The sequence below is a fragment of the Microcoleus harperi Pol14_C6 genome (assembly GCF_036701295.1).
GTDB lineage: Bacteria > Cyanobacteriota > Cyanobacteriia > Cyanobacteriales > Microcoleaceae > Microcoleus.
In genome coordinates, this window is sequence record NZ_JAUBQN010000023.1 from 1 (window position 1) to 107265 (window position 107265).

At 46.0% G+C, this 107265-nt stretch carries 80 protein-coding genes and 5 pseudogenes; 34 read left to right on the forward strand and 51 right to left on the reverse strand.

The annotated features are described in order from the left end of the window. The first annotated feature begins 236 nt into the window (after nucleotides 1-236). Nucleotides 237-725, forward strand: a complete 489-nt coding sequence (locus QUA27_RS16415) for a type II restriction enzyme NmeDI-related protein (protein ID WP_510175264.1) — start codon at nucleotides 237-239, stop codon at nucleotides 723-725. 103 nt (nucleotides 726-828) lie between these two features. On the opposite strand, the pseudogene QUA27_RS16420 reads toward QUA27_RS16415, so the two are convergent. The 7 genes and pseudogenes from QUA27_RS16420 to QUA27_RS16450 form a co-directional block, all read right to left on the reverse strand. Further along, nucleotides 829-1033: pseudogene (locus QUA27_RS16420) on the reverse strand (photosystem II q(b) protein); the annotation flags it as partial. Nucleotides 1034-1057: 24 nt separating this feature from the next. Next, complete coding sequence (locus QUA27_RS16425; protein WP_333069120.1) at nucleotides 1058-1834, reverse strand: DUF6816 family protein; 777 nt, start codon at nucleotides 1832-1834, stop codon at nucleotides 1058-1060. 245 nt (nucleotides 1835-2079) lie between these two features. Beyond that, a complete protein-coding gene (locus tag QUA27_RS16430) occupies nucleotides 2080-2487 on the reverse strand; it encodes a ChuX/HutX family heme-like substrate-binding protein (RefSeq protein ID WP_333069121.1) in 408 nt (135 codons plus the stop codon). Between the two features lie 178 nt (nucleotides 2488-2665). Further along, complete coding sequence (locus QUA27_RS16435) at nucleotides 2666-3619, reverse strand: PhoH family protein (protein ID WP_333039441.1); 954 nt, start codon at nucleotides 3617-3619, stop codon at nucleotides 2666-2668. A 374-nt stretch (nucleotides 3620-3993) separates the two neighbouring features. After that, entirely contained in the window at nucleotides 3994-4530 is a 537-nt protein-coding gene (locus QUA27_RS16440; RefSeq protein WP_333069122.1) for a KH domain-containing protein, read from the reverse strand. Continuing rightward, complete coding sequence (gene rpsP / locus QUA27_RS16445) at nucleotides 4469-4753, reverse strand: 30S ribosomal protein S16 (protein WP_006633724.1); 285 nt, start codon at nucleotides 4751-4753, stop codon at nucleotides 4469-4471. Before rpsP ends, QUA27_RS16440 begins: the two co-directional genes overlap by 62 nt. An 81-nt stretch (nucleotides 4754-4834) precedes the next feature. Then, nucleotides 4835-6169 carry a D-alanyl-D-alanine carboxypeptidase gene (locus tag QUA27_RS16450; RefSeq protein ID WP_333069123.1) on the reverse strand — a complete coding sequence of 445 codons (1335 nt, stop codon included), beginning with the start codon at nucleotides 6167-6169 and terminating at the stop codon, nucleotides 4835-4837. 358 nt (nucleotides 6170-6527) lie between these two features. Between QUA27_RS16450 and plsX the strand changes: the two genes are divergently transcribed. The 3 genes from plsX to fabD all read left to right on the forward strand — a co-directional run bounded on the left by plsX (nucleotide 6528) and on the right by fabD (nucleotide 10040). After that, entirely contained in the window at nucleotides 6528-7577 is a 1050-nt protein-coding gene (gene plsX, locus QUA27_RS16455) for a phosphate acyltransferase PlsX (RefSeq protein ID WP_333069193.1), read from the forward strand. 162 nt (nucleotides 7578-7739) lie between these two features. Beyond that, complete coding sequence (locus QUA27_RS16460; protein WP_333069124.1) at nucleotides 7740-8741, forward strand: beta-ketoacyl-ACP synthase III; 1002 nt, start codon at nucleotides 7740-7742, stop codon at nucleotides 8739-8741. A gap of 417 nt (nucleotides 8742-9158) precedes the next feature. Beyond that, nucleotides 9159-10040 (forward strand): ACP S-malonyltransferase, encoded by an 882-nt coding sequence (fabD, locus tag QUA27_RS16465; protein WP_333069125.1) that lies wholly within the window; start codon nucleotides 9159-9161, stop codon nucleotides 10038-10040. A gap of 935 nt (nucleotides 10041-10975) precedes the next feature. On the opposite strand, the gene QUA27_RS16470 is transcribed toward fabD, so the two are convergent. The 3 genes from QUA27_RS16470 to infC form a co-directional block, all read right to left on the reverse strand. Beyond that, nucleotides 10976-11452: a Crp/Fnr family transcriptional regulator gene (locus QUA27_RS16470; RefSeq protein ID WP_333069127.1), complete on the reverse strand. Its 477-nt coding sequence runs from the start codon at nucleotides 11450-11452 to the stop codon at nucleotides 10976-10978. Nucleotides 11453-11581: 129 nt separating this feature from the next. Then, nucleotides 11582-14626, reverse strand: coding sequence for a HEAT repeat domain-containing protein (locus tag QUA27_RS16475; protein WP_333069128.1), 3045 nt, complete (start codon nucleotides 14624-14626; stop codon nucleotides 11582-11584). Between the two features lie 107 nt (nucleotides 14627-14733). After that, nucleotides 14734-15270: a translation initiation factor IF-3 gene (infC, locus tag QUA27_RS16480; protein WP_006635262.1), complete on the reverse strand. Its 537-nt coding sequence runs from the start codon at nucleotides 15268-15270 to the stop codon at nucleotides 14734-14736. Nucleotides 15271-15686: 416 nt separating this feature from the next. Here infC and QUA27_RS16485 point away from each other — a divergent pair, with 416 nt between their 5' ends. The 5 genes from QUA27_RS16485 to QUA27_RS16505 all read left to right on the forward strand — a co-directional run bounded on the left by QUA27_RS16485 (nucleotide 15687) and on the right by QUA27_RS16505 (nucleotide 21645). Continuing rightward, nucleotides 15687-16709: an alpha/beta fold hydrolase gene (locus tag QUA27_RS16485; protein WP_333069129.1), complete on the forward strand. Its 1023-nt coding sequence runs from the start codon at nucleotides 15687-15689 to the stop codon at nucleotides 16707-16709. Between the two features lie 476 nt (nucleotides 16710-17185). After that, a complete protein-coding gene (locus QUA27_RS16490) occupies nucleotides 17186-17653 on the forward strand; it encodes a hypothetical protein (protein ID WP_333069130.1) in 468 nt (155 codons plus the stop codon). A gap of 465 nt (nucleotides 17654-18118) precedes the next feature. Next, nucleotides 18119-19912, forward strand: coding sequence for an N-acetylmuramoyl-L-alanine amidase (locus QUA27_RS16495; RefSeq protein ID WP_333069131.1), 1794 nt, complete (start codon nucleotides 18119-18121; stop codon nucleotides 19910-19912). 137 nt (nucleotides 19913-20049) lie between these two features. After that, nucleotides 20050-20910: a glutamate racemase gene (murI, locus tag QUA27_RS16500; RefSeq protein WP_333069132.1), complete on the forward strand. Its 861-nt coding sequence runs from the start codon at nucleotides 20050-20052 to the stop codon at nucleotides 20908-20910. A gap of 180 nt (nucleotides 20911-21090) precedes the next feature. Further along, complete coding sequence (locus tag QUA27_RS16505) at nucleotides 21091-21645, forward strand: NYN domain-containing protein (RefSeq protein WP_242722119.1); 555 nt, start codon at nucleotides 21091-21093, stop codon at nucleotides 21643-21645. Between the two features lie 573 nt (nucleotides 21646-22218). Here the strand turns inward: QUA27_RS16505 and QUA27_RS16510 are convergent. The 3 genes from QUA27_RS16510 to QUA27_RS16520 form a co-directional block, all read right to left on the reverse strand. Next, the gene (locus QUA27_RS16510) at nucleotides 22219-23931 is read right to left on the reverse strand and encodes an NAD(P)/FAD-dependent oxidoreductase (protein WP_333069133.1); all 1713 of its coding nucleotides are present in this window, start codon (nucleotides 23929-23931) and stop codon (nucleotides 22219-22221) included. A gap of 105 nt (nucleotides 23932-24036) precedes the next feature. Next, a complete protein-coding gene (locus tag QUA27_RS16515) occupies nucleotides 24037-24228 on the reverse strand; it encodes a hypothetical protein (protein WP_333069134.1) in 192 nt (63 codons plus the stop codon). 83 nt (nucleotides 24229-24311) lie between these two features. After that, nucleotides 24312-25055 (reverse strand): hypothetical protein, encoded by a 744-nt coding sequence (locus QUA27_RS16520; protein WP_333069135.1) that lies wholly within the window; start codon nucleotides 25053-25055, stop codon nucleotides 24312-24314. A gap of 509 nt (nucleotides 25056-25564) precedes the next feature. Here QUA27_RS16520 and QUA27_RS16525 point away from each other — a divergent pair. After that, nucleotides 25565-31477 (forward strand): ATP-binding sensor histidine kinase, encoded by a 5913-nt coding sequence (locus QUA27_RS16525; protein WP_333069136.1) that lies wholly within the window; start codon nucleotides 25565-25567, stop codon nucleotides 31475-31477. Nucleotides 31478-31598: 121 nt separating this feature from the next. Here the strand turns inward: QUA27_RS16525 and QUA27_RS16530 are convergent, their stop codons facing one another. From QUA27_RS16530 to QUA27_RS16540, 3 genes are all read right to left on the reverse strand, one after another. Next, nucleotides 31599-32804: a glycosyltransferase family 2 protein gene (locus QUA27_RS16530; RefSeq protein WP_333069137.1), complete on the reverse strand. Its 1206-nt coding sequence runs from the start codon at nucleotides 32802-32804 to the stop codon at nucleotides 31599-31601. 572 nt (nucleotides 32805-33376) lie between these two features. Continuing rightward, nucleotides 33377-35008, reverse strand: coding sequence for a polysaccharide biosynthesis protein (locus QUA27_RS16535; protein WP_333069138.1), 1632 nt, complete (start codon nucleotides 35006-35008; stop codon nucleotides 33377-33379). 567 nt (nucleotides 35009-35575) lie between these two features. Then, the gene (locus tag QUA27_RS16540) at nucleotides 35576-36859 is read right to left on the reverse strand and encodes a type IV pilus twitching motility protein PilT (protein WP_333069139.1); all 1284 of its coding nucleotides are present in this window, start codon (nucleotides 36857-36859) and stop codon (nucleotides 35576-35578) included. 147 nt (nucleotides 36860-37006) lie between these two features. Here QUA27_RS16540 and QUA27_RS16545 point away from each other — a divergent pair, with 147 nt between their 5' ends. Then, the gene (locus QUA27_RS16545; RefSeq protein ID WP_333069140.1) at nucleotides 37007-38176 is read left to right on the forward strand and encodes a DUF58 domain-containing protein; all 1170 of its coding nucleotides are present in this window, start codon (nucleotides 37007-37009) and stop codon (nucleotides 38174-38176) included. Between the two features lie 215 nt (nucleotides 38177-38391). On the opposite strand, the gene minE is transcribed toward QUA27_RS16545, so the two are convergent. From minE to minC, 3 genes are all read right to left on the reverse strand, one after another. Further along, nucleotides 38392-38763 (reverse strand): cell division topological specificity factor MinE, encoded by a 372-nt coding sequence (gene minE, locus QUA27_RS16550; RefSeq protein ID WP_333069141.1) that lies wholly within the window; start codon nucleotides 38761-38763, stop codon nucleotides 38392-38394. Between the two features lie 215 nt (nucleotides 38764-38978). Further along, nucleotides 38979-39785 carry a septum site-determining protein MinD gene (minD, locus tag QUA27_RS16555; protein ID WP_333069142.1) on the reverse strand — a complete coding sequence of 269 codons (807 nt, stop codon included), beginning with the start codon at nucleotides 39783-39785 and terminating at the stop codon, nucleotides 38979-38981. Between the two features lie 431 nt (nucleotides 39786-40216). Then, a complete protein-coding gene (gene minC / locus QUA27_RS16560) occupies nucleotides 40217-41020 on the reverse strand; it encodes a septum site-determining protein MinC (protein WP_333069143.1) in 804 nt (267 codons plus the stop codon). A gap of 274 nt (nucleotides 41021-41294) precedes the next feature. Here minC and QUA27_RS16565 point away from each other — a divergent pair, with 274 nt between their 5' ends. Continuing rightward, nucleotides 41295-42224 (forward strand): ADP-ribosylglycohydrolase family protein, encoded by a 930-nt coding sequence (locus QUA27_RS16565; protein WP_333069144.1) that lies wholly within the window; start codon nucleotides 41295-41297, stop codon nucleotides 42222-42224. A 239-nt stretch (nucleotides 42225-42463) separates the two neighbouring features. Further along, nucleotides 42464-44194, forward strand: coding sequence for an NAD(P)H-quinone oxidoreductase subunit 4 (locus QUA27_RS16570; protein ID WP_333069145.1), 1731 nt, complete (start codon nucleotides 42464-42466; stop codon nucleotides 44192-44194). A 67-nt stretch (nucleotides 44195-44261) separates the two neighbouring features. Here the strand turns inward: QUA27_RS16570 and QUA27_RS16575 are convergent, their stop codons facing one another. From QUA27_RS16575 to QUA27_RS16590, 4 genes are all read right to left on the reverse strand, one after another. Further along, nucleotides 44262-45905 (reverse strand): helix-turn-helix transcriptional regulator, encoded by a 1644-nt coding sequence (locus tag QUA27_RS16575; RefSeq protein WP_333069146.1) that lies wholly within the window; start codon nucleotides 45903-45905, stop codon nucleotides 44262-44264. A gap of 307 nt (nucleotides 45906-46212) precedes the next feature. Beyond that, nucleotides 46213-48177: an ABC transporter ATP-binding protein/permease gene (locus QUA27_RS16580; RefSeq protein ID WP_333069147.1), complete on the reverse strand. Its 1965-nt coding sequence runs from the start codon at nucleotides 48175-48177 to the stop codon at nucleotides 46213-46215. Between the two features lie 222 nt (nucleotides 48178-48399). After that, entirely contained in the window at nucleotides 48400-49239 is an 840-nt protein-coding gene (locus QUA27_RS16585; RefSeq protein ID WP_333069148.1) for a DUF1361 domain-containing protein, read from the reverse strand. A gap of 338 nt (nucleotides 49240-49577) precedes the next feature. After that, entirely contained in the window at nucleotides 49578-53843 is a 4266-nt protein-coding gene (locus QUA27_RS16590) for a PAS domain S-box protein (RefSeq protein ID WP_333069149.1), read from the reverse strand. A 371-nt stretch (nucleotides 53844-54214) separates the two neighbouring features. Between QUA27_RS16590 and QUA27_RS16595 the strand changes: the two genes are divergently transcribed. Further along, nucleotides 54215-55582: a TldD/PmbA family protein gene (locus QUA27_RS16595; protein ID WP_333069150.1), complete on the forward strand. Its 1368-nt coding sequence runs from the start codon at nucleotides 54215-54217 to the stop codon at nucleotides 55580-55582. Nucleotides 55583-55826: 244 nt separating this feature from the next. Here the strand turns inward: QUA27_RS16595 and QUA27_RS16600 are convergent, their stop codons facing one another. From QUA27_RS16600 to bioF, 6 genes are all read right to left on the reverse strand, one after another. Beyond that, nucleotides 55827-57218 (reverse strand): sensor histidine kinase, encoded by a 1392-nt coding sequence (locus QUA27_RS16600; RefSeq protein WP_333069151.1) that lies wholly within the window; start codon nucleotides 57216-57218, stop codon nucleotides 55827-55829. A gap of 157 nt (nucleotides 57219-57375) precedes the next feature. Further along, nucleotides 57376-58713, reverse strand: coding sequence for a hybrid sensor histidine kinase/response regulator (locus QUA27_RS16605; RefSeq protein WP_333069152.1), 1338 nt, complete (start codon nucleotides 58711-58713; stop codon nucleotides 57376-57378). Nucleotides 58714-58865: 152 nt separating this feature from the next. After that, nucleotides 58866-59237, reverse strand: coding sequence for a response regulator (locus QUA27_RS16610; RefSeq protein WP_333069153.1), 372 nt, complete (start codon nucleotides 59235-59237; stop codon nucleotides 58866-58868). 12 nt (nucleotides 59238-59249) lie between these two features. After that, nucleotides 59250-62174 (reverse strand): ATP-binding protein, encoded by a 2925-nt coding sequence (locus QUA27_RS16615; protein ID WP_333069154.1) that lies wholly within the window; start codon nucleotides 62172-62174, stop codon nucleotides 59250-59252. Nucleotides 62175-63158: 984 nt separating this feature from the next. Further along, nucleotides 63159-63308 carry an arginine synthesis PII-interacting regulator PirA gene (pirA, locus tag QUA27_RS16620; protein WP_172185012.1) on the reverse strand — a complete coding sequence of 50 codons (150 nt, stop codon included), beginning with the start codon at nucleotides 63306-63308 and terminating at the stop codon, nucleotides 63159-63161. Between the two features lie 277 nt (nucleotides 63309-63585). After that, the gene (bioF, locus tag QUA27_RS16625) at nucleotides 63586-64761 is read right to left on the reverse strand and encodes an 8-amino-7-oxononanoate synthase (protein WP_333069155.1); all 1176 of its coding nucleotides are present in this window, start codon (nucleotides 64759-64761) and stop codon (nucleotides 63586-63588) included. Nucleotides 64762-64827: 66 nt separating this feature from the next. Between bioF and QUA27_RS16630 the strand changes: the two genes are divergently transcribed. Then, entirely contained in the window at nucleotides 64828-65763 is a 936-nt protein-coding gene (locus QUA27_RS16630; protein ID WP_333069156.1) for an exopolyphosphatase, read from the forward strand. 123 nt (nucleotides 65764-65886) lie between these two features. Here QUA27_RS16630 and QUA27_RS16635 read toward each other — a convergent pair whose 3' ends face one another. Next, nucleotides 65887-66120, reverse strand: coding sequence for a hypothetical protein (locus QUA27_RS16635; RefSeq protein ID WP_333069157.1), 234 nt, complete (start codon nucleotides 66118-66120; stop codon nucleotides 65887-65889). An 11-nt stretch (nucleotides 66121-66131) separates the two neighbouring features. Continuing rightward, a complete protein-coding gene (locus QUA27_RS16640; RefSeq protein WP_333069158.1) occupies nucleotides 66132-67253 on the reverse strand; it encodes a glycosyltransferase family 4 protein in 1122 nt (373 codons plus the stop codon). A gap of 59 nt (nucleotides 67254-67312) precedes the next feature. Between QUA27_RS16640 and QUA27_RS16645 the strand changes: the two genes are divergently transcribed. Then, the gene (locus QUA27_RS16645) at nucleotides 67313-67582 is read left to right on the forward strand and encodes a hypothetical protein (protein ID WP_333069159.1); all 270 of its coding nucleotides are present in this window, start codon (nucleotides 67313-67315) and stop codon (nucleotides 67580-67582) included. 705 nt (nucleotides 67583-68287) lie between these two features. On the opposite strand, the gene QUA27_RS16650 is transcribed toward QUA27_RS16645, so the two are convergent. The 3 genes from QUA27_RS16650 to QUA27_RS16660 form a co-directional block, all read right to left on the reverse strand. Further along, a complete protein-coding gene (locus QUA27_RS16650; RefSeq protein WP_333069160.1) occupies nucleotides 68288-69415 on the reverse strand; it encodes a type II secretion system F family protein in 1128 nt (375 codons plus the stop codon). Between the two features lie 94 nt (nucleotides 69416-69509). Then, a complete protein-coding gene (locus QUA27_RS16655) occupies nucleotides 69510-70604 on the reverse strand; it encodes a type IV pilus twitching motility protein PilT (RefSeq protein WP_190660384.1) in 1095 nt (364 codons plus the stop codon). 75 nt (nucleotides 70605-70679) lie between these two features. Then, nucleotides 70680-72686, reverse strand: coding sequence for a GspE/PulE family protein (locus tag QUA27_RS16660; RefSeq protein ID WP_333069161.1), 2007 nt, complete (start codon nucleotides 72684-72686; stop codon nucleotides 70680-70682). A gap of 1295 nt (nucleotides 72687-73981) precedes the next feature. Here QUA27_RS16660 and grpE point away from each other — a divergent pair. From grpE to QUA27_RS16700, 8 genes are all read left to right on the forward strand, one after another. Next, on the forward strand, nucleotides 73982-74779 hold the full coding sequence (gene grpE, locus QUA27_RS16665; protein ID WP_333069162.1) for a nucleotide exchange factor GrpE: 798 nt from the start codon (nucleotides 73982-73984) through the stop codon (nucleotides 74777-74779). A gap of 293 nt (nucleotides 74780-75072) precedes the next feature. Continuing rightward, entirely contained in the window at nucleotides 75073-77199 is a 2127-nt protein-coding gene (gene dnaK, locus QUA27_RS16670) for a molecular chaperone DnaK (protein ID WP_333069163.1), read from the forward strand. 132 nt (nucleotides 77200-77331) lie between these two features. Next, entirely contained in the window at nucleotides 77332-78459 is a 1128-nt protein-coding gene (gene dnaJ / locus QUA27_RS16675; protein ID WP_333069164.1) for a molecular chaperone DnaJ, read from the forward strand. 291 nt (nucleotides 78460-78750) lie between these two features. After that, complete coding sequence (locus QUA27_RS16680; protein WP_333042225.1) at nucleotides 78751-79041, forward strand: sulfurtransferase TusA family protein; 291 nt, start codon at nucleotides 78751-78753, stop codon at nucleotides 79039-79041. Further along, on the forward strand, nucleotides 79038-80288 hold the full coding sequence (gene rsgA / locus QUA27_RS16685) for a ribosome small subunit-dependent GTPase A (RefSeq protein WP_333069165.1): 1251 nt from the start codon (nucleotides 79038-79040) through the stop codon (nucleotides 80286-80288). The genes QUA27_RS16680 and rsgA overlap by 4 nt, the downstream gene beginning before the upstream one ends. 241 nt (nucleotides 80289-80529) lie before the next feature. Next, a complete protein-coding gene (locus QUA27_RS16690; RefSeq protein WP_333069166.1) occupies nucleotides 80530-81315 on the forward strand; it encodes a MotA/TolQ/ExbB proton channel family protein in 786 nt (261 codons plus the stop codon). A 15-nt stretch (nucleotides 81316-81330) separates the two neighbouring features. Continuing rightward, complete coding sequence (locus QUA27_RS16695) at nucleotides 81331-82059, forward strand: ExbD/TolR family protein (protein ID WP_333069167.1); 729 nt, start codon at nucleotides 81331-81333, stop codon at nucleotides 82057-82059. A gap of 494 nt (nucleotides 82060-82553) precedes the next feature. Next, a complete protein-coding gene (locus tag QUA27_RS16700; RefSeq protein WP_006635253.1) occupies nucleotides 82554-82751 on the forward strand; it encodes an NblA/ycf18 family protein in 198 nt (65 codons plus the stop codon). A 433-nt stretch (nucleotides 82752-83184) separates the two neighbouring features. Here the strand turns inward: QUA27_RS16700 and QUA27_RS16705 are convergent, their stop codons facing one another. The 7 genes from QUA27_RS16705 to QUA27_RS16735 form a co-directional block, all read right to left on the reverse strand. Then, nucleotides 83185-83634, reverse strand: a complete 450-nt coding sequence (locus QUA27_RS16705) for a hypothetical protein (protein ID WP_015176194.1) — start codon at nucleotides 83632-83634, stop codon at nucleotides 83185-83187. A gap of 80 nt (nucleotides 83635-83714) precedes the next feature. Beyond that, nucleotides 83715-84917, reverse strand: a complete 1203-nt coding sequence (locus QUA27_RS16710) for an anhydro-N-acetylmuramic acid kinase (RefSeq protein ID WP_333069168.1) — start codon at nucleotides 84915-84917, stop codon at nucleotides 83715-83717. Between the two features lie 61 nt (nucleotides 84918-84978). Continuing rightward, the gene (locus tag QUA27_RS16715; protein WP_190274384.1) at nucleotides 84979-85710 is read right to left on the reverse strand and encodes a PP2C family protein-serine/threonine phosphatase; all 732 of its coding nucleotides are present in this window, start codon (nucleotides 85708-85710) and stop codon (nucleotides 84979-84981) included. 414 nt (nucleotides 85711-86124) lie between these two features. Continuing rightward, entirely contained in the window at nucleotides 86125-87891 is a 1767-nt protein-coding gene (locus QUA27_RS16720) for an ABC1 kinase family protein (protein WP_333069170.1), read from the reverse strand. A 117-nt stretch (nucleotides 87892-88008) separates the two neighbouring features. Continuing rightward, a complete protein-coding gene (locus QUA27_RS16725) occupies nucleotides 88009-88341 on the reverse strand; it encodes a DUF6825 family protein (protein ID WP_333069172.1) in 333 nt (110 codons plus the stop codon). Nucleotides 88342-88861: 520 nt separating this feature from the next. After that, a complete protein-coding gene (locus QUA27_RS16730) occupies nucleotides 88862-90433 on the reverse strand; it encodes a serine/threonine protein kinase (RefSeq protein WP_333069174.1) in 1572 nt (523 codons plus the stop codon). Between the two features lie 278 nt (nucleotides 90434-90711). After that, nucleotides 90712-91050 carry a hypothetical protein gene (locus QUA27_RS16735; protein WP_333069175.1) on the reverse strand — a complete coding sequence of 113 codons (339 nt, stop codon included), beginning with the start codon at nucleotides 91048-91050 and terminating at the stop codon, nucleotides 90712-90714. Nucleotides 91051-91685: 635 nt separating this feature from the next. Between QUA27_RS16735 and QUA27_RS16740 the strand changes: the two genes are divergently transcribed. Then, entirely contained in the window at nucleotides 91686-92300 is a 615-nt protein-coding gene (locus QUA27_RS16740; RefSeq protein WP_333069176.1) for a hypothetical protein, read from the forward strand. 65 nt (nucleotides 92301-92365) lie between these two features. Here QUA27_RS16740 and QUA27_RS16745 read toward each other — a convergent pair whose 3' ends face one another. Both QUA27_RS16745 and QUA27_RS16750 read right to left on the reverse strand, forming a co-directional pair. Next, a complete protein-coding gene (locus tag QUA27_RS16745) occupies nucleotides 92366-92587 on the reverse strand; it encodes a hypothetical protein (RefSeq protein WP_333069177.1) in 222 nt (73 codons plus the stop codon). A gap of 175 nt (nucleotides 92588-92762) precedes the next feature. Further along, nucleotides 92763-92960, reverse strand: a complete 198-nt coding sequence (locus QUA27_RS16750; RefSeq protein WP_333069178.1) for a hypothetical protein — start codon at nucleotides 92958-92960, stop codon at nucleotides 92763-92765. A gap of 376 nt (nucleotides 92961-93336) precedes the next feature. Between QUA27_RS16750 and QUA27_RS16755 the strand changes: the two are divergent. Then, nucleotides 93337-94560 (forward strand): annotated as a pseudogene (locus tag QUA27_RS16755) (ISAs1 family transposase). A 9-nt stretch (nucleotides 94561-94569) separates the two neighbouring features. On the opposite strand, the pseudogene QUA27_RS16760 reads toward QUA27_RS16755, so the two are convergent. After that, nucleotides 94570-94929: pseudogene (locus QUA27_RS16760) on the reverse strand (ISAs1 family transposase); the annotation flags it as partial. 463 nt (nucleotides 94930-95392) lie between these two features. Between QUA27_RS16760 and QUA27_RS16765 the strand changes: the two are divergent. From QUA27_RS16765 to QUA27_RS16775, 3 genes and pseudogenes are all read left to right on the forward strand, one after another. Beyond that, the gene (locus QUA27_RS16765; protein WP_333069179.1) at nucleotides 95393-95881 is read left to right on the forward strand and encodes a vitamin K epoxide reductase family protein; all 489 of its coding nucleotides are present in this window, start codon (nucleotides 95393-95395) and stop codon (nucleotides 95879-95881) included. Between the two features lie 217 nt (nucleotides 95882-96098). Beyond that, nucleotides 96099-96338: a hypothetical protein gene (locus tag QUA27_RS16770; protein WP_333069180.1), complete on the forward strand. Its 240-nt coding sequence runs from the start codon at nucleotides 96099-96101 to the stop codon at nucleotides 96336-96338. 557 nt (nucleotides 96339-96895) lie between these two features. Beyond that, nucleotides 96896-97809, forward strand: a pseudogene (locus tag QUA27_RS16775) (SDR family NAD(P)-dependent oxidoreductase). Here QUA27_RS16775 and QUA27_RS16780 read toward each other — a convergent pair. From QUA27_RS16780 to QUA27_RS16790, 3 genes are all read right to left on the reverse strand, one after another. Further along, nucleotides 97806-97943: a hypothetical protein gene (locus QUA27_RS16780; protein WP_333069181.1), complete on the reverse strand. Its 138-nt coding sequence runs from the start codon at nucleotides 97941-97943 to the stop codon at nucleotides 97806-97808. The pseudogene QUA27_RS16775 and the gene QUA27_RS16780 sit on opposite strands and share 4 nt — an antisense overlap. A gap of 108 nt (nucleotides 97944-98051) precedes the next feature. Then, nucleotides 98052-98792: a uracil-DNA glycosylase family protein gene (locus QUA27_RS16785; protein ID WP_333069182.1), complete on the reverse strand. Its 741-nt coding sequence runs from the start codon at nucleotides 98790-98792 to the stop codon at nucleotides 98052-98054. Between the two features lie 121 nt (nucleotides 98793-98913). Then, the gene (locus QUA27_RS16790) at nucleotides 98914-99219 is read right to left on the reverse strand and encodes a hypothetical protein (RefSeq protein WP_333069184.1); all 306 of its coding nucleotides are present in this window, start codon (nucleotides 99217-99219) and stop codon (nucleotides 98914-98916) included. A gap of 200 nt (nucleotides 99220-99419) precedes the next feature. Here QUA27_RS16790 and curA point away from each other — a divergent pair, with 200 nt between their 5' ends. After that, the gene (gene curA / locus QUA27_RS16795) at nucleotides 99420-100451 is read left to right on the forward strand and encodes an NADPH-dependent curcumin/dihydrocurcumin reductase (RefSeq protein ID WP_333069185.1); all 1032 of its coding nucleotides are present in this window, start codon (nucleotides 99420-99422) and stop codon (nucleotides 100449-100451) included. A 70-nt stretch (nucleotides 100452-100521) separates the two neighbouring features. Here the strand turns inward: curA and QUA27_RS16800 are convergent, their stop codons facing one another. Then, nucleotides 100522-101415, reverse strand: coding sequence for an AraC family transcriptional regulator (locus tag QUA27_RS16800; RefSeq protein WP_333069186.1), 894 nt, complete (start codon nucleotides 101413-101415; stop codon nucleotides 100522-100524). Nucleotides 101416-101723: 308 nt separating this feature from the next. Between QUA27_RS16800 and QUA27_RS16805 the strand changes: the two genes are divergently transcribed. After that, nucleotides 101724-102686, forward strand: coding sequence for an aldo/keto reductase (locus QUA27_RS16805; protein ID WP_333069187.1), 963 nt, complete (start codon nucleotides 101724-101726; stop codon nucleotides 102684-102686). A 56-nt stretch (nucleotides 102687-102742) separates the two neighbouring features. Here the strand turns inward: QUA27_RS16805 and QUA27_RS16810 are convergent, their stop codons facing one another. Further along, a complete protein-coding gene (locus QUA27_RS16810) occupies nucleotides 102743-103240 on the reverse strand; it encodes a CHAT domain-containing protein (RefSeq protein ID WP_333069194.1) in 498 nt (165 codons plus the stop codon). Between the two features lie 29 nt (nucleotides 103241-103269). After that, nucleotides 103270-103566: pseudogene (locus tag QUA27_RS16815) on the reverse strand (helix-turn-helix domain-containing protein); the annotation flags it as partial. 342 nt (nucleotides 103567-103908) lie between these two features. On the opposite strand from QUA27_RS16815, the gene QUA27_RS16820 reads away from it, so the two are divergent. Together QUA27_RS16820 and QUA27_RS16825 are read left to right on the forward strand one after the other, a co-directional pair. Further along, nucleotides 103909-104601, forward strand: coding sequence for a YqiA/YcfP family alpha/beta fold hydrolase (locus tag QUA27_RS16820; RefSeq protein WP_333069189.1), 693 nt, complete (start codon nucleotides 103909-103911; stop codon nucleotides 104599-104601). 32 nt (nucleotides 104602-104633) lie between these two features. Continuing rightward, nucleotides 104634-105341 (forward strand): ROK family protein, encoded by a 708-nt coding sequence (locus tag QUA27_RS16825; RefSeq protein ID WP_333069190.1) that lies wholly within the window; start codon nucleotides 104634-104636, stop codon nucleotides 105339-105341. Between the two features lie 188 nt (nucleotides 105342-105529). Here the strand turns inward: QUA27_RS16825 and QUA27_RS16830 are convergent, their stop codons facing one another. Beyond that, complete coding sequence (locus QUA27_RS16830; protein WP_333069191.1) at nucleotides 105530-105814, reverse strand: WGxxGxxG family protein; 285 nt, start codon at nucleotides 105812-105814, stop codon at nucleotides 105530-105532. 183 nt (nucleotides 105815-105997) lie between these two features. Here QUA27_RS16830 and QUA27_RS16835 point away from each other — a divergent pair, with 183 nt between their 5' ends. Continuing rightward, on the forward strand, nucleotides 105998-107170 hold the full coding sequence (locus tag QUA27_RS16835) for a histidinol-phosphate transaminase (protein WP_333069192.1): 1173 nt from the start codon (nucleotides 105998-106000) through the stop codon (nucleotides 107168-107170). The last annotated feature ends 95 nt before the right edge of the window (nucleotides 107171-107265 follow it).

Sequence of the window (107265 nt, forward strand, 5' to 3'; positions counted from 1 at the left end):
ACTACTAATTATCAAGAATTAGGAAAAGCCATAGAGTTTGCGTTCGGACAAGTTACATCGTCAAATATTTTTAACTGGTTTACACACTGCTGTTATTGTACCTCATCTTTTTGAGAAAGGCTATATTTATAAGCACACAAATGAAGAGACTTCTGACGCTAATATTTATAAGCACACAAAAATACAGGGCATATTAGCTGAGCTGGGAAAAAGTTTGGGTTTTACAGTATGGATGGATTGCTAGAAATGACCATCTAAACAAATATAAAAATCAACAACTAGGAAAACTTAGCTCAAAGAACTTTCCTTTAATAGTGCCTCAATATTTTCCTCGAAAAACTGAGAAAAATATTCAGCTCATAGATGTTATTTGGTTCCGAAAAGAATTTCAGCAAATTGAAGCAGCTTTTGAGGTGGAATGCACTACGAGGATTTACTCAGGTTTGCTGCGAATGGCAGACCTTTCACTTTGTTTAAAACGTGTGCTGTTGGCATATAATGCTCCTGATTGTCCTTGCTATATAGTTCTTCCTAAAGCAAAGAAAAAGCTTTTTGAAAAACAGTTAGGCAGACCCATATTTCAAGAGCTTCAAATCTTTCAGCTTTGCAAAGCAATTAATATTGAAGATATAGAATCCAAATGGAAAGAATCCAAGTGGAAGAGTGACCCAAATATTATTCAGAAGATATCTTATGGTTTGGGTCAAGATGCACCCATCAATTGATCGATTGGTAGCTACTTACCTCTTGACCTCATAATGGAGCGATACTTTAAACAAAAAGCGCTTATATTACTACGAGCGCTCTTTGTCAATCAAAAGCTAAAACTTAGCCATTGATAGAAGGAGCAACCATTGCTACTGGGGTAGTTTCACCAGCAGCCAAATCAAGCGGGAAGTTGTGAGCATTGCGCTCGTACATCACTTCACTACATCACTTCCATACCCCAGTTAGCGCGGTTAATCACATCAGCCCAAGTATTGATGACACGACCTTGCGAGTCGATAATCGATTGGTTGAAGTTGAAGTTGCTAGACCGATCGAGATAACAGCTTAATTATGCCCGCACCAACTCCAACCGATATCGATACAGAGCCACAGGATGCCCCCCAGCAGCAAAATAATCCGGGTCTTGCGGCGACAAATAAATCGCTGTCATCTGATCGGCTTCAATTCTTTTACTCGCAGAATCGCCATTTTCTCCGCCTCCAACCACTCGATAAGCCGTTGTTGTCTCCACCTCGTTTAAATAAATATCAGACTCTCCCCGAAAAATCTGCTGAGAAATCTCTGTAGACACAAACTCGCGAGGATTCGGCGTTTCAGTGCCGCGACTGGTAACAATCGAAATTAGTTGGCGTTCCCCTTTCAAAACAGTAATTTGGCGGTTGGGATTGGTCGGATCGACTTTCACCGAAACTACGCCACCATCGCCTAAATAAGCCTTGGCAATATTCAAACCGTTAAAAGTGCGATCGGCTACAATCTTTTGAGCCTTTTTAAAGGTATAATTAGAAATTAACCCAATATTTTTTTCAGGTTGAAATCGCACTTTAAATAATACCGGATGCGGCAAATACTGGCGGTTGCTTTCAAACGCTGGTGTGACAATATTTGGCGCTAAAGGAGCCGCTAAATCTACCAAAGTGCTAGCAACATTCCAATTCCCCGCCATCCATTGGGGATATACCAAATCTCCCTTAGCTACAGCGATAGGAGGCTTGCTTTCCCAATTGGGAAAACTTGATATGCGATCGCCCAAAACCCCTGCCCTTGCACCGCCACCCCACAGCAACACCAGAAAAACCAAACAAAAACCCCAAATTACCTTCATACCCAATTACATTCAAACAACTCACCTTAGATTTCTCTTTCTCTTTTCTCTGCGAGTTCTGCGCCCTCTGCGGTTCATTAATTCAAAAATTAGACAACAAATCAGTTAAACATCATATTTTATACCCTTTTCATAAACAGGCAAGATCCCTGTTGCACAAAAATAAATATTCTGCTTGTGGGGAGTAGGGGTTGGGCATCCTGCCCGCCCCCAATATGCAATTCAAAGGTGGAAAAGCCTATGTTTTAAAGCGCCTCAACAGGTGCTGGTTCCCAAACTTCACCGTATTTTTCCTTCAATTCGTGCCAATTTTCCACCTGTCCTGGTTCGTATTCCCCCGGCTTTCCCCACTGCAAAAACGCACTCAAAGCAGCCTCATTTTGTTCGTCCAGAAAACGGATTGCATAAGTAGTAAAATTGCCTCTTTTCGCCTCGCCAGTTTCAAACTTCACCTGTTTTATTTTGTCCATATTTAGGTGAAACTCAAATATTTCGGCGTGCATATTGGCATACTTACCCTTCGGCAACTCCGCATAAAACAGCTTGTGAATTGAACCGCGCACTTCCAGCACAGCCGCGCTGCTAGTCACGATTAAACGCAGCGTTCCCAATCGTTCGCAAGCTTCCAAGAATTCTTTCAGAGTCGCAGTCATATCAATTTTGGATTGTGGATTGTGGATTAAATCGATAAGAATCAAATGGGAGTTAGAAATTAGGAAAAGGAATTAGAGAAAAAAGGATAAATTTTCCTTCTCCCTTCTCTCCCAGATAAATAAAGCCTTCCTTCTTCCTTATTTTTACCCGATCGCGAAGTCGAAGGGCCTTATTCTTTCATGTTTCGTGCAGTTCGTAAGCAGCGACAATCCGCTGCACTAGAGGATGTCGCACCACATCCGCCTGAGAAAATTCGCAGAAAGCAATGCCCTCAACGTTGCGTAGAATGTTTTGGGCGACTGACAATCCCGACTGTTGGTTTGGCGGCAAATCTGTTTGAGTGATATCGCCCGTTACTACCATTCTCGATCGAAAGCCCAGACGAGTCAACACCATTTTCATCTGAGCCGGCGTCGTATTTTGAGCTTCGTCCAAAATTACGAAAGCATTGCTGAGAGTGCGCCCCCGCATATAAGCTAAAGGAGCTACTTCGATCAAGCCTCTTTCCATTAAATCGGCCATTTTTTCAGGGTCGATCATTTCTTGCAGGGCGTCGTAAAGCGGGCGCAAATATGGATCGACTTTTTGCTGCAAATCTCCCGGCAAAAACCCTAATTTTTCGCCAGCTTCCACGGCCGGCCTGGTTAAAATTAGCCGTTCGTACTGCTTGCTTAATAGCGCTTGCACGGCGAAAATAGCTGCTAGAAATGTTTTGCCAGTACCAGCGGGGCCAATGCAAAATGTCAGGTCGTGCGTGCGTACTGCTTGGACGTATTGCCGCTGCTTGAAGGTTTTGGCTCTAATTTCTTCGCCGCGGCGGGTTCTGGCGAGAACGTCTCGCTGCAAGTCTTGTAAATCGCCTTGGCGGTTGGTATCCAAAGCTTGGCGCGCCGTCTGGATTTCAACTCCGGTAATATTTTTGCCGGATTTCCAATAGTCGGAGAGCGATCGCACTAATTTATGACACAATTCTACTTGACTTTTTGTGCCGGAAATCAGCAGTTCTTGCCCTCGCATTACCAGAGTAGCACCGGTTTGCTTAGAGATCATTTTCAGGTTTTCTTCTTGATTACCCGCCAGCGACATTGCGCTTTGAATGCTCGGTAACTCTATTGTTAGTTTTTCATTCATGCCAACATAAGCTCCTCCAAATAAGCAATTAAAAGTTAACAACTAAACGTTCAACCAGTCACTATTTGGGAACAAAAAAACGCCCGTTACTAGGTTTTACCTAGTATCTAAGGCGTCTTTTAGATTTAGCTCCCAAATGAGTTTGGTGCTTGAGGCACAAATCAAATCTCCCTTCTATTAAGTCAGGCAATTTTAGATTTTAGATTGGAAATTTTAGATTTTAGATTAACCTGATGCCGCTGACATTTGAAATTTTAAATTTCACATTTGTTTCCGATCGCAAAACCGGCAATTTCAAACCAAACGGGGCTTGTAATACAAAGTCTACAACAGGCAATCTAAAATCTAAAATTCCTTCTGGGCTCTGCAGTTAGTTAATAACCGGGAGTATTTCGGCTCGTTCTAAACGTAGGTGTGTTAGTACGGCGAGGTTGTTCTCTCGGAGTTCTGCTAGCTAAGGGACTCGGCGACGGAGGTGGCGTCCGGGGTCGGAAATCGCCTCGCGGCTCCCGCGAGCCACGATCTGGGCGGTCGCGATCTGGGCGATCGCGATCCGGGCGGTCGCGATCGCCCCTGGGCGGCCCAGATCCACGATCGCCCGCTTCACCATCGTATATATCTAAGTAGAGGGACTGACCCGCCGTCTGCGCCACTGCTTCGAGTGTAGTTCTAATTGCCTGAATATTGCGTCCGCCCCTACCGTAAACCCGGCCTTTGTCGGGATCTTCAAAAGCAAGCCTAACCCAGACCCGCGATTGGCGCGGGTGCAGTTCGCAATCAACCCGCAAAGAGCCGGGGGTCTCTAAAAAAGGCCCAATTAAAAACTTAACCAGTCCAGCATAGTTGGGACTAGCTGACTGTTGCTGTGCTGGATTCAACGTTGGCTCCGGCTCCGACTTGTTCAAATACATGGGCTTTTCTCAGGATGTCACGCACGGTGTCAGTTGGCTGAGCGCCTTCTTGCAGGCGCTTGACAATCGCTGGAACATCCAGCCTGGTTTCGTTATTTCTGGGGTTGTAATAGCCGAGCTCTTCTAGGGGACGGCCGTCGCGGCGAGTAGAACTGTTCATCGCTACAATCCGGTAGCTTGTCTCGCGTTTTTTCCCGTATCTCTTCAATCGCAGTTTGATCATCTTCTTGCACAATAGTCTTGTTCCAATTCTAAGCTATTTTGTCAGCGCTCCTTCCCCGAACTCCAACTCAACCCCTATTTCTTAACCTCCCACCAAAATATCGCTACGATTTGCTGCCCCCAAGGCAGGTCTGGCGCCGTCAATGTGCGGTGTAATTGCTAGTGGCAAAATCGATGCACTTCCCCACTGCTGCACCAATTTTTGCAAAAATATATCTTGCTGCGCTCTCAAAGAGTCCCAATCGGTGCCGCGATTAATAATTGCAAACCAAACTAAACCCCGATCTCGCGTGGGTATGGCTCCAGCCAAAGCAATCACCGTGTCCAAAGTACCAGTTTTCACCACAGCCGATCGCGGAATGTGCCGATGTTCCACAGTGCCTTTATCCCGCCCCGACACCGGAAACAAGTCAGCAATCGTCAGGCCAGTAGTCTGAAGGTTGCGCGCGATCGCCTGCATCATCCCACAAGCCGCCCTCGGAGACATCTGATTTTCCACTCCCAATCCCGAACCATTAACTAATTGAAGTTCCTCCTCCGGCACCCCCGCAGCCCAAGTCGCTTGCTGCTGGACTATCTTTGCCCCGCCCAAATCGTCGGCCAGCATCTGAGCCATTTCATTATCGCTGTGGACGTTCATCTGCTTGAGAATTTCGGCTAAAGGCAGCGATCGGCGTTTCAGCAGCAAATGCCCCGAACTCACAAATTTCTCAGCAATGACGCTGCCGGCAACAGTTACTTGCGGCTTTCTAGTTCCCGGAGCCATCTTAGAATACATTGCCACCACGTCCGCAGGCCAATTGCTACCCTCAAGAGTTTGCCGCAGAATCTCCCCGGCAGCCAAAGGATCGGACTCGTAATTCATGCGGAAATTGCCTGTCACAACCAAATTTCCCGTCACGCGCTCGATACCCATTTGATTGAGAGCATTGCCAACGGCGATCGCCTCCTCCCACACAAACAGCGGATCGCCCCCGCCACTGACCACCAAATCTCCCTGCAATACACCATTGCTAATTGGCCCCGTTGCTAGGAACCGCGTTTCAAACTGATAATCCGCGCCCCAAGTCTCCAGCGACGCCAGAGAAGTTGCAATCTTAGTCAGCGAAGCCCCAGGCATCAGCATTGTCCCCTGCTGACTTACCAGCGGCACCATTCCTGCTTGCACCCAAATTCCCTGATTGCCGTCAATCAAGTTCTTGTCTTTCAACTCTTTTAAATATTCCCGCACTGTCGCTTCTGCGGGCAAGTCTGGATTTGCCACATTTATTCGCCCAAAAGCCAAATCTTCGGCCACCACTAACCCGGGTATCCCTCCCCGCCAAGCCAGCACTGACGCAGCATTAGGCGCGACAGTGCCTACCCCAGCCATGTCCAGCCACAGAGACATCATCCCTGAGCTAAATAAATCCAGCATTTTTTACTCCTAAAGTCAATCAATTTTAGATTTTAGATTTGAGATTTTAGATTGAAGAAAGCGCTCCCACTGATAAATCCGGAGGCTTGTGATGAGGATGGGCAGCTTTTCTCTCCCTCCACGGATGAATCCGGGGGTCCCTGACTAAAGTGCTTGCGGTCATGTAAACTATTCCATTGATTTTTTCAATTTGCAGTCAAAAATAGTAAAGTAGTGACAAAACAAGTTCTATCAGAGTAGTCGGAAATGAGAATTGTCCGATCGCCGTTGCGAGCGGATTTTAGTTCTTTATTCAGACTTCTGGATTCACGCTCCTGACTTCCTGGTAGAATTTTTAGTGTTTCTCAAACATTGGTCAATGGGATCGACACGCGCAAGAATTGCAATAGACGCTATGGGTGGGGATCATGCCCCCGCCGAAGTTGTAGCTGGAGCGCTTAAGGCACAAGAAGAATTAGGCGTAGAGATTTTGCTGGTGGGCGACCCGCAGCAAATAGAAGACTCGCTCCGGCAACAAGACGCGATCGGCCGCGTCTCTACAGGTCAGCTAGAAATCGTTCCTTCTGAAGGAGCGGTGGAAATGCACGAAGAACCTTTGAGTGCTCTCAAACGCAAGCCCAACGCTTCGATTAACGTAGCGATGAACTTGGTAAAGCAGCAGCAAGCTGATGCTGTGGTGTCCGCCGGTCACTCCGGCGCGGCAATGGCTGCTGCCCTGCTGAGGTTGGGGAGGCTCCCCGGAATCGATCGCCCTGCGATCGGTGCGGTTTTGCCGACAATGGTACCGGGCAGCTCTGTACTTATTCTCGATGTCGGCGCTAATGTGGACTGCCGCCCCAAATTTTTGGAGCAGTTCGCTCTTATGGGAACTATTTACAGCCAGTGCGTGCTGGGCGTCGCCGAACCTAAAATCGGCCTGCTCAACATTGGCGAAGAACCTTCTAAAGGCAACGACGCAGCGGTACGTACCCACCAGTTATTGGTGGACAACCCGAACATTCCTTTTGTGGGCAATGCCGAAGGCCGCGACGTGCTGTCGGGGAAATTCGACGTAATTGTCTGCGACGGGTTTGTCGGCAACGTGTTGTTGAAGTTTGCCGAAGCGGTGGGCGAAGTCGTGGTGCAAGTGCTTAAGGAAGAATTGGCTGCTGGACTCAAAAATCAAATTAGCGCTCCCCTCCTGCAAGAAAGCCTCAAGGGGTTTAAGCAGCGGGTAGACCACGTTGAACACGGTGGCGGTTTGCTATTGGGCGTTGCGGGAGTTTGCATTATCAGCCACGGTTCGTCTCAAGCTGCCTCGATTTTTAATGCCATTCGTTTGGCGAAGGAGGCTATTGACAACCAAGTGCTGGAGCGAATTCGATCTTCCAATCACCAAAGCGCTCTGGAACAAGAAGCTGTGAATTAGAGGCAGTAAGTAGGAATTAAAAATTAAAAATGTAAAATTAAAAATGTCAGCTTAAACCCACTGTTTTGCTTAAAAAAAGTAATTTCAGCAGTTTAAAAATAATTTTAATTGGTAGTTTTTAATTTTTAATTTCTCGATCGAACAGCGAGTAAATGGAGAGGAATGTTGCAGCAATCAGGGTTCGGCATTGCCGTCACAGGTAGCGGTTCTTGTACACCGCAGGTTTCGCTGGATAATAACGGTTTGAGTCAGATAGTAGAAACTTCTGACGAGTGGATTGGGGCGCGGACAGGCATTCGTTCCCGCAGGCTGGCGGACGATCGCACTTCTTTGTGCGATTTAGCTTCGGAAGCATCGCTTCAGGCGATCGCAATGGCAGAAATTTCGCCGACAGATATCGATTTAATTATTTTGGCGACTTCCAGTCCTGACGATTTGTTTGGCACTGCCAGTAAAATTCAATATCAGTTGGGCGCGACAAAAGCTGTGGCTTTTGATTTGACAGCAGCTTGTTCGGGCTTTGTTTTTGGTTTAGTTACAGCCTCGCAGTTCATTCGGACAGGGGTTTATCAAAATGTTTTGCTCATCGGAGCCGATATTTTATCTCGCTGGGTGAATTGGTCGGATCGGGGTACTTGCATTCTATTTGGAGACGGTGCAGGTGCGGTGGTATTGCAGGCCTCAGAAGTCGATCGCTTTTTGGGATTTGAAATTCGCAGCGACGGAACGCAAAATTCCTCTCTCAATTTGGCTTATAAAGCAGAGTCAAAAGGATTAATTGAGGGCGTGAATATCGCCCAAGGTGGATTTCATCCCATCACCATGAACGGTCAAGAAATCTATCGTTTTGCCGTAAAAAAAGTGCCGGAAGTCATAGAAAAAGCTATGTTTCGGGCAAATATCAGCGTTGCTGAAATTGACTGGCTGCTGTTGCACCAAGCCAATCAGCGGATTCTGGATGCAGTTGCCCAAAGGCTAAAGATTCCCCCCGAAAAAGTAATTAGTAATTTGGCGAATTACGGCAATACCTCAGCGGCTTCAATTCCCCTTGCCTTAGACGAAGCCGTGCGTATGGGTAAAGTTAAAGCGGGCGATACTATTGCTGCTGCTGGTTTCGGTGCAGGTTTGACTTGGGGGGCGGCAATTTTTAAATGGGGAAGATAATATTTGGCGGCCGTTTGTAAACTTGCTCCGGTTATTGTCGGGAGTTCGATCGAGTAAAATACAAATCCTTTAACACGCCATACGTAAGGCAAGGTTCGCAGCGGTGAACCACCTCGACATCAGTTATTGACAAGCGCGTGCTGAAATGGAAAATCCTCTATTCTTCGATCGACTTTCCCCGGCTTGAAGCTTGAAAATTGTGCTACGGCTATTAATCAGATGCCAGTAGCAAAAAAAAATAAACCTGGTAAAAATAAACCTGGTAAAAATCACAGTTAGATGTTACAATTGTGAGTCGCGAGTAGATAGTTCGTTAACCGAAAGATAGCGGATACCAGCGAGCGAACTTAGAAGCGGAAAAGAAAGAATTTTTGCAATCACCAATTAGCAACCACCAATTAGCAGATTACCGGAAAAATGACTAAAACAGCATGGGTATTTCCCGGACAAGGTTCCCAGGCGATCGGGATGGGTGCAGACTTATTAAACTTGCCAACAGCCAAAGCCAAATTTGAGCTCGCTAAAGAAATTTTAGGCTGGTCTGTCCCGGAAGTTTGCCAAAAAGAAGAAGCAAAACTATCTCGGACTCTCTACACTCAGCCTTGCTTGTTCGTAGTAGAAAGTATTTTGGCCGACTTAGTGCGAGAAAAAAGCGACCGGCCAGCGGTAGTTGCCGGTCACAGTTTAGGAGAATATGTTGCCCTCTACGCAGCAGGCGTATTTGACTTTGAAACCGGATTGCGCTTAGTCAAACGCCGCGCCGAACTCATGGACACTGCCTCCGGCGGGCAAATGGTGGCTTTGATCGGGTTCGACAGGCAGGAACTAGAATTGCAAATTCAATACAGCCGAGACGTAGTGCTTGCCAATGACAACAGCGAAGCACAAGTCGTGATTTCTGGAACGCCCGCAGCAGTAGAAGATTTGCTTGCCAAAATCAAAGTCAAACGCGCCGTTAAATTGAATGTTTCTGGTGCGTTTCACTCTCCCCTGATGGCATCAGTGGCTGCAGAGTTTCAACTAGCCTTAAAGTCTGCAAAATTTTCCGATGCTAAAATGCTGGTGCTCTCGAACGCAGAACCGTCAGCCACTACCAGCGCAGCCACTTTAAAGCAGCGGTTGACTCAGCAGATGACCAAAGGCGTGCGGTGGCGAGAAATTTCTCTGCAATTGCCACAACAAGGAATTGATCGAGTAGTGGAAATTGGCCCCGGCAAAGTTCTGACAGGTTTGATCAAACGGACTTGTCCGGATTTAGGCCTAGTAAATGTTAGCAGTTTTGCAGATTTACCCACTTAATCTATGTCTAGCCTGTTATTCAACGGCAGGGTAGAAAATTGAGAGTTAACAGGGCAAGTTTTGGAGGGGTTTATAGGCGTGAAAATTGTTTAATTGCCCATGACTGCGGTCGTGAGTGAGTAGCATCTATGATGAATTTAGTTCGCATTCACAATTAGCAGTCATTTTAGCAGAGGGGGCACAGAGCTATAAAGCTGATAAAGCAACAACTTTAGCCTGGTTGTCGCCCCCTGAAGCAGGTCAGTTTAAGCACTGTCGTTATAGTCCGTCGGCACAGAGAATCAGGAAAGGAAACCACCACGGAAATTAAATTCTATCTGAGAAGTTTAGAAGCTCAGGCTAAGCGACACAACCAAGCGATTCGTTCTTATTGGACGGTGGAAAAGAGTTTACATGGGGTGTTAGATGTCACCTTCAATGAGAATGCCAGTCGGACTCGGTCTGATTATGCCCCCCAAATCTGAGCTGGCTCGGTCATTTAAGTGTTAATTTACTCCAGCAGCAGCCGTCCAAGATGAGTTAAAAAATGAAACATTATAAAGCTCGTATAGATAATGATTGCCTGATTCAAATCCTCAAAAGTAGTGTGAGTGAGATTTGAGCGGGTCTTAATGCAAGCACTACTTATCATAATCAATACCCAGAATAGATGATGGAGATTAATCAATGACGTAGAACCCCAATTCGGTAGTATCAGGCTATCACCAACCTACTAAAATTGGGGGGTCTTACTTCACGAGTATCTCTTGAATGCTGGTCTCAATTTTTTGAATAATTCCTCGCTATTAGGTATCTCTATTAAGATGCGATTACCCTGGGATTGTGTAATCTACCAGAGAAATTGTGCGTATTCGTCATCGCTATTGGCACCTTAAAGAAGATAAATTGTGCAGAATTACCGATCGACTAAAAACACAATTCACAATTCCCCAATTTCATCGCATTTCATGAACCCTCACAGTCTCTGTAGGAGGCATAATTGCCTCTTTAGCATTTAACTTTTGATTCAACTCCCGAATCCGGCGCGACAGCAAGCGAATAATATTCACAGCAATTCCCGGTGTTTCATCAATCGCATCGTATAGCTGCATTTGAGTCAGCATCAAACACTCGGATTGTTCGAGAGTAGAAATAGAAGCCGATCGAGGTTCTGCATCAAACAGCGACATTTCCCCGAAACAAGCCCCCGCTTTCAACTGTGCCAAATCCCGATCGCCTATATGCACCCGCACCGTTCCCGATACCAGAATATAGAGAGACCGACCTTCTTGTCCTTCCGTAAAAATCCTGTGCTTGGAAGGAAACGAAAGTTCATCCATTACCGATGCTAGACGCACGAGAAAATCATCCCGCAGTTCCTTAAAAATCGGAACCTCCCTCACAAACAATAGGCGTTCGACGCTGGTTAACATAATGAGATGCAGTGATTAATTTAAACTTAAAAAGGGGAAGGAGAAGGGGAATAAAAACGGTTGACGGTTGACGGTTGACGGTTAACTGTTGACTGACAATAACAACTGCCAACTGACAACTGACTAATGTTACCTTTTTCCCCCAGCACCCAACTCTGCCATCATCTCTTCAACTTGAGCGGATACCAAATTATCGGGGTCATTTTGCAGCCTGGGCAACAATTCGACCAAAGCCCGCGGCGAGGCTATTTTCAAATAGGCTAACACTGCTTCGCGGACAAAACCCGTCGGGTGCTGCAGACAGACGAGAGTTTGTTGAGCCGTAAGACTCCAGCGCGCTTCTCTCGCCAAGTGAAAGCAGCACGCCAAGGCCCAATCCGAAAGGAAGTGGCGCAATTCTAGCAAGCGGCGCAAACGATCGCTAGGGGCTAGAGGTTTGTAAACCATCAATTCGGAGAGGTTGCTCAATTTTTCTCTTTCCGAGTGTTGGTCTAACAAATTGATGAGCGATCGCTTCCTAGCTATATCCACAGTATTATCGAGAATTTCCAATCCCCTAGCAACCAAAGAAGGTTGGCCGGAAGCGATGTTGAAAGCAGCCGCTTGTACCGTGTCAAGCGGATAAAGAAACTTCATCAGCAAAAAACACCGCTCCCTAGCATCAGCTTCCAACCCCGCCAGAGCACGCTGCAACAATTGAGCCGTATCGTTCCCCTGTTCCCGGGCACCCTTGGCATCTCGCTCTGAGAAATTGCCGTAGCTTGTTACCCCAGACAAATCTACCAGACCTGCATAAATTTGACCGATAAACATTAACTCCTGTTCGATAAGAGTTTCCAAGCCGCTACGGCCGATGCGGTCTAGAACCCCTTCTATCCCCGCTTCCGAAGGCATTTTCAACAGGATGCGGAGGATATTGCGCCTCGTCGTTCCCCAAGCCGTCATCAAATTGCTCACCAAAATGTCGATCGCCTCCGGAGTTCCAATTTGACCGAGAGCCGTCCAAGCTTGCAACCTGACCAAATCCGGCTTGTGGATGTCCTCAGCCAAATACACGAGCAAAGGAATGGCGTCGTTGTGAAGTTTGACTATAGCCTGCAAAGCCGCTTCCCTAGTCGATTTGTAACCAAGTCCGCGCAGCAGCGAAGGATAATATTCTTCCGAATGAGTAGACGAAATCACGTCTAAAAGAGCGCAGCGCACTCGCAGAGATTCATCTTGCAACAGATTGGGGATATGCAGCCGCAGTCCTTGCAAATAATCAGCTTCTCCCAGAGCCCGCGTCCCCATAACACGTTCCCGCTCTTGCTTGTGTGTCAGCATTTGCCGCAGCGTATTAGTAGCCTCTGCCTTTTGCTGGCGATCGCCCCTTCTCATAATTAAAGCAGCCGCCGTACCCCGCACCACCGGATCGACCGTCGGCTGCAAGTAAGGCCGCAAGCTCTCAATATTCGGTTCAGCTTCCGTTAGCCAGATGTAGCGCAAAGCCAAGGCCAGAACCTCCGGTGGCAAGGATTGCTGCGAAAGTGCGCGGACAGATTCTAAATATGCGGGGTTCGGGTGTTGCAGCATCGTTTCCAAGCTCTGGCGCTGCAAACCAGGGGACAGCGAATCGAGGAGGGGAGCGAGAACTTCTCCCACATTTTTGGGGTCAATTTGCGTCAGGAGTTCTATGCAAGAGCGCTTTTCATCTTCGCCTCCCGGCTTTTGTAGAGTTTCCACCACTGCGCGCTTGAGAGCTTTGAGGTCAACGTCTGTGACGCCCAAGCGTCCCCGCTCCGCACTTTTGACCAACAAGCCCACGTATTGAGAGCGGATCAGCCATACAACAAACACCCACAACAGCGCCAATATTACGATCGCGCCAATAAATATTAAGCTTTGCTGGTCGTGAAATACACTTTCGTCTTGCTGGGGGAGTATTTTGCCTGTCACCCACAGCATAATCAAGATGCCTACTCCTGTAGCTCCGCAGGACAAAGGTTCGCCCACACCGTTGACCAAAGTTTGAATTCCCGATCGAATGTTGTCGGGAATCGGTTGAAATAACACCGGGCTAACGGTTTCCAAAAGCGTGTAGTGAAGCAGTTCGTCTAAAAATCTCAGCAATATTAGCCCGATAAACACAGATACTAGCTGCCCCAGAGATGCTCCCAGGGTCAGCACCCCGAGTATAGCGATGCCCGCCGGCAAAATCATCGCCGTCACAAATACACCGATTCTTTCCACCAACCTGCTCGAAGCGAACCACTGAGTCGCCACTTGAAACAGACCTTGTATGCCTTCATAAATGCCCAGGAAGCTAGCGATCCAGCTAGCTCCGTCCCCCGGGTTTTGGTATTCTAACTGGCTGTAGAATTGGAAATCTACCAGCACGTAGACGACTTCTGCGAGGATGAAGAAACTGACTAGAGGTACGGCGTATTTTTGGAGCGGACCTGTAACTTTGCGGGCGGTAAATTCTTCTTGGTCGTCGTCTTCGTCATCATCTGTCCAGTGAGCCGTTTCCGGAAATGCTTGGCTGTATTTTTCCGTGAGGTAGTAGAGCAACACCGAGCCTGTCGCCACCATCAACCCCGATATGAGGGTAACGTTTTTGAGTCCGACTACGTACAGCAAAACAGGCAGAGAAAATCCACTGACTACTCCAGCTACTAAATAGCCGCTACTGACTAGCGGATAGGTGCGCTTGATTTCTCTAATATTAAACAGTTGGTTGGAAGTGATAGAAGTATTAAGGTCGTTGAGGACATAGCAAGCTTCTACCCACAGCCACATCAAAAAAATAGTAATAAAAGCGATGCTGACGCCAGCTATCTTAATATTTTCGTAGCCGATGCCGAATCGAAACAAAAATAGCGGTATCGACATCATTGCCAGAACAACCACTACGGTGCGCCTTAGCGGGAGGATTTTTTGCAGCCACGAGTAGACAAATCCCAAGCCAGAACCGATAAAGGCGCTGGCTATGTAGATAAAAGGCATTTTGTCTGCACCAAATTCATCTAGAAAAAGACCTACTGTGCTGAGTTCCAGCCAGATCAGCCCGACGGAGGTTAGAGTGTATACTACGAACATCAGTATGGTTCGCTCTACTTCTTCCGATCGCAGGTTGAGCGATCGCAGCACTCCTTGTCTTACTCCCGCCGAACCGCTGATTTGAAAATTTTCCATGCAGCGTTGATTTCCCTGTGTGGTAGCTTATTCCTGACTAAATTCGGAAGTCATCAGCTATCAGTCACCAGTTTATGACTGATGACTGATAGCTGATGACTATCTATTTATACTTTCTTGGGCGACAGCAGCATCATCATACTGCGTCCTTCTTTTTTGGGGGCTTGCTGCACTTCTGCGATTTCCTGCAAATCTGTGGCCATGCGCTTAAGCAAGTCCTCTGCTAGGTTGCTGTGTTGGATTTCCCGACCTCTGAACATGATCGTGGCTTTTACTTTGTCCCCAGATTTGATAAAGCGGTCTGCTAGTTTGAGGCGCACTTGGTAGTCGTGTTCTTCAATTTTGTAGCGCATCTTCACTTCTTTAACATCGGCAGTGTGCTGCTTCCGCTTTGCTTCTCGCGCTTTCTTTTCCTGCTCGAATTTGTACTTCCCATAGTCCATTACCCGGCATACGGGCGGGTCAGCTTTGTCGCTGACAAGTACGAGATCGAGTTCTTTTTCTTCTGCCAGGCGCAGCGCTTCTGCAGGCGTCAATATCCCTAGTTGCGCGCCGTCGGTATCGATTACCCGGATTTTGGGGTATCGAATATTTTCGTTTATCTGGGGTAGGTTGCGATTTTGTCTTCTTTCAATCACAGGCATGAATGGTTTTACAAGCAGTAGTTTAATAGCGAAGCTTCTTGATAGTTACAGGTTTGATCGGTCAATATTTCACGATTGACGATCGAACTGTTTTATAAGGTGTTACCCTTACCGGACGTACTACCGCGCCCTGTGTCCCCTCCGCTAAAGCCTTGGGGAATATTTGGACGATCGTAAATGAATTCTTACAATACTTGCTATTCTACTCAGTCTGGCTGGGTTTCTGCCTAGTTTTATTTTAACTTCACACACGATCGCCCCCCCCTTGCCCGATTGATGACAAAACCGTCACAAATTCAGGGTAAAAGCTTAAGGATGAGGTACAACCGCTGTTTCTAGCCCATCTCGCCCGGTCTGGCAAGTCCCCCAAGTCGCCTGATTTGCCTTGTAGAATAGGTATAAGCAAGTGTAAATTTATGTTGCGAGCTGAGGCAAAATTGACAAATTCTCTGCTGTGGCACCAACGGGTGGGAACTCAACGAGACTGGATGTGGCGGGGTTGGCAAACTCGCTACACTTATTTGCGGCCAGATGGCGTACGAAATCAAGGCGCGCTGGAATTTCAAGATTCTGTGGCCGAACCAATGGTCCCGCGCGCATCGGGAACGCCGATTATTTTACTGCACGGGTTTGGAGCTTCGATCGGGCACTGGCGACAAAATCTCGCCCAACTCGCCGAAAACCAAACCGTTTACGCCTTGGATTTGTTAGGGTTTGGCGCTTCCCAAAAAGCTCCAGTCAACTACTCTGTGTCTTTGTGGGTCGATCAAGTTTATGATTTTTGGCTGACTTTTATCAGAGAGCCGGTAGTCTTGGCAGGAAACTCGATCGGATCGCTGATTTGTCTGGCCGTAGCTGCAGCTCACCCGGACATGGTAGCCGGCATCGTGATGATTAGCCTCCCAGACCCCTCTGTGCGAGCCGAAGCGGTGCCCGGATGGCTGCTTCCGGCGATCGAAGCTGTGGAAAGTTTGTTTGTTTCTCCGATCGTACTCAGGCCTTTGTTTTATTTGGCCCGCAAGCCTTCCTTTGTCCGTCGCTGGGTTGGCTTTGCCTACTCCAACCCCGAAGCTGTTACCGACGAATTAGTTGAAATTCTAGCAGGGCCTGCGGGCGATCGGGGAGCAGCCCGCGCCTTCTGCGCCTTATTTAAAGCTGTAGGCAGTTCAAAATTTTGCCCCAGTGTCAAGATTGTGATGCGAAATTTAACAATCCCCATGCTGTTAATTTGGGGCAAACAAGACCGGATGATTCCCCCTCGGTTTGCCCGACCCCACCAATTTGTCGAATGCAATCCCAATTATGTAGAGCTAGTGGAATTAGATAATGCGGGCCACTGTCCCCAAGATGAATGCCCGGAACAAGTAAATCAAGCAATTTTGAACTGGATGAGCCGGAATTTTGCACCTATGGGCGAGAGCCAATTGCAGCACTGTTGATTAGACATGAGGCCGTGGATTACTAAGGTAAAAAAATAACTTTTAGGTATCGATCCCGCTCAAAAATAAATTTGCTAGAATTCGATCCCCCTAGTGGTATGGTATAGCAGATATTGAAGGCTATAGCGACGCGGAGCTGGTAAAAAGAAGTCCTGCAAGAAGGCGCAATCAACCGCTTAGGTTTCAAAAATTAAGAACGTTCTTACCGTCAGGGCGGTTGCTATATTACAAAACTTCCCTATCTTGAGAGTCAGTCGATTTGAGGTTCAAGATTGACTCCCCAGCCGCTATCTAGAGGCTTGAACTAACCTAAACCACTTGTTTGCTGTGAACGACTCCTGCTGGAAAGTAAGTCTCCGTCTTTCTGTGATGTCATGTATCTACTGTTATTGATGGCGCCTTTTTTTAGAAGCTCAGAGATTGACACAATCACCAAGATAGTGTATCTTCTCTAACTGGTAGTACACATCCAAGTTATGCAGTTAGTCGAAAGGCAAGTCATTAAACCCAATTACAGGTTTTACCCAGAAGCCGATCGATTGTCCTTGCTGTCCAACAAACTTTACAACTGCGATAACTATATCTACGGTCAAAACTTTTTCTCAGGTCAACCAACCAATGCTCTGCCTGTCGATCGTTCACTCAAAAAGAGTCTAAAGGACAAAGCATTTCCCGCCCAAGTAACACACAAAACTCTCCCGTTACTGCTGAAAACATGGACTAGCTATCATAGTGTCAAATTGGCGGGCGCGATCCTGATCGCCCCACTAAGTTTCAAGCAGCACCGAAAATCCCTGATTAAAAAAATCCGAAAAAAAGAGAGCAGGGGCGATATGTATTTGTATTTAACTGTCAATGTGTTAGCAAAAAAGCTTTTCCCAAAGAATATGTCATTTTGTATGGGACTAACTTTTGGCGGTCTGGAAAAGTTACCTAAATCTTGAAAATCCGGATTGTTCGCAAGGTAAGTTGTTAAGTTATTGAGGTAGTTTAGGAAAAGTTAGAACAAAACGCAAGTGTAAAGCGGATTATAACCCTTGCCGTAACGAGCTTCGCCAACATTAAAGAGCTATGAAACCCCTCCCTGGAACAACGGTAAAATTCTACCTTCTAGCTTGTACCTTCTAGCTTCAAGAAACACCTTGTTTCTGGCTCCTAAAAATAAATACCTTCCTTTGTGCCCACAATCTTTCAGTCTGTTTATAACCGATCGCCCCCAATTATACGGGAAAGTTCAAAAATGCCGGGATCTGGTATTTGGGAGCTTGTTAACGCATAAAAAAGTCAATTTAGCCAACAACTGACGGCCCCCGTGCCCCCGGTCTGCTGGCGGCTAACTGCTGAAAGCCGATCGGGCAAGCAGCGCCCTTCCAGCTTTTGGCAGTAACGCAAACGAGGAAAAAACTGTCGTGAAATTCCACTGGCTACTACCGAGTTTCTTAAGTGTATTTTTGCTCGCCGGAGCCGCCGAAGCAGCTAGACTGCAATCTTGGCGGTTTGATGCTTCAGAGAACCGGCTTTACATTACCACAGACGGGGGAGTACAACCCAAGGCTCAACTGATTTTCAACCCGATGCGATTGGTAATCGACTTGCCTGGGACGAGTCTGGGTCGTCCCTCGGTCAGCAAACCGCTCTCAGGGGCGATCGAATCGGTGCGGGTAGGGCAGTTTGACAACGATACGACCAGAATTGTGGTCGAGATCAAAGACGGGTTTACTATAGACCCTCAGCAAGTAAAATTTCGGGGTATTTCTCCGAGCGAGTGGACAGTGGACTTGCCAACGCCGGTGCGGGGAGAAACTCAAAATCAGATTTCTGAGCCTGGGGGAGAAAGGTTATCGCTTGAACCTTCAGCATCCCAAGCCCAGTCGGCCGAGGCGACTGTAGTTCAGAACGTTCAGGCGACGGCGGACGGTTTTTTAGTCCGCACTGCGGGCGGTCGCCCCCAAATTAATTTTCAACAAAGTCGGGCTGGGGACATCGCCACCCTCGATATTGAAGGAGCTAGTGTAGCTCCGGGTCTAAGCAGCCAACAGCCTCAAACCAACGGTCAGCACGGGGTTGACAAGATTGAAGTCCGGCAACTACCAACAGACCCGCCCGTTACCCGCGTGACTTTGCGGATGAAGAATTCTAATACTCAGTGGCGCGCATCTGTGAGCAATTTGGGCGGGGTTGTGCTATTGCCTGGAAGTGTAGTACGACAGCCCTCGGTTTCCCGCCGCGTGACTGTAGATCCTCCGGCTAGACAAGCTCAAGGAAATTTAGCGAGAGTTCAGTCAATTGATTTAGCCAGTAACGGCACGCAACTGGTGGTGAGAACTGACCGCCAAGTCTCCTATACCAGCGGCTGGGACCAGGGGTCGAGAGCTTACTGGATCAGGATCGCCTCTGCTGTCCTAACCGGCGAAATTCCTCAGCTAGATGCCAACAGTCCTGTATCGTTTACTGCCAGCCAAGAAGATGCGGAGACTGTGGTGATTTGGGTGCAGCCGCGATCGGGGGTAGAGGTAGGCAGGGTGACGAGGCCGAGTCCGCAGTTGCTGTCTTTGCAGTTGCGATCGAATGCTAGCGCGCAGCAGCCTTTGACTCGCACTCCCAATTTGCAGCCTTTGCCGAGAAGGACTTTCGGAAACGAAGATTTGCCCCAAGCTTCTAACCGCCGGGCCGTGGTAGCGATCGATCCTGGTCACGGTGGCAACGATCCGGGGGCAGTCGGGATTCAGGGCATTCAGGAGAAGGAGATTGTTTTGGATATCTCTTTTCAGGTGGCGAGGCTGCTGGAACAGCAGGGGGTGCAGGCGGTGATGACTCGGACTGATGACAGCGAAATCGACCTGGAACCCAGAGTTTCTTTGGCGGAACGGGTGAATGCTACTTTGTTTGTCAGCATTCACGCTAATGCGATTAATATGAGTCGGCCGGATATTAGCGGGATTGAGACTTATTATTTCAATAACGGCGAAGATTTGGCCCGGGTGATTCACGGCAGTATTTTGCAGGGCACGGGGGCGACTGACCGCCGAGTGCGGCAGGCGAGATTTTATGTTTTGAGAAAGACTTCTATGCCTTCTGTTTTGGTGGAGGTGGGTTTTGTCACGGGTGCTGAGGATGCTGCTAGGCTTTCTGACCCAGCTTACCGCAGTCAAATGGCTGCTTCGATCGCTCGCGGCATTTTGCTTTATCTTCAACAAAGATAATATATTGCCGGAGGGATTGATAATTGGTAATTCGGCATTGGTAATTGGTAATTGGTAATTTTTCCTGATGACTGATTAGTGATGGCTGATGGCTGGTGCCTGCTGACTATTGACAACCGACTATTGACAATTAACAAATGACAACAGACTCTGGACAACAAAGAATCGGTATTTTTGACAGCGGCGTGGGCGGTTTGACTGTGTTGACCCAGTTGTACCGACAATTGCCCAACGAATCGATACTTTATTTTGGAGATACGGCGAGGCTGCCTTACGGCACTCGCACACCGTCAGAAATTGTGGAGTTTGTCCGCGAAATTATGGCCTGGTTGGTGGAACAGGATGTGAAAATGGTCATTATGGCCTGCAACACCAGTTCTGCTTTGGCGATGGAGATGGTGCAGGCTGAATTTGATATCCCGGTGCTGGGAGTAATTCTGCCGGGGGCGCAGGCTGCCGTGCAGCAAGGCAAGCGGATCGGGGTCATCGCAACTCCTGCTACGGCTGCTAGCAATGCTTATCGAAATGCGATTTTGGAGATGGACGATTCTTGCTTGGTGTGGCAGGTTAGCTGTCCGGCTTTTGTGCCGCTGGTGGAGCAAAACCGGATTCACGACCCTTATACTTGTGAGGTGGCTCGGGAATATTTGGCTCCTTTGATTCAGCAGCGCATCGATACGCTGATTTACGGCTGCACTCATTATCCCCTGTTGGCTCCTGTGGTGCGCTCGCTTTTGCCTGCTGGGGTGACATTGATCGATCCTGCGGTACGGGTGGTGGCTGCTGCTGCTAGAGAATTGGAGCTTTTAGGGCTGCGGAATCCTGGTACTGCGCTACCGACTCGGTTTTGCGTGAGCGGCCCCCCGCAGCAGTTTGCGGAGTTGTCGGTGCAGTGGCTCGGTTGTACTCCTGCTGTTGAGAAAATATCCTTGCCGACAGTTGTACGTAGCGAAGCGGGGCGTAAGCCATCGCCCGTATCGCTGGAATCTGCCGAATAAGCTGGAAAATTTATAGGTTAATCTAACCCCCCAAAACTCAGGTAAAGCTGGCTCTGGGGGGTTTAATTATTGCGATGTAACCTAGCAATTACACATCAATAGGTAATATTATTGAACAAAAGCTTTGATGAACAATGCAAATAATGTCCTATACGTGCTGGATCTCTTCAGCCTTGAACCATGTCACCCTATGTATCACAAGCAGTTTTACTTGTAGACGGCTATAACATAATTGGACTTTGGCCTCGACTCCGAGAGAAGCGCGATCGCGACGAACTCGAAACAGCTCGCCGCGAGTTGATTGAGGTTTTAGTTAACTACAGCGCCGTTCAAGATTTTGAAGCCAGGCTGGTGTTTGACGCGCACTATCGAGATACTCCCGGCGTTAAAGAAATTATTACTAAAAATTTATCGGTGCACTACACTGACTTCGGTCAGACAGCAGATACTTATATTGAAAAATCTTGTGCTAGTTTGCGCTACGAGTTGCGATCGGTCAAAGGCAAAGGCCGCATGATTGTCGCCACCTCAGACCGAGCGCAGCAATTGACCGTAGTCGGCTACGGTGCCGAATGGATGTCCGCCGAACAACTAGCGGCTGACGTAGAATCCACTGCCCGCCGCAGCGAGCGCCAGCACAAATCCCGCAAACACAACTCCAGTCGCTTTCTCGCCAATTCCCTCGATCCAGAATCACAGCAGCGCCTCGCCAAGTTGAGAATGGGGCTGCATTAGCTGCTGAAACCCTCTTGCTGTATGACAAAAAAAAAGTTTGTCAAAGGCCTTGCCAAATCGAGTAAGTTCAGCTATTGTTAGTAATTGTGGGTAACAAAAACCCCCAATCCTCGGTAGCTCAGTGGCAGAGCGGTCGGCTGTAATGAATGCAAGCCTTTGGCATCCACCAAAAGCCCTAATGACATAGCAGCTCTATCCGGTAACGGGTACTGAAAAATCGGGTGAATTCAAGGAAACCGCAGCACTTCGGGTGGCGGCAATCTTGAGCCAAGTCTGGCGAAAGGCAGCGGTTACGATCGCAAGTAGCCGGAAAGGTGCAGAGACTAGAGATGAGGAGCCTAACCAATAAATCTCATAGCGCCCGACATCCGACGACAAATCACAAACATGATTTGTAGGGATGATGAAATAGTCCGCCCCCTTCGGAAACGTTGGGATAAGTGTAACCGATTGGTCGTAGGTTCAAATCCTACCCGGGGAGTTAGTAAAAGTCTGAAGTTGGAATTTTCCAGCTTCAGACTTTTTATTTTTTAAGATTTGAGATGGTTTGGGGTCAAGCTTTCTGGTAGCGCCTTAATTCACATCGCTGTGAGTGTGAATTAACTCACCTTCCATAGGTATGGAAATATTCAACTTAGACAACTCCGGGTTTAATATCGCCTTGACAATACCAGAACTCACCATCACCTCCAAACAACCAAGGGCTTGATGAAGAGCTACTCGAGCGTGTTGCACAGAAAAACGCTCTCCAAACACCAGTATCAACTGCCGATAAATTTGTTCAATGTAATCAGTGCGGCTCAAAATGTCAATCAGCAAACCATAGAAACCTGTAACAGGCAACCGCTGACCGTTCTTAACATAACACTTGATCCTGTTAATTTCACCAGCATTATAAACAGCTACAAACTCAACATCAGCCTCCACTAGGTCTAACTGAAACACATTGTACGCCGAAAGTAGCCAAGGAACCTCCTCCTTTGAAAAGCGCTGCATCACCTGTTTCATACAACCCAAATCAAATCCAGCAATCACCGCTTGACCCAAAATATCATTCGTAAATCCACCTTGAGCTAACCACCGAAAAGCTTTTTCCGGGCTTAAATTCAAACCAGCATCCCGCGCAATTTCCCTTGAATGTTCTTGTAAATCAGTGAATTGACCGTTAGCAGCGTACCAATAATCAGCGAAGCGAATATGCTGTTCAACTCGGCTCCGTTGATTGTGGTCGTATTGAGATTTAAGCCAGTTGCCGTCGTATTTCTGCTGCTCTTGCTCTAATTCCAAAATCGTGTAAGCCAATTCACGGGCACCGGTATGAGCTAAAGTCATGCCCGCCGATAAAATCGGGTCAGCAAAACCAGCAGTTTCACCTACCAAAAACCAGTTTTCTCCTACTGTTTTATCAGCCAAAAATGACCAATCTTTGGTAGTTTCAATCTTTCCGGTACTGGTAGCATTAGCGATTAACTTGTTAATGCGAGGTTCGCTATTGAGGGCTTCGGTATAGATATCCTCTGGTCGCTTTTTCAGTGACTTATAATGTTCCGCAGGGCAAACGAAGCCGATACTGGTGCGAGTTGGGCCCAAGGGAATGAACCAAAGCCACCCGTGACTCAAACTCATTACCTGTATCCGGGTGCCGCCAACGCCAATTTGCTCTGACCATTCAGCGTTTGTCCAATAGTCCCAGATAGCTATATTTTGCAGCCGCGTCGGGCTGTGTGTCTTGACGCCCAAAGCTCGCCGCAGCACGCCAATGTGACCGGATGCGTCGATGTAGTAGCGGGCGGTTATTTGTTCTTGCGATCGCACGTGCAAAGCCGTAATCCGATCGCCCACTACATCTACCTTAACAACCGCAGTTTCTTCTCTGACTAAGCATCCCATTTCTGCCGCGTGGCGCAGCAAAATTTCGTCATATTTTGCTCGATCGACCTGAAAAGCAGTTTGCCGTCTCTGTCCCTCAAATTTAGCAGGCCGCTGTTCATCTTTAAACAACTCCGGCTTAATGAAATTAAAATCCCAAGGCTGTGGATCTGTTCCCCAGCGATAGATTCCACCAATCTTAATCGGGAAGTCGGCTGCTTCTACTTTCTCCCAGCAGCCCATTTCCTGAAGCACATCACTAATTTGAGGCAATTGACTTTCCCCAACGTGATCGCGAGGGAATTTTTCTTTCTCTACGATTAGCACGCTCAGATTGGGATTGTATTTCTTGATCAGAGTGCCAGCAGTGCTCCCAGCGGGACCGCCCCCGACAATAACAACGTCGTAATGGCTCATATCAAATAGGGATAGTAGATGATAATTTTGGGCAGTGAAAAGACAAATGTATAACTCGTCAGCCTCGTCGGAATCAGCGAGGCTGAAATCTGTTTGCCACTGGTTTTATCCGACTGCTAGTTCCTCCTCTTCCGGTATGTGAGAAGTGTGGGAAATATCCAGATTCTCAGTCCAAGTATGAGCAATATCCAGATTCTCAGTCCAAGTATGAGCAATATCCAGATTCTCAGTCCAAGTATGAATAAGAGTCGGTTCTAGCTCAGTGATTGGAGTTGAATTGCTGTTCACTTCTGACATAATGCCTCTCCTTCTAAGTCGTGAATTTCATCTGATTCTAAAATGGTCCAGTCCGAAAAGTCTAAAAGTTTACATCTCGTAATCTAAGCAGCTTTTAAAGGTTGCAAAATATCCCGATGCTTGGCAAAAGGTTGCTCAAAGCTATGGGTTTTTGCATAAACCAGAAGCTCATCCGTCAGTTCTGTAAAAACTTCAAACAAGTTATCAACTATCTTAACAGCCTCTTGACTGGTTTCCTCTGATAGTTGTATGTTTTTAATCAATTCATCCACTTCCGGCGTTCCTGTAGTATGACCTGTTTCCACTGCTAGATGAAAACAGCCAAAATAAAGAAACTCCTTTTGGGTAATTGTTCGTAATTCTTGAGCAATAGGTGCCGCCGTTGAGAAGAACACATTACCCGTTGCTTCTATCACTTCCAGAATGGCTAACTTAGTAGTAGGACTAGCCCCAAAAGCAGAGCGGAAAATTTGATGTGATACCCAACGCGAGGCTTTTGTTTCTTCATTCCACAGAAAATTTAAAGCATCGCTGAACTTCATAGATTTGTTAATACCCAGTGTTTCCAAATCTTGCAAAAACCACAACCAGTGATGATCGTCTTCATAAGTGTGATTGTTGACTATTACCTGAAGTGGATCGTTGGTTGGTTCTTCTCGGAAGACATACTTGTTAAATTCACCAAAACTCATCACGAAAGGAGAAACACAGGGAGCGAAAGCTAGCCGCTGTCTTGGGTCTATACTTGTGTCTCGCATAAACTCAAATAGCCCAGATTTAGCAAATTCCTGCTTCTTCTTTTCAATCAATGCTAGGACTTCTTCCATGGCGATGCACCTGATGATGAAAACATGGTAGCAAGTTGATCATCCTAAATCTATGATCAGAATCATGCTTGTTTATGATGCACGTCATATTAGATTGTACTCTCGATCGGCTAAACCAACGTTTTCCAGCCCTGGGCGTCCCATTTGTTCTGGGTGACAAGGCTCAAAGCATTTAGCTAAACCTTTAATTTATAAGGATTTGCCTCTCCTGTGTGCGATCGGCATCATAGAATTTTGTTACAATATTGTAATCAACTGGGTGAGGTGTCAGACCGTAGATGATTAAGTCTAAGCTCAAACCAGATGTTCTGCCGTCCGCTCCTCGCCATTTCAAAGTTTAGGCATCTCCCTATTTAAAAAATCCATGAGTAATTACTGGTGTTTTAAAATTATTTAAGTATTGTAATATACCCCCATATATAAAAATACTTAAGTACCCTACACTCGACAGTCGATCGACATCAAGCAAAATGTTTACCCAAAATTTAGTCATAGATAGAATAAAACCCATGAAAGCAATTCCTGGTTACAGAATCACAGAAGTTGTTCAACTTGGTGTGAACTCGATCATTTATCGCGGAGTCCGGGAATGCGATCGAGCGTCAGTCATTATTAAAACACTCAATACGGAGTACCCAACAATAGAAGAAATTACTCGTTTGAGACATGAATACAAAATTAGCTCGAATCTCAAACTCGAAGGGATTGTCCAACCCCATAGCTTAGAAAAATATAACAACAGCTTCGCTCTTATCTTAGAAGATTGTGGCGGTCAATCTCTCAAGCACCATCAAGCGGGTAAAAGCATTAAACTTCTGAAGTTTTTGCCACTGGCTATTCAACTGGCTCAGACTCTCGGAGAAGTGCATCAAAACCAGATTATTCATAAAGATATAAAACCCTCAAATATTATCATCACACCAGATTTGAAACAAGTAAAAATCACTGATTTTAGCATGGCAACGCGCCTATCTAGAGAGATTCACCAAAATAGCAATACCACCGCGCTAGAAGGCACTCTAGCCTATATATCCCCAGAGCAAACTGGTCGAATGAACCGCGACCTCGACTACCGAACTGACTTTTACTCTCTAGGCATCACGTTTTATGAAATGCTTACAGGAGAGTTACCCTTTAATTCAACCGACCCCTTAGAATTAATTCACAGCCACATTGCGGTGACACCTGTTCCTCCGCATCAGCTAACCAGTGAAGTCTCCTCGATGGTTTCATCTATTGTCATGAAACTATTAGCTAAAAATGCCGAAGACCGATATCAAAGTGCCTTGGGAGTAAAAGCAGACCTGGAAAATTGTCTAACCCAGCTACAAACTACGGGCAAAATAGAAAATTTCATTCCGGGTCAACTTGACAAATCCGGTCAATTTTTGATTTCCCAAAAACTTTACGGCCGCACACAAGAAGTAGCTAATTTGATGGCATCTTTCGAGCGAGTCAGTTGGGGAAAAACTGAGATGGTATTGGTAAGCGGTTACTCAGGCATTGGTAAAACCTCAGTTGTCAGTGAAATTAAAAAACCAATTGTACGGCAGCGGGGTTATTTTATTGCTGGTAAATTTGACCAGTTTAAGCGGGATATTCCTTATGCTGCAATAACTCAAGCGTTTGAGTCATTGATGCAGCAGTTATTCACAAAAAGCTCAGAAGACTTGGTAATTTGGAAAGAAAAGCTTTTGTCAAAGCTGGGTAATAACGGTGCAATTATTATTGATGTTGTCCCTTCTGTCGAACTAATCATTGGTTCGCAGCCTGCTGTTCCACAATTGGGAGCGACAGAATCTCAAAATCGCTTTAATCGATTGTTGAAAGAATTCATGAATGTGTTTGCCCAAGCAGAACACCCATTAGTTCTATTTTTAGATGATTTACAGTGGGCTGACTTAGCTTCTTTAAAATTGATTCAGGAATTAGTGGCTTATCAAGATATTCGGTATTTTTTACTAATAGGAGCCTATCGAGATAATGAAGTAAGTTCGACTCATCCTTTAGTTCAAACTGTCGAAAAAATTCAAGAGACTGGTGTTGCTGTGCATCACATCATTCTCCCGTGTTTGGATTTGAACAGCGTCAGTGAGCTAGTAGGCGATACTTTGGGTGATCAGACCGAAAATTTAAAGTGTTTGACAGAGTTAATTTTTAATAAAACTGGCGGAAATCCCTTTTTTATAACTCAACTGCTCTCAACTATTCACTCAGAACAACTGTTAGTTTTTGATTTCACTGTTGGTGCATGGCAGTGGGACATCACGGAAATTGAAGCCGCTGGCATTGCAGATTACAGTGTCGTTGAATTAGTTGCTAGGAATCTGCAACAACTCCCGGAGGAGACGCAGCAAGTATTAAAATTAGCTGCTTGTATAGGCAACCATTTTAATTTAGAAAATTTGGCAATTGTTAGGAGCAAATCAGGTTCCGAAACTGCGGCGGATTTATGGGATGCGCTGCAAGCTGGTTTAATTCTTCCCATCAGCGATGCTTATAAAATTCCGATGCTTGATGAGGAAATTGTAAACACACAGCAGAAAGGCGGGACTCCCATCCCACAAAACAATCAAAATCATCCGGCAATTATGCACCGCTCAATTGATTATAAGTTTTTGCACGATCGCGTACAACAAGCCGCCTATTCTCTAATCCCTGACTGCGATAAAAAACAAACCCACTTAAAAGTCGGCACCCTGCTACTAAATTCAACTCCAGCATCGGAGATAGCAGAAAATATCTTTGATATTGTCAACCAACTGAATATCGGGGTGGAATTCATCACAAATCAAGAAAAGCGAGATGAACTAGCTAACTTTAATCTTATAGCTGGCAAAAAAGCTAAGAGTTCTGCCGCCTATGAAGCAGCGTTCAAATATTTTAATGTGGGTCGAGAACTTCTACCCGATCGAGCTTGGCAGAGTCACTATGACTTAATCATGGAACTCCATGCCGAAGCGCTGGAATCCTCCTATATAAATACCGAGTTTGAGGGTGCATTTCAGCTCTCAGAGGTTATTATAGCACGCGCCCAAAATTTGCTCGATAAAATTAAAGTTTACGAGCTAAAGGTTTTTTTCTACTTCAATCAAAATCAATCCCAAACTTCGATAGATGTAGCTATCGAAGCTTTAAAAATGCTAGGAGTCTATATCCCGAAAAAACCAACTAAGTTAAATATTTTCCTAGAGTTGATACGGACAAAACTAGCTTTAAGAAATCATCAGATTGAGGATTTATTGGAGCTGCCACCAATGACTGACCCTAATAAAATTGTGGCTCTACGGATTTTAACTAATATGAGTCCCGCCGCTTTTGTAGCAGCACCCGAAATATTCCCGCTGATCATATTTAAAATGGTTACTCTTTCTCTTAAATACGGGAATGCGCCACTGTCTAGTTTTGGGTATGCAAACTATGGTGTAATCCACTGTGGAGTATTAGGTGATATGGATTCTGGATACCGATACGGTCAAATGGCTCAGGCACTTTTAGAACGATTGCACACCAACTTGCGCCACTCTCAAATTGCACTACCTTTTAATGCTATGATCCGTCACTGGTCTGAGGGTGCCAGAGCAAGTTTTACAGGTTTAATTGAGGGTATTGAGAGCGGACTAGAAACCGGAGATATCAACAATGCTTGTTACTGTGCGAGTTTTTACAGCAATTATATATTTTTGAGTGGCGAACCTTTGGACTCTGTGGAGACTAAGCAGAGTCAATATATTCAAATGTTGGTGAATTATCAGAATGAATTTATGATGAACCATAGCAGAGTAGGGGCGCAAGTTGTCTTGAATTTGCAAGGTAAAACAGCTAATCCTTGCCTGCTAGTTGGCGAAATATTTAATGAAGATATGATTCTGCCAACCTTAAGGGAGAGTAAAAATAATTTAGTAATATTTGTAGTATATCTATGTAAATCCTGGCTAAGTTATCTATTTAAAAATTATGTAGAAGCCGTAGAAAATGCCAGAACAGCATCAATTTACTGTGAGGCTGTAATGAGCATGATGTATATTCCCATCCACAATTTTTACTCTTCCCTAGCGCTGTTAGCGTTGTATCCCACCCTTGCCAAAAATGAACAGAAAAAACATTTACAACAAGTGACTTCGCTTCAAAAAAAAATGAAGCATTGGGCTGTGAACTCTCCGGGAAATTATCAGCATAAATATGATTTAGTAGAAGCAGAAAAAGCGCGAGTATTGGGACAATATGAAAAAGCTGCTCTGTATTATGATCGAGCAGTGAAAGGAGCATCGAAGAATGAATACATCCACGAAGAAGCTCTAGCCAATGAACTAGCTGCAGAATTTTATCTAGCTAACGGTCGCAATAAAGTGGCTCAGACTTATCTGATAGATGCTTACTACGGCTATATTCACTGGGGAGCAACCGCCAAGGTAAAACATTTGGAGTCACAGTATCCGATGTCTTTACCCCCTACATCGATGGGAAAAGCCAGCGCCGATCGAACTATTACTAGCACTAATTATAGCACGAGCAGCAGTCACAGCAGTTTATTGGATTGGACAACTGTTGTTAAAGCATCTCAAGCGCTAGCTAGCGAAATTGTATTGGACAAGTTGTTAGAAAAGTTAATGAAAATGGCGATCGAGAATGCAGGAGCCCAAAAAGGTTTTCTCCTGATGCCCAACGAAGGAAAATTGCGGATTAAAGCAGCGGCATCGGTGGAGTATTCGGATGTTGCAATTGAACAATGCCCTAGAGTATCTCCTGCTGAGGTTTTGCCAATAACGGTGATTAATTATGTGGAGAAAACGCACTTAGATGTAGTTTTAAGCCAGGCTGCTAGAGAAGGTCTATTTACAGACGACCCCTATATTAAAAGGCAGCAAGTGAAGTCTGCGCTTTGTACTCCTATTCTGAATCAAAGCAAACTCGTAGGTGTATTTTATCTGGAAAATAATTTAGCTACTGAAGCATTTTCTTCAACTAGGTTGGAGGTATTGAAAATTCTTTCTTCCCAAGCTGCTATCTCTTTAGAAAATGCGGTACTTGTTGCTAATTTGTCGGAGGCTAAGGAACAGTTGGAGGATTATTCGCGGACGCTGGAGGTGAGAGTAGAAGAGCGCACGCAGGAATTAAAGACTAAGGAAGCTAAGCTGCAAGAAGCTCAAAAACTGGCGCACCTCGGCAACTGGGAATTTGATTTGGAGGGAGATAAATTAACTTGGTCTGAGGAAGTATTCCGAATTTTTGCTCTTGACCCTAAACTACCAGAACCCACGATTTTAGAACACAAGAAGCAAATTCATCCAGATGACCTACAGTTGTGGTTAGAGGCAGTAGAGCAGATTAGTCGGTTAGGAAATCCTTGCGAGTATGAGATGAAAATTTTGCGCCCTGATGGAGCTGTCAGATATATTTATGTTAAGGCGCAAGCTATTTTTGATGGCGGTAAGGTGATTAAGTTATTTGGAACTATACAGGACATTACGGATCGCAAGTCAGCGGAGGATGCTTTGCGACTGTCTGAGGGGCAATTGAGAGAAAAAGCGACACAATTAGAAGTTACTTTGTCCGAATTACGCTCGACGCAGACTCAACTAATTCAAACAGAAAAAATGTCTTCTTTGGGGCAGTTGGTAGCGGGGGTTGCTCACGAAATCAATAATCCGATTAATTTCATTTATGGCAATGTTCTCCATGCTAACGATTATAGCTCGGATTTGCTGGCATTGATTAAGCTTTACCAGGAGTCTTACCCGAATGCTAATCCTGAGATTGTTGCTAAAACAGAAGATATTGACCTCACTTTTATTCAAGAAGATTTGCCCAAAATTCTAAAATCAATGCAGGTTGGGGTCGAGCGCGTTCGCAATATTGTGCTGTCGCTGCGGAATTTCTCACGCCTGGATGAAGCCGAGATGAAACCAGTGGATATTCACTCCGGGATTGATTCGACTCTGCTAATTTTGCAGCACAGGTTGAAAAAGGATGCACTCGGACATGGCGTTGAGGTAGTTAAAGAGTACGGTCAACTGCCGAAGGTAAATTGTTATGCTTCTGGGTTAAATCAGGTGTTTATGAATATTTTGAGCAATGCAATTGATGCAGTGGAGTTAGCAGTTGGGCGACCGGAGACAACGGCCCAACTAGAAAATCCTTTATCTCCAATCTTTGAGCGAAAGGTTAAGATTCGGACTGAGGTATTCGACAAAAACTTGGTGAGAATTTATATTGCTGATAATGGTCGGGGGATGACGGAGGAAATACGATCGCGAATATTTGACCCTTTCTTTACTACAAAATCTGTGGGCCAAGGTACCGGTTTAGGGTTGAGTATCAGTTATCAGATTGTAGTAGAGAAACACGGCGGGAAGTTAATGTGCTTTTCCGCGCCCGGTGAGGGGGCTGAGTTTGTGATTGAAATTCCCGTGAAGCAGTGAAGTTTTTTTTATAAGATTCGTTTAACCGCAGATGAACGCCGATGAACGTAGATACAATTCTATCTGCGTTCATCTGTATTTCTCGGCTGATATCTGCGGTTAAAACTTCTCAATCTAAATATTAAACATCGCGTTCTGTTCGTACCCATTTGGTTTGGCGTTTCAGGAGAAAACCTAGATACAAAGGGATTTTCCAAAGGATGTAAAAAGGTACAGATAAAAGAGTTGAGCCAGAAATATCGGCACGCCCGAATTTTGCCCAAGCGCCGACAATTGAAACTAAAATCAGCAATCCTTGTACTGCTAACAAGACAGCCGGAAGTGAGGATGTTCCCAAAATTGCTGCTAGTAAGGAGGCGGCAAAAGCAGCTAGCCAGATAGCGACTAACAGCGACAGGGGAGGGACGGATAAGTCTAGCGCAATCGCCAATAAGTCAAAACGTTTTTGCTGGACTGAAGCTGCTGTCAGCCGGGGAGTTTGAGTTAACAATGTCTGTATGTGACCGTGTTCCCACCTGGTTCTTTGACTTTTAGCTGCTTGCTGCTGCTGTGGCAAACACCCGGTGACGTTGGCTTCGGGGCAGAATACTGTTGGGTGTCCGGCGATAGCCAAATCCAAACTCATCTGCATATCTTCAACTATATTGCTGCTGGCTAGGGAAACCGATCGAATTATCGACCAGGGAAAAGCCATGCCAGTACCCGTTAGTAATGATGGGAATCCTAACTTTTTTAATCCGCTGGGACGAACTAAGTTTTTCACAAGAAATGCTAAAGCAGAAATGGAATCTTTAGGAGTAGGATTTGGTGGCTGTTCCATGAGATAAGTTGCTTGCACGGGTCTTTGTTCAGCAACTGCAACCCGGGCTAATTTTTCTAGAGAGTCGGGCTGACAGATGCAGTCTGCGTCAACCATGATGACTACTTCGGGGGGGTCGGATTCGATCGACTGCAAGCCGAAATCCAGTGCGTATCCTTTACCCTTGCGTTGTGTGTCTTGGCGCTCGATCGCACTTGCACCGGAGTTACGGGCGATTTCTGCCGTAGCGTCCGTGCAGTTGTCAGCAATCACTAACAGGCGGTCTTGAGGTGTTAGCTGCGGCAATATGGTGGAGATGGTGGCGGCAATTCCTGCTGCTTCGTTGTAAGCGGGAATTAAAACTGCTACTTTGGGGCGGGGCGCTTTACTTTCCGCTGTCTCGCCCTGGCCGGACAAGAAAGCTGCACTGCATTCTAGAAATAGAACTGCAACGGGAATTAGAAGGATCAGGGCGATCGCCAATAGCACAACATCTATCAATAGGAACAGTAGCTGATTAATTTCCACAATTCTAGTACCTTAATTTAATTTTATCGGTTGCATTCATTGAGTTTATTTAATCTAATTGCACCTTTGTTAACTCACAGCGCCACTCTATCTCAAGTATCATCCTATCATGCCTGCAAAAAATCACCGTTATCACCTTTGTTGTGAGGACTTAAGTCCTCCTAAAAATACTAGGACTAGCGTCGTCATCACTACCAATTAATTTGAGTGCGGTTGTGCGATCGCCTATAAGATCATATCATGTCAATTCTGACAAGGTTAAGTCACTCAATTTAATTAAACCTCAAACAAGCCCAGACTGCATAAACCCGGTTTCTAAAAGAAACCAGGTTTCTGGGTGTTATATTTTTAATCAACTAAACACTTAGTCGATGTTTAACATCAAATCCGGTTGCATCGGAATCATAAAATCGACTTAACAGTTAACACTCAACCATTCAGTTTTTCGACCCCCAGTCAACAGTCAACAGTCAACAATCATTTCGCTCTTGCAACCGGAATTGATATAACTCATTCATCCCTTGTGGGTGGCTACTCAGGAAGCAATCTCCCAACTCAAAACTATGTTCAAGCTACGCTGCATCCGGCATAGCAACAGGTTCAGATTTTTTTGTGGTGAACTGTGCGGGGGGTGCAAATTCTCTGAGATATCTCGACACCGATCGCAAATATCCCACTTCTGCATGAATAGAATCCAGCGTAGAAAGACTCTCCACTAAGTCATCAAACTCATCTGCCGTAACTCCAGCACTGTGCAAGACTTCTTGGTTAAGCCGCCCGCAGATTCCTTGCAGGAGGAGTTCGATAATCTCGCGATAGTCAGCGATTTCCGTTCCGTAACCTTGCAATTTCTTGGGATTGATTCCCCACTGCAAAATCTTCAACAACTCTTCAGGGGCACTCCACGCAAAAGAGGAAGCAATCACTTCTTTTTCCGCTGCGACAAGAGCGTGCTTGATTTGCACTTCGGGGAAATCTGGATCGATGATTAGGCTTTCCAGCTTCGACACTTGTTTATCTAACACGCGCAAAGAAAAAGGAGCTAATTCTACACTCACCATGTCGCCAGCATCGTTAATACTTCTAAAAGGATCTTCCAACACATTAATTAGGAGGTGAATGTCTGTAGGTTTTTTCCAGTCAAACTGTCCAAGGAAAAACGGTTCTTCGTATCCCGGCAAAAGTCCTTGAAAATAAATCGGCAGATTTTTGCCTGATTCAAGAATTTTATAAAGAGCTACTTCCAAGGTTTCTGTTGGCCAACCGAGATTACTTACGGCAACAAATTTCAGTTTTCCTGGAACGGATACAATCAGAGAATTCAGCAATAAATGTACGGCTTCAAAAAGATTTTGAGCAGTTACGTAGCGGTGGGGAGCATGAACGTTGACAGTCTTACCTTGCTCTACTTTTTTGGACATTTGCTCGCAGAACAAGCTATTTTCCAACATATGAGTAAAGCGAACCATCCCGTAAGTGACATTTCCTTCTTGAGCTGCTTTGGCAAATTGCCATTCGGCAAACTTCTTCGATGCCGCGTAAACTTCGGTTGTAAAATATCGAGATGTTTTGCCTGTAGAAGAGAAGATGCAGTGTTCTACGCCGTATTCTTCGCAGAGTTGGATGACGTGTTTACATCCTAACAGGCTGGTTGTAACTGTTTCTCGGATTTTGATTTCAGCTAGTCCGGGTTGGCGTTGGGCTGCTAGGTGAAAAACAATTGCTGGTTTTTCTACCTCAAATATGTGTTTTAGCGCGTCGAGGTTGCGAATGTCAACGGCATAGAAAGTTACAGCACCTTCTTTGGTAAAAAGCGGGAGATTTTCTTCGGGGTTTTGACATCGGGCGTTGTCTGCGGAAATGATTTTAGTTGCGCCTAATTCGAGGAGTTTTGCGATCAAGAAACGACCGACACATCCTTCTCCTCCGGTGATTAAGATGGTTTTTCCTTTGATTTGGCTGCTGACTGCGGATGCGTATAGGTGAATAGTGCGACCGCGCACGTCGCTAAAAGGTTCGCTTTCTAATTGTCCGTCGGCTTGATAGGCTGCGATTAGCTGTGCGGTGAGAGTTTGGAGAGGCGCGAGGATTTCAGGATCTTGGGGTTCCGGGGAACCGGGCGGAACTAGCTGCTGGATGCGCTCAATTATTTCCGCTTTGCTGGCACCTTCAAACAGTTCTCTTTGGTTAAATGCACTCTTCACTTTTTTTGCTCCTTTAAATTCTAGAAATACCGTTACTGATAAGCGACTTGTTAAACAAATTTTCGAGGGACAGAATCTTTAAAAGTCTGCTTGATTTTAGGATTTTTTAGACTGAAAGCTACTTAATCTGAAAGACAGGCGATCGGCTCTGCTTGTAGTTTTATTAAGCGCTTTTTTTACCTGCTTACTTTTGCGATCGGCAAATATCGGCAAAGTCGGAATGTGCTCTGTCCAAAATTTGTCAATACCACTATATACTTAAATTGCTGAGTGTTGGCAAGACTCCGAACATATCTTTACTATTTCTTTGCAATAACCTACGAGTTTTCACGCAATTTTAAAGTTTATGTAAAGTAGGGTCTAGGTTAAAAAAACTTAACAATACACTCGACATTGGTTATAGCATTTTACTTTGTCACTAAAATGTATTTTTGGTTACTAAATATAGTTTAATTTTAAGTAAAAATACGCACAAAAGCCTTAATCAAATATTTCCGTCTGCTAAAAATCTTGCTACTTGATGGGTGGGGTAGTCCTGCAGTGCCTACCCCTGTATGTGTGCTGCTACTAGGCGCGAACGATGCGTTCTTTTTTGCTGCCTTCAAAGCCACGAGCATCCCCAACATCATAGCCTCCTGTCCGCAAGCGGCGGTCTAAATCGCTAGCTTCGGGAGAAGTTTTTGCTGCTTCTTCGATCGTCACTCTGCCTTCAAGCACCAGTTTGTAAAGACCCTGGTTGATAATCTGCATTCCTTCGTAAGTATCATGTTCCATTAATCGGAAAGCTTCATCATCAGCACCTTTCATCAAGTAATCGTGCATGGCAGGTGTATTCACCAAAATATCGTGAACTGCTACTCGACGGTTGTCAACAGTTGGCAGCAAAAGTTGAGCAATTACCGCTACTAAAGAATCACAAATTTGAATCCGCATCGCCTGTTGTTCTTCGGGTGGGTAGAGGTTCAACAATCGGTTAATAGCGTTAATGGCACTGCGAGTGTGGAGAGTTCCCAATACTAAGTGACCTGTTTGAGCTGCTTGCAACGCTGTATTGATGGTAACGCGATCGCGCATTTCTCCGATCAGAATCACATCGGGGTCTTCCCGCAAAACAGCCCGCAAAGCCTGTTGAAACTCGTGGGTATGCAAGCCGACTTCCCGCTGGCTAACCAAGCATTTTTTAGAAGGGTGAATGAATTCGATCGGATCTTCAATGGTAACTACGTGCTTTTGCTCCATCTGATTGAGATGGTCGATCATCGCAGCTACGGTTGTCGATTTCCCCGAACCGGTAGGCCCCGTAACTAATATTAATCCCTGCGATCGCAAAATGATACTTTTGAAAACTTCTGGCAACCTCAAGGAATCGATAGTAGGTATTTCCAAACTGATCAACCGCAATACTATGGCACCGCCGCTGAGGGACTCAAAACAGTTTAGCCGACACCGCACGAAGCCAGGGTAAAAAATTGCTGAATCTAATTCCTTGGTAGTTGCAAACTGTTTTCGCTGTTCGGGGGTGAGAATTTCGGCTAGGTACTGTTCAAAAATTTCTGGCGTTACTTTGGGGTGGGTGGTTGCTACTTGCATCACGCCACGAATCCGAAATCGAGGTACTTGACCTACTCGAATGTGAATGTCAGAAGCCGAGGCACTATGGGCATCTCTGACCATTTGTTCGATCGTACTGACGGGTGTCTCAACAGAAGACCGCTGCGGGGCCGGGGGGGGCGCACTCGGCGCGGGTGCAGGAGGCGGCGCGGGAGTTGCAGCCAAGGGCGGGGGCGGGGGCGGTGTTCGGCGGGCTTGAGCCTCTGGTCGAAGGGGTGTAGGATTGTTTAATGGGTTCATTTTTTTGTCTCCAGTCAATGTAGATTTATTGCGAAAAAATGCCCGATTTCTAATCTTATCGCTCGCAGCTAATTCGGTGTTAAATGCTGAGACTATTTTACAATTAGGCTTGATGGGGCGATCGAGTAATTAACAATTTAAACTCCTATGAACATCGGTCACAAAATCGCCGACTGGCTCGAGAATCGCGCTGTTACCCCTGCCTACGCGGGTTGGCTGCTTTTGGGGATGACAGTTTTCTTTTTTGGGTCGGCGACTAATACAATGTCTGGGTGGCTGTACGTGCTCAGCGGTGGGGGTTTGGCGCTGTTGGGAGTAGCGGCGGTTTTGCCTGGAAAATCGCTCCGTTCCTTGGAAGTGCGTCGCCGCCCGATCGAACCGGTGAGTGCGGGCGATCGAATCACCGTCGAACTAGAAATCGAAAATAGCGCCCGCCAACCTAAGACTCTATTGCAAGTCGTAGACATCTTGCCGTTTGTATTGGGAGAACCAGTCGTCCGCCCGATCGAAGTCATAGAGCCTAACAGTATATACAGAGATACATACTATTTAGAAGTCCGGCAGCGCGGGGTCTATCGGTGGCAAGAGGTAAACTTGAGGACGGCGGCACCTTTAGGGTTGTTTTGGTGCCGGCGCAGCCGCCCAGTCAAAGCGGTGGCGGTTGTGTATCCACAAGTTTTGCCGTTGAGCGCTTGTCCTTTGATCGATCGCATCGGTCAAGAAGACAGCCCGCAATTTTACAATCGCAGTCGATCGCAAACTGCTACCGAAGGCCTCACCCGCAACCTGAGACCTTACCGCCACGGAGACCCCACCCGCCTAATTCACTGGCGCACCAGCGCCCGCTACGGAGAACTACGGGTAAGAGAGTTAGAAGTTGCAGCCGGCGGTCAAGAAATTATTATTGCTCTCGACAGCGCTGCGGCGTGGCAGCCAGAAGAATTTGAACGAGCCGTGACTGTAGCTGCGTCTCTTTACTTCTATGCTAGCAAGCGCCTGTTAAACGTCAAACTTTGGACTGCCGGGACTGGAATCGTTTCGGGCAACCGGGTAGTTTTGGAAACTTTAGCGGCGGTTAATGCTGGGGAAGATGCGGTTGAGAATCGGCCGAAACAGCCGATAATTTGGCTGACTCAAAACTCTGCCACTTTAAGCACTCTTTCCCTAGGCAGCCGCTGGCTACTCTGGCCGTTGCCAAGTGCTGAAACACGCGAAAAAATGTTAGTTAAACATGAGTTACCTGGTTTAGAAATTCGCTCCGGCAGACCCTTAGAACTTCAGTTACAAGATCCTCTGGAAAGAGCGATTAGTTATTAAAACAGTCCCCGCAAGCTTTTCTGGAAAGAGCGATGAGTTATCAAAATTAACTTCATGAGTTTTTAGGTATCAGAAACTTTTTCTCTTTTAGATCGCATATTTTGGGCGACCTAAGAGTGCCCACCACAATATTTTAATTCTAGAGAGATAGTTTAATTTAAATGGCGATCGGCTCGAATCGAACTCTTTGCCTGACAATAAAATCTCAATCCCTATCACTCTCTAGTGTCGGGCAGAGTTTCGACTACATACTCCGGTACATATTCTGGTCGATTTTCGGATCTATTTGGGGGCAAATTCTGGGGCAAATTCTCCGGTGGATGTTCCAGCCTGACGCGCCGGATCGGGAGATTTGCAATCAGTGCTGTGGCCCGCTGGTCGCTCTCCAGCGAGAACTCAGACCCGGTGGTATCGATTTCCACGTAGCGAGACACCACCTCTAGAATTTCTCGGCGCATCGACTCAACCATTTCTGGGCTGAGTTCTGAGCGGTCGTGGGCTAGAACCAGTTTGAGGCGCCGTTTTACCTCGTCGCGGCTGTTGTCAGGGGTGCGCGGGAAAAGTCGTTCGAGCAGTGTGTGTATCATGGGTCGGGCTGGTTTGTCAAGGGTTAGGCATAGAAAAAGTCATACCATTTTCGATTTTCGATTTTCGATTTTCGATTGGGGAATCACTGATTCCCGTCTGGTTTGGAGCTGGTCTACAGTTTCATTCTTTTTGGGAACTGGTGTCACTGGGGAAAATTTGGGCTAGTTTTTGTGATGCGGTCGCTGCTTTTAAAGATCGATCGCCAATAACCACATCACATAATTTTAGTATTTAAGAACTTGCGGAGGCGAGTAAAGAAGTTTTCCCGACGGGGATGGAGATCTAGAAAATCAACTTTTTCGCCTTCTAAGCGGCGGGCAATATTGTCGAAGGCAGTTCCAGCTAAAGAGGCCGTTTCCGACAATACTAATGGTTCGCCTCGGTTGGTGGAAACGATGACGCGCTCGTCGTCGGGAACGACGCCTAAGAGCGAAATGGCGAGGATTTCCCGCACGTCTTGTACCGACATCATATCATTTGCCAGCACCATTGCGGGTCTGATCCGGTTGACGATTAGATTGATTTTCTTGACGTTGTTGGCTTCCAGCAGACCGATGACTCGATCGGCATCGCGGACAGCAGCGATTTCGGGAGTGGTGACAATTATCCCTTCTTGAGCCGGCGCGATCGCATTTTGAAAACCTTGTTCAATTCCAGCAGGAGAGTCGATCAAAATATAGTCGTATTTTGCTCCCAACATTCCCACAAGCTGCTTCATTTGCTCAGCGCTGATGGCATCTTTCATCCGAGTTTGGGCAGCCGGCAACAACACCAAGCGCGGCTGCCGCTTATCTTTCACCAAAGCTTGCTCTAATCGGCACTCTCCAGCGAGAACTTCTAATGCCGTGTAAACAATCCGATTTTCTAAGCCCAGCAGCAAGTCTAAATTTCTGAGACCGAAATCCGCATCAATTACGGCAACGTTCCGCCCCCGCTTAGCTAAAGCCATGCCGAGATTGGCTGTGGACGTGGTTTTTCCTACCCCGCCTTTCCCTGATGTAACAACAATAATGCGAGCCATAAGCGATTTTAGATTTATTGGGAATTGGTGATTGGGAATTAGTAATTGGTAATTGGGAATGGTAATGGATAATTGGTAATGGGTAATTGATCTTATTCTTGGTTGATAATTAGCAATTATTCTTTGGTAATTTGGCAGCAATCTGTAATTCACTCAATAACAGCAGATTCCACGTTTATGAAGGGCACCCGCTGAGCGCTCCCCTACCGTAGTGGCACGGCGAAAGCCTTGCCCTCTACTTCATAAACTCACAACTCTCCTTGTTTTACTAATTCTCTATGAATTTGCACTTAAATTTTAAATCGTCTTTTAGTGACTGATTTAGCCTAGGCAAAAATTATCAAGTGCAGGCTGAAAGAGAAATAGTATTACCAATTACTCATTACTAATTCCTAATTACCAATTACCCATTACCAATGACCCATTATCGATTACTCATTACCCCCGACTAACTGCGATTTGTCAAAATCAGAGGCTCTACCGATCCGAATCCCTTGAGGCGTCACATAGGCGACTTCTGGGAAAAACTGAGCGGGTGAGGTTTCTGGGCCTCTGGCAACATACTTAGCAATCCTAATCACCATCGGTTCCATCTGCAAGGTCATAATCACGCTTTTGGTATTGCCACCGGCACCGGCGTGCACCACTCCCCGCAAACGGCCCCAAACTAGGATATCGCCTCCGGCGATGACTGAGCCGCCGGGATTTACGTCTCCCAAGAGTACGACGGTGCCCGGATGGCGAATTTCTACGCCCGATCGCACTGTCATCTGCAAATATAAAGGTTCCGCCAGCGATTGCGGTTTTTCGCCAGTGGTTTTATTCAGGGAAGAAACCGGAGGCTGCTGTTCTACACAATAACCTGCCGTAGCTGCGGCAACGGCGGTTTGGCGGCGACTGGTGTGGACTCGTTTGAGTTGCAGTTCCACTTCGGCTAGTGCATCAGCAATTTCTTGCAGTTGGCGGATATCTAAAAGTCGATCGCTCCCCATCAATTGTACTTCTGCGTTTGGCTGCCAAAAGCGTTCTCCTGCATTCAGCCTGACTTTTAGCTGCTGCCAAAGTTCAGTCCAAGTCGAAGCGGAGGCTGTTGCGGGTTCGCTATTAGTTTCTGGGGGGAGTAGCAACAGTAGCTGTCCATCTTCTGTCTTGAGTCGGACTTGCAACTCTAAGCTGACTTCAGGTGTTGATTGAGGGGCGGCAGCAGCGGCTGCGGCGGAGGCATCGGGTGTCATGGGACAGTTTGATCTCGGGTAGGGACAGGTTAACATCAATATTAGCCTGAGTGGTCATTAATCATTAGTCATTAGTCATTAGTCATTAGCAGGGCACTCTGCGCGCACTTTAGACAATTATAGGACTTACGCATGGGGGTCTAGAAACCAGTTATTTTTAGAAAAATACTTCGTTGCAACCTGCAGATTCGGTAAAAACCCCGGTTTCTTCTATCGGTGCATAAATCTTGAATAACTCATTACCAATTCCCCATTTCCCATTCCCCATTACTATATGCAAAAAATAGAACGTTATCGCGGCAGTCTTCTCGGTTTAGCAGTCGGGGATGCTCTCGGAACAACTTTAGAGTTCCATCGCCCCGGAACGTTTGCGCCTATTAACGATATGGTGGGCGGCGGCCCGTTTCGACTGCAACCGGGGGAGTGGACCGACGATACTTCGATGGCACTTTGTTTAGCTGAAAGTTTGATTGAGAAACAAAGTTTCGATCCAGTCCATCAGTTAGAAACTTATTTGAGGTGGTGGCGAGACGGACATTTGAGCAGCACAGGTAAATGTTTTGATATTGGCAATACGGTTCAACAAGCACTTTGGAAGTTTGAAGATACAAGAAAACCTTACTGCGGTTTTACCGATGCTCAGACTGCTGGCAATGGTTCGATTATGCGCTTGGCTCCCGTGCCTTTGTTTTATGCTACAAATCCTTTGGAAGCCATAGAAAAATCTGGAGAAAGTTCGAGAACTACTCACGCTGCTGTTACTTGTGTGGATGCTTGCCGTTATTTTGGTGCTTTAATTGCGGGGGCTGTGAATGGAGTTGCTAAAGATGTGTTGCTTTCGGAAAGATATTGTCCGATTTCGGGATATTGGGCAGAAAATCCGCTGGTAGCAGAGATTGATGAGATTGCGGCGGGTTCTTTTAAATTGCGACAACCTCCTGAAATCAAAGGTACTGGTTATGTTGTCAAGTCTTTGGAGGCGGCGCTTTGGGCGTTTTACAACAGTTCTTCTTTTGCTGAAGGCTGTTTGTTGGCTGTGAATTTGGGCGAGGACGCGGATACAACTGGTGCGGTTTACGGACAGTTGGCGGGGGCTTTTTACGGAGAATCTGGTATACCGGAAAAATGGATCTCGCAATTAGCGTATCTCCCTTTAATTGAAGCTTTTGCCGAACAACTCTTGACTTTATCTCGATCGATCTGAATGCTTACCACAGTTTGGCACTGCATGACAACAGGGTAAGCGGTCATCGGTAATTGTCAACCGCTAAGCAGCAACTAAGAACTAAATAATTGAAAAACTTCTTGACTTTTGCAGCAAATTGTGTAGCTGATGTACTCCCCATCTTTCTAAAAAAAAGATTAATTTACAAATCTTAATTTTTGATTAAATTTAGTATTATAATCTTGGTAACTTCCAACTAAGTATTTTTTCTCACTATCATGATAGCGGATCAATTTCCTTGGCTGACCGCAATTGTCATCCTACCCCTCGTAGCTTCCCTGGCCATCCCTTTTCTGCCCGATACAGACGGCAAAACAGTGCGCTGGTATGCCCTAGGCGTAGGCATTGCAGATTTTGTATTAATGTGCTGGGTGTTTTGGACTCATTACGATCCAAGCATCTCTAGTTTCCAAATCGTAGAACAATATTCCTGGATACCTTCCTTAGGTCTCAACTGGTCTGTTTCCGTTGACGGACTGTCAGTTCCGCTGGTACTTTTGGCGGGATTGGTGACGACTCTATCTATTTTTGCTGCCTGGGAAGTCGATCGCAAGCCACGACTCTTCTACTTCCTGATGCTGGTGATGTACTCGGCACAAATAGGAGTTTTCGTAGCCCAAGACATCATGCTGCTGTTCATTGTCTGGGAATTAGAACTAATTCCGGTGTACCTCCTCATCTCGATTTGGGGCGGACAAAACCGCCGCTACGCAGCTACCAAATTCTTGATTTATACCGCAGGCGCTTCCATCTTTATTTTGATAGCTGCCTTAGCAATGGCATTCTACGGCGGAGGCACTCCCACCTTCGACATGGTAGAACTTGGCTTAAAGGACTACCCACTGGGTTTAGAATTACTGCTTTATGCGGGATTGTTAATTGCCTTCGGTGTGAAACTGGCGATTTTCCCCTTCCACACTTGGCTACCTGATGCCCACGGTGAAGCATCTTCTCCTGTGTCGATGATTCTGGCCGGCGTATTGCTGAAAATGGGCGGATACGGGCTGATTCGGCTGAACTTGGAACTTCTTCCCCAAGCACACGTTTACTTTGCACCGATTATGGCGGTGCTCGGCGTGGTCAACATTATTTACGGCGCGCTGAATTCCTTCGGTCAATCGAACATGAAGCGCCGCTTAGCGAATTCGTCGATTTCTCACATGGGATTCGTGTTGTTGGGTATTGCTTCCTTCACGGATTTGGGAATCAACGGGGCGCTGTTGCAAATGATTTCCCACGGTTTAATCGCCTCAGTATTGTTTTTCCTGGCTGGCGTTACTTACGATCGCACCCATACCATGATCATGGACGAGATGGGCGAGATTGGAAAAGTCATGCCGAAAGTGTTTGCCTTGTTTACCGCAGGCGCGATGGCATCCTTGGCACTCCCCGGCATGAGCGGTTTTGCTAGCGAACTATCAGTGTTTGTGGGCCTAGCAACTAGCGATATGTACAGCGGTTCTTTCCGCGCGGTGACAGTGTTCCTGGCAGCAGTGGGACTGATTTTGACGCCGATTTATTTGCTCTCGATGCTGCGACAGTTATTTTACAACTGTGGGACACTAGCGGCTTGCGACCTTGAGGATCTAAATTTGCAGAATCAGAGAAAAAATCTGGATGAAGCGGTTTGTTTTGGTAATAGTTGCGTTTTGCCGGGTGATGCACCGTTTATTGATGCTAAACCTCGGGAAGTGGCGATCGCCTTTTGCTTTTTGATACCAATTGTCGGCATTGGTTTTTATCCCAACATGGCGATGCAAGTCTACGATGCCAAGACGGTCGCAGTCAACGCAGAAGTCCGCCAATCTTACATCCAAATTGCTCAACAAAATCCTCGGATTTATGCGAATCAAATTTTGGTTCCCAAAATTGCTCAAGCTCAAAAAGCCCCGACTTTGGGCAAAATCAGAGGCTCTGAATCTGCATCGGTTTTTGGAATTGTCAAATAATTTTATCGAACTCTATTTGTGTTGAAAATTGGGCGATCGCTTTTGTCAAAGGGCGATCGCTTTTTTCTTATCGCTGAATTTCTGAAATAATCTGTGCAAGATTCTGCCTAGCATATCCCACCTCAAGAATCGATTCATCCTCCAGATCCGAGACAACTTTATTCAAGATATTTAGCGGTTCTTCAGAGCCTGTCGTCTTGACAAACAAAACTTGCAACCGATTTTTTACTAATGCTAAAATAGAGCTACTTGGTTCGCCTTTATGGCCTTTCCGTTTAGCAATGTTGATGCTCAAGTTGTGAGTTTTCAACAGTCGCATTCTTTCTCTTCCTTGCGTCTTAACTGTCTCCAAAACCTCTGAGCGAATCTGCTCAACTAATCTGTCGGTAACATATTGCACGATCAAAGGCTGAAGCATAAAAAAAGTTTCCCCGCCCTCACTGATTTTGTCAATCAGCGAGCGACGACCCAAAGAATCGAGATTTTTTAGCAAATCTGAAAACGATGAATTGACGAACATCTGCTCTCGTAAAGTTGGCAGGGAAATCGGGCTTTGAGCAATAGCAATCCAGTAGGCAATATCTTGTTCTGAACTCGATATTCTATCGAACTGCTGCGCCAGCAAGTTGCTGATATGTTCTTCAATAAATAAAGCCGTTGCTTCCAAAAGCTTTAAAACATTCCCCTCGAAAAACTCATTAATTGTTGTCGCTACAATCTTTAATGCTAACAAATTGCCTCCGTACCGAGATAACAAGATTTCCAACTCTTGATCTTGAGGCAACAAACCTTTTTCTTGGAAAATTTCCATGGCTATTTCCTCGGAAATAGCAGGTTTTAAAGACCGCACTTTTTCTCCCGCCAGCAAAGCCAGTTCCGTAGGTTCTTCCGAACTAACTAGCAGTAAACAGCTATTGTGATTGACCTCACACAGCCGCACGATTAAATCTCGATATCCTTCGTAGCCTTCCCGGTAGTGTCCCGCTAATTCTTCTGGTCTGAGAACCGCTTCAAAATCGTCTAAAATTACCAGACAGCGGTGTTTCCGCAGATACTCGACCAATCGCGAAATTTTGCTGTTGAGGTCGATCCTCTTCGAGGGCTCGGCTAACGGCACATCGGGTTTTTGTTGATTAGAAAAAAGTTGAATTAAGCTTCCTAGGAAGTCGGATGGTGCTGGTGTCGATCGCAGCGATCGCCAAATCACAAAATCAAACTCATTCTGTACCTGTTTTGCCAACTGCACTGACAGAGTTGTTTTGCCGCTACCAGCCAAACCCAGCAGCGCTACTAGGCGACAATTATCTGATAAAATCCACTGCTTTAAAGTAGTTAATTCTTCAGTCCGTCCGTAAAAAACCGAAACATCCGGCGCTTGGCCCCAATCTTCCTGTCGGTGTCCAATCGCCATCTTCAATAGAGAGCCTTTACCTCGACTAAAATCGCTCGTTCCCTGATCGGTGTGGTATGAAAACAGCAACTGATGCCTCAATTCCGAAAGCTTTCCAGGGCCGTTCCCCCCGATATGAAACTTTTTGTAAACTTCGCCGAGTCTTTTGCGAACCGCGATGTCGCTAATGCCAAGCTTGGTTGCAATTGTCGCCGTAGATTGACCGTCGAGAGCCATAAAGACTGTTTCTAACTCGGCATCTGTGACGCCGCGCTCCTTAGCGATCGTTTGCACAAAGCTTTGAGGAATCGGAGTAGTCAAGGTAAGAATCTCGCCTATACTAAAAATCTATCTTCCATTATATTCTGTGAGTTCTCGCGGGCGAGCAATTAAATCGAATCCCCCAAAGTTCAGCTTGCTTTTTGTTTGGGCAGTTTTAGATATTTATACCAATTATCGATCGTGATACCACTTCAAAAAAAGAATACAACTTTAGTAGAACCTGTTATAGGGTTGGTGGAGCCGCGGCGATTCCTCTGCAGAACCCAACTATAAATTTTCAACCGCGCCTCCACCCACCGCGCACCCACAACCGGGTAAATATACAATCCCTGAAAGCAGTGCTGTATCAGCTAAAAACCTTCGTACTAGCGTGGTATTCTTCCGTCGAAACCAGTCGCCAATCTCCATCGCCCAAAAGTTCCAAAACCTGCTGGTGATATTGCAACAAACTCATTCTGTGACCGACACTCACAAAAGTAGTTTTAGTAGCTTGCAACTGCTCGTATAAATGTTGCTCGTTCTTCAAATCCAAAGCACTTGTCGCCTCATCCAAAATAGCATATCGCGGTTCTGTCAATAACAATCTAGCAAAAGCTAAACGCTGCTGTTCTCCCAGCGACAAAATCTCACCCCAATCTAAATCAGCATCAAAGCCGCCCAATCTGTCCGGCAAATCTGCTAAGTTTACTGATGCCAAAACGCGACGCAATTTTTCCTCATCAACCTCGCTGCTGGTGTTGGGATACAGAAGTTGCGATCGCAAACTACCCAAAATCATATAAGGACGCTGCGGCAAAAACAGCATTTCCCCCAATTCCGGCCGCGCCAAACTGCCCGTTCCCGATTCCCACAAACCCGCAATTGCCCGCAGCAAAGAACTCTTCCCAGCACCGCTTTGGCCGACAATTAACAGTCCTTCACCGGGCTGCACTGCTACCGACAAATCGCTAATCAAAGTCTTTTGATGCTTGGGAGTATCTAAAGTAACGTGTTCCAGTGTCAATTGCGAACTTATAACTGTATCGATTGTTCTGAAGTCTAGTTGTACAGCAGTTTTTTGATTTTTTATAGAGTCATTAAACGTGGCTAAACGATTAATTCCCGCTGCAAACAAACTCAAGCTTTCAATCCTATATACAACCAAAGAAAAGGCATCGGAAACCTGACGAAAAGCAAATTCAGCTTGAGTAATATCACCGTATCGGATCTCACCTGCAAAGTAGATAGAAGCCAGGAATAAAGAAGGGATAATATAAGTTGCATATCTATAGCCAACTCTAAAATATCCCAGATTTCGCTGCCAACCAATTAGCAAATTAAAGTTCCGAACAGCTTGTAAAAAGCGGTGTTTCACCTGAATAGATTCCTGTGCTTCTCCCCGGTAAAAAGCAATAGATTCTGCATTGTCCCGAATGTGAACCAATCCATAGCGAAAGTCAGCCTCTTTGGAGAGCTGATTGAAGTACAAAAATATCAACCTTTTGCCAAAAATCACCATGACTGTCGTGCCAAAGACAGCATAAATAATTAGCCCGAGCGAAAGAGCTTTGGAAATAGACCAGAGAATGCCTGTAAAAGAAATAATATCGATAACTGCTCCCAAGATAAGCAGCAAAAACTCTAAACTTGTGCTAGTGAAAGATTTGATATCTTCCGCAACGCGCTGGTCGGGATTGTCGATTTCCTTCTGAGAATTGATTTCGTAATAAGCGCGGTTTTGCAAGTAACTACCTAGGAAACTATCAGTCATCCACTCTCGCCAGTACAATCCCAGTTTATCTTGGGTATACCCGTAAATAACAACTATCGGGGTACCGATAATAAAAACTCCAGCATAAACCCACATAAACCGCCAAAAAGTAATTTGATCTTTTTCAGCCAGCGCTGTCGTGAAAAAATTACTAATATAGCTAATGACTACGTTAATTCCGCTAACAGACAGCGACAAAAATAGCAGCAGAGCTAACATTATCCACTGCTTCCAGCGCGGTATCAACTTGCTTCTAAAAAAGACAAAAGCAGCCAGCGGGAGGATTAGCATTAAACCAACGATCGCAATTGTCGGCGAGTAGATAATTTCTTTGATTAAAGTAGCTAAGCCAGCCGCAACCCCGTTAAAAGCCTCTGGAAAAAAGACTTGAGCAACCAAACTAATAACACTGACAGCCACAAACATCGCAGCGAACAGAAATATCAACAACAGCACTACTAATCCTAAAAAGATTCTGCCACCTCCAGGCTCTAAAGGATAAAAGTAAGGTTGAGCGATGGCAATAAATCTCTGCCACAACTGACGGTCAAATCGATTCATCTTTGCTGTTTACAAAACTACTTTGACTGTTCTAACATATCAAGTCTGGTGACAAAATGCAGCAGTAATTTATTTCGGACTTTCGCGAAAAAAATTTGTCTCACCCACAAACGGAAACTTTTCTTCCGAGTTAACTGGTGGACAGAAAAAGCTTAGAAACTTACTTCAAGCTTTTAGATTCATCTGTTGAATCAATTATTTAATCTCAAATCTCACATTGCTCTAGCTGGAAGAAGTTGCGCGATCGCCGGCCAAGTCCGACTGCAATTTACTGCTGTAAAATCGTTGGCTAATTCCTAAAATTACTTGTTTCATTAGCCAATACAAAACAGCAATTACTACAAAAGTTACCGCCATGACTAAGACCGGACGCTTGCCTATCAAATCGTTCATTACTGTGTTAACTAGCGCATCGGGGTTAGTAAGAATGTCCCAAGTGTTGAAGCGGATAAATCGCCCTAAGTAAATGCCGATCGCCGAAAGTGCGTGTATAGTTATCTCCGTTGCCAGGATAAATTTACTCCAACCCTGTTGCTTCAAATAGTAACCCAAATTCATCACCGACAGCACGTAAGCCCCAAACCCTGCCAGCATAAACGCCAGATACTGCGGAATCAAAGCTAGAGCCACAGTCCACACCGAGTTCCCCTCTTTAATCTGGCGGATCAGGTGAATGATATCAGTTAAAACGTAGGGCGCATTAGGCAAAAATCCGATAAACCAGAAAAAACCGCCCCACCAGCGGAGAGAGCGAACTCCGCGCTGCCGCAGTACCCAGATGTCTAAAGCCATCAGTGCCAGTGTAATGGCGATCGCGCCCAAAACGTAAGTTTTGCCCACATCTTGCACAATATGCTTCAGATAACCCAAAACATGGCGCGTACTGGGCAAAAAAGTAGCGCCCAGGAGAAAGGCCGTACCCCACAGCAGCCAGGGCGATCGAGGTTTGCGGAACAGCCAAAAACTAAGACCCAGCGGTACTAAAGCCAAAAACAAATTCCAAGACATCCACCGGACATTGTGTCCCATTGCTTGCAGCGCTTCCAGGATTAATCCCATCATGTCAATTTTTATACAATTAAAGGTTTGATGCAGCACCGCTTCCTTAGCAGCTTCAATCTATTTTAGTCGTTAACTTGTAGGGTCCGTCACCTTATGACTCCAAAGGCCACGCCTGAAAATCAGTAACTGCTAATACTTGTAGGGTGCCTCAGCTTATGACTCGACGCCCGCGCCTGAAAATCTAAAATCGACTGACGTCCTCTACCGCTGTGGATTGAATTCTAAAATTTAAAATCTAAAATCTAAAATCTAAAATCGACTGACGTACTCTACCACTGTGGATTGAATTCTAAAATCTAAAATCTAAAATCGACTGACGCACCCTACTATTCATGCACTTAGTCGAGCGGAATCTCAATCTTAAAAGTCGTTCCGCATCCTATGGATGAAATACAGTCAATCTTACCCTTGTGCTTTTCCACCACAATCGAGTGCGCGATAGACATTCCCAGCCCCGTACCTTTTCCCACAGCTTTCGTAGTAAAAAACGGGTTAAAAATTCTATCAACTATCTCATCGCGAATGCCCGTACCGTTGTCCGAAATTTCTACCCTAATAGTTTTCTGCGGAGTTACACCCGTGGAAATAGCAATTCGTCCACTCTTTGTCTCTGATTGTGGAACCGATAACTGATGATATCGTTCTTCAATAGCATCAATTCCATTAGCAATAATATTCATAAATACCTGATTAAGTTGGCTCGCATAGCACTCCACAAGTGGCAGTTTTCCAAAATCCTTAATTACTTCAATTTCCGGGCGGCTGTCTCGACTCTTCAAGCGGTGCTGCAAAATTAACAATGTACTCTCAATTCCCGCGTGAATATCAACCGGCTTCATTGCCGATTCGTCGAGGCGCGAGAAATTTCTGAGGGACAACACAATTTGCCGGATGCGCTCGGTTCCTACCTGCATTGAACCCATAATTTTTCTTAAATCCTCAGCCATGAAACCCAAATCAATCTCTTCTATGCGAGCGAGAATTTTTGAATTAGGTTCGGGATACTCATGCTCGTAAATAGTCACCAGATCGAGTAACTGTTTTGTATACTGGTTGAGATAATCAATGTTAGCGTGAATGAAGTTAACGGGATTATTAATTTCGTGAGCGATCCCTGCAACTAATTGCCCCAAAGAAGACATCTTTTCAGTTTGAATGAGCTGAGTTTGAGTAGAGCGCAATTCCAAGAGCGCTGACTCTAAATCTCGAGCTTTTTCTCTTTCTCGCGCCTCACTTTTTCGCAGTGCTTCCTCTGCTTGCTTGCGAGTCGTAGTATCCTGGCAAAATCCAATTATTACCTTAGCCTGACCGTCAACATTTCTGCTAAAAATAGTATCCCGGCTTTGCAGCCACAAAAACTGACCACCTGCCCCCCGCATCCGGTATTCAATTTCCCTAATTTCGCCATCTTTAACTCCTACAAAGCTGGCGTGATGTTTGATAATTTTTGGCAAATCTTCAGGGTGTACTAACTGATGCATCAGTGACGAATCCATCGAGGTAAGGTCGTCAAATGTATAGCCCAAAAGCCCAAAAACTGAAGTATTAGCGTAGATATTTCGCTGTTCTTCCAAGTCGTAGAGATACAAAATACCGGGAGTAGCTGATGCTACTTTTTGAATAAACTGCTGACTTTCTTGCAAAGCTAATTCAGCTTGTTTGCGATCCGTAACATCAACGGTGATCCCGTCCCAAAGAATATCGCCATTTTCTTTAGATTCAGGCCGCGAAATTGACTGAAACCAGCGAAGCTTGCCCGAAGGCAGCACCAGCCGTCCTTCCCACTGCCAAGGTTGCAAAGTTTGCGCTGAAATAGCAACAGATTCGTAGTAAGTTGGGCGGTCGTCGGGATGAACCAAATCTGTTAGCAAAGCCGAATTTTGCAGAACAGCTTCTGGTTCTAACTCAAACATTTCTAGGGAACCAGGACTCATGTAAGGGAAGGTAACAGAGCCATCTGCACGCAACAAACATTGATAAATGATTCCCGGCAAATTAGCAGACAGCTTTTGGAATCTTGCCTCGCTTTCCCGCAGTGCTTCCTCTGCTTGTTTGCGCTCCGTAATGTCAGTAATTGAACCAACCATGCGGACTGCTTTTCCAGAGGCGTCCCACAAAGCTTGTCCCCGACTCAATATCCATTTGTAGGCATTGTTGTAGCACCACAACCGGTATTCGGTGATGTAATGCGGCGTTTTTCTATCCAAGTGTTCTTGAAGTATTTGCTGAGAAATTGCTAAATCATCTGGATGTAAACTCGTCTTCCATTTGTTATTGTAATCACTAATTTCACTATCTTCGTAACCAGTGATTTGCTTAAATCGCTCCGACACAAAAAGTTCCCCTGTTTGCAAGTTCCAGTCCCAAATGCCGTCATTGTTGCCTTTGAGTGCTAACTGCCAGCGTTCTTCAGTTTGCATCAATTGAGCAGTTCTATCTTTGACTCTATTTTCTAGTTCCTGATTGAGCTGTTTGAGACTTTCTTCTGCCTGTTTGCTTTCGATCGCAATTCCTGCTAAGTTTACGATCGCCTCTATCAATTGCAGCTCAAAAAAATGGGGGCTACGCGGTTGGGAATAATACATTCCAAAAGTTCCCAAAAGTTGACCCTGAGAGGAGAAAATAGGAGTAGACAAGCAAGCTCTCAGTCCAAAACTCAAGGCTAAATCTCGAAAATTTTTCCACAAAGGATCGCTGGCAATATCTGTAACGATCACCTGTTGGCGACTAAAGGCAGCAGTGCCGCAGGAACCGACATCCGGGCCGATGGCTATGCCATGAATAGCAGCATTGTAACTGTCGGGCAAACTGGGCGCGGCTCCGTGCAGTAAATGTTCGCCATCTGGAGCTAGAAGCAATATCGAACCCATGACATCTCTAGATTGCTGCTCGATAATTTTAACTAAAGTATTTAAAGTAGCGCCAAGAGTTGCGCCCTTAGCAATCATTTCTAAAATTTGTTTCTGACCGGTTAACCAATTTTCAGCTTGCTTGCGCTCCGTAATGTCGCGTGCCATCCAAATAACAGTGTTTTCCTGCATTGGAGAAATGTTAGCGACAAACCAAACTTCTTGGTGGTCAATTTGCAGGCTGTATTCTATGGAATGGGTTTGTTTTGTATCGGCAGTAAGTTGAATTTGACTGAGGAAAAAATCTGCTGTTGCTGGTGGCAGGATATCGTGCAGAGTTTTGTTTATAAGTTCCGCCGGCGGTTTGTATAAAAGTTCGGGATTTGTGGGCGCAATTTTCTGATAACGTCCCTCAATATCAATGACAAAAATTACGTCGTTCATGGCAGCGAACAAAGCTAGAAGTTCCGATTCAGAAGCTTGGAGGGCGATTTCAGCTTGTTTGCGATCGCTAATATCCGTCCCGATACAAAGCAGTCCTGCCACATTTCCCTTCGCATCTAGTAAAGGTTTATTTGTCCACGCTATCCACACCCTTTCTCCATTGCTGCGGATGTTTTCATTTTCATTTTGGAAGTATTTTTGCGGCTGTGCCAAACAGTCTCGAATCTTTGTCGCCAGGTCACTTTCAAATAAATTAGTTTTGGGTATAATTGTGCCGATCGCACTTTTGCCGATGATTTCTGCTTCTGAATACCCGAAAAAAGTTTCAGCAAACTCGTTAAAAAAAGTAATCTTGCCTTCACTGTCTAACTGCACAATCATGCTGTTAGAATTTTCAACTAATTGCCGGTACTTAACTTCGCTGGAACGCAGTTTCGCACGACCGTACACCCAGCTAAAAACTGCGACCCCCGTCAAAAGTGCCAGCAAGCCGCCTCCAAAAAGCAGCCAGCCCCGAAACGGCGAATTCGCAGGCCATCCTCCCGCCGGAATTGCTGCCAACTGCCAGGAACCGTTGGGCAAAGTCACTTCCAGCAGCACGGGATTGTGCTGAAAAATTGACCCGTCACCGAAAAACACAGGACCGGATGCTCCCTTCCCGTCTTTGCCCCGCAGAGCGTATTGGAGCTTCGCTGAGGAGTCGTTGAGTCCTGCTTCCTCAATCAGGGAATTTTTGTCGATGATCAGACCTGTCAAGCCCCAGTAAACTCCTGTTTCAGCCTCGGCGCCGGAGGGTGTGAGAAAAATCGGCGATCGGCTGATGAACGTCTCGTCCCCCTCCAATAATTTCACGGGCCCGGCAAGTAAAGTTTTTCTGGTATTGATGACCTCTTTGACCATTTGCCGCTGTTCGGGTAGCGCCGTCAAGTCAACCCCGATCACCGCTTCATTTCCCTCCCGTGGATAAATGTAAGCGACCGTCGTGCCTTTAACTAAAGTTATGGCGCGAATGCCCGGTTGCTGTGCCACCAGAATTCTCGCCGTCGCTGTAAACTCGGCTTCGGTGATGTTGGGGTTATTTGAAAGGTAAGCCCCCAAACCCCGCATCAAAAACAGCCGGGAATTCAAAGCGCCTTCAAGCTTAGAACGGACTGTGCTGAGCCGCTCGAGGGTGCTAGCGCGGTTGTAGTGAAAAAACCGCCGCTGTTCCGATCGATCTAGAATGCCAACTCCGACCAAAATTGCTATTGATGCCGAAATAGCTGCTATATACGGTGAAATTTGGAATTTTTTAACCTTAAAGTATGCCATCTGCCGGGGGTTAAGGTATTTTTTTACGTCTTTAGATAGATTTAGTTTAGTTTGCCTTCTCTAGACAAAGGCAAGCTTTTGGGGATACCGGGCTTTTGGCAAGCGGGCGCGAGTTTGTTGTTTTCTAAGCTGTTGTGCATTTGAATTTTATATTTCAAGGCCGTATTTTCCACTCGTCAAATCCTCGCAGCGGATAGGGTGCTACCCCTATCCGCTTCTGGCGACTCGTCATTTATCGGGTAGGGCGCGCCATGCTCCCGCACCACAGCGGTGGGGGAGCGCGCGCCCCGAAAGACGGAAGTTATTAGCTAAAATAAGGTTAGCAATAATTTTTTTCAGCGCTACGGCTAATCATTCATAGGGGCAATTTGATGCAAGAACAGTTGATGGAAGCGATCGCACCTTACCGCGATCGCGTGGATTATCTAGAAGTTCGCCTCGAACAAAGCGAGTCAACTGCGATTAGTTTTCGCGGCCCTCAGTTAGATGCTGTCAACCGCAGTTTTAGTCTCGCCGGCGGCATCCGCGCCTGTCACAAAGGTGGCTGGAGTTTTGTAACTTTTAACGGTTTAGATGAGTTAAAAGACCGCATTGAAGAAGCTGTAGTGCAGTCTCGTTTGGTTGGCAGCGAAAAAACTCTACTAGCAGATGTCACCCCAATTCAAGATTATGTAGCGGTGGAATTGGGTCGCGACCCGCGCTCTATTACTCTAGCCGAAAAGCGGAAATTGCTCGAATCTTACAATCAGTTGCTGTTAGATTATGACCCGCGAATTCAGACGACAATGGCAGGTTATAGCGACAGATTTGGGATTACTTATTTTGTGAATTCTCAAGGTACTTGCATCGCTCAAGAGCGCTTGGACGTGACTGGCCGTTTCGGAGCGATCGCCCGCGGCGAGGGCGGTGTCGTCCGCCAAGGGTTTGAGTCGATTCACTCGCGATCGGATTACGATGTGTTGACAAATATTGAAGATCGTGTTAAAAGTGCGGCCGTTCGAGCTGTGGGCCAACTAGAGGCTAAATCGGTGAAAGGCGGTCAGTATCCGGTGATTTTAGACCCTTATTTGTCGGGGGTGTTTATTCACGAAGCTTTCGGTCATTTGTCGGAAGCAGACGGCATTTACGAAAACCCGAAAATGCAGGAATTGTTGACTTTGGGCAAGCCTGTGGCGATCGAACAATTGAATGTAATAGACGACGCAACTGTGCCGGGATTGCCGGGAACTTTGAAATACGACGACGAAGGCGTGCCGGCTCAGTGCAAGCATTTAATTAAAAATGGAGTTTTAGCGGCTCGGATGCACAATCGCGAGACTGCCGGCAAAATGGGCGAAAGTCCGACGGGAAATGCCCGGGCTCTGAGCGCTACTTTTATGCCTTTGGTGCGGATGACTAATACTGCGATCGAGTCTGGGGAAAATTCTTTTGACGAAATGGTTGCCGACATTGACGAAGGAGTTTATGCAGTGCGGATGTTGGGAGGACAAACCAACGGCGAAATGTTTACCTTTGCCGCGGCTCAAGGGTTCATGATTCGCGACGGCAAATTAGCCGAACCGGTGAGCGATGTCACTTTAAGTGGCAATGTATTTCAGACTTTAAAGGATATTGAGTCTATAGGAAACGACTCGGTTTATGCCTACGGCGGTTGTGGTAAAGGCGGCCAGAGTGGTTTGCCCGTAAGTGTCGGCGGCCCCCATCTCCGGATTAAAAATGTTGTAGTCGGAGGAAGGTAATCATTAGTCATTAGTTCAAAACTGACGCAACTGGCACATGGTGAAGGCGTGCTTGCGCCCTCACGCCTCACCTTAACCAGTCCGGGACACTGACAAGTTGACAAATCCCTCAAAATCTACTATTGACGGCTTCAGCTAGGTCCTTCGGTGTGTGGGAGACTTCAGAAATTACAGAAAAATTAGGGAAGTGCGATCGCGATATTAGATTTTACCAGAGTTTACCCTGATTTTTATTTAATTACCCTTAACTCGCCTTCATCTGTACCCGAGCGCTGTGGTTAATGGGAATCTCAATCACAAATTCTGCACCTTGATCTGGCTGCGAAAAACACTTCAAATCTCCGCCGTGCTTCTCCACCACAATCTGATAGCTTATCGATAATCCCAAGCCAGTGCCATCACCCAGAGGTTTAGTTGTGAAGAAAGGATTAAACAACCGATTTATTACATCGCTTGTCATCCCCGATCCATTATCTTTAAAACTGATTCTTACCCATTCGCGATTCAGCATAGAAGTAGCAATCGTAATCGTTCTAGGCTCGTTTTTAATTTGCTCCGGGCTGCCTTTTTTATCATAATGATTCAAGGCATAAATGGCATTGCTCAAGAGGTTCATAAATACCTGATTCAACTGACAGGCATAACATTCTATTTGTGGCAAATCTCCGTATTCTTTAATAACTTGAATAGACGAAGAATTCGGCTTAGCCTTGAGCTGACTCTGCAAAATTACTAGAGAGCTATCGATTCCCTCATGAATATTAACGGGTTTCATCTCAGCTTCGTCTAGGCGCGAGAAGTTCCGCAACGTCACCACAATCTGACGGATACGTTCTGCCCCCAATTGCATCGAAGACAGCATTTTAGGCATATCCTCTTTGATAAATTCCAGCTCTATTTGCTCAATTAAAGCTTCGATTTCAGGGTATTTATCGGCATCGTGCTGCTGGTAAAGCGTGATTAAACTCAATAGCTGATGAGTGTAATCCGCGACATAAGTTAAGTTGCCATAGATGAAGTTAACGGGATTATTAATTTCGTGGGCAATACCTGCAATTAGTTGTCCTAAGCTCGACATTTTCTCAGTCTGAATAAGCTGAGACTGGGTGCGCTGTAAATTGTGCAGTGCCAGTTCTAGTTCGATGGCTTTTTCTCGCTCTCGCGCCTCCGATTGCCGCAATTTCTCCTCTCTTTCTTGGCGGGAGCGCTCGTTGTCCTTTAGCTGTTGCACATGGCATAAAGTTTTGTTAATTGTAATTTCTAAATCCTGAAAATTTATTGGCTTAATCAAAAAGTCAAAGGCCCCGCCGTTCATTGCCTTTCTGATATTTCCCAAGTCGCCATAGGCAGATATAACTACTGTTTTGACCAGAGTAACTAGCTCGTTAAGTTTCGCGAGCAAAGCCATGCCATCCATGACTGGCATATTAATGTCTGTCAGTATAATATCTATATCCGGCTGCTCTCGCAACGTTGAAAGCGCTTCTACACCATTGTGTGCAAAAAAAACTTGGTATTCTCCTGTGCGGATCTTTTGTCTAAATTTCTGGCAAATTAAAGTTTCTAAATCTGGCTCGTCATCCACAAATAATATTTTAGCTGGCATCTTGAGAGCCATTTCGGTTGTAAACGACATTTTTTGAACTCCTGGGATTCATTAACTTATCCGACGAGTAATTTTTATCTACTTTACGTCCTATTATAGATTATTTCAGGAGTAATGAAAAGGCTGGTTTCTGCAAGGGCAAACCGGATGGCTAGAATAGGCTCTGAGTTTGGTAAAAGTCGATGGATTAGCTAAGGTTGAGTGTCGCCCTCGTTTGTCTGATTGGAATTTCAATCCAGAACTCTGTTCCCTGCCCCACCTCTGAAAAACACTTCAATGCGCCCCCATGCTTCTCCTGTACAATTTGGTAGCTGATATAGAGACCCAAACCAGTACCCTCACCTACAGGCTTAGTAGTAAAAAATGGTTCAAAAATACGGTCTTTCACCTGGGCGGTCATTCCCGGCCCATTATCCAGAATTTGAATGACGACACGGGATTTTTCCTCTAGCAGAAAAGTGCGAATAGTAATGGCCAGCGGGCAAGCGCGGATGTCCTCTAGTGACCGTTGTTTGTTGTACTCCTTCAAAGCATCAATCGCATTAGAAAGGATGTTGATAAACACCTGGTTTACTTCAGCAGCATAGCATTCGACTAAAGGCAGAGCGCTGTAGTCCTCTATCACTTGAATCTCTGGACGCCCTGCCCTTGTGTGAAGTCGATTCTGCAAAATCATCAGGCTGCTTTTTATCCCCTCGTGAATGTCAACAGGCTTTATGTGAGCTTCATCCAACCTTGAGAAGTTACGCAAAGACAAAACAATCTTCTGAATGCGGTCAACACCCCCTTTCATCGAAGCCAGAATTGCGGGTAAATCTGCTATCAGAAATTCCAAATCTATGGCTTCGATTTCAGTTTGAATCTCCGAACTGGGAGGAGTGTACTGCTGCTGATAGAGATGCAGCAGGTGGAGTAGGTCTTGAATATAATCACTGACGTGGCTGATATTGCCGTAGATAAAATTGACGGGGTTGTTGATTTCATGGGCAATCCCCGCAACCACTTGACCTAAAGAAGACATTTTTGCGGTCTGAATCAGTTGAGCTTGGGTCTTTTGTAGGTCTTGCATACAGTTCTGTAAATGCTGAGCTTCTTCTCTAGCGCGAGCTTCTGACTCCCGCAAGCGCTGATTTTCTTTTAACTGTTGCACCTCGTGCAGGGTTTTGTTGAGGGTAATTTCTAAATCCTGAAAATCTATCGGCTTGGTTAGAAAGTCAAAAGCACCGAAGTTCATCGCATTTCTTATATTTTTTATGTCGCTATAGGCTGATATAACTATTGTTTTGAGGGGGAGGTTTATCTGATTAATTTGAGAGAGTAAAGTCAGACCATCCATTTCAGGCATATTAAGGTCGGTCACTACTATATCTATATCCAGGCGTTCTTTCAATTTTCCCAGCGCTTGTACGCCATTATGGGCAAAAAAAAGCTGCCATTTTTCGGCGCGTATTTTTTTTCTAAATCTCTGGGAAATTAGAGATTCTAAATCTAGTTCATCATCCACAAACAGTATTTTTGCTGACATATTAATGTTTCAGTGACTATTAAAACTCATAAAAAATTAGCGCTCCAGAAGCACAGAAGGAAAATGCAATCGAGCAATTTTAAGTCGACTGAGGTACTCCTTTTAATTAGGAATTACCCATTACCAATTACCCAATATGTTTCCTTGTGAGTTTACTCCAAATTGAGTATTTTATTTTTGAGTGTCTCAAAATTAACAGGCTTAGTAATATAGTCATCAGCTCCATAAGCCATTGCCGTTTGGTAATTTCTCTCATCTCCATAAGCCGTAATCATAAAAACTTTTAAATCTGGAAACTTTTCTTTGAGAATCCTGAGCAGTTCTAGCCCATTCATTCCTGGCATATTAATATCCGATAAAATCAATACAATAGACGCTTCATCCTGGTTTCCTAAGTAGTTCAAAGCTGCCTCTGCGGACAGGCAAAAATGAAATTGAATTTGCCCGGCTTTGATTTCTTTCCTAAATTTCTGCTTGAACAGTGACTGGATATCTTCTTCGTCGTCTACAACCATTACTTTCATTTTTTGAACTCCTTAATTTCTGCTACTTTTTTGGGGCAATATGATTACAAACTCTGTGTAATTTCCAACTTCTGTTTCGACTTTGAGTTCTCCTCGGTGTTGCTGGACGATAACATCCTGACTTATAGACAGACCTAGACCAGTACCTTCGGCTGGTGGTTTTGTAGTAAAAAAGGGATTGAAAATTTTATCGAGTACCTCTGGTTTTATACCTGAGCCATTATCGCGAATGCGGATTTCAATCGCGTCACCAAGATTTCGAGTTCTCACGTCAAGCAGCGGTGAAAATTCTTGTCCGATTTCTTGCTGCTTTTTATAAGCTGCATAGCAAGCATTGCTAATAATGTTAAGAAAAACCCTACCGATATCTTGTGGCACGACCTCTACTTCGCCAATGTCTTTGTCATAGTCGGTGTCTATGGTAATGTTAAAAGCAGCTTCCTTCGCTCGCATCCCGTGATAGGCTAGATTGATATATTCGGCTAATAAACTATTTATATCTGTAGCTTCCCAGTGACCGCTTTGTCCCCTCGAATGCAAAAGCATATTGCCAACGATTTTGTCTGCTCTTTGACCGTGTTGATTGATTTTTTTAAGATTAGCTGTGAGATCGGTTAGTAGCTCGGCAATATCCTCACTGGTTTCAGGATCTAAACGTTCTGCTTGATTTTCAATTTTTTCAAACAGTTCTTCTGTTAATTCCGCAGAAAGTTCTGAGAAATTGTTGACAAAGTTTAAGGGGTTTCTGATTTCGTGGGCAATCCCTGCGGTTAAACTGCCCAGAGAAGCTAGTTTTTCTTGGACAACAATTTGATTTTGCATAGCTCTGAGATTTGCTTCTATCCGCTGGCGCTCTTCAATCTCATTTTGCAATTGCTGCACAGTATGGGTGATTTCAGATGTACGCTCCTTGACTTTGATTTCTAGTTCCTCATTAGCTTTTTGCAGTGCTTCTTGGGCTTGCTTGCGATCGGTGATATCGCGCACGATCGCCACATATTCTTGGAGATCCTGATTGGAAAGAGAAGCTTGTTGAGAGAATCGGTTTGAGATGGCAACTTCGAGGATGCGCGAGTTTCCATCTGGTAAGTTGAGGGTTTGTTCGCTGCGACTGAGCCACTGCTCTGGCTGATCCCCTAATCCGGGTAGTAATTTGTTTAGGTAAGACCCAATTAGCCTTGTAATATCTATTCCGAAGACGCTTTCAGCAGCGGGATTAGTCTGACGAATTACACCTTTTTCATCGAGCACTACAATAGCATCTAGGGCAATGGTAAAAAGCTGTTCTGCTCCCTCTCGTGCCTCGTCCATTAAGACAACCTGGGATATGCTCGTCCAACAGGCAACGGCTACCCCTACAAAGGTGATACTCAAGACTAGCACTACCAAAAGATTAGAGGCAAGACTTGAGTTAGCCTCTAAGGGGATACCAAACAACCACCCGATCGTAACGGCGCTACAAATCAGTAAAATCGCAACTAGAACCTGAAACGCCACAAAATCTGGTATCAAGCTCTTGCGCTGTTGCCGATAACGCTGAATCCACCATTCTGGATGAAACGGTGCAAAGGGAATGCGACGGATAGCCGCATCCACTACGAAAATAACCACAGGAAACAGCAACCCAATCAGCACATCTTGCCGGCTCCAAGCTAAGCCTCCAACCAGCAACACCACACCATCAAAAATCAAAAAGCCTAATGCCAACCAAGGCCATCGCACTTGTGGGGATCCTCGCCGCAGCCACAGTCCGAGATAGAGTGACATCAACATTACGATGAAGGCAACACAACCAATCACCAATAGCCGAGTTATATCTATCCAAAGTAAACCGATCAAATTAATTAAAACGCAAAATATCAAGCCCGGTTGCAGAACACCTCGTCGGGAAACGATCGCAAAAACGGGTGCAACATATCCATCAAGAGCGAGTTGGTACAAAATTCGGGGAGAGTTAGAAACTGCAGTGGCACAAGCTAGAAAACAGCTTGAAGCCAGCAACAGTGTCACGATTAATGAAGCTGACGGGCCCCAAAATGGTACGGCGGCTGCTAATAAATTCTTAAACGAGTCTTCCCCCAGTCCTTCAGCGGTGGCTAAGCGCATTAGTACCCAGGAGTTGGCTAGAAATATGGGTACAATTAGCGCTGCAGCTAAGTTTAGAAACCGCAAAGTTTCACTGGGACGACGGCTGTCGGCGACAAAGGAGGAAGCGGTTTCGCACGCGCAAGTACCGTAGATCGCGAAGCATGACCACTTAGCCCAGTCCACAAAGGTTAAGCTTGGCCAACTGCTGGGGAAAAGTCCGGGACTCTCTGGAGATAAAGCTAACCATCCCATCCCTTGAATGCCAAACACCAGTAAAAATCCAATTGCTGGGAACACGAAAAATGCGTGCAGTATTCCTAGAGCGCGAGTGCCACTAAATGCCACAATATAAGCGATCAGTGTGAATCCAACTATGAGAATTGTTCTGGGACACGAAATACCCAAGGGTTCCAGGTTAGCTTGGATGAGGTCTGTGATGACGATCGCATTCACTGATGGATATACTACCCAACTCAGAAAGTAACCGAACGCCGCATACCGACCCAGAGAGGGATAGTTCCTCAGTAGCCTGGTGATATAGTTGGGTGTTCCCCCGGACATTTCTGGCCAATGTTCCCCTAAGCGTTTCACTTGCAGGTTCAGCATTACCCCCAATAGCACCGCGGGCAGCCAGACGAAAATTGCATTTGGGCCCAGAGCTGCGTACATTGGTGGTGCAATTGTTACCCATGCGATATGACCGCTCAGACCAAAGCCCCAGGTTTCAATAGAACTCAGGCTTCTCTGGAGGCGCATGGGCGATCGCCTACTAAGATTTTCTGTTGGGGAAGGCTGAGTTGGTTCTGAGTGGTAGCCGTTTTCCGGCTCGTGTCGGATGTCTGTCGCCATCAATTTTACCTATTATTTTGGGGATTTTGCTGTCGCGACCATGAGGTTCAGCTTTATAGCTTTTAACTTATTTCTGTTAAGCATTTTTGCTAGTTTTAAATTTTGGCAAAGCTGCCTTTCTCAATCCACCCTGAAAATCTATCTCAATTGATCTTCAATATTACCAGGACTTACCCAACTGTCACAGCTCGGTGTACCAGCACCAAAAAATTATACAATAAACATCGAACAAGAAGTTTTAGTTACTCAATTAAATGACTTAATAGCAGGCCGTGTTTAATTTTATCTATTGTTTTACCATTTTTATCGGCTAAACTTTTGATCGCCTAAGCCACACAAATTCATGACAAGCAATATGATTTGTGTTAATTCTAGCTTGACCGGAGTGGCAAGATTCTCTCCCGGTTAATTGCTGGAGTTCCTTAGAAGATTGCTCAATTTTCCAGCCAATAGCACACACATGAGTGTAGGTTATTCGTGCGCTTATTATTGAGTTTGGTCGTTAGTCGCGACTGTCAACTTGTCACTGATCCGGACTGGTTAAGGTGATGGGATCGGGCGTGAGCAAGCCCGATCCATTTGTCAGGTGCTTTAGTCCTGTAGTTATTAGTAGGGTGGCCTCGGCGCACCTTATTACTACAGATACTGTCAAAATATAAGCAATGCAGCGTAAGTCTTGTTCTTCCCTCTTGCTTCTTCGTTCTGACTTCAGAACTTAGGCAAAAAATGAATGCTTCAATCCGCTATTGGTACAGACTCTGTGGGCTGAGGCGCACTCTACAGATAGAGTTTGTGCGTGCAGGAGTGTTCCCTCTTCCTTCTTCCTTCTCAATAAAAAACCCCGGTTTCTTTAAGAAACCGGGGTTTTTCCTACCAACTAAGAGAGGAGTCAAAACTTAACAGGTAGCGGTTGCCGGAATTCTGCATTTCTCGCACAACCCTCTAAACCAAACTACGGGCAAATTCTATCTAGTTGCAGCTTCTTTAAAGCTGTCTCATTTCCTCTTCAAGCACCCGAACCAAATCTTGATTGCCACTGGATCTCGCTACTTCTATGCGGTGCATCAGTTGCTTGTGAATGTTAGCGCGGTGGGTTTCTGCTACTTTTTTTACGTTTTGACGATTTGTGTTCATGGTGGACGTTCCTTATATTAAATTTGGTGTACCTGCTACTTCTCTAATATAGCGCTAAATTCCAAAAAGTATCTAAATTTACAAAAAATTTACAGTTGTTGACCGATCGACCAAACTCCTGTATAAGATTGGTCATAAGTCAATAGCGATATCTTGACAATAAAAAAAGGCAGAACGCTAGAGCAGCAGAAGGCAGAAGGCAAAAGGCAGAAGTAGAACTTCTCCCCATCTCCCAACATTTACTCAAAGGGTAAGGTACTTATGACGTACTCAACATTTACTCAAAACTCACAACTTGCTTCAGCCCCTCTACCAACTGCTGAAGGTGTGCCAGCTCGTGAGTTGCCATCAGCGAAATCCGAATTCGACTGACACTTACAGTCGGAGGCCGAATCGCTGGAGCAAAAATACCTATCTCCTTGAGTTTGCTGCCGACTGTTAAAGCTGCCGCTGCATCTTTTAACGGAAGACTGAAAATTGGGGAGAGGGAATTACTAATTGGTAATTGGTGATTGGTAATCGCGCAATATTTGAAAGTTTCGATATTTTGCCGCAACCGAACTCGGCGTTCGGGTTCCTGCTGTACAATCCTCACCGCTTCCAAAGCAGCCGCGGCATCAGCAGGCGTCAATGCTGTAGTATAAATCCAAGTCGCCGCTCGATTACGCAGAAAATCAATTAAAGCAGCAGAGCCCGCAACGTAACCACCTAAACTTCCCAAAGCTTTGCTGAGTGTTCCCACTTGAATCAGGGGTGTTCCCGTACACCCGAAATGTTCTACACAACCGGCACCGCTAGTAGCACCGAAAACTCCTGTAGCGTGAGCTTCATCTACTAATACCATGCAGTTAAAGGTTTCGGCCACAGCCAACAACTGCGGTAGCGGACACAAGTCACCATCCATGCTAAAGACGCTATCGGTAATAATTAAACACTTGCGGTACCTGGCGCGATTTTGCTCTAGCTTTGCTTTTAAATCCTCAAGATTGCAGTGACTGTACTCTAGGGCAGTTGCACTACTGAGTGCAGCTCCATTTTTCAGGCTCGAATGGTTGTACTTGTCAGATAATATCAAATCACGCTTGCCGACAACGGATGCGATCGCCCCTAGATTCGCCAAATATCCCGAACTGAATACTAAAGCATCTTCAGTTTGTTTTAAATTAGCAATAGCTTGTTCTAGCTGTCTGTGCAAATCGCGGTGTCCGCTGACCAACCTCGAACCCGTCGCACCCGTACCAAATTCATTAGTTGCAGCTATAGCTGCTTGAATTAACCTGTCATCGCCGGCAAGTCCGAGATAATCGTTGCTGGCAAAGTTAATGAGCCGACGGCCTGCTAATTTTACCACAGGTCCGGGGGAACTTTCGAGCGATTGGGGCGATCGATACCAATCGGCACGGCGAACTGTGTCCAGGGCCTTCTCTATCCAAGCGTAAGGGTCTGCGTTCATATTGGAAAGCGATCGGGTAATACGTTATATTAGCTGGTGATCAGTTCCTCCGCATCACATAAGCATATGCCACTCACTAAAAAATACAGATTAGTCACCCGCAGCGATTTTGACGGTCTTGTCTGTGCCGTTTTGCTCAAAGAACTCGATATGATCGACGAGATTAAATTCGTGCATCCTAAAGATATGCAGGATGGGAAAATCGAAATAACAAATAACGATATTAGCACCAATTTACCCTATGTTGAGGGAGTTCATCTAGCTTTCGATCACCACTTCAGCGAAACTCTCAGACACGAGAAAATCAAAATCAACCACATCATCGATCCCTATGCAGCTTCAGCAGCTAGGGTACTGTACAAATATTATGGAGGCCAAGCAAAGTTTCCTGATATTTCTGAGGCGATGATGGCAGCAGTTGACAAATCAGATTCCGCTCAATTTTTCCAAGAAGAGGTTCTGCATCCGCAAGAATGGGTATTGTTAAACTTCATAATGGACGCCCGAACAGGCTTAGGAAGGTTTAAAGAATTTACCGTCTCCAACTATCAATTAATGATGCAGTTAATCGATTACTGCAAAAATCATACCATCGATGAAATTTTGCAGCTTCCTGATGTAAAAGAAAGAGTAGATCTCTACTTCGAGCAAGAAGAAAAATTTAAAGAGCAAATACAGCGATGCGCCAAAGTTTATAATAATTTAGTTGTTTTGGATTTGCGTAACGAAGAGGTGATTTATGCGGGAAATCGTTTTGTAATTTATGCTTTGTTCCCTCAGTGCAATATATCGATTCACGTACTTTGGGGACTGAAACAACAAAATACTGTTCTCGCAGTTGGCAAGTCAATCTTTAACAAAACTTCTCAAACTAATATTGGGGAGTTAATGCTAAGATATGGCGGCGGTGGGCACCAAAATGCCGGAACTTGTCAGATTGAGAACGACAAAGCTAGTCAAGTTTTGAAAGAGTTAATTGCCCAGATAAAAGAAAATGGTTAAATTGGCTTTATCTTTTTTGCAGTCAGGACTGGAGTCTTTGATTATTTATTTTAATTTTCAGCACTAAAGTCCTTACTACAAAAGAGATTTTTCGGGACTGAAGTCCTTACTACAAACGGGAGTTTATTCCTCAAGGTTTTGAGCTGGTGGGTTCTGAACATTGAGATTTTCTGAACAGTTGCCTTTGACTGGTGGCAAATGGTCTACCAAACCCATATCAAAAGCGATATCCGGCAACTCATCAGCTTTATATTTTCCTGGCTCAAACAATCGCCCGGGAGTAAAACAAGGCTGTTTTAATCGTACAACCTCCCCGGGCGAAAACATTCCCCTAAACATTTTGCGTTCGAGTCCCATAATTTCTGCTCCTAAAACAACTTTCGCATTAATCTTAACAATTTTTGAGCAGCAGCTTCCCAATTAAATAAATCCGCCGTCTCTTTAGCTTTGTGAGCTACCTGAAAACGCATCGGATCTTCCACAATGTTTCGCAACTGTTGGCGAACAGACTGAACATTGGGTTGGGCCCAATGAGGATCATTTCTGATTTTTAGATACTGAGTATCGTAACACTTTCCGACGGGAATTAGATCGTAAGCAATGGGATAGCAGTTATCAGCATTGGCGTACTCGGTCGGCCCACCGTACATAGTCATAGCGACGGGCAAACCTGCTGCAAAGGCATCCAAAATTTTAATTGCAAAACCCTCGCCGCGAAAGGGAGCTAAAAAAGCATCGGCTGACAAGTATAAATCAGCTAGTTCTGCTTTATTACAAAATTTAGGCATTATCCGAATTCTTGACTTGAACTTGCCGAATTGTTTTTCGATATTTACGAGATGCTCCACTATAACATCTGGATGTTTGCCACCATCTTTGATTATTAACTCTACGTTAAAATCATCTCTAAATTCTTCCCAAAAAGCTTGAATGGCCAGATCCGTGCCAAATCTATATAAATCAAAAGAATTGGTCATGTGCAGAATATACTTTATATCTTCCTGGTTTTTTTGCGGTCTGGGAAAATAGAGTTGCGAGATTAAAGGATTGAAACCTAGAGGCATGACTGATACGTTGGCTGCCGGACATCCAGCTTTTATTAAAACGTTTTTAGAGTATTGGCTGACGGCTAGTTTGTGGGATAAGTTATTGACAGCATCGTAAATCCAGTAATCATAATCATCAGTGTTGTTGGCGAATTCGTAATTGATAGCAAAAAATTCTAAATTGAGATGTCCCTTGAGTTCTTTTAAAAAATAAGGTTTCCAGTAATGAGACCATTTTATCTGAAATAAGTCTGATGGTGCCGTGTTCATCCACTTTTCTAGCCGGTGGTTTTCTTCTGTTGTGGAATTGTCGCTGATCTGAGAAGCAATTGTTGAAGGTTCCACAGAAATAGGAATTCCAATTTGGTCTAAAGTTTTCGCCAGGGATAGCGTAATATCAGCGAAGGAGTTAAAGTGTTGGAAACCAACGTTAAAGTGAACCATATTTATTGGTTATTAGTCAGGGTAATCGCATCTAATTTGGAATAAATTGTACTTGACAAATGACAGAAAATGCACCCGCCAGAGGCAGGGCTGCGGTGGAGACGCGCTCGGCGACCAACAAGCAGTTAAACTGGGAATGGACTCCCGGCAGGTATTCCTCACTCAGGCAGCTGGAAAAAGGCGGCCGTGAAATCTACCGGCAACGGAACATTGTTGAACGTGCTATCAACCTACTCAACCAAAGGAGTCCGATCGCTATTCGATATGATAAGCTGGCTGCCAATTATACAGCCATGATTACTATCGCCTGCATTCTGTTGTGGTTATAGTTTAAAAACGCGCCCTAGGCAAGAGTACGTGATGGAGATACATCAACTAAGTGGAACCGCAGCGATCATGCTTAGGTGGCTATCAGCATCACACTCAATTTTCATTCCTTAGTTTACGAGCTGCGCTTGAATGATACTGTCAAATGTTTAAAAAATTTACCTCACCATTATACCTTAATTAAGATATTATTACCCTGTAATATCTCTGAGGATTTTTTTATTCTTTCTTTTCTGGGGTCGTTCAAATTGGCAAAATTTTATTAAAAACTGGCATTTAAGATATTCACCGAAGGCAAGGAATCTGTTGGTTTTGGTGGGTGATTTAAAGTTTAAGTAAAACTTTTTGCCATTGATAGCACCCATAAACTACAATAACTAGATGGAAATTTATTCGGATTTAACTGTAGCATATTTTGGGTTCAAATTAATAGGGGTTTACCCTGGAGCGTAAAGCCAGGATTAGGCAGCAATTAAATCTGTCTGCCTATCCTACTTAACTTTTGTGACATTTTCGTAAGTTTTCACCAATGGGAAGACCCTGGTAATGAAGATTGGGAGGCAGAGCCTCCCAATTGTTTTATCCTTTTAATCGAGGATGTGCCTCCTCCAAAGGCATTCCCAGTCAGAGCCTGGGAACGATTGGAATAGTCATTGGTCAGGCGTTAATTGCTACTAACTAATAACTAATAACTAATAACCCCTTTTTTACAGCTTTTGGAACACTGCGAACATCGGCAGATACATCGATAGCAAAATCGAACCTACGATACCACCGACGACCACAATCATCAAAGGTTCTAGCATACTTGTCAGTCCTTTTACTGCTTCTTCAACTTCGGTTTCGTAGAAAGCGCCAACTTTCATCAACATCTTGTCAAGTTCCCCTGTCTCCTCGCCAATTGCCATCATTTGGATGGCCAAAGACGGAAAAACAGCTTGTTCTTGCAAAGCAATACTGATCATGCCACCGCTTTGAATTTCCTGCCTGGCATATTCGATCGCATTCGATATCGCCTGATTCCCCGCCACATCTCGCACAATTTCCAAAGAATTGAGAATCGGCACGCCCGATCGCGTCAGCGACCCAAATATCACGCAAAACCGAGCCACAGCAGATTTTTCGATCAAATCTCCAAAAATCGGCAACTTCATCGCAATTCTATCAATTTGTAAGTGACCCATTGGAGTTTTATAGTACATATCAAAGGCAATTTTGAGCGCTATAATCACCCCAATAACTGTCACCTGTTGGATCGGAGGCCAAGCGGTACAAAATGCACTAATTCCCAACATGATCAGCGTAAAAGTTGGCAAATCTGCACCAATATCCTTAAAAATCTTAGCGAAAGTTGGCAGCAAGAATATGGTCATTGCGAAAAAAATCACGATCGCAATAAAGAACACAGTCTTCGGATAAGACATTGCCGAATTAATTTCCGATTCCGTCTTGTGATTTTTTTCCATCATCACGGCCAGACGGTCTAGGGTTTCATCGAGTACCCCCCCGACTTCTCCCGCCGCCACCATACTGATAAACAGTTGGTCAAAAACATCAGGAAACTTAGCCATCGCCTCTGCCAAGTTTATCCCTTCCTGCACGTCCGCATTCATGCTCCTGAGCGCTCGCTTCAGCTTAGCATTAGAACACTGCTCGTGGAGCACGGAAAGGCATCTAACGATCGCCACCCCTGCATTAAACATAGCCGCAAACTGACGAGCAAAAATAGCCATATCCTTAACAGTAAGGCTGGTAAGGTTATATTCAATTTGCTCCTGAATCTTACTGAAATCAAAGCCACCTTTCGGTTTTTCGCGGATAACGTTGGTAGCCACAGCTCACCTCTGAAAATTTATTAAAAGTTATGACTCATCAGTCATCAGTCATTAATTCAGTCGGCAGACTCCTGACTAATGACTGCCGACTGAATTAATGAGCTCCTACCTTGGCTCCAACAGGTGCCGGGCCGATCAAGCGTTCGAGTTCGTCAGCCTTAGAAGCCTTGGCCATTGCCGATTCCCAAGTGACTTTACCGCTCTTGTAAAGTTCAGCGAGGGCCATTTCCATCGTCCTCATGCCCAATTTCGCGCCCATTTGGATTTGGGAGTAAATCATTGGAGTTTTGCCCTCCCGGATCAAGTTAGCCATAGCTGGAGTATTCACCATGATTTCCATAGCACAGCAGCGGCCGCCACCAACTTTTATTACCAAATTTTGGCTGCAAATTCCCACCAAAGAGTTAGACACCTGGGCGCGAACCTGGGGTTGTTGAATGGGCGGGAACACGTCCAAAATCCGATCGATCGTTGCAGCCGCCGAATTAGTGTGCAGCGTTCCCATCACCATGTGACCCGTTTCTGCCGCCGAAATTGCCAGACCGATCGTTTCCAAGTCCCGCATTTCCCCCACCAGAATTACATCAGGATCTTCGCGCAAAGCAGCTTTCAGCGCATTAGCAAAGCTCTTAGTATCTTCGCCCTTTTGGCGCTGGTGAAACAAACTCTTGATATTAGGAAACACATATTCGATCGGATCTTCAACTGTTAGAATATGTTCCGCCCGCGTCCGGTTGACCAAATCCAACAACGCCGCCATCGTAGTAGTTTTCCCGGAACCAGTTTGTCCCGTCACCAACAGCATACCCCTGGGTCTTTCCGTCAGATCCCGCAAAATTTGTGGCACGCCTAAAGCATCTGCGTTAGGGATCTTAGAAGCCAGAGCCCGCATACAAGCAGCCCAAGCACCCCGCTCCCGGTAGACATTGACGCGAAACCGAGCCAATCCCCGAACGCCGTAAGCGCAGTCAAGTTCCCACTCCATTTCCAACTGCTTGCGCTGCATATTGTTGAGCATTTGGAAAATTAGGATCTGCACTTCCTCAGCAGACAGAATGTCGCCGTATTGCGTCTGAGGAGTTAGTTTACCGCTGACTCGGAAGAATATAGGCGCGCCCGCTTGGATGTGTATGTCCGAACCCCCTTGCTCTACCAGGGACTCCAGTACGTCTTCAATCATCAGACCCATAGATACCTCTCCTCGATCAAATTGATAGTTATTGACCAATCTAGCTCAGTTAACAGTCAACAGTTAACTGCTGAATCAATCCACAAAGCGTGGCGTCAAGCAGTACGGACAATCCAGCATCTCCGGCTTCAATTCCGCCCGACAACTTTTGCAGGTAAGTCCCTGCTTGCGTTTGGCTTTCAGTTCAGCCTCCAGGCCCGAGTCAGTAAACGTCACCCGCTCGACTTCTTCAAAAGTAGTCGCGCCTTCTCGAACTAACTGCAAGCTGTAAGCCAACAACGTTTTCATCCCTTCTTCTACTGCTGCTTCCTTAATTTGCTCTGTGGGAGCTCCTTGAGTGATCAGAGTTTGAAGCCGCTCAGTATTTTTCAGGAACTCGTAAACCCCTACCCGTCCTTTGTAGCCTAGGCCGGCGCACTTGGTACAAAGTTGCTCGCGTTCTGCCAGTTCCTTCCTTTCCTCCACCGGTACAGTGTTGGCTTTGTAAACAGTTAGATCAATTTCTTGAGAAGCGGACAGACCGTACTTGCCGAGTTCTGCGGCAGTAGGCTGGTAAGGAATGCAGCATTTGTCGCAAACGCGCCGCATCAGACGCTGAGCCAACACGCCCAACAGAGCTGCCGAAACCATGAACGGTTCTACGCCCATTTCGGCCAAACGCGCGACCGCCCCGGCCGCGTCGTTCGTGTGCAGCGTCGTCAGCACCAAGTGTCCCGTCAAAGCAGCTTCCAGAGCCGTTTTTGCCGTTTCCTTGTCCCGCGTTTCCCCCACCAGCATCACATCAGGGTCTTGCCGCAAAAATGCCCGCAGAATGTTGGAAAAAGTCAAGTCTTTTTCTCGAATTACTTGACATTGGGTAATTCCTGGCAAAGCATATTCGATCGGGTCTTCCGCCGTACTGATATTAACCCCCGGATCGTTCCGTTCCGCCAGAATCGAGTAGAGAGTAGTTGACTTGCCCGAACCAGTCGGCCCCGTCACCAAAATCAGTCCGAACGGACGGCTAGCACTCTCTCGGACTAAAGCCAGAGTTTCCTGATCGGAGATTAACAAACCTAAGCCCAACTGAGTGCTGGAACTGTCCAAAATCCGCAGCACGATTTTTTCGCCGTACCGCGAAGGTAAGCTGTTCACCCGGAAATCAACCGTGCGTCCCTCAAATACCCGGCGGATGCGGCCGTCTTGAGCTTGTCGGCGTTCGGCAATATCCAGGTTGGCAATAATCTTGAAACGAGCGGTAATCGATGCGACTACCTGCTTGGGAAACCGGAAATACTCTTGCAGCACCCCGTCTTTCCGCATCCGAATCCGCATGAACTCTTCTTGAGGTTCTACGTGGATGTCAGACACCTTTTCCGACAGAGCTTTAGCCAAAATGATATTGACCGCCTTAATTACCGGAGCTGCCTCAGCATCGTCCAAGGTGTTAGCTAGGTCTTCTTGGTCGGAACTCTCCTCTTCTAGCGAGAGTTCGCCAAAATCTCCCTCCCCTAAATCCATCTTTCTCTGCTTTTCGGCTGCTGCCATTTTGGCTGCTACCTTAACTTGGTCCTCTTGATAGGCAGAAGTTATGTCCTGATAGTCGTCTGGCGTAATCACCCGTCGCTGCAAAGCCAAGCCGTGAGGCTGTAAAATCCGCCGCAAATCTTCTATGGCGTTGAGGTTGTCGGGATCTACCATGGCTACTAAAACGGCCGCAGGCTCAGTTTCAGTCTTCGCTACGGGTAAAAACCGACCTTGGTGACAAATGTCGATCGAAATCTTCAATGCGTCGAGCATAACTCCGAGTTGCTCGTTAGACATTTCGCTCATCTCCGGGTCAAATGCTTCAACCCCGTAGACTATCTTCCGTTCAAACATCTGCTGCTTTTTGTAAAGTCGCAGCAATTCTGGGGGTAACGGCTGCCCGGTAAGTGCTTCTAATACCTCCGTCAAACGCTTGCCCGACTTCTGGCTTTCAATTTGAGCTTGCTTCACTTGCTCGCCGTTGACGTAACCCGACAGAATCATCTTGGTGAGAGCCGGAGGAAATTGGCTCACAGAAACTAGGGATGTGGAGCGAAGCGGGGATGTGCTAGTCATAAAAAACACTCAATAGGTGGGAAACTCAGTCACAAAGAGTGCTGAGAGGAAAACCAAGGCGGGGTTTTAACCCCCGTATTCTTTGCTTATGGATCAGCTATCATTTTCTTGCTCAATCCCTATCTCTCAAGTGTAAGCTCGAAGTCCCCTCTAAGCTTCGTCCACAAATTGACGAGATGTTGGAGGGATTTGCCGGTGCTTGCAATCAAATCTTGTTCGTTGAGTGCTAAGTTGCTTACTTACCTGATTAACTTGCGGGATACTCTCGTTATAGCCTCAGGGCACATCACTTGGGGATTTCCCGTACCGGGAGAGAAAAGCGGGGCAGGGCGTGTCCCCTTCCCAGGCTAATTCTATTTTCCCAAATTGTTTGCTCAAATTACAGCGGCCGTGGTGGCGCGGTTAGCTGTACTAAATTCAAGATGACCTATGTTCTGTGATGATAGCTTTTACGAAAGCCTCGATCGCCCTTGTGAAATATATTTTGATTAATTATCTGCGATCGGTCACTGCCCGATCGCCGGTGGCATCAGTCCCCAGGGCAAATTTTGAGCTACTCTAGTTTGGGATCATTAAATATTACTTTAATTCTTCTTTGGTGTCTGAGCCTTTGTGACGTAAGCTTAACGGAGCAGAAATGTTGGAAATTAGCAAATTAGATATCAGTCTAATCTACAGATAATCTCCTCTGCCCGACCAGCTAATCTCTATCATTTTGCTGCCCAAAATTCTACTCTTCAAGCGACTTCGGCGGTATCGAATCCGAAAAACCACAGCCCCAATTCGCATCAAGATTAACAACCTAGTAGCTGAGTGACACAAGCACACACCTAACTACTTAGTCACTCAATACAAATTCCTTTTTTTGCCTACTTGGGAAACTCAGCAAATGGTAATAGATGCCAGCATCAGCTTGCAACTAAAACAGCCTGACCGATGATGATAACTTTAAGTCAGTATCGTTTTAAGTAAACCTTGAAACATCAAGCCACCTAGGTGGGAAATATTGTAGTAGACTTAACAGCAAAATATACTTATAAAAATTGTGGTAAATGCAATCGCGTTAATTAAAAATGAGGAACCAACAAACGTTGGGTTGCCCCCATTGCTGCCATATTATACGTAAATATCTAAACAGGCATTTGAATATTTTATGGAAAGCTTTGAGCAATGTCTCCAGAGCTGGCGAGTTTTCCTCTTTTCACATTGTGCCATACACAGTCAATTCGAGTCCTCTAGATTTACCGGGTTAACTGTATCTGCTAGAATTGATAGGGTTCTGTCGCGCAGCTTTTATGATTGACGAGGAAAAACAGCAAGATCAAGATCCTAACTCAACTGGGGAAACCACCCCAGAGGGTTCGCCAATGGCAAGCGAAAATCCGGCGGCATCAGGAAACTCGAACGAATCGGCGGATTGGGAGCTCGAACTTGCTCGAGCTTATCAAAGTGCTCAGGGCGATCGCTCGCCAGCAAACGCATCTGGGCCTACCGTCACCGGCAGTTCAACTAACAGTCCGACTGCAGCAGACGCGGCGGAGCCTTGGAAGAAGGAACTGGCGCAGGTAACCGAGGAAAAAGAGGCTTTAAAAACTCAGTTGCAAGTCGCATCCGCTCAACTAGAAGAACTGAAAAATCAAAATCTCCGCTTAGCAGCAGATTTTGAAAACTTCCGCAGGCGTACCCAAAAGGAAAAAGAAGAGCTAGATTTACAGGCAAGGTGTCTCACGATCAAACCCCTGTTGCCGGTAATTGACAATTTCGAGCGCGCTCGATCGCACATCAAGCCGCAAACCGATGGCGAAATGAACATTCACAAAAGCTACCAAAGCGTTTACAAGCAAATGGTAGACGGCCTCAAGCAAATCGGGGTTTCTCCGATGCGCCCCGAAGGCGAACAGTTTGACCCCAACCTCCACGAAGCTCTGCTGAGTGAGCCAACTGACGAACACGAGGAAGGAACAATTATCCAAGAACTAGAACGCGGCTACATTCTGGGCGATCGCGTCTTGCGGCACGCCAAAGTGAAAGTTGCAGCGGCTGGGCTATCTGTGGTAGCCTCAGATGAAAATCCCGATAGTTCGGAAGGTTAATCGGGATACAAGCTACTGCATTCCTCAAAGTCACTGACCCCCGAATAGAATTCGGGGGCTCCCAGGTGGCAGACTCACCAACTTCTTAATTAAAGATGACTAAAAGCAGGTCAGCGCTTTCTCCAAAAATTCTGAAAAATGTTTTTACCAGTCTTTGATATTGCTTTAGGACATCAAGTTTATTTCCTACAAATCTAGTCTGGGAATGCTTGTTTAAACAAGCTGAGTCGTTTTTCCTCCCCCAACCTATAGTTGGAGGTTTCCAAACATCCCACAAAGTTTTATGAGGCGCTATGGGAAAAATTATTGGAATTGACTTAGGCACAACTAACAGTTGCGTAGCTGTGTTAGAGGGCGGTAAACCCGTCGTGATCGCCAATTCCGAGGGCGGCCGCACAACTCCGAGTATAGTAGGATTCGGCAAGGCAGGCGATCGCTTAGTAGGTCAACTAGCCAAGCGACAAGCTGTAACTAATGCGGTAAATACTGTCTACAGTATCAAACGATTTATCGGACGGCGGTGGGACGACACGGAAGAAGAACGAGCCCGAACTCCCTATACCTGCATAAAAGGTAAAGACGATACCGTTAACGTCCAAATTCGGAACAAGGTTCACACTCCCCAAGAAATCTCGGCAATGGTACTCCAAAAGCTCAAGCAAGATGCTGAAGCTTATTTGGGACAAACTGTTACCCAAGCCGTGATTACAGTGCCAGCCTACTTCACAGACGCCCAACGGCAAGCTACCAAAGACGCCGGTACGATCGCGGGCCTAGAAGTCCTGCGGATCGTCAACGAACCGACGGCAGCAGCCCTTTCCTACGGGCTGGACAAGCAAAATATAGAACAGAAAATCTTGGTCTTTGACTTGGGTGGCGGTACTTTCGACGTTTCGATCCTGCAACTGGGAGACGGAATTTTTGAAGTCAACGCCACCTCCGGCAACAACCATCTCGGAGGAGATGACTTTGACGACTGCATAGTCCAGTGGCTGGTAGAAGCTTTCCGGACTCAAGAAGGCAGTGACCTCTCACAAGACAAAATGGCCTTGCAGCGCCTCCGAGAAGCTGCGGAAAAAGCGAAAATCGAACTCTCCAACCGGGAATCGACCTCAATCAATTTGCCCTTCATCTCCTCTGACGACAAAGGGCCGAAGCATTTGGAAATGGAACTCTCCAAAGCTCAGTTTGAAAAACTGGTGGCTCATTTGGTGCAAGCGACGATCGATCCGGTGACTCAAGCCCTCAAAGACGCAAGTTTGACTCCCAAAGACATAGACAGAATTATTTTAGTGGGAGGCTCAACCCGGATTCCGGCAGTTCAAAAGGCAATTAGCAAGTATTTTGGGGGCGTTTCTCCCGATAAATCGGTCAATCCAGACGAAGCTGTAGCCGTAGGCGCGGCAATTCAAGCCGGGGTGTTGGGTGGTGAAGTCAAAGACTTGCTGCTGCTTGATGTGACGCCGCTCTCCCTGGGACTCGAAACCTTGGGCGGGGTGTTCACCAAAGTAATCGAGCGCAATACAACTATTCCCACCAGTCGATCGCAAATGTACAGCACGGCGGCCGACGGGCAAACCTCGGTAGAAATTCACGTCCTCCAAGGCGAGCGGGCATTGGTTAAAGACAATAAAAGTCTCGGCAAGTTCCTGCTCAAAGGCATTCCCCCAGCCCCCCGCGGCGTACCTCAAATCGAAGTTACCTTTGAAATCGATGCTAACGGCATTCTCAAAGTGGCTGCTGAAGACAAGGGAACCGGAAAAGAACAAAGCATCCAAATTTCCAATACAGGGGGGTTGAGCGAAACCGAAGTCGAGCGGATGCGACAAGAAGCCGAACTTTACGCCGACGAGGACATCAAGCGCGCTCTACTCGTCGAACTCAAAAATCAAGCTGACTCGCTCGTCTATAATTGTGGTGTAACTTTAAAAACCAACGCGCAACTGCTGAGCGACGATCTCAAGGCCGAAGCGGAAACAGCCGCAGCAGCCTTGCGGGCAGCGATGACTAACCCCGACATCACAATCGAGGAACTCACGCCCGCAATCGAATCTTTCAAGCAACTGCTATACTCGCTGGGGACAGCAGTCTACGACCAAGCCCGCAGCGGGGTAGCCCCGTCAGGAGCTGTTGTTGAAAGCGAGATGATGTCAGAAGTAGAATCAGAACCAGAAGATGTTAAAGCCGACGATGACAGCATTTTGCTGAAAGAAGAGCTGCTGGTGGCGCCCCAAGCTCCGCCGGAACCAAAGCCGGAACCAAAGCCGGAACCAAAGCCGGAACCAAAGCCGGAATCAAAGTCGGAACCAAAGCCGGAACGACAGTCAAAACGACAGCCAAATCCACAGTCAAGTCCACAGTCAAAACAAAAACAGAAGGTTCCCGAACCAGAAGTTGATGATATGAATCCTTTCCTTTAAAACAGAAAAGCTAAAAATTAAAAGTTAAAAATTAACAATGAGAATTTTTGATTTTTAATCTGTAATTTCAGGAAAGGTCGCCCGTTTCTTTTTCGTACACTTTTTGTTATTTACCTCCAGGCAAGCAGCTCTATGGCCGGTGATTACTATGAAATATTAGGCGTTTCTCGCAGCGCAGACAAAGAAGAAATTAAGCGTGCTTACCGCCGCCTAGCTCGCAAGTACCATCCAGATGTCAACAAAGAATCCGGTGCTGAGGAGCGGTTTAAAGAAATTAACCGCGCCTACGAGGTACTCTCCGAACCAGAAACCCGCGCCCGTTTCGACCGTTTCGGTGAAGCAGGGGTCAGCGGTGCAGGCGCGCCTGGGTTCCAAGACTTCGGTGACAGCTTTGCCGATATTTTTGAAAGCTTCTTTCAGGGTTTTCAGGGAGGTGTCGGCCAACAACAGCAAGGTCGCAGGCGCAGCGGGCCGGTGCGCGGAGACGATTTGCGCCTGGATTTGCGGCTGGATTTTCGGGAAGCAGTGTTTGGTGGCGAAAAAGAACTTCGCATCAAGCATTTAGAAACCTGCGAAACTTGCACCGGGACTGGCGCAAAACCGGGAACCAGACCCCAAACTTGCTCGACTTGTACCGGCAGTGGTCAAGTCCGACGCGCTACCCGCACTCCTTTCGGCAGCTTTACTCAAGTTTCAGTTTGCCCCACTTGCAACGGCACCGGGCAAGTGATTGAGGATAAGTGCGAAACTTGTGGCGGCCGGGGCCAGAAAGAAGTGATGAAAAAGCTGAAAATCACAATTCCGGCTGGGGTTGACAACGGTACTCGTTTGCGCGTTTCCAATGAAGGGGATGCCGGCAAACTGGGCGGGCCGCCCGGGGATCTTTACGTGTTTTTGGCCGTAAATGAAGACCCGCTATTTAAGCGCGAGGGTACTAACGTTAGCTCGGAAGTTAAGATTAGTTATTTGCAAGCAATTTTAGGGTGCCGGTTGGAAGTGGAAACCGTAGACGGGCCGACGGAATTGTTGATTCCTAGCGGAACTCAGGCGAATACTGTTCTGACTTTGGAGAAAAAAGGGGTGCCTCGGTTAGGAAACCCGGTCAGTCGCGGCGATCATTTGATTACGGTCTCTATTGACATTCCGACTAAAGTGACGGCTGAAGAACGGGAATTGCTGATGCAGCTTGCTAAGCTGAAGGGCGATCGTACCGGTAAAGGCGGCTTGGAAGGATTTCTGGGTAATTTGTTTCAGAAATAAGCAATTTTTGACACCAATTGGTGTCAAATTTTCCTGTTTCAGGATTCCCCGGCAATTGGTTTTAGTATCTGTCAAAAAATTGTCTGCAATTGCTCACAAAAATGGCAGGTGGACCTGTTCCTGGGCATTGCGTTTCAGCAGCGCTCAAAAAAGTGAGCGCTATTGCGCTCACTTTTTTCAGAAAGAATAATAGTCTGTGTCCAATTGGAAAGAAAATTTTAGATTCTCCAGTTTCCAGGCAACTTGTTTAAAAAAGTAAGGCTTTCAGGATTTGAGATTGCAAAAAGCATTATGAATTCAACATCGAAAATTGAAAATCCCAAATCCCCAGATGCCAAAATAGATCTGCGGGGTACTCCGTGTCCTCTGAATTTTGTCCGCACTAAACTGCGCTTGGAGCAAATGGCACCGGGTGCTGTTTTGGAGGTATGGCTGGATGCTGGGGAGCCGATCGAACAAGTACCTGATAGTCTCAAAATGGAAGGCTACCAGATTCTGGAAACGCAATTTGTCGCGGATGAGCCGGAGTCGGGCTTTTTTTCAATGAAAGTGCAGCGCCCAGAAGACAAGGAAGCGGGATGAGCCTGAATTCGCCCTCGATCGTGGGTACTGTAATTGCTGTTCAGGCTAACTTCTACCAAGTGAGGTTAGATCCCGAAGTCTCCATTGATGGGAAAAATGCTCCCCTCGCTGATTCTCCGATTCTCCTGTGCACTCGTCGCACTCGACTCAAAAAAATTGGTCAACAGGTGATGGTGGGCGATCGCGTGGTAGTAGACGAACCGGACTGGACTGACCGCCGGGGTGCAATTTCTGAAGTCTTCCCGCGCCAAACAGAACTCAACCGCCCGCCTGTAGCTAATGCCGATCGCATTCTCCTTGTTTTTGCCCTTGCTGAACCCGACTTAGATCCCGCATCATTAACTCGGTTTTTAGTCAAGGCTGAATCTACAGGTTTAGAAGTTAGTTTGTGCCTGAACAAATGCGATTTGGTCACGCCCCAAGAGTTGGAACAGTGGCGCGATCGGCTTTCAGGCTGGGGCTACCAACCAATGTTTATTAGCGTCCGCAGCGGTGCAGGAGTTCAGGAAGCCCCCGCTAATGATCAAAATGAAGTTTCTGAATCGGAACCGTGTTTCCATGACTTAGTGGAGAAAATAGAGCCATCTAGGCTGAGTTATGAGGACAACCCCCAAGTTCCAAATTCGCTCAAGCCGTTAGAGCCGTTAAAGCCCGTACATAGCCCGTTGCCGAACTTGCTTCTAGACCACCTGCAAGGAAAAATAACGGTAATTTGTGGCCCTTCTGGTGTTGGCAAGTCCAGCTTGATCAACCAACTGATCCCGGCGCTGAACCTACGAGTGAACGCTGTTTCCGGCAAACTCGGCCGCGGGCGCCATACGACTCGCCACGTCGAACTATTTGAACTCCCCGGCGGCGGACTTTTGGCCGATACTCCGGGCTTTAATCAGCCGGCTCTCGAATCCGATCCCTCAGAGTTAGCGGAATATTTCCCAGAAGCGCGACAGAGGCTGGCTTCGGGTAGCTGCCAGTTTAGCGACTGTTCGCACCGAGACGAGCCTAACTGTGTCGTGCGGGGCGGTTGGGAGCGCTATGAGTATTACTTGCAGTTTCTCGAAGAGGCGATCGTCCGCCAACAAGCTCTGCAAAACTCCAGCAGCGCCGAATCGAGTTTGAAGCAGCAAACCAAGTCTGATGGTACGCAGCATTACGAACCAAAGCTGCAAACTAAAAAATATCGCCGCTCTTCCCGCCGCCTTCAACACCAGTCCCTGCAAGATATGTGTCAAGACTTAGAGGAATTGTGAGGAAGTCGCCGCCCATCGTCCGTAAGCATTAGACAACAGTACCAAGACTTACCCAGAAACCGGGTTTCCTTGACGAAAATACTTCGTTGCACCCCGATGCCCCCTTCGCAAAACCGTCTTTCTTTAGTGGCGAGTGCGTAAGTCCTGAGTACATTAATAGCTAAAATTAAATGGCCTTAGATTTGTTAAAAAAAGTAGAACACAAGCAAAAGTTAGCGGGTACTGCAGGAGCAAAAATATTGTGAATATTCAAGAACTGTTTCAAAAAGGCGGCCCCGCCATGTGGCCCCTGTTGGTGTTATCGATTTTATCTTTGAGTACAATTATCGAGCGCTTGTGGTTTTGGGCAAGCCTCCTGAGCAAAGAAAAGCAGATAGTTAACCGCATTCTGGAAGCGGCTCGTAGCGATTGGGGGGCGGCTAACGAGATTGCCAGACAAGCTAACCGACAGCCAATCGGGCGATTTCTTTCTGCACCCCTGCGGCTCTACAATCCCGAACCAGATTTATTTCGACTCGCACTCGAAGCTGCAGCCGATGAAGAGTTGGCTTCGATGCGTCGCGGTGACAAAATTTTAGAAGCTACGATCGCTCTAGCTCCTTTGCTGGGCTTGCTGGGAACAGTTCTGGGCTTGATTAATTCGCTCAGTTCTATCCGTCTGGGCGACATCGGCACCGCGGCAACCACAGGCGTAACTTTGGGGATTAGCGAGGCGCTGATCACGACTGCTACGGGGATGGTAGTAGCAATTTTTACCTTGGCCTTTTATCGGATATTTCAAGCTTTTTTGTTCAACCAGGCAAAAATATTTCGCAAAGCTGGAAATGAACTGGAATTGCTTTACAGGCAATACTGGCCGACGGCTAATGCTAAGGGTCGATCGCCCGGTGCAGAATACAGCAATTCTTCTTTTGGTGCAGATGGTTTGAACAGGCGTTCTCTCAATTCTCAAGAATCGGGAGAACGGAATCGGGAGCCGAAATTGAAAGGTTCCGATCCGGCTGAAGATTCACCTTCTAATAATTAAAACTCCTGAGAACTGATGAAGATTAATCTAGATACTCCTGCTGAAGAGGCTCGGATTGAACTGGTGCCTTTAATTGACGTGATCTTTTGCATTCTGACGTTTTTTCTGCTGGCGGCTTTGCAACTGACTCGCCAGCAAGCAATTAATGTCGATTTGCCTAAAGCGAAGACGGGACAAACGCAAATGCGAGAGATGCTGATTGTCAGCATTGACGATTTCGGGCAAACTTATATCGACCAATTGCCTGTTAATTACCAACAGCTCGATCGAGTTTTAAAGAGTTTCCAAACCCAAAATCCTACGGGGTTGATGGTGCTGTACGCTCCTCAAAATGCTAGATATGCCAAAGTTGTCGAGGTTTTAGACAAATTGAGAGAGGTCGGGGGCGATCGAGTTGCCCTAGCAACTCTTCCTAGTTCGGCTCCTTCCCCGCTGCCAAATTCCTCGCTTCCCAATTCTGGCATTCCTGCAGCACCTGCGATCGGCAATTCCGGTCAACCCCTGCCGTCTCCTCTGGCTCCGGGGCAGCAACAGTTCAATCCCAATCAGTTTCAATCTCCTCTCCCCGCTCCGGGGCAACAGCAGTTCAATCCCAATCAGTTTCAATCTCCTCTTCCGGCTCCACAGCAGCCTAGCAACTTTGGGGCAAATCAGGGCATTCCTCCTGTTTCGCCTGCACCCGCTGCTCCCAATTTCCGACCCGGAGCGGCCACTCCACCCCAGGATGGCCGGCCCTCGAATTAGTTAGAAGGAAGAAGGGAGAACAGAGAAATAGAAATTCTCAGACTCTCCCTATCTTTCGCTCCCTCATCTTCCACTCTCCCCATCTTCGTCATTTTTCAATCTCCCGCTCTCCTCATCTTCCAATCTCTGCCTCTCCCCCTCTCCTCATTTCCCCCTCTCCCCCTCGCGGAGAGAAGCTCCGCCCGATTTGGTATAAAGGGCTTCAATTCTTTTGGTTCGTACTGAGCCTTTTTCCTCTTGACAAGTAGATACAGTTGTATATGCCTGCAGAAGGAACTTTTGCAGACATCTCGCCATCTCTGTCTCTAAGTAAGTTATTTCCTCGGACATATGGTAACTTTGTCAAATAATTGTTACCTTTTGTAATATAGACTAAAGCCAGATGGGCAATCGGGTATCCCGAAACCAACGGCTGATCGCTGAAACAACTTACAAATCTGGTTAATCCAGGTGTTCACTTTTAAGTCACCTTTACTTACAGAGGAGTCAAAGTCATGAGCCAACCAGCAGAATTGTCTTTGGAACAGCAATTTAGCCTGTGTTCCTTCAAAACACAGGTAAGTGACATGAGCCGCGAACAAGCTCAGGAGTTTTTGGTCAAGCTTTACGAGCAAATGATGCTGCGGGAAACCATGTACCGCCATTTTCTGAAACACCACTGGGGTTTAGAACCTAACCCAGGTGTTGAGTAGCAAAGAGTCGCAGTCGGCGACCTCCGTCTCTTACTCTCTTCCCTCAGGTGGAAAGGAGTTGGGGGTGATGGGGCGTCACTCGCAGGCAGAAAGTAGAAGGCCTCTTTACAGACATGAGGAAAATTTGACAGTTTCTTTTTGGATTTCACTCAATGTGGGAGTCGAGCTAAGCAGTTTCTTTCTTGATACCACAGAAGATCGCAAAGATAATTTATCGCGCCTCGACTCGAAAATTGAATAACTCTTAATAATAAGTGTTAATTTTTTAACCCATTAAAATTTTTAACTTATTCAATATATTTTTCTTTAGTTGCAGCAGATGAGGTTTGACAGCAATGGCGCTAGTCGGACATCTGAGCGCGACCCCCGACTAGCAAAACCTTTAATTTTCACATCAAACCCTAGAACTCGCAAGTGTTGACTCTAGAAAGAGTTATTCCGGCTGACGTTCCAGAGTCGCTTCCATCGTACTCGTCAGGTAATGACCAGACATGATGCCACTAGATTGGTAGTATCGGTTATCATCAACGCGGTGAAGGGTATCAAAACCCGTTCGTCGCTGGCGTTCGTCTCCCAATACCCAATAACGCTGGACGATCGACTGGGGAGCAATCCAACCTTCGCCCTCCACACGGCCGAGTTCGCTGTGTTGGAGTACAAAAGTATACTGCCGTTCATCGCTGTTGAGGTGTCCTCGGTACTGCAAAATAATCTCTTCGCGATCGCCTCCAGGAAACACGAGTTTCGTCACCATACTGAACCAATCTGTTCGGTTCCAGCTCACTAAAGTTTTGCCTTTAACCGTAATTGGCACGCCATTGCGCTCAATCCAACTTCCTTCGAGCGTCCATTGGCCAGATTCCATTAAAAACGTGTGAGCCACAGTGCTGTTCCTATGCTTTTCCTGCTGGCTACAATGCTGGTGCAACAACGCACAGCCGTTGTCCCTCAGACTCTATGCTATCACGCCCAACTGTGCCAACAAGAGTTAATTTCCCCTAAAAGTACCGGTGCCCGGGCACCAGTAACTTGAGGCAGATTACCGGGAATACCCCGAACCCGCCATGCGGCTAAAACCGCAAAAGCGATCGCCTCTTTAAAATCTACATTCAAGCCTGCCTCAGAAGTAGTCAACACTTGCACTGGATGCAATTGAGATTGCAATCGGCGTTTTAAGTAGAGATTGTGGCTGCCACCCCCGCATAGTAAAACTCGATCGGGCATAGCCGGTAAAAAAGTTTGGTAACTGTGAACGATCGAGGCAACAGTCAGTTCTGTCAGAGTAGCCAGCACGTCAGCAGGACTGAGGTTGTAACCTTGGGCCTCGACCAAACACCTGTCAAAATAGTCTACACCAAATAGCTCTCGCCCCGTTGATTTCGGCGGTGCTTGGCGGAAGAACTCTGATGCGAGCCAATCCTCGACTAAAGCTTGACAGGGAGTTCCCGATGCCGCCCAAGCTCCACCTTCGTCGATCGTCTTAGTGCCACCTGAGAAGTGCTGCACTGCCAAATCTAACAGGGAATTCGCCGGGCCTGTATCCCAGCCGGATATGCCATCCCCCAGACACAAAATCTCAGACTCGTCATTGTTTCCACCTTTTCCTCTTGCCGGGAGATAGGTAACATTGCCAATTCCGCCCAGATTTTGGATGCAGAGGCTGCGGTTGGGTTCTGCCAGCAAGCAGGCATCAACTATTGACACTAAAGGTGCTCCTTGACCCCCGGCTGCAATGTCTGCCGATCGAAAGTTACTCACAGTAGTAATGCCTGTCAATTCTGCAATTAGCGCGCCCCGCCCGAGTTGCAAACTGTAGCCCATTAACCCACCGGCGCTGTCTTTCTGGGCTTTCCCAGCAGGTCGGTGGTAGACGGTTTGACCGTGAGAGCCGATTAATTCGGCATTATCATATTCTGCTTGAATTGTCAATGCCGCCGTGGCAAATTCTTGGGCGATGGCATCATCTAATTCTGCTAGTTCAGCCATTGACAAAGCTGAGCCACTGCAAACCGAGAGAATTTGCGATCGCAAATTAGCAGGATAAGGGAAAGTCTTGCCGGCCACCAATTGCACTTTCAAGTCTTTTTGGGAACCGAGCACATCCACAAAAGCAGCATCAATGCCATCCACCGACGTGCCGCTAATCAAACCGATAACGCGGGTCATTCAATTTTAGATTTTAGATTTTTCGATTTTTGATGGTCGGTTGCGATCTGGCGATCGAATATTATTTGAGGTCGATCGTCACGATCACCACAGTAATATTATCGCGTCCCCCTTTATCCTTAGCTGCTTGAATTAAAGCATTAGCAGCGCCCTCGCAGGCGCGAATCGACTTCAGAGGCGAAGCAATCAAAGGATCGGAAAGTTCTTCAGTCAAGCCATCGCTGCAGAGCAGCAAGCGATCCCCAGGCTGCACGTCCACCGGCAAAATATCTATCTCCCGCAAATCATCGCGGCCCAAACACTGGGACAAAACGTGACGCCAAGGATGAGTGCGAGCCTGATCCGGAGTTAGAGCTTTTCTTTTGACAGCCTGAGCAACCCAAGTCTGGTCTTCAGTAATCTGTTCCAAGCGAGAGCCGTGCAGTCGGTACAAGCGAGAGTCCCCGATATTAGCGCACCAGGGTCGGCCCTCATCCCTAAACATTAGAACCACAGCCGTAGTTCCCATATCAGCACGCTCTGGGTGGTCGAGCTGATCCGTCAAAATTGCTTGATTGGCAATTAAAAAAGCCTTTTCCAACAACAGCGGAGAATCCTCTGGCCCTTCCCAATGTTCGAGCAAATAAGATTGAATCGCCTCAGTCGCAATCCGGCTGGCTTCTTGACCTCCGGCGTGTCCTCCCATTCCATCGGCCACTATGAAAAATCGCCCGTCAGAGTCTATGTAGTACGAATCCTGATTTACGGAACGAACTAGCCCTGTGTCTGTCTTACCTGCGAAAGAGCGTTTCATAGATTGGGTGATTGGACTCATCGAACTTGAAAGCTTGATTTAATGGGGTGCGATTTTTTATTCCGAAACTTAAATCCCGAACGGACTTGAAATTCTGCAGCCCGCGATCGCGAGTTTTGGAAAAATTGCACTTCCTTGACCTCATATTGTAGATCGTATGATGGTAATCCCATCTTAAAATTTTGGTAAATCCAGTAAATCAAGCAGCACCTGCAAAAAAAACTGGATTTCTACCCAGAATTAGAGGTTTTGCTGGCGAGAAATCTAGGCAGAAACTGGGTTTTTAGCCTCAAAGCGCATAAGTGTTGTAAACTTCAGCAATCTGTGGTCAGCCAGCCAAAACTTAACATTCGATGTCAAGTTTTGGCTGGCGAGAAATCTCAAACCTGAAATTTCAAATCGCAAATTGCACAATTATGACATCCTGTCTAAACGATCGATCCGCTTGAACAAACGCAGCATAGCAAACCCTGCACCCGCCGCCAGCACTGCCACAGCGACAGCCGGCCAGACTTGATTGCTGACAAACAAAATTGTCGCCGACAAAGTAAAAGCACTCATCAGCAAAGCATAATTCGTGCCCATTTGAGCGCTGCTCATGCGGCGGAGCAAGCGCTCTGTTTCTGCAGAACGGACGCGAATCCGCAAATCTCCCTGTTCGAGTTTATCAATCGTTTCCTCAATCCGGCGGGGCAAACCCAAAGCACTCGAACTCACCTGAGCCGCCTGACGGCCGATTTCGTTAAAAATGCTGCTACCTGCATCAGGGCCATTTCCATTAGTCATAAGCTGCATGGCAAAAGGTTGTGCCACCTCCATAAAGTTGAACTCGGGATCTAAACCGCGGCCCACCCCTTCGATTGTGGAAAAAGCTCGCATTACAAAAGTAAAAGTAGCTGGGAAGCGAAAAGGTTGGTTGTAGGCAATATCGTAAAGGTCGTCGGTAATCGCGCTCACAGACTGATTTTCAAAAGGCTTGTCCATGAAATTGTCCAGCATATACTGGATGCTGCGGCGCACCGGACTCATATCACCTGTAGGGACCAAAGCTCCCAAATTGATCAGAGAATCCATAATCCGCTGTCCATCCTTGGAAGCAATGCCGTAGAGCGTCTCCATCAGTCCTTCGCGGACGTTCGATTGGATTTGCCCCATCATGCCAAAATCGTAGAAAATCAGACAACCGTCAGCACTAACAGCGATGTTGCCGGGGTGTGGGTCAGCGTGGAAAAAGCCATCGTTGAGCAACTGGCGCAAATAAGCTTTTGCGCCCAACTGAGCGATTAATTTACGATCGATACCGGCGGCTTCCAAAGCTTCGTAGTGGCTGATTTTAATCCCCGGCAGGTATTCCAAAGTCAGCACTCGCGGAGCCGCGTACCGCCAATAAACCCTCGGCACCCGCACCCAGTCACAGTTGCTAAAATTGCGGCGAAAAGTATCAGCATTGCGGCCTTCATGGAGATAGTCAATTTCCAGCCACAGAATGCGACAGCATTCCTCATAAATCCCCATCCAATCTCGGCCGCGGCCCCACTTAGGATGGTTTTGAAAGTAGCGAGCAATTCCCTTAAGAATTTGCAAATCGATCTCGAACAGCTTACGCAGTCCAGGTCGCTGCACCTTAACCACCACCTCCGGGCCCGAATGCAGTTGAGCTTTGTGTACCTGACCCAGACTTGCAGCGGCTAGGGGTACTGGGTCAAAGCTGCGGTAGAGTTCTTGAACAGTCTTGCCCAAATCTTGCTCAACAATTACCTCTAACTGCTCGTAGCTAAAAGCAGGGACTTTATCTTGCAGCTTAGAAAGTTCCTCCACAAACTCTGCGGGGAACAAGTCGGCGCGGGTGGAAAATAACTGCCCAACTTTAATGAAAGTTGGCCCCAAATCCAAGAGTGTTTCTCGAACCCAGATAGCTTGAAAGCGGCGTCGGGCCACTTTCTTTTCTTCAGTAACGCCTCCCCAGTAGCTCCAATTTTTGCTGTCTAGCCAGAGGGAAGCCAGCCAGAGCAAGACAAAAGCCCAAATGTCGAAGAAGCGCCGCTTCCGGGAATATTTTTCGCGGTTCCAGCGATAAGCTTTACTTTTGTAGGATTTACTAGCAGTTTTTAGCTCATCGGCTTCGCCAGTGTGCTTGGGGGAGCGCTGGCGATTAACAGAGTCATCAAGGAGAGCAGACACTTGGGTTCCCAAATTGCTTATTTTATGTTGTTGCTTTGATTGAAAGTAGGAGCGCAGGAGCGCATTGCTTTGCGCTCGCGTAGTCATAAATAATAGTTGTGGTCGGAGGATCGATCGCTACGGCAAACTGCTGCGGTAGCGCTGCAATTCCGATCGCACCAGAGCCACTTCGGCGCGCAGATCGTCAATAGTCGCTTGCAAATCTGCAGGATGGATGTCTTGAATGGTGGTGGTGCTTGCAGTGCCAGTCCTGGTCTGCATCGCCTCATCCGAAGCTCGATTTGCCCGTTCCACAACTCGATCCGTGAATTGCCGCAGGCGTTCTCTTTGTTCTGCGTCAAATCTGCCGAGTTCAGAGAAAGCGTTGGTTGCTGCGCTTTCTAATTGCTCGTACAGTGCTTCGGCAAGTGCTCTGCCTACAAAAAAAGCATGAACTGGGGGTTTACTCATAAAAAATCTCTGTGCGCTTCCGCAACAAATTATAACTTGCTTGTCCCCGATGATGCTTGCTCCCAAAGGAAGGAATTTTGGGGGAATTGACACTCCCATCCCGAGTGTCGCCGATGGGATTGTTGAGAGTTAGAACAGTCTAACGCGCCACGGCTTAGCAGAAAAGCCTTGCTTACACTGGGTCAAATTCGAGGTTGGGGTTGCTTTGTACCAAAATGTTTGCAGCTTGGCAGTATTAATACGCGACATCACACCACCTCAGCGCCGCGCACATATTCTAACATAATTTAAATCAAAATAGAACACCGTCCTGCATTTTTTTTAGGGCATTTGGATGGCAGAGGAAATAGGAAATATTCGATAAACTCAGACGGCGACTATTGAGATTTTTAGATTCGACGGAAGTTTTTGGAAAATAGTGGTTCGCTAGGTAGGGGCTTATTATCTCAACTCCTTAGCAGATATTTGCTGACTCATAAAACCAAGTATTTGTCCGTACTTTGAACCAACAAAAACCCTACTAATTTGTCGCAGGTTCGGGAAAAGGTATCGTGGGATCTGCCACAGGGGGTGGTGAATCAGGTGCGATCGAACTATCTGAATTGTTGCCACTGCCGCTCGGTATCGCAGGCTCAGGCGATCGCTCGATCGGCGAGGCTATTACTGGCGGCGCGGATTCCGACGGCGGCAAGGTTTCAGCGCTAGCACTCCCAGGGGCAGGCGGGGCGGGAGCGGCGGGCGGTTCTGCAGGCAGGGGCGCAACTTCTGGTACTGGTGCGGCTTCTGGTTGGGGAGCTAGCTCGATTTCGGTTTGAGGCTCTGGAATGGGGGACTCAGAAGGCTCCTCTGCTGGTTCGGGCGTCGGCGATGGCTCAGATTCCGCTTCGGATTCTGGGGCGGGAGTTTCCTGGCTTGGAGATTCAGAAGGTTTGGCGCTAGTTTCTGAGGGATCTTCGATCTGTTCGGGAATGTTGGTGCTGTCTAAGGGGGGTTTGGGGCGCTTGTTGAGTTCGATCGGGTAGAGAGGGCTGCTTTCGACAGACGGCTGCCCGAACATCGGCCCTGACAAATCGCGGGATTTGAGCAAATCTTCCAGAGATGGGAAGGATTCAATTTTGGGACGATTGCTGAGACTGGTGCTGTTGTAGTGCCATGCTAGGTCAAAACCCATCCAGCCTGCAATTGCAGCCGTTACCACAAACGCCACAAAAGTCAACTGTGGCGGGGGAGGTGCGGGCAATTTTAGACTTTGTTTGCCTTTTCTTTTTACTGATACTCGCTCTGTTTCTTGGAGCATGGTGAGCCAATTTTCCACTGTGTGAGGGCGGTTGTGGGGGTCGATTTCGAGTCCCTGAAGGATGGCTCGTTCGATTCCAGGGCTGAGGTTGGGCTGAAATTGCCGTAACTCAGTCAAGGGAATGCGATCGCGCAGGGGTGCTGCTACGGGCGCCACGCCGGAGAGTAAGTAGTATAGGGTGGCGGAGAGCGCGTAGATGTCAGTGGCCGGTGTACATTTACCGTCATAGAGGTATTGTTCGATCGGCGCGTACCCCGGGGAGAGCAAGTTAGTGTGGGTTTGTTTGGTGCCGGCGGTAAAGTCGCGGGCAATTCCGAAATCTATTAACATTACTACGTGAGAATCGGCTCGCCGGATAATATTTTCTGGATTGATATCTCCGTGCAGCAATCCGCTGTGGTGCACTGTACTTATGGCTGAGGCTATTTGCCGAATATAGTGCAGGGCCTGGGCTTCTGGCAGCGGCCGATCGGTTTCGACTATTTGGGCGAGAGTTTGGCCCGGAATGTAGTCCATGGCAATAAAAGACTGTCCGGCTTCTTCAAAAAAGTCGATTACCCTGACTATGTTGGAATGCTGACACCGCGACAGGCGTTGGGCTTCGGCAATAAACTGCTGCTGAAATTGGGCAGATTCTGGGTGTTGGCGCAGACTTTCGTTGAGGGTTTTGAGTACGACGGTTTGATTTAAATGGGTTTGGATAGCTCGGTAAGTGATGCCGAACCCTCCTATCCCTAAAGTCGCGTTAATTTTGTATTTGCCCTGTTGCAGGACTGTTGCTGGCGCTAAGTTCATCTTTAGTTGATGCCGTTTCCCAAACTATGCTACCGCCTTTGGGTTATTTCGCAGAGTTGGGGGTGAGGTTCGATCGATCGGCGCCCTAGTTTGAGCTTTAGCTCTGCTATATCTTTAATCTTGGCATCCCTACGTGATTTTATCTGTAGTAGGTATTGTGAAACTTAACGCTCCGGCTTTCCAATAATAAAAATCCCGCTCTTGTGGAACGGGAAAGCCATCAGGGTGCATCTATAATATCTGACTCTAACTTATGGGGGGTACAACCCCTCATTGTTTTAGCAAGTCTTTAAAATTAGCCAATTTTTGTAAAGATTTAGGTTTAATGTTGACTTACGATCAATTTTATGATTCATAAAATAGCCGCATCGCGATCTTGAGCTTGGGAAATTGAGAGGCTCAGGTATGAAGACACACTCGATTCTTAAAGAGACCAGAATCTGATCTTCAAAGGCATTGTGGCGGATACTTTTCCCCGTGCCAGTGTGTTTCACCACCATGTCTTTTTCAAGCTTACCAGAACACACCCGCACAAAGGCGATGGGCTCGCGGCGTTTCGGGTCCATTTTTGCCTGAAGCTTGAACACACATCCGGTGAATTCTGGGTAGGTGGGCAATAGTTCACCTAGGCTGCTCTGGTAAGCTTCTGGCTTGGCCGCCTAGTCCATCAAGGATTGCCAGAAAAGTTCCACCGCTAGGTTATGCAAGGTTAGCACTGCGGTCATCATCAAAGGTAAACCGAGTATCGGAGACCTTAATCCCAACTGGTCATAGCCTAGTTGGTTATAGACTAGGGGAGAGAGCAATTCTTGCAATCTAGCTGCGATCGCTTAATTTGAGGCGACCTGGTACATTCCGATGGCGAATACGATCTGGATTTATAGTACGTCGTTTTCCCCTGTTGCTCCCAGAGTCACACCTTACAGACGAGATTACCTTTTTGGCTCAGATGAAGTTCCGGCGATCGGCATAAAATGACAAATAGGCATCGTATCGGGCTTAATCTTAAGACGCCAAATGGCTCAAACCTTGTAAATAAAAAACCTGTAAGCATTCTCCAGACATTGGTAGCCCATAGCCCTCAATGCTTCAATCGCTGTTCGCGTTACACACCAAGGCCTGGAGGCAAGCTTAAGTTCCCCCCTTCGGGGAACTTGAGCTTAAGTTGTCACAAATGAGGTCTTCTTGGTAACGAGAAGGGATCTATTAGCAATTAGCAGCAATTAATAATTACTTATTCTTTGGTTTGAAAATGTCTGTTAAACAATCACATTACGAGAATTTACTAGCAGAGTACAGCGAATCTTCTGCCGCGATTACCCTGCTGAAAAAATATCGGGTTTACATGGAAATGATTCCGAGTATCCGCCGCGCCCATGAGAGTTTAATCACAATTCCTTTGCCAATTGCCCGCTTGCGAGACGGGGTTTCGTATGCGGGAAGCAGCGGCACTAGCATATCGCCCGGACAGGCAGTTTGTTTGCCCTGCGATTTGGCGATTTTGATGTGCGATCCTGAATGGAAAGTTAAAATTGGCGTGGAAATTTTGATTTTCATTCATCGTCCGGGCGAAGAGTTTTCTGAGTTGCTCGGCCGCTGGCGGCAGTCTCAGGTTTGGCTGGACAAAGGTTACGAATGGGTGATGCCACACCGCTACAGACATATTTACAGCGATGAAGCTGAGGCTGTTCATCCGCTATTTGTTTTGTTTGACGCAACGCCGGAACTGATTCAACGGGGTTTGATGGCGGCTGGTTTACCGTTTGTGATGGAAAGTTTCGACTCTGGGATTGAGGAAGTAGAGGAGGAAGAGTTTCTGAGTAGCGGGGAACTAGGAAGTATCGGTGAAGAGAATTTTGATTTGTAGGGTAGGTGCGATCGCACATAGCCTAACCCTAGGGAGCATATCACTTTTGCAGTGAGCAATTATACTCAGGCAGCTTTTCCCTGATTACCAATTAAGCTGTTTAAGTAAGCACAACTCGGAGCTAATACTTGTCCCACAAGTTCTGATTTCCAACTAGCTCCTGATATTTTAATTCGTCTGGCTATTTGCTTAATCCCTGATTCTACCGCTCCTGAACCAATTGAACAGATCCCATCCCTTGAGCAAACTTCATAGTTGATAATCCTTTCTTTGTGCTTTTCCTTCATCTTGGCAAAAATTTACTGCTGATTTTTTATTGAGCTTTGTAAATAGAGCTACCGCATTCTCTACATTCCCTTGCCACAAATATGCTTCTGCTTGCTTAATTCCTTTGATTGAACCACCTACTTTCTGAAGATTTTGATTCAGATGATACCAATCGAGAATTTCTCTTCTGTCCTGTTAAAAACTGATTTCCTTAAATATATTCCACACTCGCTCATGTCCATCACCTAGGCAAGTTACAGGTTTGGCGAACGGTTGTTTATTTGCCCAATTAACGATGATATCATTTTGATTGAAACTAGCCATCATACCCGCTTCCGACACAATTGCTTTATAGTCTTTCCATTCAGACTTTTCTCCTGGAAGTGTCCTCATTCGTACTTTTCCACCATCTGCACTGAACTCGGAAATATCTTCTGTTGATATCGGTTCGGTGAAGTCTTGATAATGTACTAATCTTTGTTGTGTTGGGAGCCGGAAAAGTCACTCCCGTTAGATACTTAATATCTTGGGCGGCATGCTTATAAGCAACATGGGAACTCAGTCTTAAGCAACAGTTTTTTAAATGTGGACTCAACCTACTAGCACTACCGCAGCCTAGTTTAGCTGCCAGGGTAAGCTCATCAAATTTGGCAGGAATTGTACTTGACAAAAAACCGGAAATAGACTTAATATCTGTGAACCGAACTCAAACCTATAATCAAGTTTGAATTTTAACAAAGTCAATCAAGTTGAAACGGAGTTAAAGACAATGACAAAAGGTTGTGCACCTAGATTGAAACTCGCTGTAAAATCTCAAGCTAAAAGAGCAGAAAAACGACAGTTAACACCTCAGAGCGAAATCCAAGCCAACTTATTGAATTATGTAGCAAAGCTCCCAGGCCCCAGAGTTCAAAGAACCCAAAAACACTTATTAAAACATATTTTAGTAATCTCTATTTTAGCCGTTATTGGGGGTGTAGAAGGTTGGGAAGACATGGAAAATTATGGCATCGCTAAACAGCAATGGTTAGAGGAATTTCTTGAATTACCCAATGCTATCCAAGCGTGATGATACTTTTCGACGAGTTTTTGAAATAATCAATCCTGAAGCTTTAGAACAATGTTTAGCGAAGTGGCTTCAAAGTATGCTTGGTTCGATAGTTGGCGAGATTATCCCCATCGATGGCAAAAGTGTTAGAGGTTCTTATGACCGTAATCAAGGCATAAAAGCTTTGCGGTCACGGCTTGGGCAAGTGAACAGCGTTTAGTTTTAGGGCAAGTTAAAGTTGAGGATCGTTCCAACGAGATTAGGGCAATTCCGGCACTCTTAGAATTATTAGACCTGACCGGGGCGATCGTTACCATTGATGCGATGATGGGAACTTAAACCGAGATTGTGAAACAAATTAGCCACAAAAAAGCTGATTATATTGTATCTCTTAAAGCCAATCATGCCACTTTACATTCTCACGTTAAAGAAGGGTTTTATACCAGAATAACCAATAACTTTGAAGGTCTTAACGTTAGTTATAACCAATAGATTGAAAATGGACACCATCGCACTGAAAAACGTTATATTTGGGCTGTTCATTTAGAGTCTTTCGGTGGTCTTTATCAATAAGACCAATGGTCGGGACTGCAAACCATCGTCATTATTGAAAGAATCCGCCATCTTTGGAACAAAACGACTCGTGAAGTCCAATTTTCTCTAACTTCTCTGCCTGCGGATGTTCAAGTTCTTAGTCGTGCAATTCGTCAACATTGGACGATTGAAAACCAAGTTCATTGGACTTTAGATGTCACCTTCCATGAGGATCAATGTCGGATTCGTTCAGGTCATAGTCATCGTAATTTTGCCATCCTGAGACGGATGGCACTTAACGCTCTTAATCACGAGAAAACATTGCAGCGTAGTCTTCGTCAAAAAATTAAACAGGCTTCTATGAATAATGATTATATGGTGACTGTTATCAACTCCTTTTGTAAAGCTTGATTGAGATGCTCTTATCTTGGTGACAAGGGTTTCTACCCATTGAAGAAAACAACGATTCAATTCTTCTGGGTTAATGAACTCGAATACCCGACGAAAGGTGTCATCCGAGGGAATACCGTGAGGTAATGCCAAAAACTTTTCTAACCATTGTTTTTTGCTAATGCCATAATTTTCCATGTCTTCCCATCCTTGCGCTCCAGCAATTACTGCTAAAATCGCAATTACTAAGATATCTGTGAGTTGATGTTTCTTAGTTCTCTCTAGTCTGGGATCTTTTATCTCTTGGAAGTGGTGAACTAAACTTTTTTGAATATACCCGATATCTGCCAATGCTATTATTTTTATATCAGCAAAAAGTTTTCTGAGCATCGGCTTTTTTCTTGTTAAAAGCTTGAAACATATAGGGTATTTTTTGAGTTTTTCAACTCCAGTATTACTGTTATCTCACTGATATGTGTTAGGAGTCAAGTGTGCTGTCTACACAGTTTATTATGCTGATTTTGTTAACTTTTTCAAGTTCATCTTATACCAAATTAGATGAGCTTACCCTGGTAATCTTCACTAGCAATGTATGTCTTAAGAGCTAAGGAAGATGGTGGAGGAACGAGAGGATATTGCTCGGCGTAAATGTTCAAAATCGGGATCCGGATGTTTCCCAGATCCACTCGCTTGTTGCCAATCTCAACCTAATCTTGAATCAGTTTGTTTCGCTTTCATTGAAACGCTTGGTGTATGACTGATGCGATCGTTAACGCCTACGTTATTATGGAGAATTGCGCTTTATGGACCCAAAAAACTGAGTGAGGAGCTGCGTCAAGGAAAGAACCCTCACATGACCCGTCGGCGATGGATTATCGGCTTATCTCTGCTTGGGGGTTCGATGGGACAAGCTGTCACCCGCTACCACACTGGGATCGTTAATCACCTACCCGATCCGCCGAGACAAAAGCTTTTCGATGCAGACCGGGTTGATGCTTCTAATTACGCTTACAACCAATTCAACTCACCCGATGGGCCAATAATGGTGGCTAATTATGCCATCACTGCTTGGCTAGCTGGTGCTGGTGGTCTAGACCGCGCTAGGCACAACCCTTTGCTACCCTTTGCAATGGGTATCAAGCTCGTGTTGGACGGGGTGACCAATGTCGAGTTAGCTCGTGAGGAATGGAGCGAGAACAAGGCGTTTTGTGAATACTGCCAAGTTGCGACGGTTGGCTCGATCCCCTCCATTGTACTCGCAGTGCCGGAGGTGATTACCGCTGTTGGCACCCTGCTGGGACGCCGCGATCGGGACACCGAAGCACAGGGCAAGACAGGCTAATCGATACAACGGCGAAAAGTACGGATGATTTTCTACAGCGGTGTTGGGCGTACAGCAAATGTTAAGCCCGATCGAGAATGGCACATATTTTATGCAATTATTCTCGCTCAATATTCCCTCGATAATTAGTTATAGAACCAATCCTGTCTGAGGATAGAGCCCATACTTGAAACTGAATGATAGCCTTTTAGAGTAAGGTCAAAAACAGGTGCAAATCATGACATCAGATAGTCCTCCAGACACTCGGCAAGATAATGCAAAACATGACCCTCAAGATAATCCTGGAACTCAAACAACTATACCGACCACAGAAGAGGGTGACACTCCAGTGGATGAGAGATATCGCATGACCGGTCAACAATCCGGTACTGACGTTAGTCGAGGTAGTGAACCTGAAGCTCCGGGAGGGGCTCCCAAGGTTGTTGGTAGTCCAAATCAAGGAACTGACTCCCGTTAAAAAGATTCTGGAAAATCACGCAAATCTGCGATAGAGATGAGCGGTAGCTCAGCAAATAAGGTGGTAGAGACACTGCCTTATTTGCAAATAATGCCCAGCAGAAATTGCCTAGCAAGCCGGATAAGAATAAAGATCGAGCAGATTATTTTAATCGAGGATAAGTAAATATGGTTACAACGTTATAGGATATAAAACGGCTTTCGATTGACGAAAGATTGGCAGACTTGAAAGCCTTGCAAAATTTAATTATCTAGAACGATGGAAAGCTAATAGATGCGTGCCATTATGACAACCTCTCAGTCAGAGGAGAGGAGAAGTTTAAGGTTTTAGTATCAGGTTCAGGTAGTACGGTAGACTGCGCTTCACAATACATCAGCATTTGAGTTTTAACCATGAATTTCTATATAGATAATCAGAATCCTCTTATTCTTTTTGCAGTTGGCGTGGGCGCTTGGCTCGTCGTGCTTTGGGTGGTGCGATCGTGGCGCGAACGTCAATACGATCTCACAGGCAAGACGGTGCTGCTTACGGGTGGTTCTCGCGGACTTGGTTTGGTTATGGCACGCCAGTTGGTGCAGCAAGGAGCGCGTTTGGCAATTTGTGCCCGCGATCGCGCAGAACTCGAAAGGGCGCGTGTCGAGCTGAAGGAGTGCGGTGGAGAGGTGCTTAGTGTTCCCTGTGATGTCACCGATCGCTCCCAGGTTGACCAGATGGTGCAGCAAGTGCGCGATCCGGTCAGATCGACATTCTCATTAACAATGCAGGGACCGACCTTGTGGGACCAATGGACGTATTGACGATCGAGGACTACGACGATTTGATGAAGCTGCATTTCTGGGCACCGCTATACACTACTTATGCGGTTTTCCCGGAAATGCGTCAACGACAGGCTGGACGCATCGTTAATATCTCTTCGATCGGCGGCAAGGTAGTTTCCCCGCATATGTTGGCGTATTGCGCGAGCAAATTTGCCTTAACGGGTTTCTCTGAAGGGATGCGGACAGAACTGGCAAAGGACGGGATTGCTGTCACAACGGTCTGTCCGGGTTTCATCCGCACGGGCGTGATAGACCGCGCTATGTTCAAAGGTCAGCACCGCAAGGAGTTTACCTGGTTCAGCATTGCTGATTCCTTGCCCTTAATCTCGACGAGTGCCGAAAAAGTTGCTCGTGAGACTATTGCTGGATTTCGACGCGGTGATGTAGAGGTAATTGTGCCACTTTGGACTTGGTTTACTGTCAGACTCTATGCTCTTTTTCCAGGGCTTTCTGCCACTGCGATCGGTTGGTTTAATCGGTTGTTACCTGGAACAGGTGGCATTGGTACCGATCGCGCTTTTGGAAAAGACAGCCACTCATCTTTATCGCCTTCGGTGTTAACTTTTTTGAGTGACAAAGCCGCACGGCAAAACAATGAAATGGGGAACCAAGAGGAACCGGGTGGCGATCGAATCCCTGAGCGATCGAGCTAGCGATCGTCTTTGTCGGACGGTGAGAATGGGTGACGGGCAACGCCAATGCCTTGCCAATCATCCTGAGTATCAAGATATTCAGTGATGCTGCGCCCAATAATGCCTGTTCCACCGAATACTGCCAGCTTCTGCATCGCTTTTAGTGGTTGTTTTCGCGATCGTTACCATAAACAGTATTAGAGGAAGTTTATTTTTCCTCTATCCGTGTATAGACTTAAAAGGATTTTGCTTTTGTATTTGGACTAAAGTAAAAATGCACGTAAGCTTTCAAGTTCCTCAGATTTTAGACAATTAGCAAATTTTTTGATACCAAACGCACTTGGGTGAGGAAGGAAAGTAATTAGCTTTTCTCGATCGCCGATCGCTATCGGTCCGAACAGAGAAACATCTTTAGGGATATTGAACTCATCTTGCATTGCCTCTTTTGCCCGCTTTCCCAGTACTACAACAACCCGCGCTGCTGCCATTTCCAAGACTTTTTTCAAGTAATTCTCAACGCAATGTTTCTGCGCTTCTTGCACACCGATTTCACTCACTGACTTACAATGCACTATTTCAGTAATTGCATAGTCACTTCCTGGAGTGTCATTACGCTGAAACAGCTCGATAGCCCTTTGTCGAACTGCACTCCAAAAGGTAACACTACCACTATACGTTCCATCTTTTTGTAGTGATTTTCTGCCCTCTAAAATCCATAGCCTGCGTCCACCACCAAAGCGATTATTGAAGAAGTCATCAATGGCATCATCTGACCATGACCAACGTGGATAGTCTTCAACTGAGCTAATGGACGGATTGGAGCTTAGAAATAAAACAGGAGCTTGTTCTATACGTCCACTCCACGGTTCAGGTACTTGGTATTCGTTCACGGTAGAAGATGACTGGGAAAAAACAATCTCACGACATGGATGCTCAACCGACGGATTTTGAATACAAAAATTTACGTGAGGACAGTGAGCAATCTCATTTAGCAATGTTGTCATAAATTTCCTAAAAAAAGACTTTTAATTTTTCCATCGTTGAATGCTTAAGTAGCAACCCTTATTGTCATAATGTTAGGAAGTTTCCCTACATACTTGTTTTGGTGCGATCGCTACGATACCTTCAGATGCGTATCGCGTGAAGTCTCCTATATTCAAGGATGCTCCTCGTAGATTCTAGCACAACTGACAGCATAGTCGGATACCACTGGTATGCTTGACCGATAAAAATCTCGAATTCGTCAGCCACCCGATCTGCGATCGCCTCGAACTCTTGCTCTTTTTGGGAAGTAACATCACTGTCTACCTGTTGTGAAATCGAACGTTCTTTATTCCAAGCTAAGAATTCGACAAAATCCAGTACCTCTAGGATTTTTACTTCAGGTAGATGATGAAGCTTGCGTACAATTTCTTCAATCAATGCTTCCATAGTTCGTCCTGCCCAAAACTTCTCGTAAATATTGAACGTATTACCGAACGCGATCGGTAATCCTCTCTAATTATGTCTGATGAAAGAGGTTGAGTCAGTGATTATCAACTTCAATGGTTAGTAAGGTTGTTGGGATGATTGTCCAGCCTGGTACAGCACTAATCAATGCTCAACGCATTGGAAAAAAATAGGAACCATCAATGTCTAATTCAATTAACCAACAAATCTTACTCAAAAGCCGCCCAGTTGGCGAACCAAAAGAGAGTGATTTTGCCCTAGTCGAAACCCCAATCCCAGAACCAGGGGAAGGTGAAGTTCTCAACCGCACGATCTATCTGTCTCTCGACCCCTATATGCGCGGACGCATGAGCGATCGCGAATCTTATGCTTCTCCGGCAGAATTGGGTTCCGTGATGGTCGGTGGCACAGTCAGCCAAGTGGTGAAATCCAACCATCCGCAATTCTCAGCCGGAGATTTTGTGCTGGGTTATGACGGCTGGCAAACCTATGGCGTATCGAAAGGCGAAACGTTGCGTAAGCTTGACCCCAATCAAGCACCCATCTCCTATGCCTTGGGCATAACGGGGATGCCGGGAATGACGGCATATTTTGCGCTGCTTGATATTGGGCAACCACAAGCAGGCGAAACGGTAGTCGTTTCTGCTGCCTCTGGCGCAGTCGGTTCTATAGTCGGTCAAATTGCTAAACTCAAAGGCTGTCGGGCAGTGGGGGTGGCTGGGAGTGAGAATAAATGCGATTACGCAGTCAAAGAATTAGGGTTTGATGCCTGCATTAACCGCAAAACTCAAGACCTCAGTTCAGCACTGAAAGCTGCTTGTCCTAACGGAATCGATGTTTACTTTGACAATACGGCGGGTCCAATTTTAGAAGCCGTGTTGCAGCAGATTAATCTTGGGGCAAGAATACCACTGGTTGGTTTAATCTCGCAGTACAACGCAGAAACTCCTCCTCCTGGCCCTAATTTGATGCCACTGTTGGTTAAACGCGCTTTAATCAAAGGTTTTCTTGTGGGTGATTACCAACACCGTCAGGCAGAGTTTGTAAACGATGTTTCTCAGTGGTTGCAGGAAGGTAAGCTCAAGTATAAAGAAGACGTTGTAGAGGGACTGGAAAACGCGCCGCACGCCTTCATCGGTTTACTACAGGGGAAAAACTTTGGCAAGCTGATTGTTCGCGTAAAACAAGAGTTCGGGCAACCAGGGGAAAGGTAGAAGAATGGCGCAAAAATCAACACTACTTTGCCCGTGGTGGTGCGAACCCTATATTTACCGCCTGTAAAAATTACTTGAGCGGAAGAAAGACATCGGTAATCGCCTCATGCTGAGGTACATCAGGAAAAAAACTAACTCTCTGAAGAAACAGTGGAAAGTCTCGCGGTTCTTCTGTACTCGACGGGAGCCATTTCGAGTAAAGATAAGTGATGCTCTCGCCAAGGTTAGCGTCGTCCCCGATGTGTCGCAATACGGCACATCTACCAGCAGGAATAGTTTTTTCTACAACTCCAAATGGGTTGTCAGCCACATCTCGCTCTGTTGATGCACAAATGTCAAAGCGATAGTTTTCAGGCGAGGTTTCGGACGGATTATCGTAAAGGATGTTGAAAGTAGCGCTGAGTTGAGGCGTCAGATTGTTCTGCTTTCGCCATTCGATAAACTTGCGAATCGAATTCCCGAGGAGATTTGGATCGCCACGGTGCTTGATAGCAGCTACTTTGGTGTCTTTAAAGGTGATTAGCTTAACTTTCGCGGGCTGATTTTCTGGTTTCATATGCTTCATCCTTAAGTCACTTAATACTTGGTAAGTCGAGTGCCAAGGATTCCACTGCGGATGCTCTCTGAACTCTGTTGGAGTCTGCCCTATGTTCTTCTTGAATGCACGAGAAAACGATTCATGGTTTTCGTAACCACTCGCCAGCGAGATATCGACGATCTGCATATGGTTGCGAAAGGCAAGTTGATAAGAAGCTCGTTTCAATCGATTGAGCTGAACGTATTTGTAGACGCTAATTCCGAAAAGTTCAGAGAACTGCCTGTGAAAATGATACTTCGAGAATGCAGCAACGTTGCTGAGCCGATCGACAGTAAGGTCATCGTCTAGATGAGAATCGATGTACTCAAGCACTTTGCGGAATCTAGAGCGATCGGTGTATTCAGCAGATTCAGTCAAATGTTGCATCCTCCTTGGCTATCAATATACTATTCCCTTGCAATTCATGAAGCCTGACCGAAATTGCTCAATCTATAGGTGCTCGGTTCGGAACGACGGCGTTCGCCCCCCTTGTTAAGCCCAGTGACGATCCAACGCGATGAACGCGGCGAGAGCGATCGCATAACGCCTCAACTCAACCAAGTACCTCACACCTCCTAAATTGCCAATACTCAGTTCTAGTGTGTCTCCAGCAAGATGTGGTAAACGTTTCCTTGCGTTTGAATTTGATCATAGCTATTTGCACTTAAGCAATAGCTGCAAAACAAGGAGAACAGATGCCAGAAAGTACGTCAAACTCAGAAATGGTATACCGAACTCTTGGCAGCACAGGAGAGAGGGTTTCTGCGATCGGATTGGGTGGTTGGCACATCGGATTGAAGTATGTTGATGAGGAACTGGGTATCCGGATTGTTCGCACTGCGATCGACCGTGGCATCACTTTTATGGATAACAGTTGGGATTACAACGGTGGAGCCAGCGAGGTTCGCATGGGGAAAGCTCTCCGCGATGGCTACCGAGACAAAGTATTCCTGATGACGAAAATCGACGGTCGCTCCAAGAAAGAAGCCGCAAGACAGCTAGACGAATCACTGCAACGCCTGCAAGTTGATTGCATCGATCTCGTCCAGCACCACGAAATCCTCCGGTTCGAGGACCCGCATCGAGTTTTCGATCCAGAAGGGGCAAATGCCGCCTTAATTGAGGCGCGGGAAGCTGGCAAACTCCGATATATTGGCTTCACCGGACACAAAGACCCCCAGATTCATCTGCATATGCTGGAAGTTGCAGCCAGTTATGGGTTTAAATTTGATGCGGCTCAGATGCCGCTGAATGTGATGGATGCACACTACCGAAGCTTTGGGAAGCTGGTTGTGCCAGAACTGGTTAAACAGGACATCGGCATTCTTGGCATGAAAAGCATGGCAAACGGGATTTTGTTACGGTCAAATACGGTAACGCCAATTGAGTGTCTGCACTATGCGCTGAATCTACCTACATCCGTTGTGATTACGGGAATTGACAGCATGGAGATTCTCGATCAAGCGTTTGAGGCGGTGCGGACGTTCCAGCCAATGAATGACGAGCAAGTGCGATCGCTGTTAGCAAAAACGGCAGAAGCAGCATCACGCGGCGAGTTTGAGCCATTCAAAACTTCATCAATTTTCGACAGCACTGCCCAGAATCTAGATTGGCTTGGAAAGGAGCCACAGCGCATTCAGCAACTGATGCGAACGTGATCGAGAGAGGCGATCGCCTAATTCGACTAACTTTACTTTTCTTTAGAGATAGCCTCTTAACTAGGAGATTTCCTCTTAATTTGAGGGGTTAGATGCTCTGGAATATTTTCTAGTTGAATCGCATTACAGCCGAACTTATATGCAGTTTCAACAGGCTTGCCAGCCCCTAAAGCATCATAGAAACCCATTGCAAATGTGATTGTGGCTGTGTCTCTAATTTCTTGGCTCATGCCGATGACATAATTGAGGTGTTGAACAATCGCATCTGCCTGAATATCGGAATAGCACGCATTAAGTAAAACACATTCAACATGATCGGCAAACTGCTCAAATAAGCTGGATAAAGCCTCAGTGGTGACAAGTTGGGAGTTGCCATTATCGTCTTCTACAACTATTCCGTCATCTCCTGCGCCATATCCACTGAAATGGACAATTTGCGGTTGTATCTCTAGCAAGGCTCCACGCAAGTCATCAGGACGAATAGCTCCGCTATATTCAAATTTGAACTGAGCCCGATTATTAGGGAGCGTGTCACTTTTGAGATGAGGATAAATCGAGCGTGGTCTTTATGGGTTAACCATTAGATAATTTCCGACTGTTCTTCTGGCTTAAGTTGTCCCTGCGAGCCTTGATGATTTAAGAGCAATCCTTCAATTCCATGCAACGCATAATTGATTTTCCACTTGCTAATAAATGGAGAGGATACTCCCAATATCTTTTGAATAGTTTCGTCGCGGCAGATCCCTTCAATTAGCATCCGGACGGTCAAGGCTCTTTTTAATTCTCTGGGGTCGGGATTACTGGCAATAAAATTTTCTAGTTCTAATAAGGCTTCGACTTCATCCTTTCCGAATTTTTCTGAGGACTTATTTTGAGTCATTTCAAGTCCTACTTAGATTAGCATACCTCATTATGCATGATTTAAAATTTACAAACCATTTGCGCTCGCTATATAATTTAAATCCCTGCGGCTCCTAAATCTTTTCCAGATATCAGTATATATTTTATTTGAGTTAATGTCTTAAGTTTTTTAATTAATAACTCATATTAACACTACTCGGGACAGTTTTTGATTCAGAGGCTGAACCCCTCATTCTACCGTTAGGATTTGACCTCGCTGAGAAGGCTGAAACCCTCATTGTGCGGTTAGTGATTGAAAAGTGTCCGGAGTATTGATATTAAGTTAAAATAATTAGTTGGGAAGTCTCATAAATTTTTCTGGATGAATCTAGAGAACGATTCGAGTTACATTTATTTACATGGATTTGCTTCAAGTCCTGATTCCGCGAAGGCTAAATATTTCCGAGATCGCTTTTCTTACCTAGAAATTGACCTAAAAACTCCCGATCTCAATCAAAACGATTTTTCTGGGCTCACTCTCACCCGCCAATTAAATCAAATAGAAACAGACTTTTTGTCAAGCAAATCCTCCCAACCTCCCACAGAAAATGTAAAAAGTATAGGGGGAGTCACCATAATTGGGTCTAGTTTTGGGGGACTGACAGCAGCTTGGTTGGCCCAGCGACAATTGTCAGTAAAGCAAATAGTTTTGTTAGCACCGGCTTTTGACTTTATGTCCCACTGGCTGCCACTGTTGGGACAGCAACAGTTAGAAAAGTGGCAGTCTGAGAAATATTTGCCGGTTTACCACTACGGCCAACAGCGTTATCTGCCACTGAATTATCAGTTTTTGGCAGATATGGCTCAATACCCTGAAGAAAAATTAATGCGGTCAGTCCCTACGTTAATCCTTCACGGTCAGCATGATACAATAATACCGGTTCAAGCTAGCAGAAATTTTGCCGCTAACCGTCCCTGGGTGCAATTAATCGAATTAGAAGACGATCATTCTTTGGGAAATGTCCTAGCGGAAATGTGGGAAGCGATTCAAAAGTTTTGCCCATTCAACAATTAAAATTAGACCAACTTGCAAGTCTTAACAATCAAATGACTGAACAAGATCGATCGACTCGCACCTTAGCCGTTGACATTGGCGGAAGTGGCATCAAAGTTATGGTTTTGGACAATGAAGGCGCACCCCAAACGGAACGCAGCCGTTTAGAAACGCCTCAACCACCGAAACCGGAACCGATACTAGAGGCGATCGCCTCTTTAGCAAGCGGACAAGGGGAATTTGATAGAGTATCCGTCGGTTTTCCAGGCGTCGTGCGTCTAGGCGTCATCAAAACCGCAGTGAATTTAGATCCGTCTTGGATAGATTTTGACTTAGAAACTACTCTCAAAGATCGCTTGGGAAAACCTGTGCGAGTGGCTAACGATGCGGATATTCAAGGATTGGGAGCAATTGCTGGGACGGGGGTAGAATTAGTAATTACCCTTGGCACCGGTTTTGGTTCTGCCTTATTTGTCGATGGTATCTTGGTACCAAATCTAGAGTTAGGACATCACCCGTTTCGCAAAGGGGAAACTTACGAACAGCAATTAGGCCGATCGGCATTAGATACAGTCGGTTCCAAAAGATGGAATCGCCGTCTAGAAAAAGCGCTCACCTCTGTGCAAAATCTCTTTAACTGCGATCGCATTTACATCGGTGGTGGCAATACTAAAAAAATTGCTTTTGAGTTACCGCCACAGGTTAAAATAGTACCAAATGTGAGCGGTTTATTGGGCGGGATTGCTTTGTGGCGCGATTGAATAAAATTTGTGGCACAAATGCCCATCATCAATATCAAAGAAAATCAAAGACACCGGATTTTTGGCTCTGATTAAAGGCAATAATCGAGTCTTTCGGTAAAAAATCCGGTTGCTGAATCCACCACTGTTGATTTGGTTTTGGGCTTGTGCGGTAGGGGAGCCATCGAAGAGGGTCGCCGTTGAAAAAGTTATTCACCCATTGGATCGCGGTAGCGTTTGGGCTCATCCTTGCGAAACAGATTCGCCAAACCTAGGATGCCCAACAAACCCAAAGCACCCCAATGATTGTTGTCGTTTTTGCTTTCTTGAAAGGGAGTTCTGTCTAGAACAACTCCATTAGAACCAGTATTGTTCTGGGCCGGAGCTGACTCGGTTTGAGCTGAGGCAGGCATAGCTGAAGGGAGAACAGCCAAACTCAAAGCTATCAGGGTAGCAGCGGTATTTTTAGATATATCGGAAGGCTTGACTTTCATACTAGGTCTCCAAATATCAGCAGTTACTTTATCAAAATAATCAATTTGTCGCCGCCGACGCATCAATCGATCGACAGAAACTAAATCCCCCCTCTCCTCTTGCTTTCGAGATAGAACAAGCTCTATGCTAAGTTCAGATGCTTGTAAGCAGATTATCTAAAATAAAAAGTCTACCACTATACCATGCTTCCCTTTATCCGAAAAGATTTAGCCCAACTTACCGCATACACTCCCCATCCGGGCGGCACATCAGGAGAACCAGCGCACTCGGAAAGGGCGATCGATCGCCTTGATACCAACGAATGCCCCTACGACTTGCCAGAGGAATTAAAAAAAAAGCTAGCTTGGACTTACCAGCAGTTAATTGAGACAAATCGCTATCCCGACGGAGGCCACGCAGCGCTCAAAGAGGCTCTCGCCCAATACGTCAATGAATCAATCACAATCCCCCCGCTAGGGGGGGTTACACTGCCAAAAACAGCCATTAAAGGCGACAATATTTCTGTGGGCAACGGTTCCGACGAACTAATTAGATCGCTCTTAATAGCTACTTGTTTAGGTGGGCAAGGCTCTATTTTGGTAGCGAATCCCACCTTTTCGATGTATGAAATAATAGCCCAAACCCTCGGCATTCCCGTTGTAAGTGTTCAGCGGAAAGAGGAGAATTTTGAAATTGATATCGAGGCGGCTAAAAAGGCGATCTCCCAAAATCAAAATCCCCCCGTGCGCGCCGTATTTGTCGTTCATCCCAATTCTCCCACAGCCAATGCTTTGACAACCGATGAAATAGAATGGTTGTCAAATTTGCCGGAACAGATATTAGTAGTAATTGACGAAGCTTATTTTGAATTCAGCCAAAATACTTTAGTCGACCAATTGCACAACCACCCGAATTGGATAATTTTACGCACATTTTCCAAAGCATTTCGATTGGCATCAATGAGAGTCGGATATGCGATCGCCCATCCCGAACTCGCAGCCGCCTTAGAAAAAATTCGCCTCCCCTACAACCTTCCCAGTTTTTCGCAAACTGCAGCCGAGTTAGCCTTAGCGCAGCGGCAGTTATTGCTAGCAACCATTTCCGAAACTATATCAGAAAGAACGAAATTAATTGCAGCGCTAACTCAGCATCAAAAATTGCAAGTTTGGCCGAGTGCGGCTAACTTTGTTTACCTGCGGGTGAAAACAGGCGATCGTAATTTAGCAGAAACTGAACACAAACAAATCATGCAGCAGCTAAAAGAGAGAGGTACTTTAATTCGGCATACTGGGGGAGGTTTGCGAATTACGGTGGGCAGTCCCGATGAAAATCAGCGAACAGTCTATCGAATTGGAGAAATTTTTGACAAGTCATAATATTCGGTATTCAGTTTCTCAATACTCCGGACAGTTTTTAAATAGGGATGCTTACGCAATAAAGCACAGAAGCGAAAAAACTGAGTGCTATCTGA

What these genes read in the sequence shown, in the direction of transcription:
- QUA27_RS16430 (WP_333069121.1), bottom strand. Translation starts at nt 2,487, where the DNA reads ATGACTGCGACTCTGAAAGAATTCTTGGAAGCTTGCGAACGATTGGGA.
- QUA27_RS16590 (WP_333069149.1), bottom strand. Translation starts at nt 53,843, where the DNA reads ATGGCATACTTTAAGGTTAAAAAATTCCAAATTTCACCGTATATAGCA.
- QUA27_RS16515 (WP_333069134.1), bottom strand. Translation starts at nt 24,228, where the DNA reads ATGTCAGAAGTGAACAGCAATTCAACTCCAATCACTGAGCTAGAACCG.
- QUA27_RS16730 (WP_333069174.1), bottom strand. Translation starts at nt 90,433, where the DNA reads ATGAACTTAGCGCCAGCAACAGTCCTGCAACAGGGCAAATACAAAATT.
- QUA27_RS16435 (WP_333039441.1), bottom strand. Translation starts at nt 3,619, where the DNA reads ATGAATGAAAAACTAACAATAGAGTTACCGAGCATTCAAAGCGCAATG.
- QUA27_RS16765 (WP_333069179.1), top strand. Translation starts at nt 95,393, where the DNA reads ATGACCCGTCGGCGATGGATTATCGGCTTATCTCTGCTTGGGGGTTCG.
- QUA27_RS16655 (WP_190660384.1), bottom strand. Translation starts at nt 70,604, where the DNA reads ATGGGTCTGATGATTGAAGACGTACTGGAGTCCCTGGTAGAGCAAGGG.
- QUA27_RS16825 (WP_333069190.1), top strand. Translation starts at nt 104,634, where the DNA reads ATGACTGAACAAGATCGATCGACTCGCACCTTAGCCGTTGACATTGGC.
- QUA27_RS16800 (WP_333069186.1), bottom strand. Translation starts at nt 101,415, where the DNA reads ATGCAACATTTGACTGAATCTGCTGAATACACCGATCGCTCTAGATTC.
- QUA27_RS16540 (WP_333069139.1), bottom strand. Translation starts at nt 36,859, where the DNA reads ATGAACCCATTAAACAATCCTACACCCCTTCGACCAGAGGCTCAAGCC.
- plsX (WP_333069193.1), top strand. Translation starts at nt 6,528, where the DNA reads ATGGGATCGACACGCGCAAGAATTGCAATAGACGCTATGGGTGGGGAT.
- QUA27_RS16785 (WP_333069182.1), bottom strand. Translation starts at nt 98,792, where the DNA reads ATGACAACATTGCTAAATGAGATTGCTCACTGTCCTCACGTAAATTTT.
- QUA27_RS16470 (WP_333069127.1), bottom strand. Translation starts at nt 11,452, where the DNA reads ATGTTAACCAGCGTCGAACGCCTATTGTTTGTGAGGGAGGTTCCGATT.
- QUA27_RS16725 (WP_333069172.1), bottom strand. Translation starts at nt 88,341, where the DNA reads ATGAGTAAACCCCCAGTTCATGCTTTTTTTGTAGGCAGAGCACTTGCC.
- QUA27_RS16600 (WP_333069151.1), bottom strand. Translation starts at nt 57,218, where the DNA reads ATGTCGTTTACAACCGAAATGGCTCTCAAGATGCCAGCTAAAATATTA.
- QUA27_RS16710 (WP_333069168.1), bottom strand. Translation starts at nt 84,917, where the DNA reads ATGACCCGCGTTATCGGTTTGATTAGCGGCACGTCGGTGGATGGCATT.
- QUA27_RS16610 (WP_333069153.1), bottom strand. Translation starts at nt 59,237, where the DNA reads ATGAAAGTAATGGTTGTAGACGACGAAGAAGATATCCAGTCACTGTTC.
- dnaK (WP_333069163.1), top strand. Translation starts at nt 75,073, where the DNA reads ATGGGAAAAATTATTGGAATTGACTTAGGCACAACTAACAGTTGCGTA.
- QUA27_RS16820 (WP_333069189.1), top strand. Translation starts at nt 103,909, where the DNA reads ATGAATCTAGAGAACGATTCGAGTTACATTTATTTACATGGATTTGCT.
- QUA27_RS16635 (WP_333069157.1), bottom strand. Translation starts at nt 66,120, where the DNA reads ATGGGACTCGAACGCAAAATGTTTAGGGGAATGTTTTCGCCCGGGGAG.
- QUA27_RS16440 (WP_333069122.1), bottom strand. Translation starts at nt 4,530, where the DNA reads ATGTATTTGAACAAGTCGGAGCCGGAGCCAACGTTGAATCCAGCACAG.
- fabD (WP_333069125.1), top strand. Translation starts at nt 9,159, where the DNA reads ATGACTAAAACAGCATGGGTATTTCCCGGACAAGGTTCCCAGGCGATC.
- infC (WP_006635262.1), bottom strand. Translation starts at nt 15,270, where the DNA reads ATGCCTGTGATTGAAAGAAGACAAAATCGCAACCTACCCCAGATAAAC.
- QUA27_RS16475 (WP_333069128.1), bottom strand. Translation starts at nt 14,626, where the DNA reads ATGGAAAATTTTCAAATCAGCGGTTCGGCGGGAGTAAGACAAGGAGTG.
- QUA27_RS16570 (WP_333069145.1), top strand. Translation starts at nt 42,464, where the DNA reads ATGATAGCGGATCAATTTCCTTGGCTGACCGCAATTGTCATCCTACCC.
- QUA27_RS16715 (WP_190274384.1), bottom strand. Translation starts at nt 85,710, where the DNA reads ATGAAACGCTCTTTCGCAGGTAAGACAGACACAGGGCTAGTTCGTTCC.
- QUA27_RS16660 (WP_333069161.1), bottom strand. Translation starts at nt 72,686, where the DNA reads ATGACTAGCACATCCCCGCTTCGCTCCACATCCCTAGTTTCTGTGAGC.
- dnaJ (WP_333069164.1), top strand. Translation starts at nt 77,332, where the DNA reads ATGGCCGGTGATTACTATGAAATATTAGGCGTTTCTCGCAGCGCAGAC.
- QUA27_RS16740 (WP_333069176.1), top strand. Translation starts at nt 91,686, where the DNA reads ATGTCTGTTAAACAATCACATTACGAGAATTTACTAGCAGAGTACAGC.
- grpE (WP_333069162.1), top strand. Translation starts at nt 73,982, where the DNA reads ATGATTGACGAGGAAAAACAGCAAGATCAAGATCCTAACTCAACTGGG.
- QUA27_RS16485 (WP_333069129.1), top strand. Translation starts at nt 15,687, where the DNA reads ATGTTGCGAGCTGAGGCAAAATTGACAAATTCTCTGCTGTGGCACCAA.
- QUA27_RS16615 (WP_333069154.1), bottom strand. Translation starts at nt 62,174, where the DNA reads ATGGCGACAGACATCCGACACGAGCCGGAAAACGGCTACCACTCAGAA.
- QUA27_RS16545 (WP_333069140.1), top strand. Translation starts at nt 37,007, where the DNA reads ATGAACATCGGTCACAAAATCGCCGACTGGCTCGAGAATCGCGCTGTT.
- QUA27_RS16680 (WP_333042225.1), top strand. Translation starts at nt 78,751, where the DNA reads ATGAATTCAACATCGAAAATTGAAAATCCCAAATCCCCAGATGCCAAA.
- murI (WP_333069132.1), top strand. Translation starts at nt 20,050, where the DNA reads ATGACAACAGACTCTGGACAACAAAGAATCGGTATTTTTGACAGCGGC.
- QUA27_RS16805 (WP_333069187.1), top strand. Translation starts at nt 101,724, where the DNA reads ATGCCAGAAAGTACGTCAAACTCAGAAATGGTATACCGAACTCTTGGC.
- QUA27_RS16595 (WP_333069150.1), top strand. Translation starts at nt 54,215, where the DNA reads ATGCAAGAACAGTTGATGGAAGCGATCGCACCTTACCGCGATCGCGTG.
- QUA27_RS16695 (WP_333069167.1), top strand. Translation starts at nt 81,331, where the DNA reads ATGAAGATTAATCTAGATACTCCTGCTGAAGAGGCTCGGATTGAACTG.
- QUA27_RS16745 (WP_333069177.1), bottom strand. Translation starts at nt 92,587, where the DNA reads ATGAAGGAAAAGCACAAAGAAAGGATTATCAACTATGAAGTTTGCTCA.
- QUA27_RS16450 (WP_333069123.1), bottom strand. Translation starts at nt 6,169, where the DNA reads ATGCTGGATTTATTTAGCTCAGGGATGATGTCTCTGTGGCTGGACATG.
- QUA27_RS16510 (WP_333069133.1), bottom strand. Translation starts at nt 23,931, where the DNA reads ATGAGCCATTACGACGTTGTTATTGTCGGGGGCGGTCCCGCTGGGAGC.
- QUA27_RS16830 (WP_333069191.1), bottom strand. Translation starts at nt 105,814, where the DNA reads ATGAAAGTCAAGCCTTCCGATATATCTAAAAATACCGCTGCTACCCTG.
- curA (WP_333069185.1), top strand. Translation starts at nt 99,420, where the DNA reads ATGTCTAATTCAATTAACCAACAAATCTTACTCAAAAGCCGCCCAGTT.
- QUA27_RS16700 (WP_006635253.1), top strand. Translation starts at nt 82,554, where the DNA reads ATGAGCCAACCAGCAGAATTGTCTTTGGAACAGCAATTTAGCCTGTGT.
- QUA27_RS16490 (WP_333069130.1), top strand. Translation starts at nt 17,186, where the DNA reads ATGCAGTTAGTCGAAAGGCAAGTCATTAAACCCAATTACAGGTTTTAC.
- QUA27_RS16585 (WP_333069148.1), bottom strand. Translation starts at nt 49,239, where the DNA reads ATGATGGGATTAATCCTGGAAGCGCTGCAAGCAATGGGACACAATGTC.
- QUA27_RS16790 (WP_333069184.1), bottom strand. Translation starts at nt 99,219, where the DNA reads ATGGAAGCATTGATTGAAGAAATTGTACGCAAGCTTCATCATCTACCT.
- QUA27_RS16750 (WP_333069178.1), bottom strand. Translation starts at nt 92,960, where the DNA reads ATGAGGACACTTCCAGGAGAAAAGTCTGAATGGAAAGACTATAAAGCA.
- QUA27_RS16580 (WP_333069147.1), bottom strand. Translation starts at nt 48,177, where the DNA reads ATGAATCGATTTGACCGTCAGTTGTGGCAGAGATTTATTGCCATCGCT.
- QUA27_RS16525 (WP_333069136.1), top strand. Translation starts at nt 25,565, where the DNA reads ATGAAAGCAATTCCTGGTTACAGAATCACAGAAGTTGTTCAACTTGGT.
- QUA27_RS16835 (WP_333069192.1), top strand. Translation starts at nt 105,998, where the DNA reads ATGCTTCCCTTTATCCGAAAAGATTTAGCCCAACTTACCGCATACACT.
- bioF (WP_333069155.1), bottom strand. Translation starts at nt 64,761, where the DNA reads ATGAACGCAGACCCTTACGCTTGGATAGAGAAGGCCCTGGACACAGTT.
- rpsP (WP_006633724.1), bottom strand. Translation starts at nt 4,753, where the DNA reads ATGATCAAACTGCGATTGAAGAGATACGGGAAAAAACGCGAGACAAGC.
- QUA27_RS16645 (WP_333069159.1), top strand. Translation starts at nt 67,313, where the DNA reads ATGACAGAAAATGCACCCGCCAGAGGCAGGGCTGCGGTGGAGACGCGC.
- QUA27_RS16770 (WP_333069180.1), top strand. Translation starts at nt 96,099, where the DNA reads ATGACATCAGATAGTCCTCCAGACACTCGGCAAGATAATGCAAAACAT.
- QUA27_RS16640 (WP_333069158.1), bottom strand. Translation starts at nt 67,253, where the DNA reads ATGGTTCACTTTAACGTTGGTTTCCAACACTTTAACTCCTTCGCTGAT.
- QUA27_RS16505 (WP_242722119.1), top strand. Translation starts at nt 21,091, where the DNA reads ATGTCACCCTATGTATCACAAGCAGTTTTACTTGTAGACGGCTATAAC.
- QUA27_RS16460 (WP_333069124.1), top strand. Translation starts at nt 7,740, where the DNA reads ATGTTGCAGCAATCAGGGTTCGGCATTGCCGTCACAGGTAGCGGTTCT.
- minE (WP_333069141.1), bottom strand. Translation starts at nt 38,763, where the DNA reads ATGATACACACACTGCTCGAACGACTTTTCCCGCGCACCCCTGACAAC.
- QUA27_RS16605 (WP_333069152.1), bottom strand. Translation starts at nt 58,713, where the DNA reads ATGTCAGCAAAAATACTGTTTGTGGATGATGAACTAGATTTAGAATCT.
- pirA (WP_172185012.1), bottom strand. Translation starts at nt 63,308, where the DNA reads ATGAACACAAATCGTCAAAACGTAAAAAAAGTAGCAGAAACCCACCGC.
- rsgA (WP_333069165.1), top strand. Translation starts at nt 79,038, where the DNA reads ATGAGCCTGAATTCGCCCTCGATCGTGGGTACTGTAATTGCTGTTCAG.
- minD (WP_333069142.1), bottom strand. Translation starts at nt 39,785, where the DNA reads ATGGCTCGCATTATTGTTGTTACATCAGGGAAAGGCGGGGTAGGAAAA.
- QUA27_RS16425 (WP_333069120.1), bottom strand. Translation starts at nt 1,834, where the DNA reads ATGAAGGTAATTTGGGGTTTTTGTTTGGTTTTTCTGGTGTTGCTGTGG.
- QUA27_RS16780 (WP_333069181.1), bottom strand. Translation starts at nt 97,943, where the DNA reads ATGCAGAAGCTGGCAGTATTCGGTGGAACAGGCATTATTGGGCGCAGC.
- QUA27_RS16630 (WP_333069156.1), top strand. Translation starts at nt 64,828, where the DNA reads ATGCCACTCACTAAAAAATACAGATTAGTCACCCGCAGCGATTTTGAC.
- QUA27_RS16565 (WP_333069144.1), top strand. Translation starts at nt 41,295, where the DNA reads ATGCAAAAAATAGAACGTTATCGCGGCAGTCTTCTCGGTTTAGCAGTC.
- QUA27_RS16520 (WP_333069135.1), bottom strand. Translation starts at nt 25,055, where the DNA reads ATGGAAGAAGTCCTAGCATTGATTGAAAAGAAGAAGCAGGAATTTGCT.
- minC (WP_333069143.1), bottom strand. Translation starts at nt 41,020, where the DNA reads ATGACACCCGATGCCTCCGCCGCAGCCGCTGCTGCCGCCCCTCAATCA.